Source organism: Fundidesulfovibrio terrae (genome assembly GCF_022808915.1).
Classification (GTDB): Bacteria; Desulfobacterota; Desulfovibrionia; order Desulfovibrionales; family Desulfovibrionaceae; genus Fundidesulfovibrio; species Fundidesulfovibrio terrae.
The window spans coordinates 625,123-738,396 of sequence record NZ_JAKZFS010000002.1 but is presented as its reverse complement, the minus strand read 5'-3'; the positions used below and the strand labels follow the sequence as shown (position 1 = coordinate 738,396).

Genomic DNA, 113,274 nt, shown 5'->3' with positions numbered 1-113,274 from the left:
CGCTGGGGCGGGGAGGAATTCATGCTGCTGGCGCCCATCTCCTCCAAGGAGGACGCCCTGGAGTCTGCCGAGCGCCTGCGCGCCATCGTGGAATCCACGCCCTTCCCCGAGGACATCCACATCACCTGCAGCTTCGGCGTTGCCGAACTGGCCCCGGACGAAAGCATCGATTCGCTGTTGCGCCGGGTGGACACGGCCCTATACAAGGCCAAGAACAACGGGCGAAACCGGGTAGAGACGGCGTAGCGCCGCGAAGCTTTGGCGCAAGCCTCCAACCTCTTGCCTCCGCCGGTACTTCCGGACGGGATTCGAGGACACCACCCCCGTGGCCAAACACGACAAGAAACGCCGCCATGACGGCTCGTTCGATTCCACGGCAGTGCTCCGGCTCTTCAAAAGCCAGGGCAAGCCCCTCTCGCTCAAGGACGTCCTGGCCGGGCTGGGCGCGCCCAAGCTGCACAAGGCCAAGCTCATCCACATCCTGGACCAGCTCACCGAGTCCGGACGCCTCATCAAACTCCAGGGGGCCTGGGGCCTGGCCGAGAGCATGCGCCTCTTCACCGGCAGGCTGGAGATCCAGCGTTCGGGCGTGGGCTTCGTCATCTGCGACGACAAGCGCCGCAAGGACATCTTCGTAAACCCCCGCGACTTCGGCGACGCCTGGCACCGCGACCGCGTGGCCGTGGCCCTCACCCGCCAGCGCGGCGTCAACTGCGAGGGCCGGGTGGTGCGGGTGCTGGAGCGCGAAACGGCCACGCTGCCCTGCCGGGTGGAGCGCCGTCTGCGCCAGGGCCTGTACCTGTGCCGCCCCACGGACCCGCGCCACAAGCACGCCCTGCTCCTGGAGGTCGCGCCGGGAGAAACCCCGCCCGCCGTGGGTGACGTCTACACCCTCACCGCCGGGGAAAAGCTCGACCACCAGCTCTACGCCGCCGAGATGGTCGAATCCCTGGGCAACGAGAACGACGTGGCCGTGCAGGAGAAGCTGGTCAAGCTGAACCACTCCATCCCCGGCCCCTTCCCGGTGCGCTGCCTGGAACAGGCGGCGCTCCTGCCCCAGGCTCCCGGCGAGGAGGACTTCGCCGGACGCCGCGACCTGCGCGATATGACCTTCGTCACCATCGACGGGGTCAAGGCCCGGGACTTCGACGACGCCATCCTCGTTACGGAGAAGGGCTCCGGATACGTCCTGTTCGTGGCCATCGCCGACGTGGCCCACTACGTGCCCGAGGGCTCGCCCCTGGACAGCGAAGCCCAGGAGCGCGGCAACTCATACTATTTCCCGCAATCCGTGGAGCCCATGTTCCCGGAGGCGCTCTCCAACGGCCTGTGCAGCTTGAATCCCGGCGTGCCGCGCCTGTCCATGGTGGTGGAGACCGTCTATTCGGCGGACGGGGTGCCCGGCGAGAGCCGCTTCTACAACGCCGTCATCCTCAGCAAGGCCCGCCTGACCTACACCCAGGTGAACCAGGCGCTCTTCCTGGACGACCAGGAGGTGCGCCGGGATATCGCCCACGTGCTGCCCATGCTGGAGACGGCCGAAAAGCTGGCCCGGGCCATCCATGAGCGGCGGGTGGAGCGCGGCAGCCTGGACTTCGACCTGCCCGAGCCGGAGATTCTCTTCAACCTCCAGGGCGAGGCCGTGGAGATACGCCCGCGCGAGCGCCACTTCGGCAACCAGATCATCGAGGAGTTCATGATCTCGGCCAACGAGGCCGTGGCCCGGTTCCTCACCGAACACGGCGCGCCCGTGCCCTACCGCATCCACCCCGAGCCGGACCCGGACAAGCTGGAGACGCTCTTTTCCGTGCTCAAGCGCACCGAACTCGGCCTGTCGCTGCCTCCGCAGCCGACGGCCAAGGGCATCCAGGCCATCCTGGCCAAGGCCGCGGGCACGGACATGGAATTCCTCACCAGCAGGCTGCTTTTGCGCTCCATGATGCAGGCCAAGTACCACACCCAGAACCTGGGCCACTTCGGACTGGCCTCGGAGTGCTACTGCCACTTCACCTCGCCCATCCGGCGCTACGCCGATCTCATGGTGCACCGGGGGCTCAAGGCCGTGCTGCGCGGGGACGAGCCCCCCCTGCCCGCGCGCAAGATGCAGGCCGTGTGCGAGAACATCAGCCAGCGCGAACGCGTGGCCATGGAGGCCGAGCGCGAGATCCTCAAGCGCATCACCGTGCTCTTCCTGGAGGACAAGGTGGGGCAGACCTTCGAGGGGGTCATCTCCTCGCTGTCGGATTTCGGGTTCTGGGTGGAGCTCACCGACGTCATGGCCGAGGGGATGGTGCGCCTGTCCACGCTCACCGACGACTATTACGCCCTGTTCCCCGAGCGGCAGGAGCTTCTGGGGCAGCGGACCGGACGCCGCTACCGCCTGGGCCAGCACGTTTCGGTGGAGCTCACCGACGTGCACCTGGGGAGGCTTGAGGTGAACCTCAAGCTGGCCGGGGACGAGAACCTGAATCTGTCGCACCGCCAGCGCAGGAAGTTCACGGGCAAGCCCAGGGGCAAGGGCGGCCAGGGCGGCAGAGGTGATAAAGGCGGCAAGGGCCGCAAGCGCTCCGGCTGACCGCGCCGGAGGCCTGCGAGAGAGGCTTGGGACGGGGCGTCGCGGTACCCGTCCCAAACGCCCGCCTTGCGGCCGGGCGCGCGCGACGACACGCGCCCGCAAGAATCCCTCCCGAACCAACCAGCTGATATTTCTATTCAAAACCGGCTTGCGTTGCTCAACCTTGCCGCCTATAGTCATGGCCACAGCCTGTATGGCCTGTTCCACCCCAATAGGTTCCTCGCTACAAGCAAAACTCCGCAGCCCTCGGCTCGGCAAGGAGGATACGCTTTGACCTCCACGGAGCGAACAGCCGACCCCCCGTCGCAGGACACCACCGCCGCCAGCTTTCTGACCGAGGCAGGAGGTCATGGCTCGCTGACGGAAAACCACCTCTCCTTCCTGTTGCACAAACCGGCAAGCGGGCCGCTGTCCCGGATCGACGCCGAGTTCAAATGGGAAAACCTGATCCAGCAGGCGGACTGGCCCGCGTTCCAACAGGCTTTCACCCACTGCATGACCTCCGGCGACGCCCTCGATGTCACCTGCAACCTGGTGGACATCGCCCCGACTCCCATCCGCATATCCATTATCGGCAAGCTGATGCACGACGCATCCGGGAAACCCTCCTGGATCGAAGGCATCATGACCCCTGCGCGAGACCTGCACGCCTGCAGCGGTTGCCGCGAGGCCGTGGTCGAGGCGGAAAAGAAGGCCAAGGAGTTCAGCAGGAACATCCTGGCCGTGCTCAGCCACGACATGCGCTCGCCCCTCATCGGGGTCATGGGCATGATCCAGCTGCTGCGCAAATCCGGCCTGACCCCGCAACAGCAGGAATACGCCACACGGGCGTCCGACGCCTGTGAAATCGTGCTGGAGCTGGCCAAGAACCTGCTCGATTTCGCCAAGATAGAATCCGGCAAGGATTCGCTCCGGCTGCAGGCGCTCAACCTGTCCGCCATCGCCCAATCCATGGCTGAGCTGCACAGCGAACAGGCCAGGCGAAGCGCCATCACCCTGTCCGTCCGCACGAGCCGGGGGTTCCCCAAGGCCGTGCTCTGCGACGAGGTCAAATTCCGCCAGGTGCTCGGCAACCTTCTGTCCAACGCCATCAAGTTCACCGCCTCCGGTTCGGTGAAACTCCACCTGACCCACGTGCGAAAGCCCGACGGAGGAATCACGGCCATCATCGATGTCGCCGACACCGGCATCGGCTTCGACCCGGCCGACGCCCGCTTCATGTTCGACCAGTTCTCCCAGATGTGTCAGGAGGGCCACCTGCGCCGCAAGGGCGCGGGGCTGGGGCTGACCATCGTAAAGGGGGTGGTGGACCTGTTCGGCGGCTCCATCTGCGTCGATTCCACCAAGGGGAAGGGCTCGTCCTTCATCGTGAGCCTGCCGCTGGATATTCCCCGGTAGCCCCCGACTGGACAATGAGGGCGCGGCGCTTCCGGCCTCGGTGCGAAGCGGGAAGCCCGGCCGGCGGACCGGCAACCAACTCCGATGAAAAAGGCCCGGAGGGACGCTGTCCCTCCGGGCCTTGGTTTCTCGAATGCGCCGGGCTTACGCCTAGTCCTTCTCGGGGGCGTTGATGATGAGCTGCTTCACGCTGCCCGGATCGAACTGGTAGCGAGCGGTCTTGACCCAGTAGAATTTGCCGTCGATGTTCTTGATGGTCCAGAAGTCGAAGTCGTAGTCTTCGCGACGGTCGCCGTACTCGTTGAGGGCCATCCAGCCGCTGGCGCCGTAGAAACGCTCCGCCGTGGCAGGGATGGCCTTCTTGAGGGCGGCCGCGTCATCGCCCGAGGCCAGGGCAGTGAACGCGCCCAGCCAGATCAGGTCGTAGGCCACCACGGCCTGGGTGTCCACGAAGGCCTGAATGCGCTCCTCGATGCGCTTTTCCACCTCGGTGTAGAGGCCGGTGCCGGTCTCGCCGTAGCGGGCGAAGGCCATGCGCACCTTGGCGGCGAACGCGGCCACGGTCTTGTCCTCGATGATGGAGCCGCGCAGGGCCGAGTCGTCGCCGCCGTACCACTTGGCTTCGTCCATCCCGGCCAGCTTGGCGGCCTCGCGCAGGATGCCCGCGGTCTGGGCGCCCCGGGCGGCCACCACGATGGCCAGCTTCTTCTTGTCCTTCACCTGCTTGTCGATCTGGCCCTTCAGGTCGGCCACGTAGGTAGCGAACTGGCTCACCTCGGGACGGAAGCGGGTGCCCGCGAGCACCTGCCCACCCTGGTTGGCGAACTGCCCCTTGATGTGGGTGATCAGCTCGTCGCCGTACATGTCCCCCTCCCAGATGGTGATGAGCTGGGTGCACCCTTCCTGGGAGGCCAGCACGGCCAGGGCCTCGGCCTGGAAGGCATCCGAGGGGCTGAAGCGGAAGAGGTTGCGGCCGGGCTTGGCCAGGTACGGCCCGGCGCTGCCCTGGGAGAGCAGGACCATGCCGTTCTTGGTCGCGAAATCGAGGACGGCGTCCACTTCGTTGTCGCTGTACGGTCCGATGATCAGGCGCGCGCCCGCCACGGACAGGGCCTTGATGCGGTCCAGGGCCTTGGGGCCGCTGGAGCCGGTGTCTTCGATGGCCACGGACACCCGCTCCGAGGAGCCGCTCTCGGCCAGATAGCCGTTGACGTCGGCCACGGCCAGCTCGATGGCCGCCTTGGAGCTCTGCCCCTGGGGGGACAGGGGACCGGTGAGGGGCAGGAGCGCGCCGATAACCAGCTTGCCTCCGGACACTTTGGACCTGGCCGGAAGGGGCGGAACCTTTTGCGGGCGAATCTGGCCGGGAGCCTCGTCGGATGAAGCCGCCGGGATGGCCGGGGCCTTGGCGGCCTGCTTGCCCGCACCCTTGGCCGCGGGCAGCGCCGGGGCCACGGGAGCGACGGGCGCGACAGGAGCGGAAGGAGCATCGGCGGCCTTGGCCGCGGCGCCCGTGTCGGAGGCCGCCGGAGCAGGCGCAGCTGCCGCCGGAGCGGCCGCAGCGGGCTGGTCGGACGGTCCGGCCTGGTCGAAGGGAACCACCTCGCCGGGCTTGAGCGCAGGTTTGGCCGGTTTAGGGGCGGGCTTGGCGTGCTTCTTGGCGGGCTTGGCCGGTGCGGCCGCGTCCGCCGGGGCAGGGGCATCACCGGCCGGGGCTTCCTGAGCCCAGGCGGCCACGCCCAGTACCAGGGAGAGAATGACGCCGATCACAAGGAATTTCAAGGTGCTGCCGGCAAATCGCATCAAACGCCTCCGTCGGTGGGAACAGCCCGGTTTCCCAGGAAATCCACCACCACGAAATAGAGGTCCAGGGGACAAACCTTTTCGTCTATCTCGGCACAGGGGGGGAATTCGGATTCCGCCGCCGTGCTGAGCGCCTCATACAAGCAGACCTGCTTGCCGGGACCGAACATGTCCCGGACGAGCCGATCGAGTTCCAAGAGATCCTCCGGCGCGGATTCGTCCAGATCGACGTGGATGACCTCGCCGATGTCCACGGTGAAATGCTCCAGATAATCCGCCGCGAGTTCCTGCATGCCGGGACCTCCCCGACACTCAATAGACCGGAAGGGTCCAAAAGGGAACGGAAAAACGACTCCCGGCCTTACTTGCCGATGCAGAATCCGTCGAAGATGGTCCCCAGCACCTCGTCCGGGGTGATCTCGCCGGTGATGCCCCCCAGGTGAGCGCAGGCGCTCTCAAGCCGCACGCCCAGGAGGTCCGGGGGCAATCCGGCCGCAACCCCTGCGGACAGCTCGTCGAGCTCCGAGGCGGCCTGCCTGAGCAGGGCGCACTCCCGGTCGTTGGGCACGGGCTCGCTGTCGGGCGGAGCGTCCGATCCCGACAGCAGGCGGCGGCGCAGGGCGGCGCACAGTTCCTCGAGACCATGCCCGGTGCGGGCGCTGACGCGCAGGACCTCGATCCCGGCCCGCTCCAGCCGGACGTACGGATCATCCGCCGCCGGGGGCCGGTCGGCCTTGTTGATGACGCCCAGCACCCGGTCCGGGTCCAGGGGGACCGGCCCGCATTCGCCCTCCAGGGAAGCCAGGTCGAAGTCCCTGGTGCCGTCCAGCACCAGGAGCACCACCCGCCCCTCCTCCACCAGGCGCTGGCAGCGGGCCACGCCCTCGCGCTCCACGGGGTCGTCGGTGGCGCGAAGCCCGGCGGTGTCTACCAGGCGCACCGGCAGGCCCCCCAGGTCCAGCTGTTCCTCGAGAAAGTCGCGGGTTGTGCCGGGTGCGTCGCAGACTATGGCCCGCTCCCGGCCGATAAGGGCGTTCAGGAGACTCGATTTTCCCGCGTTCACCGGCCCGGCCAGCACGGCCAAGGCCCCTTCCCGAAACGGCCTGGCCCGCCCGTGGGCCGCGACCAGAACGCCGATCTGCTCCGTCACCTGGCCCACGGCCTCCAGGAAGGACGCGGGCTCCAGGCAATCCACCTCTTCCTCGGGGAAGTCCACGGCCAGGCAGATCTGCACCCGCAGCCCCTCCAGGCGGGAGCGTAGCTCGGAGACGCGCCGGGCCATGACCCCCTCCAGGCGGGCCAGCGCCAGTCCGGCCCCGGCCAGGGTGTCGGCGGCCACCAGCTCGGCCACGGCCTGGGCCTGGCTCAAGTCCATCCGTCCGGACAGGAAGGCCCGCTTGGTGAACTCGCCGCGCTCGGCGTGCCTGGCCCCCAGGGACAGGGCCGCTCCAAGGACCGCGCGCAGCACCGCGGGGGTGCCGTGGCAGTTGAACTCCACCACGTCCTCGCCGGTATAGGAATTGGGGCCGGGCATGAAGGCGCAGAGCACGTCGTCCAGGGGGCGGCCCCCGGCGTCCAGGAGCATTCCGTGGTGCAGGCGGTAGGGCTTGAGCCCTGAGAAGCCTTCCTTGGCGGAGCGGAACAGGCGCTCGGCCAGGGGGCGGGCCTGGGGGCCGCTTACGCGCACGATGCCCACCCCGGCCCGGCCGGGAGCGGTGACGATGGCCGCGATGGTGTCGTTAGCGTTTAGCACCGCCGTCTCCCTTGCCTTCGCCGCCGCCAGGTTTGCCGGGCAACTCGGTCTCACGTCCGGAAGGCTTGGACCGGGTGCTTTCCCGGCCTGAACCCCCGGATTTGCCGGAACCGCGGAGTTCTCCGCCCCGGGAACGGTTGCCGGAACCGTGAACCGCTTCCCGGGCTCCCTTGGCCGCTCCCTCGACTACGCGGCCCGCAGCCTTGGCCGCGCCTTTGATCTTGTCCTCGAACGCCTTGAACCCGCCACTGCCGCTGCCTCCGGCTGCGCCGGAACCCTTCAGGCCTTTGCGGCTCGCGTTCTTCGCCCCCTGCACTCCGGAAGACTTGGGCGCCAGGTCGGCCAGTCGCGGCGGCTTGGCCTTGCCCCGGGTCATGCCAGGCGGGACATGAGGCCCGCCCGGGGTCATCCGCAAGGGCACCCGGGCCATCAGGGCCCGCAACCGCCCGGAGATGGCCGTGGCCTGGCCGAGGGCCATGCCGCGCGTCTTGCCCAGCCCCTGGCCGGCCAGCACCTGGGCCGGCGCGCCGCCTTCCCTGTCGGTGACGAAGCCTGGGCCTCCCGAGAATACGGCTGTTTCAACGGAATCCGCGCCCACGGTCACGCCCAGTTCGGTGCCGCGCACCCCGATCACGGCCAGGGGTGTCTCCAACCGGAAGTGCTCCGGTTGGGTGGTGATGACCTGGCCGGTCAGGCAGCGGAACACGCCCCGCCCCAGCTTGCACACCGCGCTGGAGGCATCGGGGTGGTCCGGGTCGTAGGCGGCGTCCACGATCTCGATGCTGCTTTGCTCGCCCAGGGACAGGAGCGTGCCGTCTGCCAGGCGGATCTGAGCCGAAGCCTTCCGGTCAGTGGACACGGTCTCACCGTTGTAGACCACCTCGTTCGCCGCGAGCTTTCGCAACTGCGTCCCGGGGAAACCCGCCGTGACCTCCCCCCGGACCGTGTCGGCCACGCCTGCCGGAACCGGGGTTGGGGCCGGTTTCTGATCTGAAACCTGGGGTGTGGTGGGAGCCTGGGCCAACGCCCAGGTTCCCATCAAAAGGACAAGCAGTGCTATCGCCGGCAATCGTCTGAACATGACATTCCTACTTTGTGGTATGCTCGAACACGCCGCTCCAGTCCGGGCCGGGCGGGTTGGCCGCAAGCGCCCGGCAACGCCCGGCGTACAGCTCGTAAAGCCCGTTTGCGGTGGCGGCCTGAAGCCCCTCGAAGATGGCCAGCGCTTCCTGGAACCGGCCCTCGCGGTAGAGCGTGAGCCCTTGGCTCCAGCCGTCCAGCTCGCCCGGGGCGGCTTGGGCGTTTACCGTATGGATGGAGACCGGCTCGTGCTTGCCCTTGACCAGCACCCGGTCCACCTCCTGCCAGGCGAAGCCCGCGCCTGCGCGTTCGCGCATGGCTCCGGAGACCAGCAGGCGCTGGTGGTAGTATTTGGTGAGCCCTTCCAGGCGCGATCCCAGGTTCACGTTGTCGCCGATGATGGTGTAGTCGAAAAGGTCCTCGGAGCCGAAGTTGCCCACGCGCACCGCCCCGAGATTGAGCCCGATGCCGATCTGGATTTCGAAACCGAAGCGCTCCTTGAACCCCGCGTTCAGCCGGTCCAGCTCGTTGAGCATGGCCAGGGCGGTTTCCACTGCCAGCCTGGGATGGTCCTCGACGTCGGCCGGCGCGTTCCAGAAGGCCATGACCGCGTCGCCGATGAACTTGTCCAGGGTGCCCGAGTTGGCGGTGACGAGGCGGGTCATGGGGGTCAGGTATTCGTGGAGCAGGTCCACCACCTGGGTGGGGGTGAGCTTTTCTGAGATGGTGGTGAAGCCGCGCACGTCGGAGAAGAGGATGCTCACCTCCTTCTCCTCGCCGGAGAGGTTCAGCTTTTCCGGCTGGGCCACCAGCTGGCTCACCACCTGGGGAGAGAGATAGTGGTTGAAGGCCGAATGGAGGAAGCGCCGCTTGCGCTCCTCGCGCAGGAACTTCAGGAAGGTGATGAGCGTGAAGTTGAGCCCCAGGGCCAGAAGCGGCGACAGGGGCGAGACGTACAGGTCCAGATGGTCCATGGCGTAGGACGAGCCCTGCCACATGCCCAGCCCGGCCAGCAGGCTCAAGGCCCCCACCCACAGCGACCGGGTGAACATGAGCTGCACCGTGACCCCCAGGCCGAACACCCCCAGCAGCGCAAGCTCCAGGTACCAGGCGTCCAGCGGGCGGCGCAGGAAGGTGTCCGAGAGGACCATGTCCGCCACGGTGGCGTGGGCCTCCACCCCCGGGAAGGACTGGTCCAGGGGCGTGGCCCGCACGTCCTGCAGTCCCCGGGCCGTGGTGCCGATGAACACGATCTTGCCCTCCAGGGCCTCCCGGGGAACCCGCCCGGCCATGACGTCGGCGGCGGATATGTAGGGGAAGGTGCGCCCCGGCCCCCGGTAGTCCAGGAGCACGCGCCCATGCCGGTCCAGGGGGACGCTTCTGCGGCCCTGTTCGCCAAGGTCCAGCGAGAGGGTCATGTCCTGCCCGCCGTAGGGGTTGGGAGACACGGACAAGACGGCGGATTTGTCCCCGAAGGCCCGCATGATCGTGGACACGGCCAGGCTGGGGTAGGGCGCGCCCTTCCAGGAGATGGCCAGGGGCACCCAGCGCACGATGTTGTCGCGGTCCGGGACCGAGTTGAAGAACCCGGCCCAGCCGCACGCCTGGGAGAGCTCCGGCAACGGACACACCGGGGACGCGGCCTGGGCGATCATGAGCGGGGCGTCCACCGCCCCGGGGGAGCGCTTGAGCGCGAGCCGCGGCGGAGGCAGCGCGCAGGGCCCGCCCGCGCCCGTGGAACCTGGCGAACCCGCCGCGTCCTGGGCCGAGAAGGTGAAGAAGTAGCCCAGCACGTAGGGGCCGCCGGAAAGGTTCGAGGCCAGCAGGGCGTCGTTGTCGCGAAGCGCCGGCGGCAGGCCGGTGAAGTCCATGTCCACGCCCAGGCCGGAGAGCTTGCGCCGGATGCGCTCGGGCGAGGTCTGGTCGGGCTCGGCGAAGACCACGTCCATGCCCGCGGCCAGCACGCCATACTGCTTGAGCCTGCCCAGCAGCACGGCGATCTGGTAGCGCGGCCAGGGCCACTGCCCCACCTCGGCCAGGCTCTTCTCGTCCAGGTCCACCACGGCCACGCGCCCGGAGGGCTCGTGCCTGGGCCGCTTGGACAAGAGGACGTCGTAGACCTTGTAATCGAGGAAAACCAGCCAGGCGGGCTGGGTCCAGTGGGCAAAGGACATGGCCGCGGTGACGGCCAGGCCGGGCAAAAAGAGCGTGAGCCACAGCCTCAAATCCGCGATGCGGCTCAAAAAACCGGGTTTCGCTTGATTTTTTGACTTCCGGGGCACTTTTCACGCTCCATAAAATCGTATAACGGGCTCACCATGGCCCATGGTCCCCTTCCGAATACCACCCTGCCTGCGAGCGCGGAGACCGCTCAGGACAGGCGAGCACCCGCAAGCCCCGTGGCCTGTTTTTTCGCACGCCTGGACCCGGAGCGCAAACGGCTCCTGCTGGCGGGCTGCCTGGGATATTTCCTGTGCATCTGGCAGGCGCTCTGCGTGTCCCCGCCTTGGCCGGAACTGAGCCAGCCGCCGCGCCCGGACCTCCTGGACCTGGCCGGCCCCGGGCTGAACCCGGCCGTGGCCCGAAAGCTCACCTGGGACATGTTCGCCGAGGCACTGGCCCCGGGCGAGGTCCGCGCACGCATCGACCGCGAGTCCGTGCGCCAGCCCATCGACCCCGACGGCGTGAGCCCGGACGATCCGGACTCCTGGGCACGGCTGGCCGAAGCGGCCTTCTGGAACAAGTCCGGAGCGGTGTTTCGGCCCACGCCCACCTACACCATGGCCTGCTTCGTCCCGGCAACCAGGCCCGGAGCCAGGCCCATCCACACGGCCCCTCCCGGCCAGCTGGCGGCCCGCTTCGAATCGGGAACCGACGGCGCGGCCTCCGTGGGGCACACCCCCACCGCCGGAACCAGCTACGGAACATTCCAGATCGCCTCGGGCACGCCCACCTACGCCAATTTCCTGCGCTACCTGAAGGAGCGCGCCCCGGACCTGTACGCAAGGCTTGTCGGACGCGGCCCGGCCAACACCGGCTCCACCGTGGGGTCCGTGCCCGAGGAATGGCGCAGGATCGCCAGCGAGCAGACCAAGCGCTTCGAGCGCCTGCAGTACGAGTTCATCCTGGCCACCCACTACCGCCCGGCCGTGGCGGAAATCTTCGCCCAGACGGGGGTGGACGTCTCCGCCCTGTCGCCGGCCAGCCGCGAGGTGCTCTGGAGCGCGGCCGTGCAGCACGGCCCGGGCGGCGCTGTGGAAATCTTCACGGCGGCCATCCGCAACATCCTGCCGCGCATAGTTGAAGAACGCCGCATGGTCTTCTTCGAGAAGGCCCTCATCGAGGAAGTCTACACGGAGCGCCTGCGCTGTTACGGCCACGGCCCCTACCTGGCCAAGGGGGCCATGCTCACCCGTTACGGCCGGGAAAAATCCCAGGCCCTGGGCCTCCTGGACCGTCATTATTCCGGCACGTAGCCGCCTGAAAGGGCCGTCTCGCCCGGCATGAAGGCCTTGAGCACCGGGTGGTCCGACTCCATCGCCTCTTTGGAAGTCCCCGAAAAGACGATCTTTCCCCCGTCCAGCAGGGCCACCGTGTCCGCAATTGTGAACACGTCCGGAATGTCGTGGCTGACCATGACCGCGGTGAACCCGAAGGTCCGGCGCGACTCGTCGATGAGCTTGAACACCCCCCACTTGCGCAAGGGATCGAGCCCGGTGGTGGGCTCGTCGAAGAGCACGATCCTGGGCTCCGTCACCAGCGACCTGGCCAGGGCCACGCGTTTCTGCATGCCGCCGGAAAGCTGCGACGGGAACTTGCCGGGCACCTCGGAAAGGTCGAGCTCTGCGAGCTTCCGCTCCACGCGCGTGCGCACCTCGGACTCGCGCAGGCGCAGCTTCTCGCGCAGCGGCAGGGCGATGTTGTCGTACACCGTGAGCGAATCGAACAGGGCCATGCCCTGGAACATGTAGGACATCACCGACTTGAGCCCGCGCCGCTCGGCATGGGACATCGCCCCCAGGGCGCGGCCTTCGAAGCGCACGTCGCCCGAATCCGGACGCATGAGCCCCATGATGTGCTTGAGCAGCACGCTCTTGCCTTCCCCGCTCTTGCCGATGACGGCGGTGAGCCCCCCGGCCGGGATGGACAGGTTCACGCCGGCAAGCACCGTCTTGCCCTGGAAGGATTTCCTGAGATCGTCTATTTCGATGAGAGTCGTGGACACGCAAGGCCTCCGTGCCCGGCTTTCTACTCCAGAACCGCCCGATTGCAACAGTCGCCAGTGGCGCACCCCCCGGCGGGCCCGCGGCGCGGCCTGCAATCGCGACAGGCACGAAGATTGCTTATAACTTTTCACCCCTTGTGGGCTAAAGCGTCGGGAAGGTCTTGCCGATATACCATTCAGGAGCCTAATGATTCCCTGGGTATGCAACCGGCCATCAGTTTGAAATGACGGGACAATTTGAAATGCGGCAACCTCTTGTTATCCTTTGTGAAAGCAAGTATCTTAGCAAAGACTGGGGGTTCGCGGTCCTGCCGGACGCATTCATAACCTTAACGAACGGTGGAACCCGGCCATGTTCCTGGTGAACAAGACCTACTACCGGCCGAGCAAGACGGCCAGATACCTGGCCATCCTCGACACCCTGGCTCAGGACAGCATGGTGAGCCAGAACGAACTGGGACGCCGGGCCAACCTTTCCGGGGCCATGGTGAACCAATACCTCAAGGAGATGGTGGACAACGAACTCATCGAATACGAGCGGGTGAACGGAAAAAGTTTCCGCTATCTGCTCACCGGTGAAGGCGAGGCCCGCAGACAGGCCATGTTCTCCAATTTCTCCTCGGAAACGGTCCAGATTTACACCGCGCTCAAGAAGGCCATCGCGGGGAAGCTCTCGGCCCTCACGGCACGGGGGATGAGCAAGCTCATCCTGTTCGGAGCGTCCGAGACCTGCGAGATCGTGCTCCAGGCGCTCCAGGCCGCCGGCGGCTTCGAGGTCATGGCCCTGGTGGACAACGATCCGGCCAAGGCCGGCAAATTTCTCGGCGGGCACGTCATATCCCCGCCCGTGGTGCTCGGTTCTCTGCGGCCTCAGGCCGCCGTGATCACCTCCTTCGGCTTTCAGGACGAGATCTACGGGCAACTCCGGGCACTGTACGAGCAGCACAACGTGGAGATCATACGCTTATGAAGACCCTGCCCCCCCCCATCCGGCTCAAGTCCGGAACGATCATCGGCCGTGGATACCCCTGCTTCGTGGTCGCCGAAATCGGCAACAACCACCAGGGAGACGTGGCCATCGCCCGACGGATGGTGGAAGAGGCCGCCCGAGCCGGGGTGCAGGCCGTCAAGTTCCAGAAGCGCGACATGAACGCCATGTTCACCGACGAAGGGCTCCAGATGCCCTACTCCGGCCCCAACAGCTTCGGCCAGACCTACGGCGAGCACCGCCTGGCCCTGGAACTGCCCATCGAGGACATGGTGGAGCTCAAGGCCCTGGCCGAATCCCTGGGCATGGTCTTCTTCGCCTCGGGATGGGACCAGATCAGCCTGGGCGAACTCATCGACCTCGACGTGGAGATACTGAAGATCGGCTCCGCCGACATGGTGAACATCCCGCTCTTGCGCCAGGCCGGAGCCACGCGCCTGCCCGTGATCCTCTCCACCGGCATGAGCAGCCTGGACGAGGTGGACGTGGCCGTGAACGAGCTGCGTCGCTTCCACAACGACATCATCCTCATGCACTGCAACTCCACCTATCCCTGCCCCGACGAGTGCGTGGGCCTGCCGGTCATGGCCGAGCTAGCCAAGCGCTACAATCTGAGCGTGGGCTATTCGGGCCACGAGCGCGGCATCGGCCCCAGCGTCGCCGCCGCCGCCCTGGGCGCCTGCGTGGTGGAACGCCATTTCACCCTGGACCGCACCCTGCGCGGCACCGACCACCAGGCTTCCCTGGACCCGGCCGGATTCGCCCAGATGGTCTCGCTCATCCGCGAGGCCGAGGCGGCCATGACCGTGTGCCGCAAGGAAGTCTTCGAGACCGAGCGCAAGGTGGCCGTGAAGCTGCGCAAGAGCGTGGTCTTCGCCCGCGACCTGCCCGCCGGACACGTGCTCTGCGAGGCCGACCTTACCGTCAAGTGCCCCGGACAGGGCGTAAGCCCCATCCATTGGGACGATATCCTGGGCCGCACCCTGGTGGCCGCCGTGCGCCACGAGGACCTGGTCCAGTGGGACCAGCTGGCCCCCACCGGCAGCGCCCCACGCTCCGTGGGCGAGGAACTGCCCCAGGCCTTAAGCCGCTAGACCGGACCGCATGGACGCCCGGTCCGTGGCCCTCACCGACCTTCCCGGCGGCACCCGCGCCGCCGGGCGGCCCCATCCATCCCGCCTCGTTGAGTCCCGGCCCAAAGCCTCCGCGCGCCCATGAGGGTTCTGCATTTTTCCATCACCCCCCTGGCGGGCATGCCCGTACGTCTCGTCCAGGCCCTGAATCGCCACACCGGGGTTGACGCTCGCCTGGTGGACCTCAAGCGCTTCGGCCTCTACGACCACGACCTGGTGTTCGTCGAATCACCCGAAGAGGCCCTGGACCTGGCCTGGGAAGCCGACGTCATCCATCTGCACAACTACCTGGACTACGGCTCCAAGGCCTTCGGCCGCATCGACTTCGGGGAACTGGCCCGCGCGGGCAAGCGCATCGTGCGCCAGTTCCACTCCTCGCCGGACCTCGTGGCCCAGGTCATGGGAATCACCCCCGAAGCCCTGCTGGCCCAGGACATCCCGGCAATCGCCATCGCCCAGTACCCCGAGCGCCTCTACCCCAAGGCCATGGTGGTCCCCAATTTCGTGCCCGAGACCGACGAAGCCTACCTGCCCACCTCCAAGCCACCGCGCTGGGACGTCTTCTACAGCCCCACCAAGGACTTAAGCGCCTGGGCCGACCGCTGGAGCACCAAGGGCATGCCCGAGGCCACCGCCGTCATCGAAGGCGTCGCCAAGCGCACGGGCTGCCGCGCGAAGATCATCACCGGCCTGCCGCTGGCCGAGGCCCTGGCCCTCAAGCGGGCCAGCCGCATCGTTGTGGACGACCTGGTCACGGGCAGCTACCACCTCACCGGCCTGGAGGGCCTGGCTCAGGGCAAATGCGTGCTGTCTTTTTTAGACGAACGCTCGCTGGCCCTTTTACGGCATTTTTCCGGTGCGGACGCCCACCCCTTCGTCAACGTGCGCCTGGAGGACGCCGCCGAGGCCCTCGAATACCTCGTGCGCGAGCCGGAACTCACCCGCGAACTCGGCGCGCAGGGGCGGCGCTGGCTTAACGACCACTGGCCCGAGGAGTGCATGGTGCGCTTCTACGAACACGTCTACGAGCTGCTCCTGGAAGACCCGGACTTGGTGCGGCGCCAGCCCGAATTCTCCCTGGAGAGCGACACCAGGTATTTCCTTTTCCGCACCCTGCCCGACCTCACCTATCGATCCAGGGCCAAGCGATGGACCATGCCCGCATGAACACGAAAAGGCCGCCCTCTCGGGCGGCCTTTTGCGTTTCTATGAGAGAGAAAGGCTAGCGCGTGGCCCGGCAGGCGGCGCGCTTGGCCTTGAGGAATTCGATGATGCCCGGCAGGATGGACACGAAGACGATCAGGTAGATCACCTTGTTGAAGTTGTTCTTCACCAGCGGCAGGTCGCCCACGAAGTAGCCCAGGCCGATGAGCCCGCCGATCCACAGCATGCCCCCGCCGATGGAGAACGACAGGAATTTGGCGTAGCTCATCTTGCCGATGCCCGCCACGAACGGCGCGAAGGTCCGCACGATGGGCATGAAGCGCGCGATCACGATGGTTTTGCCGCCGTGCTTCTCGTAGAAGGCGTGGGTCTTCTCCAGGTGCTTCTTGTTGAGCAGCTTGCTGTCCTCGCGCTTGAACACCGCGGGGCCGAGCGTGCGCCCGATCCAATAGTTGGTGTTGTCGCCCATGATCGCCGCCGCCATGAGAAGGCCGACGGTCAGCACCGGGTCCAGGCTGCCCGCGCCGCAGAACGCGCCGATGATGAACAGGAGCGAATCGCCTGGCAGGAAGGGCGTCACCACAAGCCCCGTCTCGCAGAAGATCACCAGGAAAAGCACCAGGTAGGCCCAGGCGCCGTAGTTGGTGACGATCTGCTCCAGCGCTTCCTTGACGTGGCCGAGCATCCAGATGAACTGGCTCAAGATTTCCATGAACTGACCTCGGATGGATTGGGCAGCGAAGCATCGCGGCCGGGTGGATACATAAGGATTGCCCGGCCCGCGCGCAAGTCCGAATACGGCAGAGGACTTACTGCCCGTCCAGCAGGATGAACACGTCCATGCGCATCCCCACGGGAAGGGACGTGCCCGGCGCGAACTCGATCAGGGTCTCCAGTACCTTGGTGTCCATGCGCTCCGCCGGATCGTCGGTGCGCACGTTCTTTCGCCCGAGCATGCGGGCGATGCGGATCACCTTGCCCTCGAAGCGCTTGTCGCCATAGGCGTCGGCAACCGCGTAGGCCCTCTGCCCCACCTTCACCTTGGCCACGTCCTTCTCGTCCACGTCGGCTCGTACGCGAAGGGTGGAGACGTCCCCCACAGTGGCCACGGGGGTGTCGAAGTTGGTGGAGACCATCTCGCCCGCGCGGCGGTGCTTGCGCAGCACCACGCCGTCTATGGGCGAATGGACCAGGGCCTTGTCCACGAACGCCTGGGCCTCTTCCAGCTGGGCCAGCGCCTGGGAGTATTCGGCTTCGGCGCGGCGCACGTCCTCCTCGCGGGTGGGATCGTCCACCAGGTGGAAGCGCTCCCTGGCCCGGTTGGCCTCCTGCTGGGCCACCAGAAAATCCTTTTCGGACCGGTCGGCCTCCTCGCGCGAAATCACTCCCTGGGCCACCAGCTTGGCCCGGCGCTCATACTCCAACTGGGCGTTGTGCATCACGTGCCTGGCCTCCCGGAAGGCCTGGGCCGACTCGGCCCGTTCCATGGGGCGCGCTCCGACCACGACCTTGTCCAGCGCGGCCTTGTACACCCTCACGTTGGCCTGGGCCTGGCCCAGCCGGGCCTGGATGTCGTCGTCCACCAGCCGGGCCACAACCTGGCCCTTGCGCACGGTGTCGCCTTCCTCGACGAAGACCTCGCGGATCTTGCCGGGAATGTCGAAGCCCAGGCGCATCTCCTCGCTCACGGGCTCGACGCGGCCGGCGGCGGCCACCCACTTGCCCTCCTGCGGGATGCGGCTGACCACTGCCTCTTCGTTGAGAGCGGCGACAGGATTGATCAAGGTGCCCGCCACGCAGGCCAGCACCGCAAGTGTCCGGATCATGACTGGGCCTCCGAGACGTTGAGCCGTCCGTCCTCTATGTGCACGATCCGGTCGGCGAAGTCGAGGATGCGGTTGTCGTGGGTGACGACCACCACGCACCGTCCGCGCTTGAGCGCCAGGCCGCGCAGAAGTTCTATGACCATGCGCCCGTTGACCGAGTCCAGGGCCGCCGTGGGTTCGTCCGCCAGGATGATCTCCGGGTCCCCGGCCAGGGCGCGGGCGATGGCCAGGCGCTGCTTCTGGCCGCCGGAGAGGTCCTCAGGAAGGCTTTCGAGCTTGTCCCCGAGCCCCACCGCCTCCATGACCTCGCGGGACCTTTCCCGGGCCTCGTGCTTCTTCACGCCCTTGAGGTCCAAGGCCACCATCACGTTCTCGGCGGCCTTCAGGGTGGGGAACAGGTTGTAGTTCTGGAAGATGAAGCCGATGTGGCCCAGGCGCACAGCGCACAGCTTGGCCTCGGGCAGGCCCACGATCTCCTGGCCCCGGATGGCCACGCTGCCCGCGTCGGGACGCAGGATGCAGCCCATGATTGACAGAAGCGTGGTCTTGCCGCTGCCCGACGGCCCCATGAGCAGGACCAGCTCGCCCGGATGTACGTCCAGGTCCACCGCGTCCAGGGCCACGGTCCTGGCCTGGCCCGCGCCGAACGCCTTGGACAGGCCGCGCACCGAGATGGCCGAATCGCCGTTCGCCGCCATGTCAGCGCCCCTTGAACACCATCACCGGATCGAGCCGGGTGACCTTGTTGATGGAAATGACCGCCGCGCCCACGCACATGCAGACCGTGATCACGAACAGGCTCGCCGCCAGCCAGAAAGGCAGGATGATGGAGGCGCCGCCCTTCTCGGCCAGGCCCACCAGCACGTAGCTGATGCAGATGCCCAGGCCGTAGCCCGCGAAGGCGCTGGCCAGGGCCTGGATGATGATGATGTGGTAGATGTACCAGTTGCTCGCGCCCATGGCCCGCAGGGTGCCGAATTCGGCCAGGTGGTCCATGGTGGTGGCGTAGAGGGTCTGGGCCACCACCACCACGCCCACCACCAGCCCCAGGGCGGCGGCGATGAGGAGCGCGATTCCCGCCCCGGTGGTGAACATCCAGTATTCCTGCGTTTTGTGGGAGAATTCCTTGCGCGTGTACACATCCACGCCGTCCATGTGGGCCAGAAGCCCCCGGCGCACGGATTCCACGGAGTGGCCCGGTGCGACCTTGACCATCAGGTAGGAGAACTTGCTCTCGCGCATGTTGGTCACGGTCTGGGCGATGGGCAGGGAACAAAAGATCCAAGGCGACGTGGTGAAGGAGCGGATGCCCCGGGTGAAGGCCACGACGCGCAGGCGGTGTCCGTTGACCTCCACCGTGTCCCCGAGCCGCTTCACCCCGAGCTTGGCCCGGTAGACCTCGTCGATGACCACGGTGTCGGTCAGGTTCAGGCTCTCGGCGCTGCCCTCCACCACGTTCCAGGGCTTGCCTATCCCGCCCGGAAGCTCATAACCCACCACTTCCACGCTCTCCGTGCCCCCGTCGGGCTTCTTCCAGTTGGCGAACTGCGCCACCATGCGCCGCACCACCAGCACGCCCGGAGTGGACTGGGCACGGTAATAGTCACCGGCCGGCAAGGGGGAGGTGATATCGAAGTTGCGCATGCCGCGCGCGCAGATCCAGATGTCGGCGTCCGTGTTGTCGATGATGGTGGACGTGGCAGAAGTGAAGCCTACGAAGAGCCCCCCCTGCACCGCAATGAGCACCACAGCGAAGACCACGCCGGTCAGCGTAACGACAAGGCGCACCTTGTCGTGCAGAAGATTGCGAATCGCGATGATCAGAGTCATACGACTATATATCCCGCTCCGGGTGAGATAAAGCCGTTTAAAGCCCCACTACACACGACCCGAGGAGCAGATACATGGCCAGACCCGAAGACATGTGGCGTTGCCAAACCACAAACTGTGGCTACGTGTACGACCCCGACCGGGGGGATCGCAAGGGGAAAATCGTCGCCGGCACGGCCTTCGTGGACCTCCCGGATGAATGGAAATGCCCGGTGTGCGGGGCGGGCAAGCGCTGCTTCCGTCCCGTTGCCGGTCCCGGCTCCACCCAGGAGGTGGTCTGCCCGGTTCCCGAATAGGTCCTCCGGCGACGCCGGAATCATTTCTCCCCGGGGATCTTCTCGCAGTCGGGACGGAAACAGCAGTCAGGCTGGCCGCACACGTCGTAGAGGCCGCGCCCGAAACAGGGCTCGAACCCCTCGGCGGTCTGGATGGCCCGGACGGCCGTGATCTTGGTCCAGCCCACGGCCACTTTCAAGTCGAGCCCCTTGGCCTTCTCGCGAATCTCTTGCATGTTCATGGCGAATGCGCCTCCTGGCGGTGTCTTACGCTGCTTATTAGACCATCTCGCGTCGGCGTGCAATGTGGGTAGGAAAAAAGTCGAGTGATTCCAAGGGACCCCGCGCGAGGCTCACCCGGCACGGACATCTCTGGAATTGGCTAGCGATAACAGCATGTTGCAGTTGCGGATGCGGACACCCGCACACACGACGGAGGCAGGGGAAGCACCGGACGGACCAGGCGGCCGGGTTCCGGGAAACGGCGCCGCGACCGCGCCGGGAAGCTCAGGACAGGGCTGGGGCTCTACAAGTCCTGCCCGCCGCGTTCGCGGCAGAGCGCGGCGTGCCATTCAAAAACCCGGGTGATCAGCTCCTCGGCCACGTTGTCCTGGATGGCGATCCACTCGATCTCGCCCGAGGCCGGGTTCTTGCGGCCCACGGACTTGAACTCCACCCCGACTTCCAGATCCTTGGAGACGTGGTCCTCCAGAACGCGGACCGCCCGGCCTGAGAGCCACAACTCGCGCGGCTGGTTGCGGATGTCCTGGGCGAAGCGGATGTAGAGGGTGAACTCGTCCTGGGTGTTGGGACAAAATTCCGACTGGCGGCAGAATTCCCGGTCAAGGTGCAGCCCAACCCCCCCGGCGGACATGTTCTCCAGGCGGCAGAGCTTGCCCTGGTTGAGTTCCCGCAAGCCCAGGAGGATCTTGTCCTCGTCCGGGGCGTCGAGCTTGGCGCCCTTCCAGAACATGATCTCGTCGAACCAGGAGAGCGCCGGGCGCACGCGCATGCTGCGCCTGCGCTGGGAGCGCTCGACCCGGGCGGGCAGTGAGGCCACGAACACGATGCCGCCGTTCTTGGCCTGGCGCACCGCCTCCACCTTGGAGCGGAAGCCGTAGAATCCGACGCCCGCCTTGCCTTCCCGGATGCGGAAATAGCAACTGAAATAGCGGCCCGCGAAATTGCCGGGCTTGTCGATGCCGTAGACGTCCAGGAACAGGCTTTCCTTGCCGACGGTGTTCAGCGCGCAGCTCAAGCCCTTGAGGGTGGTGACGTTCCCCTCGAACACGATGTCCATCTTGGACCGTTGGACCATGGCCTGGTCCAACACCTCTTGCGAGGCGCCGTCGAGGGACGATTCCTTCTTTTTGAACAGATCGAGTATCATGCCCGTTTCACTGCAGCTTTCGCCTGCTGCTACACGAGCCCGGCCCTGCCGGTCAATGCGTCATTCGCGCAGCAGCTTGATGAGACTCTGCAAAAATATTGCCAGCCGCGACAGTTCCTCCTCCTGATCTCTGGAGAAAGATAGACGGCATTTCACTTTGCCCCCGTTGGCGTCGATATGCAGGATCGTGCTCCTGAGAGTGAGCGTCATCCGCTCATCCAGGAAAAGACCGAACTCCACCACCGATTGCGTGCCTTCGACCAGCGCCAGGGTCTTTTCATTGCGCGGCAGCTTGACCCTGCAGCCCCCGCATCCGATGTCGGTCATCACCCCTTCCAGGGTTTCCTCGCCGACGGTGAGCACGGCTTTCTCCAGGATGGTCAGCCGTTCGCATTCGCGCAGCTTCACCTGGTGGACGCTGCTTGGGTAGTTCAGGAACAGCAGGGGGGCCGGCTTGCGAATGGCCGCGAGGAACCGGGTTTCGAATCCGTAGGCCTGGCCGTCGTGGACGAAGCGCACCACCACTGCGTACGCGCCCGCGAGCAGTTGGGTTATGCCGGGATTGAGCGGCAATTGCAGAATGACCGACTCCTGGGCGATCATGCCCACGTAGGAGGTCTTGTACCGGCCTTGCTGGAGCGGGAACTGAAAAAGCATCGGCTGCCCGGGAGGCAGCATCTTGAAGATTTCCCTGCCGCCATCGTATCCGAGAAGTGGTTCCATCATGCCCGCCCGGTTGAGGATTTTACGGACGATAGCCTGAAATCGCGGCCGCGGGCAAGGCCGAAGGCGTTAAAAGCAGCGCCGTCCGCGCAGCGGCAGCTTCACCAGGAACCTGGCTCCCCGCCCGGGCTCGGACTCCACCTCGATCTCGCCCCCATGGTTTTCGTGGACGATGAAGTAGGACACCGAAAGCCCGAGTCCCGTGCCCTGGCCGGGACTCTTGGTGGTGAAGAACGGTTCGAACACCTTGCGCCGGGTGCTTTCGTCCATGCCCGGCCCGTTGTCCTCCACCTCGATGATGGCGCATTCGCCGTCGCTGCGCGTGCGCACGACGATGGCCGGTCCGGGCGTCTGCGCTTGGGCCATGGCCTGGGCGGCGTTGCGCAGGAGGTTGAACACCACCTGCTGGATCTGCGGCCCGGAGCATGGGACACTGAGCGTCTGCGAGTCGAATTCGCGCCTGATCTCGATGCGCTTGAAATCGTAGCGTTCGGAGAGGTTGTAGTCCTGCAGGCACAGGTCCACGGCCTTCTCCACCACCGCGTTCACGTCCACCGGCAGCCACGCCGAGGAGCTGCGTTTGCTGAACTCCAGCATGTTGGAGACGATTCCGGCCGCGCGCCGGGCCGAATCGCGCAACCCGTCCAGCAGCTCCGGTATCTGCCGGTCCTCCAGGTAGGCCAGGATGGACTCCATGGGGCAGCCAGCCTTGCCGGCGGATTTCAAGTTGCCCGGCAGGTCCGGGAGCAGCCGGGTCCTGATGACCTGGGCGCTCTGCATGATGCCGCCCAGTGGATTGTTGATCTCATGGGCCATGCCCGCGGCCAGCCCGCCCACGGACATCATCTTTTCCGACTGCACCAGCAGTTCCTGCATGCGGTGGCGCTCGGTGACGTCGTCGATGCGCACCACCGCCTCGGACAGCCCCAGCGACGCAAGGGGATAGATGATCACGTCCTCGGCCTTCATGGCCCCGTTCTCCATGGAGATGCGCCGGGGCAGGGTGATGACCCGGCCCTCGGCGATGGCCCGCTGGACGTGGTCGAGCAGGTTCTCCACATGGGCCAGCGTGGCCTGGGCTCGATCGAGGGAGCATTCTCCGCAGGCCGTGCGCGCCTGGGCGTTGGCGTGGGTGATATTTCCTTCGGCGTCCACGCTGAACATGGTCGAGGGCGAGGAGTCGAAGATGGCCTGCAGGTACTTGAGGGTCTTTTCCACCTCGCGCTCGGCCCGGCGCAGGTCGGTGATGTCCGCGATCACGCCCACCAGTCCCGCCACCTTACGGTCCGCGTCGTGGTAGAGCGCCTTGTGGAAGCGTATCTGGCGAGGGCCCGCCGGGGTCATCTTCTCGTACTCGTATATCTGGATCGGACCCGCCGCGAACAGGGCGTCGTCCTTGACCTTGTAGACGTTGGCCTCTTCCTCCGGATAGAGGTCGAACACGGAATGCCCGATGAGCTCTTCGGGGCTGAGCCCCATGAACTCCGCGAATGCCGGGTTACACCCCTGGTATATCCCCTTTACATCCTTGTAGAACACCGGGGTGGGCATGGCTTCCATGAGCGACTGGACGAAGTTGACCTGGGCCGACAGCTTGTTCTGCATCCGTCGCCTGTTCACGATGTAGAGCACCAGAAGGAAGCATGCGGCCACGAGCAGAAGCATCATGAGTCCGTACATCCACACGAGATGCCTGTAGGATTCATACAACGTGGCGGGGCGGTTCAGGACCAGGCTTCCCTGAGGCAGCTCCGCTTCGCTCAGGCCGAAGCGTTCCAAAGCCTTGAAGTCGAACATGAACCTACCGTTGTCTTCCGCGGCGGAGGGGATGTCCTTGACCGGTTTGCCGTCCAGGATTTCAATCACCCGGCGGGCCGCGGCCGCGCCCTGCTCCTCGGGCAGGATGATCTTGCCGCCCACCGGGCCGAACCCCATCCACGACCCCCATGCGGTGAACACAGGGGCCGGGCTCGCCGCCGCCAGCCTGGACGCAGCCTCGGACTGAACCAGGAGCTTGCCGTCCTTCTCGGGGCGGCCCACCACGAAAACCACCCACCCCGGGCCAAGCTGCGCCAGGCGGCTTTCGATGGCGGATACTTCCAGGTCGTCCAGGAACTCCACCGCCAACCGGGGGGCGAAGGGCGCCAGATCGGACCGGAGCATGTCCCGGTTGGCCTGGAAGTGCAGGGAGCGCTCCCCTACCACCAGCAGCTTGTCGGCCTTGGGGAACAGCCGGGTCGCCTCGCGGATGGTGTCGCCGAATCCGGGCCGTTCGAGGACCCCGGTGGCCCGGCCCAGCGACAGCAGCTCTGGTGGGACGGCGTCGCCCACTCCGCAATACACCACCGGGAGTTCCGGGCTGAATTCGGCATGGTTGGCCGCCCAGAACTCCATGGCCTTCCAGTCGGTCAGAAGCACGGCATCCACGGGCGCGGCGGCCAGCATGGCCTTGAGCACGGTCAGCTTGCCCTCGAGGTACGAAGGGTACGCGGAGGATTTGCCCACGATGGACGCGTCCAGGTACACCACCATCTGCTGGATGTTCCTGGGGGCCTTGGCCAGTTGGTCGGTGATGCCCCGGGACAGGCCGTCCGTCCGGTAGACGCCGGGGCTGAAGCTGTGCAGCACGAGCACGCGTGCGGACCGCTGCTCCGAGAAGGGCCGGGCGGCGAAGCAGAAGCCGCTCCACGCGCACGACAGCAATGCAACCAGCAACGGAAGCGAAGTCAGTAATAATCTGGGGAGAATGCGTTTCATGGAAACCTTGCGCACATGCAACCGTGAACCATGGACATGGGGGTCATGCCTACGCGCGGAACACGCTTACGCATAATACCCGTTCTTCATCAAAACGAAAAGGGAAAGCTCCACGAGCTTTCCCTTTTCATTCCGGCTACATCCTTGTTTATCACGCGAAACCGATGTTGAACGATCCATCCTCGGCCACGTCCAGGGCCACGCTGCCGGGCATGCCGCCCGTGGTCATGTGGCCCAGTATCTCCTGGGACATGCGCGGCAGGATGTTGCCGTTGAGAATGTATTCTATGTTGCGCGCCCCGGTCTCCACCTCGGTGCAGCGCGCGGCCACGGCGTCCACCACCTTGGGGGTGTAGGTCATCTTCATCTTGTTGTTGGAAAGGAGCATCCTGGCCAGCTTGTTCAGCTTGAGGGTCACGATGTCCTTCATGGCGTCGGGCGAAAGGCTCACATAGGGAGCCACGCTCATGCGCGCCAGGAGCGCGGGCTTGAAGTACTGCGACAGCATGGGCCGCACGGCCGAGAGCACCGCGTCGTAGGGGGTCTGCGCCCCGTCCTTGGTCATCTCCTGGATCACGTCGGTGGCCAGGTTGGAGGTCAGGATGATGAGGGTGTTCTTGAAGTTGATCTCCTTGCCCTCCCCGTCCGAGAGCATGCCCTTGTCGAACACCTGGTAGAACAGGTTGAGCACGTCCGGATGGGCCTTCTCCACCTCGTCCAGCAGCACCACGGAGTACGGGTGCTGGCGCACGGCCTCGGTGAGCATGCCGCCCTCGCCGTAGCCCACGTAGCCCGGAGGCGAGCCGATGAGCCTCGACACGGTGTGCTTCTCCTGGAACTCGCTCATGTTCACGCTGACCACGCTGCGCTCGTCGCCGAAGAGGATGTCCGCCAGGGTGAGCCCGGTCTCGGTCTTGCCCACGCCCGAGGGCCCCACCAGCAGGAACACGCCCATGGGCTGATCGGGATTCTTGATGCCGGACTTGGCCGCCTTGATCACCTGCGTGACCACGTCCAGGGCCATGTCCTGGCCCTTGATGCGCTTCTTCAGGCGCTCCTCCAGGTTGACGATGGTGGCCGCCTGGTCGCGGGCCACCTTGCCCACGGGGATGCCGGTCCAGTCCGCCACCACCTGGGCCACAAGATCCGGCGTGACCTCGATCTGGATCATGGGCGCTTCGCCCTGGAGGTCCTTGAGGGCCTTGTCGGCGCGGGTGAGCTCTTTCTCCAGCTTGGCCTTGTCCGCATCGGCGGCTTCGCGGATCTGGCTCCGCACCTCGATGACCTTGTGGGCGGCCTCCTTCTCCTTTTCCCAGGCCGCCTGGAGGTCCGCCGCTTTCCTGGTCAGCTCCTCGATGGACTTGCCCACCTGGGCCAGGCGCTCCTCGTCCACGACAACATGGTTGTCCCTGTCGCGCTCGATGGCCCATTTCTCGCGTTCCAACGCCTGGATGGAGCGCTGGGTGTCCTCCAGGGCCGGTGGCTTGGCCGTGAGGTTCACCTTCACCCGGGCGCAGGAGGTGTCCAGGAGGTCGATGGCCTTGTCGGGCAGGAAGCGGGCCGCGATGTAGCGGTCGGAGTACTCGGCGCAGGTCTTGATGGCGTCGTCGCGGATGACCACATTGTGGCTCTTCTCGTAGCTGTCGCGCAGCCCGCGCAGGATGAGCACGGCCGACTCGACGCTCGGCTCGTCCAGCTTCACCATCTGGAAGCGCCGGGCCAGGGCCGGATCCTTTTCGAAGTATTTCTTGTATTCGCTCCAGGTGGTGGCGGCGCAGGTCTTGAGTTCGCCGCGCGCCAGGGCCGGCTTGAGCAGGTTGGCCGCGTCCGAGCCACCGGCCGAGCCGCCCGCCCCCACCAGGGTGTGGGCCTCGTCGATGAACATGATGATGGGCTTAACGCTGGCCTTGACCTCGTTTATCACCCCGCGAAGCCTGTTCTCGAACTCGCCCTTCATGCCCGCGCCCGCTTCCAGAAGGCCCATGTCCAGGTTGATGAGCGTCACCTCCAAAAGCGATTCGGGCACGTCGCCCTGGGCGATGCGCAGGGCCAGCCCCTCAATGACCGCCGTCTTGCCCACGCCCGGGTCGCCCACCAGGATGGGGTTGTTCTTGCGGCGCCTGGCCAGGATGTCCACGATCTGGCGGATCTCGTCGTCGCGCCCGAACACCGGGTCGATGCCCCCGGCCTTGGCCTTGGCCGTGAAATCCTGGCAGAAACGGGCGATGAAGCTGCCCTCGGCCCCGGCCGCCGCTCCCCCGCCCGGGATTCCGCCCTGCGGGGCCGCTGTCTGGGCCTCGGAGGACGCCTTGGTCTGGTTCCAGAAGTCCTTGAGGAGCGTCTCGCGGTTGACCGCCCCCAAAAGCTCTGCATAGCTCCCGGATCCGTAGAACGACGGCCTGGCCAGGTACGCCAGCAGCACCGCGCCCGAGCGGATGCGCGTGTCGCCCAGGTCAACCGAGCCCACCACCCAGGCGTCCTCCAGCAGTTCGATCAGAAGCGGCGAGAAGGTCGGCTTGCCCGAGTTGCCGGTCTTCAGGTCCTCAAGGGCGTCGGTGAGCCCGGCGGCCAGCCGGCCCGAGTCCACCCCGGCGGCCCGCAGCACCGTGGGGATGTCCGAGTCCTGGTCCTCCAGGCACTTGAGCAGGAAGTGCTCCACCGTGACCTCGTACTGGGTGCGCGAAACCGTGAGCCCCGCCGCGTTGTGCAGGGTGTTGGTGCAGAAGGTGTTGAGCTTGGCCAGCAGGGACTTCATATTCACGTTGATCATCGGCGACTCCCGGATAACGGCTGGGGGTTCTGATATTGGGTAGGACCATACACCATTCTCCAGGCTTTTGGGAAGGATGCGTCCTTCGATTTTCCTGCGCCGCTGTGATCCGGATCACACACGAACGCGGCTTCGACCGCTAGAAGGTCTTCAAGGAGGCTCCCCATGCCCAAAATCTCCACCACCCCGTCCGAGGAGGACGTCTTCGATGCCATGCGCGATCTCGGCTCGTTTCTGGACATCACCCCGTCCGACGCGCGCGAGCTGTACACCCTGGCCCACAGACACGCCCTGACCCGGCTGAGGAAGTCGGTGCGCGTGGCCGACCTCATGACCGCGCCGGCCATCACCCTGGCCCCGGAAACCACCCTGCGCGAGGCCGCGCGAGTGCTGGCCGAGGCCCGCATATCCGGCGCGCCCGTGACGCGCGGGCGCGAACTCCTGGGCGTGGTCTCCGTGAAGGACTTCCTGGCCGCCCTGGGCCTGCCCAAGGACGCGCCTCCCGTGGCCCTTGTGGCCTGGACCTTCGCCGGGCGGGCCTGCCGCCTGGAGGGGCTGGAGTCCGAACCGGTCACCAGCGTCATGACCGCACCGGCCATGACCGTGTGCCCTGAAGCCACGGCGGGCGAAGCAGCCAAGCTCATGGCTGACAGGAACATCCGCCGCCTGCCCGTGATCAAGAACGGCGAACTCGTGGGCGTCGTCACCCACACCGACCTGGTCCGCGCCTTCGGGGACATGCTGGAGGACGCGCAGTGAAGGCCACTTTCGCCAAGATGAAGGGTAGCGGCAAAAGCCCCCCGAGAACGTCCTGGACAGAAGTCGCATGGTCCTGGCTGGGTGCGGTGGTCGGCATGTCCTGCGTCGGCGTGGTTGACTCCTGGATGGTGGACCATACCGACATGGTACTCCTGATCGGCTCGTTCGCGGCCTCCTGCGTGTTGCTGTACGGCGCGCCCCGAAGCCCCCTGGCCCAGCCGCGGAACCTGCTGGGCGGGCATGTCATCTCCGCCCTGGCGGGGGTAGCGATCCGGCTCCTGGTGCCCGGTCCGGTCTGGCTGGCCGGCGCGCTGGCCGTGGCCACCGCCATCGCCGTCATGCACATCACCAGGACCCTGCATCCTCCGGGAGGAGCGACGGCCTTCATCGCCGTGACGGGAGGGCCGAAGATCGTCGCGCTGGGCTACGCCTACGCCCTGGTCCCGGCGGGGCTGGGGGCGCTCATCCTGCTCGTCGTGGCGGTCATGGTAAACAACCTGGCCAAGGGGCGAAGATATCCGGAATATTGGTGGTAGGAGGGGAAAGGGGAAGGAGCCTCCGATGGGCGGAGAGAAACCGAGGAGGACGAGGCCTCCGGCGGCCAAAGGGACCAGTCCCTTTGGAATCCCGACTTGCTCCGCGCCGGTCGGAAGGTCAGGGCTTCTGCGGATCGGTCCGGGGGCGCTGCTCCCGCCGCACTGACTTCTCCAGGAAGCCTTTTGCCAGCGTCTGGTAGAGCGGGTGCGGGCAGACCACCTTGGACACCGCGAAGGCGATCAGGGCCACACTCATCATGGGCAATGTCAGGCTCTGGTCGCTGGTCATCTCCATAACGATGACCACGGCGGTGATGGGAACCTGCACTACTCCCGTGAAATAGCCGACCATGCCCAGGATGACCAGGGCTTCCACGGGCACCCCGGCTATGAATTTCGACAGGATGGAGCCCATCCCTGCGCCCACCGCCAGCGACGGCGCGAAAATGCCCCCCGGGATGCCGCTGATGTACGAGATGACCGTTGCCCCCAGTTTCATCAACCCGAAGGCGGCAGGGAGGTCCTTCCCGCCTTCGAGCAGCTTCCTGGCTTCCTCGTACCCTGTCCCGTAGATGGTGGAGTCCGAGAAGTATCCCAGTACGGCCAGCAGGAGACCGCATGCCAGGGCGAAAAGAACCGGTTGCGTCTTGGCCATCGCTCCCAGCCGCCCGGGGAAACCACGCGAGGACGCGATCAGGATGCGTGAGAACACCCCCCCCAGCACCCCGCCGATGACCCCGCACAGCAGCACGGGCCGCCAGGCCGCCGACAATTCCAGCACCGCGTCTGTCCGGCCGAAATAGTTGTAATTGCCCAGTATGGCCATGGACGTGAAACCGGCCACGATCACCGCCGTCAGCACGGTGCCGCTGGTGCGCTCCTCAAAGGATTTCGACAGCTCCTCGATGGCGAACACGATGCCTGCCAGGGGGGTGTTGAAGGCGGCGGATATGCCCGCCGCGCCGCCCGCGAGCATGAACGTGCGCTCCATGTCCCTGCTAGGAAACCGTATCCAGCGCCCCAGCGAGTGCATGATGGCCGCGCCGACCTGGACGGTCGGCCCCTCGCGCCCCACCGACGCCCCGCCGCACAACGCCAGGCCGGTCATCAGTATTTTACCCACGGCGACCCGCAGGGACAACACACTCTGCCGGTCCGCCAGGACGGGTATCTTCAGGGCCGCGATGGTCTGGGGGATGCCGCTCCCCTCCGCGCCGGGAAACACCTTGCGCGTCAGCCACACCACGGAAGCGAAACAGACCGGGGTGATGACCAAAGACAGCAGGGGATGTGCGGAGATAATAGAGGAAAATATCTGGCAGCCGACAACGCTGGTCCTTGCGAAAAGGATCGCCGCCAGCGCCACGACCACGGCCGCGCCCCAGAACACGATGCGATGGCCCATCCGGCGGACGGACTGTCTGGGATTGCGATAGGCGTTCCGTAGTGTCTGGATCACGAAATACCCTTTGATACGTTGAAGACGGAGGAGCCGCGAGCATGCGCCGCCACCCGCCGGTTCGCGTGTTCTCCGGCATGGGTGGCAAGCGAAACTCCCGCGCGTGCGCGGCCGCCCGCGTCAGGCTAGGCCCGCCGTTTTCAGCAGATCGGTCAAGACTTTGTTCGAATCGAAGTATTCTTCCGCAATTTTCCGGGCAGCCGCGCGGTGTTTCGGATAATCGGCCAGCACGGTTTCGATGGCGGCCTTGGCGTTGTCCACGCCGTCGAAGGTCACCAGCCCCTCCCCCACGGGGAGGTACGTCCCGAATCCGGTGTCCTCGACGATGACCGGGCGTCCGGCCGCGAGATAACTGGCGGAGCGGTCCGAGAACCAGCCGGACTTGAGCTGGATGTTCTGCTCCTTGGCCACGGTGAACTCGCCCGTGGAATTCAGGATGTAGTCGCGGTAGGCCCAGATGTCCCGGGAGAGCGCGAGCGCGTCCTTGACGTTCCATCCGTGCGCGGCGAAACGCCCGGCGTCCTCCTTCATGCCGCTCATGGTGAGGTCCAGGGTGACGCCGGGGAGCTTTCCGGGCAGGTCGATGATCTTCTCGTATTTCTCGCTCTTGCGCCACGAGAGCTTCTTTCCGTCGTGCACGATATCGCGCCCCTGGGCGTCCCAGTTGCCGATGGTGGTGAACCCCGCGCCCGCTCCGTCCACCACCGGCCATTGGTCGAGGATCACGGGCGGCCGGGTGGGGATGTACTCGATTCCCGAGAGCGGCACGCCGGTGGAACCTGTGGGGATGTTGTGGCCGAAGGTGAAGCGCACGTCGTGGCGGTTGAAATAGTCGCGGGTCCACTCGTCCTTCGAGATCTTGGCCTGGGTGAAGACCGGGTCGGTGTCGATGACGGCCCGCACCCGGGCCTTCATGAAGTGCTCGTGCAGCGGGATGATCCCCGACACGTTCAGGAAGAGATCGGCCTTGGAGCAGAAGCGCTTGAGGTCCTCCTGGTCCATTCCGTAAGACCGGCCTTCAAAGAGCGACGTGTAAGCCCAGCGCCCCGGCAGACCCACGCGGTCGAAGGCCTCGCCAAGGACGTTGCGCCCGAAGCTGGAGTCGGCCGAAGCGAAGCCCTTCACCGGATCGAAGGGCAAAGCCCAGTCGGACGAGTCCTCCACGAAGACAACCTCGTGGCCCAGGCGAGTGAGCCCCAACGCGTAATGGAGGATCACCCACATCTGCCCGCCGAGGGGGAACCCCACTGCATATCCGCCTATGACGATCTTGAGCTGTCTTGCCATTCGTCGCGGCACTCCCTGAAATATCCGTGATCTGATGAACTTCCGGCGGCCAAGCCGTCTTCGCCTGCATGAGCCCTCGAGAGAGATTGACTTCGGCGGCCCGCTGGGCAAAAGCCGTCCACCGGCGGTCCGCCGCGCTGCCGCTTTCCGGGCCCTCCGCGCAAGCGCGGGTAGCTTTGAACCGTATCGAAAAATTTTGCCATTATATTCAGACGGGGAAAAAATCATGCCCACGACGATCTACGAAGTCATCCGGGAGATGATCGAAAAGGGCCCGATGCCGATCAAGGATCTGTCCGCCAAGATCGGCAAGCCCTACCCCACCCTCATGCGCGAGCTCAACGAGGAGGACCAGGGAGCAAAGCTCGGGGTCGAACTGCTCCTGCCCCTCATGCGGGCATGCGGATCGGTACTGCCGCTTCGTTATCTCGCGTCACGCATGGAGCACCGCGTGGTCTCCATGCAGCCCATCACGCCGGACAAATCCTCGCACCTGGAAGAGATGCTGACCACCTACCCGGCCCTGGCCGAATACCACCAGGCCATCATGGAGGAGCGCCCCCTGGAGAAGGTGGCCGAACTGCGCGAGAACGTCATCCGCCAGGTGCAGGAGGATTTCGTGGCCTACGCCAGGAAGAAGATGGGGAGCTGAGTTCCCCCGGAAGGCCGCAAGCCGGAAACGACGCCTTCAGGCGGGCACGCCGTCCGCGCCCTTGAAGGCCGCCGCGGCGCTCCCCTCGTAGTTTCCCCCCAGAATCCAGGTGTCGTAGCCCAGGTGCGACCACTGGGGATTGCCCGGCCGCGCGGGCTGAACCTCGCCCGGGGCCAGCACCAGGCGCAGGTCGTGCTCCACTGGCTCCACCAGGTACATGCCGATCAGACTTTCCACATGGTAGTTGAGCTCGCGCCCGGGCAGCAGGTCGTGGAACTGCCTGGCCGTCAGGTTGGAGAACTCCACGGTGATCTTGCCCATGCGGTCCTCCACCAGCGAGCCCACCCAGCAGTCCTCGCCCAGGGTGCAGCCCGAGTCTCCCAGGCCGTTCCGCTGGTCGTGGGGGATGGGCACCCAGCGGTGCACGCACTGCTCCACCTCCACCTTGGCCCCTTCCACGGTGTCGGCCAGCATGGTCTTGAGCCCCAGGGCCGAACGCGGATACTGGGTGAAGAGCCCGATATAGCGAAGCGCCGCCGAAGGCCGCGACAGCTTGGCGCGGAGCTCCTCGTGGCCCAGGCCCAGCAGGCAGTAGAGGCGGTCGAGGTAGCCGGTGTCCTCCTCGTCCAGAGCCTTGACCATGAGCCGGTACTTGGCCCAGGCGCGGTAGAAATGGACGAAGGTGCGGTTGCCCAGGATGTCCAGGAAGTCGCGGGAGACGCTCTTGTCGTCGGAGCGCTCGTCGAGAAGCTCCTCGGTGTAGAAGGTGGGCATGGGCGAGCCTGTGCCGTAGATGCCCAGGAACGTGGCCGTGATGTCCACGCGGGTGTCGCCGCCCTCCTCGCCCGTGGGCGCGAGGGCGATCTCGGTCATGTCCGAGCCGGGAAACGACAGGGACAGGTGCGGGCGCACCCGGAGAACGTCGTCGTAGAAGCCCTGGGCGTCGGGACCTCCGGTCCGGCCCGTCCACAGCTTGAGCAGGCGGATGGCCTGGAAGAAGGAATAGCTCTGGGGCTTGGCGGCCAGCCCGGCTATTACAGCAGGTAGCGTTCCCCGATCCTCGCCGGCCATTCGAAGCGCTCCTTCTTGTAGACGTCCTCGACTCCCAGTCGGGTGAAGCAGTTCACCGCCGCGTACCCGGCCAGGAAGCTGTCCAGCACGGAGCCGAACAGGTACATGTCGCCCATGCTGGCGAACCCGGCCGGATCGAGCTTCATCTCGATGAGCTGGCCTCGCATCATGATGCCGCCCACCAGCCGGTTGGTGGTCACAACCTTCATGTCGGACACGGCCTCGGCCCGCTTGATGCCGGCCAGCACCCCGGCCCGGTCCCTGGTCTCGGGGAAGATGTAGAGCTTCACCAGGGACTTCAGGTTCTCGGTGTCCGCCAGGGGCAGGTAGTTGAGGTACAGGTGCGACAGGAGCCGCCACAGGCTCTCCTTGCCAATGGGCGGCTGGCGGGTGGCCGTGGGCGGACGGATGTTGGAGAAATCGGCCAGCACGGGCGAGGTCTCGGTGGGCTTGGAAATGTCGCCGATCTGGAGGTTCTCGGGAAGCGTGGCGTTGGTGCAGCGGATGGACAGCGACAGCGTCTCGGTGCGCGGTTCGCCGCTCCCCTTGGGATAGGCCACCGAGAGGTAGAGGTCGGTGCGTTCCTCGAGGGCGCTCTGGCGGTGGTTGAGGGAATAGACCGGCCGGGCCTCGCTCATGGGGTTGAACATCTCGAAGGGGTAGTATTCGCGCTGGCCCGTGGCCCCCTGCATGAAGCCGATGACCTTGTCCACCGAGTAGACCTGGTAGTGCCCGGAGGATTCTCCGCCGGGGATCACCCGGTATTCCGGCATCTTGTGGTCCAGGAGGATGGGGTCGGCCTCGTGGGAGAAAAGGTTGATGGCCGGAGTGGCGTACAGGGCCACCGAGTCCTTGGGGAAGGCCGGGGGATCGGCCACGGGCGCGTCGAACTCGAAATACATCTCGAAACCCTGGCCCGGGCCCCGGTCCTGCCAGGAGTCCAGGCCGGTGACGTCGAGGAACAGGAACTTCTCAGGCAAGGTGAAATATTCCTGCAGGATGCGATATCCCGGGTAGGACTGGCGCGGATACGGGATGGCCGCATCGTCCTCGCCGAAGCCCACGGGCACCAGGTTGCGCCTGGGCAGAACGGTCGGCGTGCCGCCATCCTTGGCGCTCAGGGTGATGCGCGCGGTGCGGCGCATGAGGGTGAGGTAGCGGTCTGCGGCGTGGCCGTAGTCCCCGGCCAGGTGCAGGCGAAGGCTCTTGGAGGTCCATTTGGAAAGGGGCATGCCCGAAAGCTCGAAGGAAAGCTTGAGCCCGGCGGCCCGCCCGCCCGACGAGATGAGCGATGCGTCCGTGAGCACGAGCGGCAGGAGCTCCACCGGGTAGCAGGTGGTGAAGGTGCAACTGGTGCCCTCCACGGGGATGGAGGATGCCTGGGTCCCCGCCGCCACGGTGAGCGGCTCCAGCAGCGAGCGCTTGGGGGTGAAGGTCAGGATGGTCATGGAGGGCACGGGGCTCAAGTAGTGCGGGAACACCAGCCGCATGAGCCCGTGGATGATCTCCGGAAATTCGTCGTCCAGCTTCTGGGCCAAAAGTCCGGACAAAAAGGCCGATCCCTCCAGCAGGCGCTCCACGTCCGGATCCTGGCTGGGGCCGGAGAGCATGGGGGCCAGGGCGGGGTGCTTCTTGGAGAACTCCGCCGCCAGGTTTCGCAGGTTGGCCAGTTCGCGCTGGTAGTAGCGGTTGATCACGGCCTACTCCTTGACGCTCACCTTGCCGTCGGGATCGATGATCGTCTCGAACACCACGGGCACCTCGCGCGATTCGGCCTGGATGGTGGCCTCGAGCTTGAAGGCCACCTGGAGCACGTCGGCGCTCTGGGGGAGGTAGGTGACGTTCACGCCCCGCAGGCGCGGTTCGTATTTGTGGACCACGTCGGCTATGGAGCGCTGGATGTCGGGGATGGTATCCTGGCCGAAGGTGGAGCCCAGGTTGGTGAAATCGGGGACGCCGAAATCGTCGTCGATGGGGGCGGTGCCCTGCTTGGTGTTGAGTATCTTGCGCAGGTGGTTCATCACCGAAGTCACGATGACCTCGGGGGTGGGGTTGCCGCGCAGCTCCGGGTGTTTCTCCATCTCCCGAATGCGCTCGAGCAGGCGCTGCTGGTACATGGACGGTCCTTTCTTTCCGCAGTGTTAGAGGAACCGTCCGCCTGCGTCAATGCGGGCGCCGGATTCAGTCCTTCCCGCCGTCCTTGGCGGGGTCGTCGCCGCCGATCGAACCGGAACCGGCCTCGTTCTTCCAGTCGTCGCCGGGCTTCATGCCGATGGACTCCCAGAACATCTGGATGTTGTCGCGCCCGGTGGCGGGCGTCAGGTCGGGGCTGGTGCGGTCCTCGGGGGTGGTGTCGTCGTCGCCGAAAGCGCCGCGCCTGAAGTCGTCGTCTCCGCGCATGGGAACCTCCTTGATGCAGAGGCCAGGGCCTTAGTCCGTGAGGGTGCCCGGGTCAACCCGGCAGGGCGGCCGGGGCCAGACGGCAACCGAAAACGGCGCGCCCCTCGGGGGAGCGCGCCGCCCGGATGTTCTCGCGCTACCAGCAGCTCAGGCAGACGTCCTCGTTCCTGTCAGGGCCAGGAACGGCGACATCCTGCGGGGGCTTCCCGGTGATGGGATCGATGATGGGGTCGCGCACCGGGTCGACGATGGGGTCGGCCAGGGCGTCGACCATTCCCTGCATGCTGTTCATTGGGGCCTCCGGTCACAGCTCGAAGGATTCGCTCCGCGCGCCATCCCATGGGGAGGCCGCGGGAAAGCCGGCCCCCGCTCAAGACGAACGAGGGCCGGATGCACAGGCTCGCTTACGCGCCCTTCCAGTCGTCGGTGTATTCGATGTTGCCGTCGTTGTAGGTCCAGGTGATCTTGGAATAGGTGAAGCTGATCTCTTCCATGTCGTGGAAGGGCTTGTTGTCGGGCAGGAAGGTCATGGGGGTGTATTCGCGCATCATGACGATGATGGCGTCCTCCATCTTCACGGTATAGTAGTTCTCTTCCTTGCCGTCTGGCTTGATGCGGAAGAAGTTGAGTTCCACGGTGCACTGCTCGCCCTTGCAGCATGCCTGGGCCAGCTTTGGGGATCCTGGATTCTTGTGAACGGTCACGGTGAAAGGATGATGAATGCGCTGGCCGGTAGGCAGGCCCGTATGGGTATCCTTGGGAATTTCCACATAGTGGTTTGACTGGTAGACCAGCATGGTGTCCTTCTTCTTGGAGTCGGACTGGTCGCAATCACCCTTGATCTGTCCCTGGGTCTTGCCGGTGACTTTCATGTACGCGGTCAGAGCCATGATACTACCTCCGTGATGCGTTGATTATTTCTTGTCCAGCTTGCCGACCAAGGACAGGGTGAACGAAGCGCCCATGTACTTGAAGTGCGGTCTGGCCAGCAGAGTGACCGAGTAGAATCCGGGATCGCCCTCGACGTCGTGGACCTCGATCTTGGCCATGCGCAGGGGCCTGCGGGAACGCACGCTGGGCGCGGGGTTGTCCATCTCGGTGACGTACTGGCTGATCCACTTGTTGAGCTCGTCTTCCAGGTCCGAGCGCTCCTTCCAGGTGCCGATGTTCTCGCGCTGGATCACCTTGATGTAGTGGGCCAGGCGATTCATGATGAACATGTAGGGCAGTTGGGTGGAGAGCTTGTAGTTGAGCTCGGCCTCCTTGCCTTCCTTGGAGATGCCGAAATACTTGGGCTTCTGCACGGAGTTGGCGGAGAAGAAGGCCGCGTTGTCGGAGTTCTTGCGCATGGTCAGGGCGATGAAGCCCTGTTCGGCCAGCTCGAACTCGCGGCGTTCGCTGATGAGCACCTGGGTGGGAATCTTGGTCTGGATCTCGCCCATGGCCTCGTACTGGTACAGGGGCAGGTCCTCCACCGCGCCGCCGCCCTGGGGACCGATGATGTTGGCGCACCAGCGGTACTTGGCGAAGGAGTCGGTCAGGCGCGAGGCGAAGGCGAAGGCCGCGTTGCCCCAGCAGAAGTCCTCGTCGCCGCCGGACACGTCCTCCTTGAAGTTGAAGCTCTTGGAGGGAGCGGTGTCCGGCCCGAAGGGCAGGCGCAGCAGGAACCTGGGCAGGGTGAGCCCCAGGTAGCGGGCGTCCTCGGATTCGCGCAGGGAGTTCCACTTGGTGTACTGGGGCATCTCGAAGATGGACTGCAGGTCCTTCAGGTTGGGCAGGTCCTCCCATTTCTCGATGCCGAACATGGCCGGCCCGGCGGCGGCGATGAAGGGCGCGTGAGCCATGGAGGCGACCGAGGCGCAGTATTGCAGCAGCTTCACGTCCTGGGGGCCGGGGCCGAACTCGTAGTTGGCCACCATGGCCCCGAAGGGCTGGCCGCCGAACTGGCCGTATTCGGCCGTGTACACCTGTTTGTAGAGGCCGGACTTGACCACTTCGGGGGCGTCCTCGAAGTCGCCGAGCAGGTCTTCCTTGCTGACGTTGACGAACTGGAGCCGGACGTTCTCCCGGAAGTCGGTGTGCATCACCAGGTACTTCAGCGAGCGCCAGGAGGTCTCCAGCTTGCGGAAGTCCTGGTGGTGCAGGATTTCGTTGACCTGGGAGGAGAGCTTCTGGTCCAGCTGGGAGATCATGTCGTCCACCAGCGCCCCGGAGATGCGCGCGCCCGCGCGTTCGGGCTTGACCAGCTCCTCCAGGAAGGCCTGGAGGCCTTGTTTGGTGGTGGAGAAGGCGTCGTCGGAGGGCTTGAGCTTGGTCGCCTCGACGATGTCGTCCAGGAGCGAGGCGTCCGCGGACGGCGCCGGGGCCTCCTGGGGGGCCTGCTGGGCTTGGGTCGCTTCATCGGCCATCTGTGATCCTCCTTATGAACCGATACCCAGTTCTTTGAGCAGCCGGTCGCGCAGGCCGGGGTCTTGAACCATCTCCTGAACCTTCTTGCGGAACTCGGGCACGTTGGCCAGGGGGCCCTTCAGGGCCTTGAGGGCCTCGCGCAGCTCCATGAGCTTCTGCAGCTCGGGAACCTTGGCCACGATGGCGTCGGGCTCGAAATCCTTGAGGTTGTCGAACTTGAGGTGCACGCCCAGCTCGTCCCCGTCCTTGCCGGAGACCTTGTTGGGCACGGTCATGTTGAGCTCGATGTTCTGGGCCTTGAGCACGTCGTCGAAGTTGTCCTTGTCGACGCTGATGGGCTCTCGGTTCTCCAGGGTGCGGTCATCGGCGCGGTTGGTGAAATCGCCCAACACCAAAAGCTTCAGCGGCAGTTCCACCTCTTCCTTGGCGTCGCCCGTTGCGGGCTTGTAGACGATGTTCACGCGTTCCTTGGGGGCGACGGACGCTTCCTGAGCCATGATACCCTCCTGAACGGTACTTAAAGTTTCACGGTCTGCTTTTAGCAGAATCCCAATGAATGGGAAGCTTTATTTTTCTAGCAGGATGGAAGCACCTTGCTCGGTTATGCGGCATGGGATCCGTCCCGGCCTACCCAGCGTGCCCCTCCTCCGACAGGGGAAGCCGGATGATGAACCGGGTCCCTTCGCCGGGCCGGGACTGCACCTCGATGCTGCCCCTGTGGTTCTCCGTGATGATGAAGTAGGACACCGACAGGCCGAGACCCGTGCCCTGCCCCGGGCCCTTGGTGGTATAGAACGGTTCGAATATCCGCTTCCTGACGGCCTCGTCCATGCCCGGCCCGTTGTCCTGGACCTCGATGCGGGCCATGCCTTCCTCGATCGTGGTGCGCAGGGCGATGCGCGGAGGGGAAGCCTGCCCGGCGTTTTCCGCCATGGCCTGGGCCGCGTTTCTGAGGAGGTTCATCACCACCTGTTCGATTTGAGTGGCCGTGCAGGGAACCAGGGGCATGCCCTGGTCGAAATCGCGCTCGATGGCGATCTTGCGGAAGTCGTACTTCTTCTTGAGGTCGTAGTCGTTGGCGCAGAGCTCCACCGCCTTGTCCAGCAGGCCGTTCAAGTCCACCAGAGCCCGGTTGGACTCGGTCTTGCGGCTGAACTCCAGCATGCTGGAGACGATCTTGGCCGCCCTGGCCCCGGCGTCGCGCACGCCCTGCAGCAGCGAATTCACCTCCCTCGCCCCCAGGAAGGCTTTGATGGCCTCGAAAGGACATCCCGCCGCCTCGGCCGCGGCCAGGTTGGCCGGGGAATCCTTGGACAGGCGGTTCTGCACCACCTGGATGCTCTGCAGGACGGCGGAGAGCGGGTTGTTGATCTCGTGGGCCATGCCCGCGGCCAGCCCCCCGACGCTCATCATCTTCTCGGTCTGGACCATGATCTCCTGCATGCGCTTGCGCTCGGTGACGTCGCGGATCACGCCCACCACGTACTTCTTTTGCCCCGCGTCCACGTACCGGGTCTTCTTGGTCAGAAGCGCGAGCGGGCGGCCGGAGGGGTCGGTGAACTGCTCTTCGGTGATGTCCATCTCGCCCGTCTCCAGCACGAATTTGTCGCGGGAGATGAACAGCTGCGCCTGCCTCTCCGGCAGGAAGTCGTGGTCGGTTTTCCCGACCACCTCGCCGCGCGGTTTTCCCGCCAGCACGCACAGGGCCGTGTTGGCCAGGACGTAACGATGGTTCTCGTCCTTGACGAAAACGGGGTCCGGGATGTTGTCCACGATCTGCGCCAGGAACTCCCGGGAGCCACGCAGCTGCTGTTCGCTTTCCCTCAAGGCGTCCTCGGCGGACTTGCGTTCGGCGATCTCCGCCTCCAGGCGGGCGTTGGCCGTCTGGAGTTCCGAGGTCCGTTCCGCCACCAGATCCTCCAGGTGGTCCTTGTGCCGCTGGAGTTCGGCCTTGGCGGCCTCAAGCTGCGCCGGGCTCGGGATGAGCATGGCCTTGGGAAGCAGCGGAAACAGCAGCAAGGCCGTCACCAGGGAAAAGAACGCGGTGGCCGCCTTGACCCAGCCCTCCAGCCAGTAGTCCGGCGTCCAGATGGTCCAGATGGCCATGAGGTGGGTGGTGCCGCAGCTGACGATGAACAGCGCGAAGAGCAGAAACATGGCCGGAAACGGCACGTCGGAACGCTTGCGGACGAAATAGAAGATGGCCACGGGAATGAGGTAGTACGACAACCCGGTCACGAAATCGGACACCGTATGCAGCGCGATGAGGTCCGGCTGCCAGAGGAAACAATGCCCGTGGGGCTCGAATCCCATGAAGGTCGGCTGGCCGTGCGCGTGTTCCATCACAGCTCCTCCCTGTCCTGAAGAGCGCCCGTCCGCGCAGGCCGGACGCCCTCCCCGAGTGCGGTTTGCCCATGGCACTTCCCGCAGGACGCCCGGGGACTCTCCCGCGTGTATCCGTCGATCCTGGAGTGCATGATCCCCAGGTGGCAATCCGTGCAGGCGACGCCCGGGCCGGACGCGTGGACCGCGTGCAGGTCCGGCCCCGGGGCGTTGACCGCCCTGCCCGCCACTGCCGCGTCGGACCGGCCCGGGTCATGGCAGGAGCCGCAGCCCCTCCCGGTGTGGCAGTCCACGCAGGGCGCACGCTGGTGCGCCGACCTGCGGTGCGAGACGTATTGCGCGCTCATGACGTGGCATGAGGAGCAGAAGGACGGACTGGCCAGAAACGAGGCGCCCTGTCGCACGGAAAGGAAGAGCGCCGCCGCTGCGGCGCAGACCACCGCGATCAGTTTGCGCGGGCGAGGCCCGCCCCAGTCGCTCGCTCGGCCCATGTTTCTTTCCGCAGCGCCCGGATTACGGGTTCTTCCGGGCGGTCTGCGCCGCCGGAGCCTCGTAGTGCCTCTTGACGCGTGCCTGGAGATAGGCTTCCAGCACGGCGGGAGGCTGCTTCCCGTGATAATGGCACGCATTGCAGGAATTCGGCTGCCTGTCCACGTCGCCGCTCCCGAGTTCCACGGTGGCCGCCGGTCGCACGGGCTGGAAGCGATGGGAGGCCAGCTCGCCGCCGGAGGCAAGGCCGGCCGTGAGCGGCATGTGACAGGCCCGGCAGTTGCCGTTGTCGTGGATGGCGTGGGTCAGGGTCCTCTCCCCGGCGCCGGCCGGATGGCACGAGCGGCACAGGGAGTTTCCCGTCAGGCGCAGGCTCGAGGCGTTGTTCTCCGAGGCCTTGTGCGGATTGTGGCAGGACCAGCATTTCACGCCCCGTTCGTACATGGTGGAGGTGACGAAATCGGCATACTGCTGGCGGTTGGCCCGGGAGGATCCGTCCGGCCAGAAATAGCGCGCGTCGTCCCTCTTGACCTCGGCGAAACCGTGACGGAAGTCGCCTCCGGGCTCGACGCCCGGGGGATACGCCCTGCCGTCCGAGGATGTTCCCCTGGTGTGGCACCGCCCGCAGACCATGGCGGCCCGCGCCTCTTCGGGGACGCTGCCGGGATTGAAGATGGTGTCTGGTTTTTCGGGATTCTTGGCGTTCGCATGGCGCGCACCCGGGCCGTGGCAGGCCTCGCAGCCGATGGCGTCCTCGCTCCAGGTCTTCACGCCGCCTCCCTGTGCGCCTGCCTGGCCCAAGCCGGTGACGTGGCACCCGGCGCAGTCGCGCAGCCAGTCGTCCGTGGCCCCGTCCGGCCCCTGCGGCGAACTCCAGCGCCCGTCCCGGACGTTCCACTGCACGGGCGGCACGCAGAGCTTCCCCTCCCGCGACACGGCCACGTACATCTGGCGGCGCGCTCCGCCCAGCACGTAGGCCACGGATTGGTCCTCGCGGGAGCGTCCCCCCTGCTCGAGGGAGACGAAGCGCCGGCCGTCCTTCTCGTGCATGCGCGCGGCCAGGCCCTCCGGCAGGTCCAGGACGCCGGCCCGGGAGAAATCCCCCACCACGCTCCTGTTGTCCGGCTCGGCAAGCATGTTGGCGTGCTTGGTCCCTCGCCACGAGTGGTAATTGCGGGCATGGCAGGTCCCGCAGCGTTGCGAGCCGACGTATTCCGAGGAGGCCGCGCGCTCCCCCCCGGCGGACATCGGGGGCGCGGGCGCATCGGCATTGCGCGAGCATCCGGCCGGTCCAACAACGCATACAGCAAGAAACACGAGCAGGCTCTTCAAGTCGTAACGCATGCGCCCCTCTTCGCTTGTGCGGCCACGCCATGTCCTGGCCGGTCTGTGACGAGAATCCGGATATGTCAGCGGGATCCGCATATCACGGAACTTCCGCCAGGGGCAATGAATAGGACTTCCATGCCCGGACAAGACTGAAGACAAGGGGAAAGCCGCGCGGCCGGCACGGCCGCGCGGGAAAAACCGGAGCCTGGCTCAGCGGTTGGGGCGTTCCTTCACGGTGCGGAGGGCCCGGCGGATGGCGGATTCGATGTGGCTGTCCTTGACGGGTTCGGAGAGGACGATGGTGCCCAGCTGGCGGTAGCGCGAGGGCAGCAGGTTGAGCGTGAGGGCGTAGACGTCCTGGATGTCCAGGGGGTCGGTGACGCCAGCCCCGTCCTCGGCGAGGACTTTATCCAGCAGCCGGGCCACGCGGAGCTCGTTCTTGTTGCGTATCTTCGCCAGGTCCACGCCGCCCACGACCAGATGAGCATCACTCATGGCACACCGCCTCCATTTCGTATGGCTGTCCGTCATTTCAAACCCTAACAGACTCCCGTCCGTCTTTGAACTCCCATTTTTCGTATCCGGCACCTTTACATCACCGGGATGTACTATATTGTTCGTAGCCGTATGCACCTGCCTTGAGCCTGCGGGATGACCGGAGTCCCGGTCAGTTTTCCGTACCCGCCAGAAAGGAGGCCCCCTTGAAACGATCCATCACCGTGAAACTCATGCTGGGGACGTTCGTGATCATCCTGCTGCCCATGATCGCGATCTTTCTGCTTACGTCGGGGAACATCTCCACGCTCTCGCGCGACAACTTCACCCAGGCCGCCACCGCGGAACTCCGCCAGGCCAGCAACGTGGTGGCCTCCTTCCTGGGAGAGGCCAAGCTCAACATCACCATGGCCGCCTCGCTCCCGGTGAACAAGCGGATCGAGGAACTCAAGACCACCTTCGTGGGCACCTCCGAGGCGACCCTGGCCAAGGTCTGGCCGGACGACGAGGCCGGACGGCTCATGTACGAGGCGTTCGGCCCCCTGCGCGAGTCGCATCCGGACTATCTCGCCATCTACACTGGCAACCGCGACGGCAAGTACATCATCAACCATAAGGACACGGGCAAGAAGCAGCCCGCCGGGTTCGACCCGCGCCAGCGCCCCTGGTGGAAGAGCGCCATGGCCACCCCGCGCGAGGCCGTGGTCACCCCCGCCTACGAGGCCGTGGACAAGACCCCCATGATTAGCGTCTGCAAGGCCATCCTCGACGCCAAGGGGGACATCCTGGGCATCTCGGCCATGGACATCACCCTGACCCAGATCACCGACCTCATCAAAAAGGTCCGCATCGGGCGCACCGGGTACGTGATTCTCGTCCAGGACGACGGCGTGGTCATCTCCGACCCCAAGAAGCCCGAGCACAACTTCAAGAAGATCGCGGAGATCGGCAACGACTCCCTGGCGGCCTTCTTCAAGTCCGGCTCGGCCACCGGCTCCGTGAACGTTGGAGGGACGGCCTACAGCGCCGCCGCCTACACCTCGCCCGAACTCAAATGGCGCTTCATCGGCCTCATCGAGGAAAGCGAGCTCATGGAGCCCGTGTCCGCCGCGGTGACGCCCATCGCGGGCGTAGCCCTGGCCAGCATGGCCGCCATGGGGCTCGGCATCTGGATTCTCACCCGGCGCATCGTCATCCGGCCCCTCAACCGGGTGAACGCCTTCCTGGGGGACATCTCCAAGGGCAGCTACGGGCGCATCGAGCACCGCAGCACCGACGAGATCGGCTCCATCTTCGACGCCCTGAACACCATGAGCGCCACGCTGAGGAACAACATCGCCGAGATCGAGGCCAGGACCGCCGACGCCCAGGACAAGGCCCATGCCGCCCGCCTGGCCACCGACGAGGCCGAGTCGGCCAAGCTCCAGGCGGAACGGGCCAGGGCCGAAGGCATGCTCGACGCCGCACACCGGCTGGAGGAAGTCGCCCACGAACTCAGCGCCGCCGTGGGCTCCCTCGCTGATCATTCCGCGGACATCCGCCAGGGCACCGATGTGCAGCGCGAACGCATTTCCTCCACGGCCACGGCCATGGAGGAAATGAACTCCACCGTGCTGGAGGTGGCCCGCAACGCCTCCAACGCCGCCCAGCAGGGCAAGGACGCCCGCGACAAGGCCAGCCTCGGCGCGCAGGTGGTGGCGAAATCACTCGAAGCCATGCGCGAAACCCAGCGCAAGACCACCGCCCTGCGCGAATCCATGAACCAGCTGGACTCCCAGGCCCAGGCCATCGGCAAGATCATGACCACCATCGAGGACATAGCCGACCAGACCAACCTCCTGGCCTTGAACGCCGCCATCGAGGCGGCCCGCGCCGGAGAGGCCGGGCGAGGCTTCGCCGTGGTGGCCGACGAGGTGCGCAAGCTGGCCGAAAAGACCATGGTGGCCACCAAGGAAGTGGGCGAGTCCATCCAGTCGATCCAGCGCGTGGCCGGGGAGAATGTGCGCTCAGTGGAAGCGGCGGTCGCCGATCTGGACCAGGCCGCCAACCTGGCCGGAGAATCCGGTTCCGCCCTGGGAGAGATCGTCTCCAGCACCGACGATTCGGCGGGGCAGATCCAGTCCATCGCCACAGCCGCCGAGGAGCAGTCCGCCACGTCCGAGGAGATCAACCGGTCCGTGGACGAGATCAACGCCATCGCCGTGCGCACCGACGAGCACGTCAACGCCTCGCTCGGGGCGCTCCAGGACCTGGAAGCCCAGGCCGCCGCCCTGGCGCAGTTGATAGACCAGCTCAAGCGTCAGGCCGGGGGGACCCGGGCGCTGGGCGTTTAAGGAAGACAAAAAAGCAGGGAGCGCGCAAAGCGCGCTCCCTGCATATTGGTCAAACTTCACATCGATCGGCGCGAAGCTATTGGGGATTCCAAAGGGTCCCCGTCCCTTTGGCCGCCGGAGGCATCTTAACTCTTCGCCTTCTCGTGCCACTTCCAGGCGGTGCCGACAATCGTCTCGATATCCCCGTACTGCGGCTTCCAGCCGAGCAGCTTGTAGGCCTTGTCGGCGTAGGCGTAGAGGCCCGGCGGGTCGCCGGGGCGGCGCGGGCCTTCCTTCACGGGCGTGGCCTTGCCGGACACCTTCTCCACCGCCCGGATGACCTCGCGCACGGTCTGGCCGTTGCCGGTGCCCAGGTTCACCACCAGGCTCTCGTCCTTGTCCTGGAGGTATTCCAGGGCCTGGATGTGCGCCACGGCAAGGTCCGCCACGTGGATATAGTCGCGGATGCAGGTGCCGTCCGGGGTGTCGTAGTCGGTGCCGTAGATTTCCACGTTGCCGCGCTTGCCCTGGGTGGCGGCGATGACCAGCGGAATCAGGTGCGTCTCGGGATCGTGCTCCTCGCCGATCTCACAGTCAGGGTCGGCCCCGGCGGCGTTGAAATACCTGAGCGCGGCGTGGCGGATGCCATAGGCGGTATCGAAGTCCTTGAGGGTCTGCTCCATCATGAGTTTGGTCCAGCCGTAGGGATTGATGGGCTTCTGCGGATGGTCCTCGCGCAAGGGCAGCTCGCTCGGCACGCCGTAGGTGGCGCAGGTGCTGGAGAACACGATGTTCTTGCACTTGGCGCGGCGCATGGCCGAGAGCAGCGAGAGCGTCCCCATGACGTTGTTGCGGTAGTACTTCTCCGGGTCGGCCACAGACTCGCCCACATAGGCGAAAGCCGCGAAGTGCAGCACGGCCAGGGGGGCGTACTGCTTGAACACCGCATCCAGGGTCTCGCCGTCCAGGATGTCGCCCTTGATGAGCGGCCCCCATTTGACGGCCCACTCGTGACCATAGACCATGTTGTCGAAGGTTATGGGCTGGTATCCGGCCTGCTTCAAGGCCTTGCAGGTGTGGGAGCCGATGTAGCCCGCCCCGCCCGTCACCAGGATATTGCCTTTCATTCTTGCGCTCCCGCGTTGTCCACGGCCCGGCCGAGCACGGCGGTCCTGCCGGTGGCGGCCATGGTCAGTTCTCTATAGAAATTGATCACTTCCACGCTCAGCGTGATTTCCTGCCCGGGCTTAAGCGCGTCCACGCCCAGAAGCTTCGCCGGGATGAGCCCCTCAACCTGGATGTGCGGCAGGGGCTTGTCCAGGGCCTGCACCAGCCCGGGGTCGTCGATGCGCTCCACCGGCGCGCCGTTCTCGTAGCGCCACAGCTGCGGCTTGAGCTCGAAGCGTCCTGGCCAGACCGAGTGGGGCCTGGGGATCAGGTGCACGGCGAAATGCCGCGCGCCGGCCCCGGCATCGAGCGTTATATGGATTTGGTAGGTCTCGGACAAGGGATACTCGCCGCTGTAGTCCAGGAGCGCGAGGTCCACGTAGTTGCCCGCGATGTTGGCGAAATAGAGGCCGTTCTCGTCCCAGGCCAAGTGCACGTCCCCGAAGGGCGCGTAGGGCTTGGGCGTGGCGAATCCGGTCAGGCGTGTCCGGGCCTTGTCCGGCCAGTCCAGGAGGGAGCCGTCCGTCAGGCTCTTGGGCGCGGAGGACTTGAGGAGGACCAGCGGACCGTTGCCGCTTCCGTTGCCGTTGAGCTTGGCGGTCCAGCGGCTGGCGGCATGGATGGCCGGAATCAGCGGATTGAGTGCGGAGAAGGCGGCGGTGAGCAACTCGTAGGGCTTGTTGTGGATGTCCACCAGCCCCATGTTGAAGTCCTCGCCGTCGCTGCGCCCTCCGGTGGGTTCGTCGGAGTACTGGAACCAGTGCACGCCGGCCACGTTGGGGAAGGAGGCGAAGTTCTTCATGGCCGCCGTGGCCCCCTTGGCGCGCTCCTCCTGAGTGGCCACATGCATGAGGTGGCCGTTGTTCAAATTGCCGCTGCGGTTGTCGGCGGCAGCGAAGAAGTATTCCGAGATGAGCACCGGCGAGCCCGAAAGCCTGTGCAGCCCCTCGAAGTAGTACGGAGCCACCCAGCCGTCCTCGCAGTCAACGTTGTAGTTGGTGGAGAGCACGTCCACGAAGCCCTTCTGGGCCAGCACCGCGTCCTGGTTGTAGTAGAGCGGCAGCCTGTCGCCCACCACCAGGGCCTTGGGGTCGGCCTTGCGCATGGCCCGGAAGGCCAGCTCGTAATAGCGCCGGGCGATCTCATAGGTGAACTTGCCGATCACCTTGATGCCCTGGCCGCCGGGGCGCAGCTTGAGCGCCGCGCCGTCGTCCTTGAGCTTCTCGAAGGAGTCGAAGCCCTGTGCGGGCACGAAGTCCTTCAGGAGTTTCTCCCACTTGCCGTCATAGGTGTCGTACAGGAGCTGCCACAGCACCCGCTTGGACGAGAAGGCCCAGCCGCGCTCTAGGTGCCACAGGAACAGCGGGGAGTTCCACCAGCCCACCTCGTTGTCCGTGAAGAAGCCCATCACACGCGGGTTGTCTTTGTACTTGGCCACGATCTCGCGGGCGATCTCGTCGGCGGCGTCCTGCATGGACGGGTCGAAGATGTCGTACCAGTGGAGCTTGGAGTTTCGCCCCAGGTCGATCTCCGGAATCACCGGGAAGTTCATGACGGCCGACACGTCGGACCAGCCGCCCGAGGTGTTGAAGCCCCAGGCCGTGAGGCGCGCCTGGGTGTCACGGCCCCACTCTTCCAGGCTCGGATAGAACCGTTGCCAGTAGTAGGCGCGCTCTCCCTTGGCCTTGTCGTCGGCCGAGCCGCCGCTTGTGTTGTTCACGCCGAGCGAGAAGAACCGCGCGCCTTCGGGAGTGACCAGCCACTTGACGCCGTCCTGCTCGGTGACGGACCAGCCGCGCGCGAAAGACAAGGACGGCAGGAGAAGCACGAAGGCAAGAATGAGAAGGAAGCGGGATGTGGCTCCGCCCCAACCCCCGGCAGGGCACCGCCCTGCAACCGCCAGGGGGATGATCCCCCTGGACCCCGCAAGTATTTTACGTCTCACGTGATGATCCGATATTGTCGCTATTCCATGGCTTCCGTCAGAAGCTTGCCCAGCACCTTGTCCGAGTCGAACCACTCTTTGGCGAACGCCTTCGCCGCCTTGGAGTGCTTCTCCCAGTCCGAGCGCACGGCCTCGATCCCGGCCAGGGCCTCGTCCTCCGTATTGAAGGCCAGCACGCCCTCGCCCACGGGCATGAACCGGGAGAAACCGGTGTCCTGCACCACGCAGGGCCGCCCGGCCGCCAGATAGCAGCTGCTGCGGCAGGAGAACCAGCCGCTCTTCGACGCCACGTAGGCGTTCTTGGCCATGGAGAACTCGGCGAAGCTGTCCCAGATGTAGTCGCGGTAGAGCCAAGGCGTGGTGGACTTGGCGAAGCCGTCCTCCAGCTTCCAGCCCTTCTCCTCGAGCATTTCGCGCGGCGGCCTGCCCTGCCCCAGGGCCAGCTCCAGAGTGGCTTTGGTCTTTTGCGGCAGGTCGATGAAGCGCAAGAATTCCGTGTTCTTGCCGCCGTACTGCACGCCGTCGATCACCGGGCCGGACTCCTTGGGCTGCCAGGAGAGCACCGTGGTGAAGGCGTCGGACGCGGGCTTGCGCGGCGTGTCCCAGCACGAGAGCACCATGGGCTGGCGCGTAGGATGCCAGTCGAACACGCCCTTAGGGATGAGACAGCCATCTTTCCCGAAGTTCTCGGCGAAGCTGAAGAAACGGTCGTGCATCTTCATGTGCTCGATATTCTTCACGTCCTTTTCCGAGGCCGTGCCCGCGAGATAGTCCGGGATTCCCGCCTGGGTGTACATGGGGTCGGAGTCGATGAGCACCTTCACGGGGATGGACTGGTACTCCTCGCGCAGCCACAGGGTGGTGGAGATGTTGAACACCACGTCGGCGCGCTTCACCACGTCGGAGAGCTGCTCGCGCGACAGGCCGTGGAAGTTGTCGCCGGGGTCGCGCACGCAGAAGCGCTTGGCGAGATCGGGATCAAGCGCCGCCAGGTAATCCGTCAGGTACTTGATATGATACGAGTAGTCTTCGGTGAAGGTGACGTTGAACGGGTCGTAGGCCCAGCCGCCGGTGTCTTCCAGGTAATAGACGTCGTGGCCGAGCTTGTGGAAGCCGTGCAGGTACTGGATGTAGTCCCAGGCGACTCCGCCCAGGGGGTAGGTGCAGGCAAGGCCGGAGACGATGACGGTGCGTTTTTTCATGGCGATTACGGCCTATAGTGTTGTTTTGCGGGCTTGAAGGGATGGATGTCGAAATTGGAGTCCACTTCCACAAACACCTCGCCGCTTGTGCCCATGTACCTGGCCACGGCGGCGGCGATGTAGGGCATGGCCTTGGCCATGTCGCTGGTGGGCCCCTTGCTGGCCACGTGGATCTTCCAGACCACGTTCTGGGGATCATTCGCCTTGTAGCGGGCCATGTCCACGGCCTCCACCACCACGTCGCGGGTGTACTCCGAGAAGAACAGCTGTTGCGGGGCGAGGCCCGGCGTGCGGGGATGGAAGTTGTCGAAGGGGGCGCGGCTGGATTCGGTGACGTGATAGGCCAGATACAGGCCCAGGTCGGCTTCCTCGATGGAGGCCGCGCGCTGGTAGCCCTTGGCCTCCACGGCCTTGGCCAACTCCTCGCAGGCGGCCTTGAACTGGGTGTCGCCGGGCTTAACTTCCATGACGCCCTGGAGCACCACGAAGCGCTTTCCATAGGTGACGCGCTCGGCGTAGGCGTCCAAGTGCAAGGTGTATTTGGCCCCGCCGCCCGTGCCGCCGCAGCCGGCAAGGCCTGCGGCCAGGACCATGAGCGCCAGGACCCGCAGCGGCCATGCCGGACGGGTTAGCCCGACAGCGCCGGATGCCCGGCGCGCAATGGGGTTGGAAATCGCAAGCCAACGGCTGGAATGGTTCATGGCGTTCCCCTCGCGAAGTGTCGGCCGCAACGGTGATCCGGGCTATGCCTTACCTACGGGGCTTCCTCGGCGGGCTGCGCCGCCTTCTTGCCCCGCTCCTTGAGCGGCGCGAACTGGAGCGCGTGCAGCCTCGCGAACTCGCCGCCCAGGTCCAGTAGCTCCTGGAACGTGCCCATCTCCCAGACTTTCTTGTCCTTGATGACCAGAATGAGGTCCGCCCGGCGCATCATGGAGAGGCGGTGGGCGATGACGAAGGTGGTCCGGTTCTGCATGAGGCGGTCCAGGCTCTCCATGATGAGGGCCTCGGTCCCGGCGTCCAGGGCGGAGGTGGGTTCGTCCAGGATGAGCAAGGGGGCGTTCTTGAGAAGCGCCCTGGCGATGGCCAGGCGCTGGCGCTGGCCGCCGGACAGGTTGGAGCCGCGCTCGTCAAGCTTGGTGTCGTAGCCGTCGACCATGGTCGCGATGAACTCGTCGGCGTTGGCCATCCTGGCCGCCTGGACCACTTCCTCGCGGGTGGCGTTCTTTTTGCCGTAGGCGATGTTATCGTGCACGCTCATGGGGAAGAGGTGCGTGTCCTGCAGCACGATGGCCACCTGCTGCCGCAGGCTCTTGAGCGTCACGGACTTGAGGTTCTGGCCGTCGATGGTGATGGCGCCCTTCTGCGGGTCGTAGAAGCGCAGCAAAAGGCTTATGAGCGAGGTCTTGCCCGCGCCGGTCTGCCCCACAACGGCCACGGTGGACCCGCCGGGGCAGGAGAAGCTCACGTCGTTCAAAACCGGGCGCTCGGGGTCGTAACCGAAGGTGACGTTCTCGAACGACACCGCTCCCTTGGCGATGGCCAAGGGCCTTGCGTCCGGGGCCTCGGGCACGGACTTGTCCTCGGCCAGCACGTCCAGCACCCGCCTCGCCTGGGCCATGGAGCCGCGAATGGCGCCCATGGTGTTGGCGATGTTGTTGAGCGGCGTGTACAGCGAGGCCAAGTAGCCCAAAAAGATCAGCAGCTCGCCCGTGGTGAGGTCGCCCTCAAGCACGTGCAGCGCGCCCACGTAGAGCACGTAGGCCGTGCCCGCGGCGGTGATGGCCCCGATGACCCAGCCGTAGGCGGTCTGGAGCGAATAGAGCGAGAGCTTGCGGTCGAAGCTGTGCTGGCTCTCGGTGACAAAGCGCTTGCGCTCCTCGTCCTCGCGGGCGAACGCCTGCACCAGCGAAATGGAGTTGAAGATGTTCTCCACCGTGGAATAGACCTGGGACTCCTTCATGTGGGTCTCGTAGGTCAGGTTGCCGATCTTCTTGGTCACGGCGGAGATGGCCAGGATCAGAAGCGGCACCACGGCCATGGCGTACAAGGTCAGTTCCCAGTCGATGCCCAGCAGCACGAAGAACATGCCCGCCAGGAGCACCACGCTGGTCAGCGTGGTGAACACGCCGTTCATGAGCAGCGTCTGCACCGAGTAGGTGTCGCCCATGAGGCGATAGAGCAGGTCGCCGGTGGGGCGCGTCTGGTGGAACAGGAGCGACTGGCGCTGCAGATGGTCGAAGAGTTCGCAGCGGAAGTCCTGCACCATGTCCTGGCCCATCTTGATGGTCAGGTAGTTGTTGGTCAGCTGCACGAAGCCGGTGAGGAAATGGATGGCCACCAGGGACACGGCCACGATGGCCAGCTGGGCGGCCGCGCTCATCACGTCGGTGGAGACGGAGAATCCCCAGAACGTGAGCGGCTGGTGGGCGATGACCTGGTCAACGGCAAGCTTGAGCGGCCAGGGCTTGAGCAGTTCCAGCGCGCTCTGCACGCCGACCATGCCCAGACAGAACAGGAAGAGCAGCGTGTAGGGCCGCAGATACCCAAGGAGCTTCAGGAAAACGGCCATGTTCGTAGGGGGATGAAAGTTGTTCGACCGAACTCGGGCCGAAGAGGCACATGCCTCTCCGGCCCGGCAGGGTCATACGCGAGTGCGTTTAGGATGTCATCAACTACTGCAGGGGCGCGTCCACGCTGGCGCGGGAGGAGCGGGCCTCCTCGCGGGGGGCGTCCTCGGCGGCGGCCACGGTTTCAGCAGTCTCGGCGGCGGCGCCAACGGTTTCCTTCACGGCCACGGCCTGGTCCTTGGAGTCGACGGCCTCAGCGGCAGCGGCCTTCTTGGCGGTCTCGGGCTCGGACAGCGAGCAACCGGGCTTGCAGGTCATCAGGTGCTGGGCCAGCTTGGTGACCATGGAGGCCGCACTGGACACGCTCTTGGCGGTCCACAGGGCGGACAGCAGGGCCGCCCCGCCGCAGGCAGCGGCCGGAATGAGCGCCTTGAAGGCCAGGCAGGAGAGTCCGGCCGCCAGGCACACGCCGGTCAGGGCGAAGGCGAAGCCGGTGGGCACGATGGTTCCGGCCAGGCGCACGAACCGCTTGTCCCCGCCGTGGTGTTCCACGGTGGCGCGCAGCTTCATGGCGGTCATGAGACCGGGCTGCACGCGCAGGTCCCAGGGCGCGGTGTGGGAGGACGAGTAGCCCGAGTCGGTGGAGTGGCTCACGTTCAGGGTGCGCAGCACGCGCAGGATGTGGTCCAGCACGTCCTCGCGCTCGAGCGAGGCGTTGTTCCAGAAGAAGCGGTGGAACTTGAAGCCGCGGCGGAAGATGGACGCGGTGTCCTTCACCTTCTGCCAGATGGTGTACTTGGGCAGATTGGCTTCCTCGGGCAGGCCGAGCACCGCCATATTGCCGCGGGTGGCGCCCTTGCGGCCGGCGCGGCGCAGGTCCATCAGCGTCTGGTAGCGGGCCTTGCCGCGCACCCAGGGCTGGGCCAGGGTCAGCAGGGCAATGACCACCCGGGAGAGGAAGTTGTCGTGGCTCTTGGGCAGCTTGGCCTGGGCGGCGCGGTGGCCGACGAAGGCGAAGGTGGTGAGCAGCATGGCCGCGCCCACGGCGAACAGGGGAGCGAAGGCGAAGCCCGCGGCAAGCATCCCGAACGCGCCCATCATCCACTCGAAGGAGAGCGGCAGGTAGGCCACCAGGCTTCCCTTGGGCTCGTACAGGGTCTGGAACAGGCCCGAGCCGAACACGCCGTGGTAGATCACCGGGCGGGTGGAGAGCAGCGCGCCGGAGATGTCGCCGTAGATGCGGCCGGCCCAGCGGGAGTTGCCCAGCACGTTGAAGCGCTGCGGGTGCTTGGGCATGAGCAGCGCCTCGGCGCGGCCGTAACCCTTCTGCTGCTTCATGTAGGCCTTGATGGTGTTGCGGCGGTGGTGCCAGACCATCATGCCCGCGTGGAAGCCGATGGTGTGGCCCATGTCCATGAGCCTCCAGCACAGGTCCACGTCGTCGCCCGCGGCGCGGTAGGTGGCGTCGAAGCCGCCGGTGGCCAGCAGGTGTTCCTTGCGGTAGGCCATGTTGCAGCCGGGGATGTGCTCGGCGACCTCGTCGGTGACCAGCACGTGGGTGGGCGCTCCGGGGGACACGGCCACGCAGGCGGCGGTGCGGTTGTCCTCGGGAGGGGGCAGGTTGGGGCCGCCGATGGCCGCGAAGCGGTTGTCCTGGAAGGCCCAGGCCATGTAGGTCAGCCAGTGGGGATCCACGTAGCAGTCGGAGTCGGTGTAGGCCACGATCTCGCCCTTGGAGGCGTACATGCCAACGTTGCGCGCGGCCGACAGGCCCAGGTTGGGCTGGTGGATCACGTGGATGAAGGGGAACTTGGCGGCGTACTTGTCGCTGATCTCCCCGGTCTTGTCGGTGGAGCCGTCGTCCACCACGATCACTTCGAAGTTGGGGTATTCCACGTGCTGGAAGCTGGCCAGGCAGCCTTCCATGGTGGAGTCGGCGTTGTAGGCGCAGACCACCACGGAGATCATGGGCTGGTAGGCGGGCAGCGGCGGCAGCGGATTGGCGTAGGCGCGGGCCACGGCCTCGAAGGCGGCCTTGGGCTTGCGCTCGGCGTCCACGATGCCGAACTTCCAGTCCTCGATCAAGTGCCCGCCGGTGTACCACTCGTCGGTCCAGGCGAAGACCATGGTGCCGGACACGCCCTCTTCAAAGGAGGCGCGCACCTGCCAGTCGAGGAAGTCGGCCTGGGCGGCCTCGCCGTGGCGCAGGGAGTCCATGCCGAACTCGGACAGCACCAGCGGGATGTCGCAGGCCACGTTCTGCAGCCGCTTCACGTAGGAGCGGAAGCTCTTCTCCTCGTGCAGGTAAACGTTGAAGCACAGGAAATCCAGGAAGGGCAGCTTCAGGTATTCCGTGGAGGGGTAGTTGGCGTAGGTGACCAGGCCCGTGGGGTCTTCCTGGCGCACGATGGAGGCCAGCTTCGCCAGGAACTTCTCCACCTTCTTGGCGCCGCTCCAGCGCACGATGTGGCTGGGGATCTCGTTGCCGATCAGGTAGGCGAGCAGGGCCGGGTGCCCGGCGCAGGCGCGGGCGGCCTCGCGCATGGTGTTTTTGATGGATTCCTTCACTTCCCACTGGTCCAGGAAGCACAGGTGCTGGGGCCAGGGGATGCCCACCATGACGTGGATGCCGGCGCGGGCGGCGGTGTCCAGGAACCACTTGGGGGGGACGTAGTACACGCGGATGGTGTTCACGCCGATGGTGCGCATCAGGCGGAAATCCTCGGCCACGCGTTCGGGCTCGGGCAGGGGCTCGCCGTTCTCGTTCTCGGGGAACGGGCCGTAGGTCACGCCCTTGATGAAGAACTTCTTGTCGCCCTGGAAAAGGAAGCGCCCGTGCACACGGGGACGCTCGAAGATGCTCTGACCGGCGGAGCCGCCTTCCAACTGGAACATGGTATCCTCACCCTTTCCGGCCGCGCGGGGCCGGTTTCTCGCGGATTTCGCCTCCCGGCGCAGGTCGCTGCCTGCTTGGCCGGGGTTGGCGCACGTTCATGCGCGAGAAGCGGAAAGCAATCCATGTGCCAGTTGGCTGGACGCCTGGGAAGGCGCGCCAGGCGGGGATGGGACGTAGCTGGAAACGAGCCGGTTACGAAAATTGCGCACGAAGCGGTTACGATAATTTCCCTTGACGGATTTTGTGGAAATCGGACGAGATCAGAGCGTCGGCTTCAACTCCGCCATCCGGGCCGCCGTCTTGTCCAGAAGATCGAGCACCACGGGGGTGTAGGCCGCGATCCCGGCCGCGTCGCCCGCCCGGGCGGCGCGTTCCAGCTCGAAACAGGCTTCCCGCAGGGCTTCGGCCATGAGCGTGCCGCTGGCCCCCTTGAGCGAGTGCGCGTACATGACCATGGCCGTGTGGTCGCCCTCGGCCAGGGCCTTGGCGAACTTCACCCGACGCCCGGGGACCTCCTCGATGAAAACCTCGAAGACCTCGCGGATCAGCTCCCTGTCGTCTTCCATCCGCCCGAATAGCTTGTCCATATCGATCAAAACCGGTTCCATCGTACCCGCCTTCGCTAGATGGCTTCCATGAACGTATCCGTCATTCCCCAGCCACGGCCAGGGCCGGGGCCAACAGCAGCGTCACCTGCGTGCCCTGCCCCACCCGGCTGGCGATCTCCACCTGGCCGCCCCAATCCTCCACGGACCGGCGTATGAGCGCCAGGCCGAAACCGTATCCCCTGCCCTTGGTGGAAAAAAACGGGCTGAAGACCCGCTCCAGCAGTTCGCCCGGCATGCCTTTGCCCGTGTCGCGCACGCCTATGGCCACCATGGGACCGGCCATCCTGACGCTTACTTCCACCAGGCCCGCGCTGTCCATGGCCTCCACGGCGTTGGTGACCAGATGCATCACCGCGCGGCTGAGCGTGTCCTCGTGGGCGATCACCCGGGGTATCTCCCGCCCGGCCTCGAACGCGAGGTTCACTCCCTTGGGCAAAAACCCGGACTCGATCACTCCCACCACATCGCGCGCCACCTTGAGCGCGTCCACCTGCCCCGGAGTCTCCTCCCCGGGCCGGGCGAACCCGAGCATCTCCTTGAGCACCTTGTCCAGGCGCGCGGTTTCCTCCAGGATGATGCGCACCTTCTCGCGCTCCCGCTCGGTGAGGTTGGGCGACTTGAGCAGCGAGTTTGTGAACCCGCCGATGGCGAAGAGCGGATTTCGTATTTCGTGGGCCATGTAGGCGGAGAGCCGTTCCACCACGCCGATCTTCTCGGTCTGCTGGGCGCGCTTCTCGGACTCGGTGCGCGAGGTGATGTCGCGGCGCATCACCATGACGTGGCTCAGGCTCCGGGTGGTGTCGAAGATGGGGTAGGCGTATTCGCGGAAATACAGGAGCCGCCCCTCCTTGCTGACCCGGGTCTCCAGGGACTCGGCCTTTCGCCCGGTGCGAAGGGCCGTGTAGAAAGGGCAGTCCTTGGTCTCGGGATGGCAGAAGGGCATGTCGTCGCGGATGGCCTGAACGTCCCAGCAGGGGCGGCCTATGATCTCATCCTTGGCCAGCCCCCGGCGCAGGACCACGTTGCGGTTGCAGTCCGCCACGCGTCCGGCCTTGTCCAGAAGGACGATGTCCTCGGGCACCTCGTCGATGATGGCCTGCAGGAGCACCCGCTGGTTGTCCAGGTTCACCTGGCAGCGGGCGTTGATGGCCGCGAATTTGTTCAGCGCGCACAGGAAGAACGAGGCGGTGTGGTCGATGAAGATGACCGCGTCCGGCAGCGAGGCGACGATGGCCTTGGTCTTGTAACGCTTGCCCGTCAGTTCGATGAGCAGGTTGATGTCGGGATGGGCGGCCAGCATCTGCTGGTAGGTCTCGTATTGGGGGACGTCCAAAACACGTGGGTCCCTCAGCTTATCCCGTTCGGGTCCCGGTTCGCTCACCGCCACCAGGGTCATGGGGGGCAGGAACTCGCCGATGGCGGGGCTCGCGATGATGTCCAGGATGGAGAGGAACCCCGGCCCGGTGCCCATGATACCCACCTGGAAGGCGGTGTCCTCCATTTCCCAGAGGCAATATCCCTCGGGCAAGCGGTCAGCCATGCGCCCTCCCCTGCCCTTCCAGGATCAGCTCGTAGAGTTCCTTGACCGTGACGCCCCGCAGCCGGGCGGCGGCGCGCCGGGCCACGTCCTTGGGCTTGCCGCCGGCGGCCATCTCGGCCGCAAGCACCGACCGGACGTCGCCTTCGCCGGAAACAGCCGCCTCCAGCGCCGGGCCCACCACCACCGTGATCTCGCCCAGGAGCTCCAGCTCCTTGCCCGCGAAATCGGACAGGCGTCCGGGCAGGAACTCCTCGTGGGTCTTGGTCAGCTCACGGGCGATGACGCACTCGCGCTCGCCCAGAACCTCCAGGGCCACGGCCAGGGATTTACCCAGCCGGTCCTTGCGTTCGAAAAAGACCAGGGTGCACCCCGCCTGGGCGAAGCGCGCGAGCGCCTGGCGGATGTCGCCGGACTTGCGGGGCAGAAACCCGAGAAAGACGAAGGGCTGCGGAGCCAGCCCCGAGGCGCACAGCGCGGCCATCACCGCCGACGGGCCGGGCGCAGGGCGCACGGCGTGGCCCGCCTCGCGGCAGGCGCGCACCAGCAGATAGCCGGGATCGGAGAGCACGGGCGTGCCCGCGTCCGAAACCAGGGCGATCTCGGCCCCACCGGCCAGAAGCCCCAACACCTGGGGCACGCGCCCCTCCTCGTTGTGGTCGTGCATGGACAGGAAGCGCCCCGGGGCGATCCCCTGCTGCGCGAACAGGCGGGCGGTGCGGCGGGTGTCCTCGCACAGCACCAGGGCCGCGCGCGCCAGGATGTCGCGCGAGCGCGGCGCGAGGTCCTGGGCGTTGCCCAAGGGGGTGGCCACCACCCACAAAGTTCCCCTGGCGTCACTCATAGATACCCTATTCCATGGAGGAAGGATGAAAGCAAGAGCGGCCATTGACAGGGCTGGACACCGGGACTAGATGAAAAATATGGCTGATCCAGCGTATGACGTCGGGACGAACGGTCCCATCTCCGTGGCTCTCTCCAGGAGCCTCATGACCTTCAATCCGCAGACCGCGGCCATGCAGAGCTACGAGAGCCGCCCCATGACCGGCCCGCCCGTGTCCGTGAACGCCTGGACAGGCGTCTACGGCGAGATTGAAAAGGGGCGGATCATCGGCAACGTTGTGATCTAGAAAAGAATGCAACGCGGCGATTTGCGAGTACGCCGCTTTCCGCAGGCCCTCCCCAATCTCCGCCCATACGCGAGCGAGTAATCCCGATGAACATGGGCCGCGTCCCGTCTGGCGCCGTTTTCGTGCTGGTCATCATCCTGGCCTGGGTGTCCTGGCTGTTCCGGTTCGAACTCCACACGGTGGCCAGCCAGGACGGCTACGCCCTGGCGTACCGGCTGGACCGGTGGACCGGCAACGTCAGGCTGGTGGACAACGACCAGTGGTATCCCGTGGTGGAGGGCAACCCCGACGACCTGCGCGCCACTCCGAGCGCGACGGGAACACCCGGATTCGGGCTCCTCAGATAGCCTGCTCCCGGGGGATCTCCACGAGCCTCCGGGCATTTCGAACCCGCCGAGCTACCAGGGCTGCCAGCCCTTCCCCCCGCGTCCGGCGTCGGACTCGGCCTGGAACGCGTCGGGCAGATGCTCGGCGTGAAGCCGTCCGTCCCGCCTGACCACGCTGACCACGTCGAAACGGCAGGACGTGCTCCAGAGTTCCTTGGCGGACAGGTACTGCGACGCGGCCTTGACGATGCGCGAGCGCTTGCGCCGGTCCACGGCGTCGGTGCCGGAAGCCAGGCTCCCCTCGGCTCGCGTCTTCACCTCCACGAACACCAGCGTGTCGCCCTGGCGGCAGATCAGGTCCACCTCGCCCTGGCGGCAGCGGAAATTGCGCTCCAGGATGCGAAGGCCAAGCGATCCAAGCAGGCGCGCGGCCGCCTCCTCGCCGTCACGGCCCAGGATCAGATGCCCGGCGGTCACTCCCGCCCCCCGGGCGCGCCGTCCTGTCCGCCGCGTGGCCGGACCCGTTTCCGCGCGGCCCGGGACGCAATCACAGTCCCGGCAGGCATGCCTGCTCCTGCCGCGCGGAGGGCTTTTCGGGAAGCACGCCGCGAAAGGTCAGCCGGTGCTGGCGGCACGGTCCAAGCTTCACGATGGCCTCCATGTGGACCGCAGTGCCGTAGCCCTTGTGCAGGGCCAGGCCGTAGCCGGGATAGCGCCGGTCCAGGTGCTCCATGAGCCGGTCGCGGAAAGTCTTGGCCAGGATGGAGGCGGCGGAAATGGCCGGGATCAGGCTGTCGCCGTCCACAACGGCCTTCTGGGTCACGGAATGCGAGCCGAGGTAACGGGCGGGAATGATCTTGTTGCCGTCCACCGAAAGGCCCGTGGGACGGGTCTTCAGGGCGGCCACGGCGCGGGCCATGGCCTTGAACGTGGACTGCAGGATGTTGATGCGGTCGATCTCGGCGGGCCAGACGACGCCCAGCCCCCAGGCTACGGCCTGGGCCTTGATGGCCGGTTCCAGCACGGCGCGCCTGTCGGCCGTGAGCTTCTTGGAGTCGTTAAGCCCCGGCAGGTCGTAGAAGTTCGGCAGGATCACCGCTCCGGCCACCACGGGACCGGCCAGGCAGCCGCGTCCGGCCTCGTCCACTCCGGCGAGCATCAGTCCTGGCCTTTGACGGGCGGGGTGTAAGCGTTGGCGGTCACGCGGCGCTCCTTTGAAGAAAATGAGGGAATGGCTTCCCGCCGAAAGGCATCTCCCCGGCCCGCCATGAAAGACGGAGGCCGGGGAGGCTGGAAAATTCGAACGGGAACCCGCGTTCCCTGCTCAATTCTTAAAATCGTAATGGACCGGTTTGAATGAATCAAACGTTTTCTTCCGCCGGAAAACCGGCGGCGGCGCGGGTGCTTGTGGGATTTCGTTCGAGCGGACAAGACGCAGGGCGCACCTCGGAACGCTGTACCCGTTGCCCGTAAAACGAGGGGGGCGGTTCGTGCTTTTGGCGCGGCGAACGAAATAGGCCTCGCCGGCATACCGCCAGCGAGGCCTTCGAAGCGTGTGGGACAGAACTAGCTTGACCGCTTGGCGCGCTTGCGCATGAAGGCGGCCCCCACAGCGCCCATGCCCATAAGGAGCATGGTGCCGGGTTCCGGGGTGGTCACAGGGGGTTTCGGCTGGAAGGAACCGGTGAGGAACAGGTCCTCGCCACCACCGGTGAGCGAATTCATCTCGAAGAAGGCCGAGAATCGCAACCCCTTGCCGGTGTAGAGGCTCAGGTCCATGCCTGGGGCGTATACGATGAAGTCGTTTTTCCCCGATCCCTTGTTGTTGTCCACGGTAACCGTGTTGAAAGGCGCCGCGGGATTCGTAGCCGTAATTGTAGCCGGAGAAAGAACGTACGAGGCCGGGTCGAAGACATGGTCGGCGACGTTGTCGAACGACCAGTAGGCCACGACGTTGTTGGAGGCGTCGAGCAGCTTGACCACGCCGTTGACGTACAGGTTCGGCTTATCCTGGCTTTGCGACATGTCGAAATCGAAGACGGGAGTGTTCACATTGGAGCCGAAAGCCGTGTGCAGGTAGCTGACGAGATCGTCCACCATGACCGGCGCGAATGTCCCGCTCAGTCCCCAGGTGCCGCTGAAGGTGCTGCTGCCGGCGCCGTTGCCAGACGGCGTCGTCATGGGGTCCGGGAATTTGAAGCCTCCCGACACCGGGTTGTTGTTGGCTCCCCCGGCATGCGTGCCGATGACCAAATCCAGCCCGCCGACCCCGGCAGGGCCGTCGAAGCCCGTGAAGCCCCATGCGGTCAGCAGTTTCGCCGAATACGAATAGAAATCGTCATAGCGATGGGCGTACACGGTCGGATCTGGCAACACGACTGGGGCCGCCACGGATTGCTGGGCCACGAACAGTACAACCATCAGGGACATCATCACATATTTCGGGATACGCACGGCGCTGCCTCCTTTGGGAATCGCGCCAAAGAAGCAATATCCTTGCCAGAAATCGGCTTTCACCATGCGCGGCGAGGAAATTATATTATAACTGTAACACCTCTATGCGACTCACAATAAACAACATCCGCCTGACATTTCAAACAGCGAACCGATACCCCCCGACAGTGGATGCGATCTGAATTGTAAAATCTAAACCATTCAGCGTCGGGATTTTTTACAATCCTGGAAAATTAACCTCCAAACCCGGCTTTCAGAGACGCGATGCGGGTATGTTGCCGCCGGCCGCATGTGATTGCAGTGATTGGCGAGGGGGAAGGTGATCGAATGGACGAAACGCAAGTGCGCCGGCGAGGGGCGGCGCGCGCCGCAGGGAGCCGACGAGGCTTGGGCAGGAGAGTGCGCCTCGGCCTGAACGGCGCCCCCGGCAGGCTGCCACGGCCGCGAAAAACAAAACAGAGCAAGCCCCCGTGTAGGGGGCTCGCTCTGTAGATCTTTTCCCGGGCCGGGAGGCCGTTGGCCTTTCGGCCTCAGGTTCCGCCCGATCTCCCGAAAAATACTTCGGACCGGGGAACTAGTTGTTCCAGTCGTTCTTGGCCTTGATGCGCGAAGCCTTGCCCTTGAGCTTGCGCAGGTAGTACAGGCGCGAGCGGCGGACCTTGCCTTCGATGAGCACTTCGACGCGCTCGATGAAGGGGGAGAACATGGGGAAGATGCGCTCGACGCCGACGCCGTCGGACACCTTGCGCACCGTGAAGGTGCTGTCGGTGGTGCCCTTGCGCAGGCGCAGCACGGCGCCCTGGAACACCTGGATGCGTTCCTTTTCGCCTTCGAGGATGCGGAAGTGCACTTTCACCGTGTCGCCGGGCTTGAACTTGGGCATGTCCAGGCGGATATGCTCGGATTCGATCTGACGGATGATGTCCATGGCCTGTCTCCTTATGACTGGCTTCACGGGGAAGCTCAAAAAATGTCTCCAAGTATGCGGTCCGTGAGGATCGCGCAGGCGGCGCGCACCGAAAGGTGGTTGTAGCCGCCGTAGGGCCTGACCGGGGCCAGCTGTCCCTGCGTCAGGGCCAGGGCCTCGGGTGCCAGTCCCGATCCGGTGCCCAGCACCAGAAGCACCGGGCGCTCCCGCAGGGCTTCGCGGACCCGGCCCGGGGTGGTCGCCCCGTCCGGCCTGGCGCTGGTGGCCAGCACCAGGGGCTCCTGCCCCGCATGTTCCCGCACCTGATCGATGGCCTCGGCAAGCGTCGCCGTCACCCGGACCATCCCCAGCGCTTCGGCCCTGTCGGGGTTCGCGGCAGCGCCCGCTCCCATGGTCCAGTGGCCGGTGAGCGTCGCTGCGAGCGCCTGTTGGTCCTCCAGGGGAGTGACCACGGTGAATCCCGCAAGTCCATACGTTCGGGAAATGCGGGCTATATCGTGGAGGTCGAGATTGGTCAAGGAAACAGTGACGGTATGGCCCATTTTGTTCAGCACCGGCCCGTGGACCAAGGCAATGTGCAGGTTTCTGGCCAGGAGCGTGCGCGGCTTCGAAGCCAGGAACCGGCGATCCGAGGACGTGAGCGGGGCCTCGGCCAAAATTTCAGGACGCCGGGCAAGCGTCTGGGACAGGGCCTGCTCACGCCGCCAGGCGCGGACCTTGGCGTGGTCGCCGCCCAGGAGGATCTCCGGCACCGGAAGCCCCTCGTAGACCTCGGGGCGGGTATAGTGCGGATACTCCAGCAACCCCGCCGAAAAGCTCTCCTCGTCGCCGGACTCCTCCTTGCCCATGAAGCCGGGCAGGAGCCTCGCCACGGATTCGATCAGGCACAGCGAGGCCGACTCGCCCCCGGAGAGCACGTAGTCCCCGGCCGAGACCAGCTCGATGGGGAAGAGGTCCAGCAGGCGTTCGTCTATGCCCTCGTAGCGCCCGCAAAGGATGGTCAGGGCGGACTCGGCGGACAGCTCGCGGGCGAAGGACTGGTCCAGGGCGCGCCCGCGCGGGGAAAGAAGCAGGATGCGCCCGGGGGTCTCGATCGCGCGCAGGGCGCTGGCCAGCGGGTCCAGGGCCATGACCATGCCCGGGCCGCCGCCGTAGGGGCGGTCGTCCACGGACTTGTGCTTGTTGGTGGCGAAATCGCGCGGGTTCACCAGGGAGAATTCCACCAGGCCCTGCTGCCGGGCCTTGCCCATGAGGCCGCAGTTCAGCGGGGAATCGAAGAATTCCGGAAAGAGGGAAAGGATGGTGAAGCGCATCGCGAGCGTTACAGGTCCAGAAGCCCCGGCGGCGGGTCGATGACGATGCGCCGGGCTTCCGTGTCGATCTCGGGCACGGTCTCTTCGGTGGCGGGCAGGAGAATCTCCTTGCCCTCAGGCGAGCGGATCACCCACAGGTCCTGCCCGGGCACGTCCAGGAAGCCCTCCAGCACGCCCACCTTGGAGCCGTCGAGCAGCACGACGCCGAACCCCACGATCTCGTGCAGGTACACCTCGTCGTCGCCGAGCTCCGGCAGGTCCTCGGAGCGCACCACGATTTCCATGCCCCGCAGGGCGTCGGCGGCGTCGCGGTCGGCCACGCCCGCCACCGTCAGCAGGAGCCGCCCCTGGTGCGGGCGGCAGGAAAGCACTTCCACGAACCGCTCCCGCTTGCCGGGCGCACGAATGCCTATACGCCGGCCCGGCGCATACAAACGAGGGGAGTCAGCGTGGTTCGCCACACTGAACTCCCCCCGGATTCCGTGAGGTTTCACCACCTCACCGATGACCACCAATTTGGTTTGAGTCAATCCCGGGACCTCCCGGCCCTTACTCCAGGATTTCCAGCACCGAGCGCTTGCGCGCTTTGGTGGACGCCGCCCCCAAGATGGTGCGCATGGCCCTGGCCGTGCGCCCCTGCTTGCCGATGACCTTGCCCAGGTCCTCTTTGGCGACCTTGAGCTCGATCACAGACGTCTGTTCACCCTCGATTTCCTTCACCGAAACGGCATCCGGATTATCGACGAGCGAGCGGGCGACGTACTCTATCAGGTCCTTCAACATGTGGCGCCTCCGTGTTGTTGGCAGGCATCCCGGCGCCGCATCGGTCGAGGCATTGGACCTACTGCTTCACGCCGGCTTTGCGCAACAGCGCGGCCACCGTGTCGGTGGGCTGCGCGCCGCGTTCGATCCACATGGCGACCTTTTCGGCGTCCACGGTGATCTCGGCGGGGTCGGTCATCGGATTGTAGTGTCCGATGTAGTCCAGGGCGCGGCCATCACGCCTGGTGGCGCTGTCCATGGCGACGATGCGGTAAAAGGGACGCTTCTTGGAACCCATTCTGGTCAGTCTCAGCTTCATGGCCATACTCAATCACCCCCGATGAGGATATGTAACGTGTTTTCGTGTTCTGGCAACCCCGCCTTGCTCCCAACCGGGAAAAAGCGGACGCGGCCCCTAGCGCTTTTTCTTCTTTCGGCGCTTGTCCTTGTCCTTTTTCTTCTTGGTGGGGCTGCCCTTGCCGGACATGGCCTTGGCCATGCCTGCCATTCCGGGCATCCCCGGCATGGCGCCGGGCATGCGCCCCGGCATGGCGGGCATCTTGCCGCCGCCCATCATGCGCTGCATCATCATGCGCATCTGTTCGAAATTCTTGAGAAGCGCGGTGACGTCGCCCACCTGCACTCCAGAGCCCTTGGCGATGCGTTCCTTGCGGCTCTGGTTGATGATCTTGGGCTCCACGCGCTCCTTTTGGGTCATGGAGCCGATGATGGCCTCCAGGCGGGCCATCTCCTTCTCGGGCATCTGCACCTCGCCGAGCTGCTTGGTGATCTTGCCCATGCCCGGGATCATCTTGAGGATGGACTCCAGCGACCCCAGCTTCTTCACCCGGCGCATCTGGGTGCGGAAGTCGTCCAGGGTGAACTGGGCCTGGCGGAGCTTGCGCTCCATCTCGGCGGCCTCGCCCGCGTCGAACTCCTCCTGGGCCTTCTCGATGAGGGAGAGGATGTCGCCCATGCCCAGGATGCGCGACGCCGCGCGGTCCGGGTGGAAGATTTCCAGGTCCGAGGCTTTTTCGCCCACGCCCACGAACTTGATAGGCTTGCCGGTCACTTCCTTGATGGAGAGGGCCGCGCCGCCACGGGCGTCGCCGTCCATCTTGGTGAGCACCACGCCGCTGATGTCCAGGCGCTCGTTGAAGCTGCCCGCAACGGTGACGGCGTCCTGGCCGGTCATGGCGTCGGCCACGAAGAGGATCTCGTGGGGGCCCACGGCGGTCTTGATGGCCTTGAGCTCCTCCATGAGGGGCTCATCGATGTGCAGGCGGCCCGCGGTGTCCAGGATGATGACGTCGTGGCCTTCCTGGGCGGCCTTTTCCACCGCGTTGCGGCAGATGTCCACGGGGTTCATGTCCGTGGTGGACGGATAGGCCGGGAGGTCCAGCTGCGAGGCCAGCTTGTGCAGCTGGTCGATGGCCGCCGGGCGGTACACGTCGGCGGGCACCAGGTAGGGCTTGCGCTTGTGGTTGCGCCGAAGCCACAGGGCCAGCTTGGACGTGGTGGTGGTCTTGCCCGAGCCCTGCAGGCCCACCATCATGATGATGAGCGGCTTCTGGCGGAAGTCCACGGTTTGGGCCTCGCCGCCGAGCAGGGCGAGTATCTCCTCGTGGACGATCTTCACCACCATCTGGCCGGGCGTCAGGGACTTGATCACGTCCTGGCCCATGGCGCGTTCGCGCACGCGCTCGGTGAACGCCTTGACCACCTTGAAGTTGACGTCGGCCTCGAGCAGGGCGAGGCGCACCTCGCGCAGGGCCTCCTGGATGTTGTCTTCATCCAGGCGGGCGTGGCCGCGTATCTTCTTGAATACCGACTCTAAGCGGTCTTGCAGGCTTTCGAACATGTTTCCTTCTTGTCCCGAGAAAAAATAAGCCCTCTCGGCTAACGCAGCCGGGATTGCGTGTCAAGAAAAACGAGAGCCGCCCACACGCGAGCCGGGGAGGCGGACGCCCTACTCTTTCTCCATCCCGATGTTGGCCCGCGCGAACCCTTCGGCCGCGTTCTCGATCACCGTCTTGTCCACGCAGAAGGTCAGGCGGAAATACCCCGGCATGCCGAATCCCGTGCCGGGCACGGCCAGCACCCGCTGCTCGCACAGCTTCGTAACGAACGCGATGTCGTCGCCGCCGGGCGCTTTCGGGAAGAAATAGAAGGCGCCGGCCGGCATCACGTACTCGTACCCGGCCGCGTCCAGCACCTTGGCCATGGCCGCGCGGCGCTCGTCGTAGATGCCCACGTCCACCTGGCTGCCCAGCGATTTCAACAGGATGGCCTGCCCGATGGCCGGGGCGTTCACGTAGCCCAGGATGCGGTTGGCGAAGACGATGCCATTCATCAGCTCGTCCTTGCCGGGCATGTCCGGAGCCAGGGCCACGTAGCCGATGCGCTCGCCCGCCAGGGACAGGTTCTTGGAGAACGAGCTCACCACCACCGTGTAGGGATAAATCTTCGGCAGCGACGGCACCTCGGCCCCGTCGTAGGCCAGGAACCGATACGGCTCATCGGACAGGAGCAAGATGGGCTTCACGCGCTTGGCGTTCAGCGCCTTGAGCCCACGGGCCAGTTCCCGCAGGATCTCCTCGGAGTAGATGACGCCCGTGGGGTTGTTGGGCGAGTTGATCATGACCACGCGGGTCTTGTCGGTGATGGCCCCGAGCATGGCGGACACGTCCAGGTCGAACGAGGGCAGCGACACGGGGGCCGTGACCAGCCTGCCGCCGTGGTTGCCCACGTAGAAGCCGTACTCCACGAAATAGGGCCGGGGGCAGAGCACCTCGTCGCCCGGCTCAAGCACCGCCCGGAAGAAGGCGTTGATGCCCCCCGCCGCGCCGCAGGTGAGCAGCAGGTCGGAGGCCTCGAACTTGACGCCCTGCTCCACGCTTACCTGGACGGCCAGGGCCTCGCGCACGTGGGGGTATCCGGCGTTGGGCATGTAGCCGAAGGCGAAGGGCTCGGAGGCGCGCGTGGCCAGGTCCGCCAGGCACTCGCCCACCACGGGAGGCGGCGGTAGGTCCGGGTTGCCCAGGCTGAAATCGTACACCCGGTCAGCCCCGTGCAGCTTCTTCATCTCCGCGCCCTGCTCGAAGATGCGCCTGATCCAGGATCCCTTGCTCAAGGCCTCGGAAATCTCCGCCGACAGCATGCTCATATCCGGCTCCGTATGCTTGCTTGTATTTGTGATGCGAGGAATTGACGACGATACCCCGCCCCGCCCCATACTTCAAGCTTGCCTAAACCGGCCGGAGAGGGTAGATATCCGCCGCCTTCTTTGAAAACCGCGCCGATTCGGCGTTCATTATGCGTTGCCGGCGCCCGCGACCGCATGCGGGCCTTTACAAACCTGTTTTCACCCTTATGTGCCCGACCATGAACCACATTCCCGAAATTCTTGCTCCCGCCGGCGACGCCAATTCCTTCCTTGCCGCCCTTGCCGCCGGAGCCGACGCAGTCTACTGCGGCCTCAAGCATTTTTCCGCCCGCATGCAGGCCGAAAACTTCTCCATCCAGGAGCTGGCGCGGCTGACCACGCTGGCCCACAACATGGGCCGCAAGGTCTACGTGGCCATGAACACCCTGGCCAAGCCCGGTGAGGAAGCCAAGGCCGGACGCCTGGCAGACCGCCTGGCCAAGGTGGTCAAGCCCGACGCCATCATCGCCCAGGACCTGGGCGTGGCCGCCGTGATCCGCCAGGCCGGGTACACGGGCGAAATCCACCTCTCCACCCTGGCCAACGTGTCCTCCCCCACGGCCCTGTCGCTCATGCCGAGCCTCGGCATCAGCCGCGTGGTGCTGCCGCGCGAGCTCAACGTGGACGAGATGCGCCTCATGGCCGAAGCCTGCCCCGAAGGCGTCGATCTGGAAGCCTTCGTGCACGGCGCGCTGTGCCACAACGTGTCGGGCCGCTGCTGGTGGTCGAGCTTCCTCGGCGGCAAGAGCGGGCTTCGCGGCCGCTGCGTGCAGCCCTGCCGCCGGGTGTTCACCCGCAAGGGCCAGCCGGGACGCTACTTCTCCTGCCAGGACCTGTCGCTCGACGTGCTGGCCAAGGCCCTCTTGACCATCCCCCAGGTGAAGGCCTGGAAGATCGAAGGCCGCAAGAAAGGCCCCCACTACGTCTTCTACGCCACCACGGCCTACAAAGTGCTGCGCGACTCCCCGGACGACCCGCAGGCCAAGAAGGCCGCGCTCTCCTACATCGAGCAGGCGCTGGGCAGGCCCACCACCCACTACGGATTCCTGCCCCAGAAGTCCCGCGACCCCGTGGACTCCCAGGCCCAGACCGGCTCCGGCAAGCTGGTGGGACGCCTCACCATGAGCGAGGCCCGCAAGTACTTCGTCAACCCGCGCCAGCCGCTTCTGGCCGGAGACCTCCTGCGCCTGGGCTACGAGGACGAGGCCGGCCACCAGGTGGTGCGCGTCACCCGCTCCATCCCCAAGGGCGGACGCTACGATCTGACCCTGGCCGGCAAGGGCCGCGAGCGTCCCCGTGCGGGCATGAACGTGTTCCTCATCGACCGCCGCGAGCCTGACCTTGTGCGCCGCATAAACGCCCTGGAGGCCGAGCTGAGCAGGATTCCCGAGGTGGACTCCGTGGAATCCTCCTTCGAACCCACGTTCCCCAAGCCCTACCGGGCCCCGCGCGGCGTTCGGGCCGAATCCATCCACATCTGGCGCCAGCCCCCCAAGGGACCGGCCAAGGGCACTGCGGGCGTGTGGGTGTCGGCCACCAAGACCCAGCATCTGCCGCTTGGGCGCGCCGCCTCCACCTGGTGGTGGCTGCCCCCGGTCGTCTGGCCCAACGAGGAAAAGGACTTCCTGGACATCCTGGAGATCATCCTCAAGCGCGGCGGCAAACGCTTCGTGCTGAACGCCCCCTGGCAGACCGGGCTCATCGGCCGCAAGCGCCGCGAGATGGAGCTGTGGGCCGGGCCGTTCTGCAACGTGTCCAACCCGCTGGCCCTGAGCAAGCTCAAGGACATGGGCTTCGACGGCGCCGTGGTCAGCCCGGAGCTCTCCGGCGAGGACATCATGCGCCTGCCCAAGATGAGCCCGCTGCCGCTGGGCATCGTGACCCACGGCCTGTGGCCGCTGGGCATCAGCCGCACCATGACCCCGGAAGTGAAGTCCTGCGAGCCCATCTCGAGCCCCAAGGGCGAAGTGTGCTTCGTGACCCGCTACGGCCAGAACTTCTGGATCTACCCCAACTGGGAGCTGGATCTCTCGGAGAAGGAAGAGAATCTGACCAAGGCCGGATACCTGCACATCATCCACATGAGGGAGCCCCTGCCCAAGACCATTGAGAGGAAGGAACGCGGCTGCGTGTTCAACTGGGAGATCGGGGTGTTGTAAAGAATACTTCCGGCTGCCTTTGAAAAAATGACCGGGAGCGCGGCAAAACCGCGCTCCCGGTTTGTTTTTCTTGGAGAACGGGATCAAGTTATCTAGAATTCCCCCTGTCCCCCTGACGTCAAACGGCGATGCCCCGGCACTAACCAGAGACGAAATGGGCTACAACTATATTTTTATTCCAAAATGATCATAAAACAACGGCACGCTGGAATGACAAACATGACCCTTCACTTTGATGGCGGGTGGATCATACTCACCACTCAAGGATATGAATACACATCAGCCACAGACTACCACGATGCAAACTGGCTAAGATGCAACTTAGAGTTTAAAATTGACGGCTTGACAGGAAAAGAAAATATTTTTTTCTTAACGACAGACATCATCTCATTCAAACATGAACTACAAATACTAAATAAATCTCTACAAGGTTCCGCCGTACTATCCAGCACGGACAACGATACCCGCATAGAAGTCAAATCTGGCTCAAGAGGAGACCTAACTGTATCCGGCCACATCACAAAAATTGGCACTGCACAATACAGTATCGATTTCAACGCCACCTCTGATCAAACCATGATGACAAGATGTTTAGAGGACCTTCAACTAATCTCTGAACAATATCCGACGATCAATATCCCAAGCTAACCATTGACGAATCACCGTAGGGACTGGTCCCTTTGGCCGCCGGAGGCTCTTCCCTCGTCCTTCCTGACCTACGCCTTCTCGAACTTCATGATGAACCGCTCCAGGTCGTTGGGCTCACCGTCCTGGTAGTCGTCCGGGTACAAAAGCGCCTGCATGAAAAAGATGCTCTCCAGGTCCAGCGCCATGTTGGCCCGGCGGGCGAAGTCCTTCAGCCCGGCGCGCAGGCGTTCGCTCACCGGGTCGTCGCCCTTGAGATAGGGTTCGGCGTGCTCGGGCATCTCGGCCAGCAGCTCGCACTTCTCCATCATGTTGAAGCGGTGGGTGTCCTTGTCGCCCTTGTTGTGCAGGGCGTCCATGGCCGCGGCCTCCAGCTCCCGGATGGAGCGGGCGGTTTCGCGCACCTGGTCCAGAACGTGTTCGATGCCGGATTCGTGTTCCATAGGCTTACTTCTCCCCAGAAGCGTTTGACCCAGCCCCGGCGGAACGCGCACGCGCGGCCGGGGGCTCCAAAACCATGAACCCGGTCCGTTTCCGGACCGGGTTCATCATCAATACATCTGCTTGAGCAGTTCCTCGCCCGTAGCCAGCGGCGCGTTGGGGTCGGAGAAATTGACGTTGCCTTCGCCTCCGATGATGCCGGCGTAGGCGCTCTTCTCCTGGCCTTCCTTGAAGGGCATGGACACGCCGTCCACGCTGCCCCACACGATGCCCGGAGGCTGGGGGAAGTCCTCGGTGGGATAGAACGGCTCCACGGCCAGGCGGTATTCGATGAAGGCGGGCAACGCGGTGGTGCCGCCGGATTCGCCCTTGCCCAGCGACTGCAGCTGGTCGAAGCCGATGTAGACGCCGGTGAGCAGATAGGGGGAGAAGCCCATGAACCAGACGTCCTGCTCGTCGTTGGTGGTGCCGGTCTTGCCCGCAAGGGGCTTGCCGATGACCATGGCCTTGCCCGCGGTGCCCGCGCGCACCACTTCCTTGAGCATGGCGTCCATGATGAAGGCGGTCTGGGGGGACATGGCCTCGTGGTATTCGGGTTCGGACTTGTAGAGATCCTCGCCGCCCGGCCCCTGCACGCTCATGACGAAGCGCGGCTTCACCTGCACGCCGCCGTTGGCGAAGGCGGTGTAGGCCTGGCAGAGGTTGATCAGGTGCACCGCGCCCGCGCCCAGCGAAATGGGCAGGTAGGGCCCGAGCTCCGACTCGATGCCCATGGCCTTGGCCCGGGCGATGACCTTCTGGATGCCGATCTGCTGGGCCACCCGGATGGTGACGAGATTTCGCGACTTGGCCAGAGCGGCGCGCAGGGTCATGGGGCCGAGGAATCCGCCCTCGTAGTTCTCGGGCTTCCAGACTTTGTGGGTAATGGGGTCTTCGTAGACGAAGGGGCTGTCCATGACCACGGTGCCCGGGGTCATGCCTTCGTCCATGGCCGCCGAGTAGACGATGGGCTTGAAGGCCGAGCCGCACTGCCGCAGGGCCTGGGTGGCGCGGTTGAACTGGCTCTTCTCGAAGGAATAGCCGCCCACCACGGCCAGCACCTCGCCGGTCTTGGGGTCCAGGGAGGCCATGGCGCCTTGAACGTCCGGCTCCTGCTGGAGGATGAGGTCCTCGCCGGCGCGGGGGGCCTTGGCGGACTTGCCCTTGCCCTTGGGGTCCTCGGGAGCCAGGGACACGTAGACCACCTCGCCGGGCCTGGGACCCTTGCCGCGCGTCCAGCCCAGGTATTTGGCGTCGATGAGGCCGGTGTTCTTTCCGTACTTGACCACCAGGCCCTTGCCGGAGGCTTCCGTGACCAGGGCCTTGATCCACTGTCCGGACTTGAGCGCTTCGGGGTTCACGTCCTGGGCCAGGAATTCGTTCCACTTGTCGGGGGTGAGGGTGTCCAGCGTGCCCCGCCAACCCCGGCGCTTGGACGAGGCCACCAGGGCGTTTTTGAGGGCCTTCTCGGCGGCTTCCTGGTGGAACAGGTCGCAGCCGGTGGTCACCTTGAGGCCTCCGGTATAGACCATGTCCTCGCCGAAGCGCTCCACCAGCCAGCGGCGCACCTCTTCGAGATAGTAGGCGCCCACGCCCCAGTTCTGCTCGTCCATGCTCTTGAAGACCAGCTGCTCCTTGACGGCGGCGTCATGCTCCTGCTGGCTGATCCAGCCAAGCTCCAGCATGCGGCCCAGGACGTAGCGCTGGCGGGCCTTGGCCGCTTCGAAGTCCTTGAGGGGGCTGTAGCGGCTGGGGGCCTGGGGGAGCCCGGCCAGGATGGCGGCCTGGGCCAGGGTCAGCTGGCCCACGTGCACGCCGAAGTAGGTGCGCGCGGCCGCCTCCACGCCGTAGGCGCGCGAGCCGAGATAGATCTGGTTGAGATAGATGGTGAGGATTTCGTCCTTGGTGAGGTAGCGCTCCAGGCGGTAGGCCAGGATGGCTTCCTTGAGCTTGCGTTTGAGGCTCTTTTCCGGGGTGAGCAGCAGGCGCTTGACGATCTGCTGGGTGATGGTGGAGCCGCCCTGCCTGATCCCGCCGTGCTGGAGGTTCTTGAGGAAGGCCCGGAAGATGGCCAAGGGGTCCACGCCTTCGTGGATGTAGAAGGAGGAGTCCTCGGCGGCCAGGAAGGCCTTGGGCAGAAACGGCGGCATCTCGCCCAGGTTGGCCAGGAAGCGCTTCTCGGCGAACAGGTTGCCCAGCACCTTGCCGTCGCGGGTGAACACCGTGGACACCACGGGAGGTTTGTACTCGGTCAGGTTCTTAAATCCCGGCAAATCGCTGGCCGCCCAGAAATAGACGCCCACCAGCCCCACGCCGGCGCCCACGATGCCGAGCGCCACAAGTATGGCAGAGAAAAGCAAAAATTTACGCATTGTTATCCACTTTTTCCCGTATGCATCCGGGGTATTCTCACTCGTCGCTCGGGGCCATTCCCCAGGCCATGCGCATGCGTCCATGCAACTCGAGGACCACGGCGCGGGTCGTTTCCAGCAAGGGGAGCATCTTCATCACGGTGCGGCCCTCATGGCAGGCCAGGCACGTCTTGACGTCGAAGGCCGCGACGGCCCCTGCCGATACCCAAAACGGGAACAGACGGCAATAATAGGGTCTGGCCTCACGGGTCAGAACGCACCCGGTCGGGCCGAGAAAAGTGCAGGAGCCGTCCGGGAGCGTGGCCAGCCGCAGGTGCTCGCCGTGATGCGGGAAGACCGTGGCCAGATGCGCCTTGTCGCGCGGGAACAGGCGCAGCAGGTTGTCCAGGAACGACTTGGAATTGGGCGAGCCGGTAAGCCCGCCCTTGCTCGGGCCGAATTCCACGATGCGCTGGCGCTCGATCTCAGAGACGGGAAAGCAGAGGTCCTCCTCGCCCGGGGTCAGGCGGCAGCAGGTGGGATTGACCAGGGCGCAGCGCGCGCACACCTGGGCGTCGGCCAGGGGGCGCGGCGCGGCGGCTTTCGGGTCTGATCGTCTGGTCACTGGCATATCCTCGACATTTTCCGGCGCGTGTTCCGACCCCATTTATGACCCTGGAAGCGATGTGGCAATCCCTCATTGCGGAATCGGCTCGGCGAAGGGCATGTGAAATTTTTCTCGTTACCCCCCCTCATTTTCCATTGACCTGCAAAAAAGAGGGAGCTATCAGGGCCGCGGCAGTGGTGAGGTATTGGCGACGCATCCCGACTGAACCTTTTGGTCCTATTCCATCCAGTCTCTTGCGCCGCCTTGGAGCATGCATGCGCTTGCGCGTTGCGGCTCCTTGGTAGCAACCGAAGTATATAATCCCCCAGAGGTTTTCCTATGAAGTCCACCAAGAAGGACTCTTTTGCCGACGTGATTCGTCCTGTCGATAATTGTAACGCCGAAGGCGTACATGGCTGTACCACCTGCAAGAAGGCCATCACCGTCCAGCTTCGCATCGTCGATGAAGTCGTGGCCGACGCCGGAGGCAAGGCCGAGGGCTGCTTCTACAGCCGCCAGTGCCTGGCCGCCCTGATCAACATGGTCAAGGGCAAGTCCATCTACGACCTCTACCCCCTTACCAATGAAGACCTTCGTCCCGCCCTCTCCGTGGTGAAGGACGACTACGACTGCGACGTCTTCACCATCGGCGCGCTGAAGCTTGCGCTGCGCGATTGGGAAAAGAAAGCAGCCGCGTAAATCTGGACCGCTGCCAAAAAGGCCGCCGCGCGTAAGCACGGCGGCCTTTCTTGTTTTCGCGAGGCTGAAATCAGTCGCGGTAGCGGATGATGCCGATGATGGATATCTCGAAACGGTCGAAAGGCTTGTCCGGCAGCTGCACGCCCGAGAAGGCCAACTCGTGGCGGGCGTTCTCCACCGCCCGCACATGAACCTTGGCCACACGCCCCTGGCCGTCGAAGAGGAAGATGAAGAAGCGCCAGCTGCTCCAGCGTTCCATGTTCGCTGAGTCGGCGAGCGTCAGCGTCCCGGAGGCCAGGTAGCCGCCCTGCGGTGACTTCTCCAGGACCACCCTGGCGTTGAAATGGGAATCCAGCAGTTGGTATTCGCCGGAGGCGTCAGCCCCACGCACCTCTCCCCCGTCGCGCAACAGCCCCTGCACGCCCTGGGGCGGCAGCCGGTCCTGCGTCCAGTCGGCGCGGCAGTCCACGCCGGATGCGAGCACGCACATCGCGGCCACGGCCGCAAGCAGAAAATACTTCATACGATCCTCCGCAAGGGCCCAGAATACTCCGTGGCGCGGCTTTCCACAAGCCGCCGGACCGCCCGGCCCGGATGTCAGGCCGTCTGGCGCAGCTTGTCCGCGCCGAGCGCGGTCACCCGGAAGCCCCGGTCGCCCCGCTCCACCAACCCCTTGTCCCCGAGCGCCCTGGCCACCAGGCGCACCCGGTACAGGGGCAGGCCGAGGGCCTGGGACACGGCCTCCTCACTTCCGAGTTCCCCGAGGGCCGAAAGCACGGCGCGGCCGATCCGGGTGAGTGACCCGTCCGGCTTGACGCAGGCCACGCCTAGCGCCCCGTCCTGTCCGCAATCGACAGCAGCATCATGTGGCAACGATCCGGGACGGAAACACTAGAGGCTCTTGCGGCAGTAGAACCAATCCAGGCACTCGACGCCCTGGTCCTTGGCCCGCTCCTCCGCCGCATCCTGGGTGCGGGGCGCGGGCACGATGACCTTGTCTCCGGGCCGCCAGTTGGCCGGGGTGGCCACGCCCTTGGAATCGGTGGTCTGGAGGGCGTCCACCAGGCGCACGATCTCGTCGGTGTTCCGCCCTGTGGTCAGGGGGTAGTAGATCACCGCTCGCACGGTCTGCTTGGGGTCGATGACGAAGACGCAGCGCGAGGTCTCGGTCTTGGATTCGCCCGGCATGATCATGCCGTAGAGCTCCGCCACCTGGCGCGACAGGTCGGCGACCACCGGGAATTCGATCCTGACGCCGAGTTTTTCCTCGATGCGCCTCACCCAGGCGATGTGCGCGAAGATGGAATCGATGGACAGCCCCAGCAGCTCGCATCCCCGGTCGCGCAGCGCCTGGTGGATGTCCGCGAAGGCCAGGAATTCGGTGGTGCACACCGGAGTGAAGTCGGCCGGATGGGAGAAGAACACCAGCCAGGAGCCCTTGAAGTCCTCCAGGCGGATGACTCCGTGGGTGGACTCGGCCTCGAAGGCCGGGGCGGGTTCGCCGATGCGGGGCAGGCGCGGTGGGCAGGGAGCTTGGTCCATGGTGTCCTCCGGAGAACGGGATAGGATCACTCCTACCCCAGTCGGGAGGAAAAAGTCCACTTCAAGCCAGGCTGGCCAGCACGATGCGCGACATTTCCTCCCGGCTGGCCGGCTCCGTAACCTTGCGGCCCTTGTCGCCGCGCACGTAGAAAACGTCGTGCACCTCCAGGCCCAGGGTGTCGATCTTGGCCATGTGCACGTGCAGACGCAGGGAATCCAGGGCCACGGCGATATCGTACAAAAGCCCCAGGCGGTCCGAAGCGTAGACCTCCACCACGGTGAAGTATTCCGAAGACTCGTTGTCCACGCGCACGCGCGGCCGGATGCCCATGTCCGGAGCCTTTGGAGCCAGGGGGGAAGCCCGTTTTTCCTGGATGCGGTAGTCCAGGGAGAGCTTTCCCGTGAGCGCGTAGCGCACCGCCCGGCGCACCCGGGCCCAGAGTTCGTCGGGGAAGAGGGTGTCCGGCGGGTTGGCGGTTTCGTAGGTGTGGATTTCGGTCGAGTCGCCCCACAGGAAGAAGTCGGCCGAACGGATATTGACCCCGTGCAGGGCCAGCACCCCGGCCATGGTGGCGAACAGGCCCGGCTGGTGGCGCGCCACCAGGGTCACGGTCCAGCCGTCCCCGGCCGGGGACGGCGCGCTCTCGATGACCGCAACGCCCGACCCCGCCTTGCCCGCCGGGCGCATGCGCGAATCTTCCTCCAGGGCATCCTCCAGGTGGGAGAGAAGCCCCAGGTCGCCCATGATGGCGGACGCGCCGCGCGTGAGCAGGTACCGGGGCGGCATGGCGTCCAGGTATCCCTCCAGGCGCTCGGGCGGGAACATGGTCCCGGCCTTGGCCCGGAGCTTGTCGCGCAGGGAGAGCATGGCGTGGGCGTCGGTTGCGTCGAACAGCCCTCCCCCGTCCAGCACGGAGAGTATCCTGCCATGGAGCCCGCCGATGAGGCTCGCCTTCCAGTCGTTCCAGGCCGAGGGGCCGGTGGCCACGGAATCGGCCATGGTGAGCAGGAGCAGCATGTCCAGGCGCTCGGGCGTGCCCGCGCGCTGGGCCATGGCCGCCAGCACGTCGCTGTCGGAGATGTCGCGGCGCATGGCGGTGTCGGCCAGGGTCAGGTGCCTAAGCACCAGGAAGCACACGTCGGACACGGCCTCGTCGTCCAGGCCGAAGCGGGTCAGGGCCTCTCGGGCCAGGTCCACGCCCTTTTCCGAGTGCGCCCCGCCAAGGCCCTTGCCGATATCGTGGAAGAGCGCCCCCAGGAGCAGCCGCTCCGGATGGGGAAGGCGCGAATATATATGATGGTAGGGGTGCTCGGGCAGAGCCGCCTTGCGGATCTCCAGCATGGTCTCCAGGGTGTGGCGGCCCACCGGGTGGATGTGGAACATGTCGTACTGCACCATGTGCTGCACGCGCCCGAACTCGGGGATCACCGCCCCGAGCACTCCGGTCTCCAGCATGTCGGTGAGGGCGGCCTCGCCGTGGGGCTCAAGCATCGCCTTCACCAGGAGTTCGAAGGCCCGCCTGCCGCCCTCTTCGGTGGCCGCGAAGCGTTCCAGGGACGCGATGCCCGCCTCCAGGCCGCGCCTTGCCCGAAGGGCCAGGGGCTCGCCCAGGCGCAGGGCGTGGCCGAAGATGTCCAGCACGTCCTCGGGGCCCACGCCCCCGGGGGACACGTGGTCGAAATCCAACCCCTCGGGCGTGAGCACGATGGCCCCGCCCAGGTGCTTGCCCGGCTCGACCGCCACCGGCGGTCCCCAGCCCAGCACCGGCCAGAGCGCCCGGTGCACGGTGCGCACCTCGGCCATCACCCGGTGCAGCTCGGTGAGGAAGGCTTCCACGTCCAGGATGCCTTCCGAGGCGACGAAGCCCAGGCGTCCGGCCAACTCGCGCTGGGCGTCCAGGCTCAGGCGGTCGTCCTTGCGCCCGGCCAGGATGTGCAGATGGTTGCGCACCACCAGTAAGAATTTCAGATGCGCCTCGAGGACCTCCAGCCATTCGCCCGGGACGCCCCCGCCGCTCAAGCGGGAGAGCGCGTCCAGCCAGCGGACCTGGTGGATGTCGCGCAGCCCGCCCAGGGCCTCCTTGAGGTTGGGCTCGAGCATGCCGGAGGCGTCGCCGTAGCTGGCGGCGCGGGTGATGTTGTGTCCGGCCAGCCAGTCCTTGAAGGCCGCCCCCTTGCCCGGGAACAGGCGCTGGTCGCGCTGGCGGATGAAACGCGTGAAGACCGCCTCGTCCCCGGCCAGGAAGCGGCAGTCGATGAGGGATGCGAACACCTGCCAGTCGGTTCCGGCCAGCTCGAAGCACTCCTCCATGGAGCGCACGCCGTGGCCCAGCTCCACGCCCAGGTCCCACAGGGGGAAGAAGACGTCCTGGGCCAGGGCCTTGGCTTCCTCGGGGACTTCATCCTTATAAAGGATGAGGGCGTCGATGTCGGAGCGAGGGCAGAGTTCCGAGCGGCCGTATCCACCCACGGCCATAAGGGCGAAAGGAATGCGCCGGGGGGAGACTTCCCCCAGGCGGGCGCGGAAATAGGCATCGAAGGCGTCGGAGTGCTTGCGGCAGAAGCCGGGGCCTGGATCGGTGAAAAGCTGCTGGCGCTGCCTGCCGAGGCGCTTGGCCGATTTGGATGGGTTTGGCGGCATGGGCTAAAAGGAAGGGGCCGCTTGCGCGGCCCCTTCCCGAAGGGTTGCTCTAGATGGCGTCCTTGCCGGTTTCGCCGGTGCGGATGCGCACCACTTCCTCGACGGGGGTGATGAAGATCTTCCCGTCGCCGACCTCGCCGGTGCGGGCGGCGTCCTGGACGGCCTTGAGGACGCCCGCGACCAGGGCCGCGTCGATGACCAGCTCGATCTTGATCTTGGGCACGAAGTCCACCTGGTACTCGGCGCCGCGATAGATTTCCTTGTGTCCGCGCTGGCGGCCGAAGCCCTTGACCTCGGAGACGGTCATGCCCTTGACGCCCGCGTCGGTGAGGGCCTTCTTGATGTCCTCCAGCTTGTAGGGCCGGGTGATGATCTCGATCTTACGCATGGGTTACGCTCCTTAGTTCTGATAGCCGGTTTCGCCGTGCTGGCTCACGTCCAGGCCCTTGACCTCGTCCTCATCGCTCACCCGGACCTTCACGATGGCGTTGACCACCGCCAGGATGACCATGGTGCCCACGAAGCAGAACACCCAGGTGGCGACCACGGAGACGAACTGGATCCACAGCTGCTCGGGGTTGCCGAAGAGCAGGCCGTCTCCGCCGTCGGGATTCACGGCCTTGGTGGCGAACAGGCCGGTGGCCAGGGCGCCCCAGGTGCCGCCGAGACCGTGCACGCCGACCACGTCCAGGGCGTCATCATACTTGAAGATGTGCTTGATGTTAACACCCAAGTAGCACACCACGCCGCCGACCAGTCCGATGAAGATGGCGGCCATGGGGGTGACGAATCCGGCAGCCGGGGTGATGGCGACCAGGCCGGCCACGGCGCCGGAGGCCAAGCCCAGGGTGGTGGGCTTACCGCGGTGCATCCACTCGGCCAGGATCCAGGAGAGAGAGGCTGCGGAGGCGGCCAGGTGGGTGGTGACGAAAGCGGCGGAGGCCAGGCCGTTGGCGGCCAGGGCGGAGCCGGCGTTGAAGCCGAACCAGCCGAACCACAAGAGCCCGGCGCCGAGGATGGTCATGGGCAGGTTGTGGGGGATGAAGGGCTCGTGGCCGTAGTTCTTACGCTTGCCCAGGAAGAGGCAGAAGGCCAGGGCGGAAGCGCCGGAGCTCATGTGGACGACCGCGCCGCCCGCGAAGTCCAGGGCGCCCATGGCGCGCAGCCAGCCGCCGTCGCCCCACACCCAGTGGGCCAGGGGGTTGTAGATGACCACGGCCCAGATGAGGCTGAAGAGCAGAAACGCGCTGAATTTGATCCGCTCGGCGAAAGCGCCGGTGATGAGCGCGGGGGTGATGACCGCGAACATCATCTGGAAGGCCATGAAGGCCAGGTGCGGAATGGTCTTGGAGTAGGTTTCGAAGGGCTCCTGGCCGACCGAGGCCAGGTTCATCCAGTCGAGGTTGCCCACAAGGCCGTGAACGTCGGGGCCGAAGGCCATGGAGTAGCCGAGCACGGCCCATTCCACCGAGATGAGCCCGATCAGCACGTAGCTGTGCATGAGGGTGCCGAGAATGTTCTTGGAGCGGACCATGCCGCCGTAGAACAGGCCGAGGGCCGGAGTCATCAAGAGCACCAGGGCCGCCGAGACGAGAACAAAAGCTGTGTCCGCCGCGTTCATAAGAGAGTTCCTCCTGTTGTTCGGTGATGCCCCCCCGGCAGTATCCCCTGCCGAGGGGGCCGTGTGCCTTCCAGTTTGGAACCGGTCGTATCCTGCCTGATCAGCCCGGCTTGGTCGGCACGGCTAGAGAAATAGCGACGGTTTTACACTTTTGCAAGTTTTTTTCTAAAACTGACAAAAAAATTATTTTCGTTCATAATTGTCGACACTCTCCCTCGCCCACCCGGGCAGCCCCGGCACTCCGCGCGGCGCACCTTGGCCCGCCATGGAAGCTCAGCATAAAAAACATATTATTACAGTATATTATGACAACCCACCCCCTCTCATCATTTTGGAAACAAGCAGAGCACCGCACCAGGAATAAGAATTAATCCGGATTTAAAATTTTACAAAAGTGAGAATTTTGCCTTGAATTTGCCCAAATCCGACTTTATGGTCACTTCCGACGGCCACCGAAAGCGACCTCATCACCAGACTTTCCGGCGACCGTTTCTGGCCCACACCGCCCGTCATGTTGCCCGAAGGGAGGATGAAAATGCTTACGTTTCTCGACTCTTCCTAGGTTTTCACCTTCCTCAGGTTCAAGCGACCGGCGCCTCCATCATCTCGTACAATTTCGTCAAACATGCTCGAAGCCCAAAATGGGGATCAGGAAATGCAGAAGCTCCTCTCGACATTTCTCGTAACAATCCTGCTTCTCCTGGCCTGCGCGCCCATGGCCGCATACGCCCAGGAAGCCAAACCCGAAACATCGGCCGCCGAAGCACCGGCCGCCGAACCGGCCAAGCCGGATCCCACCGGCGCCAACATCGGCACGGCAGCCGATATCGTGGGATACGCGGCCAACGGCCCCACCAAGGAAGACCTGGCCGCCATGAGCGAAAAGGAACCCCTGGCGGCCAAGGTCGCCGAGGCAGCCGGCAAGAACAAGATCTCCATCAACTTCACCTGGACGCTCATCTGCGGCTTCCTGGTCATGTTCATGCAGCTTGGCTTCGCCCTGGCTGAAACGGGCTTCACCCGCGCCAAGAACGCCGCCCACACCATGACCATGAACTTCATGGTCTACGGCATCGGCATGCTCGGCTACTGGATATGCGGCTACGCCCTCCAGATGGGCGGCGCGGGCCCCTTCGCCACCCTGGGCGGCGGCGGAACCATGGATACCGAGTTCGCCATATCACTTTTCGGAAAGGACTTCGGCATCTTCGGCCTCAAAGGCTTCATGTTGGGCGGCGACGCTTACGACGTGGCCATCTTCACCATGTTCCTCTTCCAGATGGTGTTCATGGACACCACCGTGACCATCCCCACCGGGGCCATGGCTGAGCGCTGGAGCTTCAAATCGTTCGTGATCTACGGATTCTTCATGTCCATGCTCATCTACCCCCTTTACGCCAACTGGGTCTGGGGCGGCGGCTGGCTGGCCATGCTGGGCAAGAACTTCGGCCTGGGACACGGCACCGTGGACTTCGCCGGATCCTCCGTGGTGCACATGACAGGCGGCGTGGCCGCCCTGGCGGGGGCCATGGTCCTCGGCCCCCGCATGGGCAAGTACGGCCCCGACGGCAAGGTCAACGCCCTGCCCGGCCACCACATCCCCATGGCCATCGCCGGATGCCTCATCCTGGCCTTCGGCTGGTTCGGCTTCAACGCCGGCTCCACCCTGGCCGGTTCCGACCTGCGCATCGGCGTGGTGGCCACCAACACCATGCTGGCCTCGGCCGCCGGGTCCGTCACGGCCATGTTCTACATGTGGATCTTCTACGGCAAACCCGACGCGTCCATGTCCGCCAACGGCCTGCTTGCAGCCCTTGTGGCCATCACCGCGCCCTGCGCCTTCGTCACCGCCGGGTCGGCCGTACTCATTGGAGCGATCGCCGGCGTGCTCCTGTGCGTCAGCGTCTTCTTCGTGGACCGCACCCTGAAAGTGGACGACCCGGTGGGCGCCATCTCCGTGCACGGGGTCAACGGCGCCTGGGGCCTGCTGGCCGTGGGCATCTTCGCCGATGGCACCTACGGCGACGCCTTCAACACCGTGGATGGCACCGTCAAGGGCCTGCTCTATGGCGATTCCGGCCAGTTTCTCGCTCAGTGCATGGGCGTGGCCACGAACTTCGTGTTCGTGTTCGTCGCCTTCTTCGTCTTCTTCAAGGTCCTCAACGTGTTCATCAAGAACCGGGTCACCCCCGAGATCGAACGCGAAGGACTGGATGCGGCCGAGGTCGGCGTCGTCGCCTATCCCGACTTCTCCTTGAACAAGACCCATCGCTAAGGAGCGCGCCATGAAAATGATCACTGCCGTCATCAAGCCTTTCAAGCTCGACGAGGTGAAGGAAGCCCTGGACAAGGTCGGCGTGCTGGGCATGACCGTCACCGAGGTCAAGGGATACGGCCGCCAGAAAGGCCACACCGAGCACTACCGTGGCGCGGAATACCAGGTCGTCTTCATCCCCAAGGTGAAGATCGAACTTGTGGTCAAGGACGCCCAGGCCGCTGAGGCCGTGGAGGCCATCAGGAAGACCGCCAACACCGGCAACGTCGGCGACGGCAAGATATTCGTCTTCAGCCTCGAGGAAGTCGTCCGCATCCGCACCGGCGAAACCGGAGACGTCGCGGTATAGCGCACCCGGCCAATCATGAAACCAAAGGGGGAGACGCCAATGCGTCTCCCCCTTTTTTGTGCCCCGGCTTTATCTGGGCTTGCCATGAAAAGTATATTCGATCTATTGAATGCAATAAGGAAATCAGGACACCCATGCAGAGCACGCCCGCCACAGCCCGGACCATCCTCACCGTGGACGACGACACCGCCGTCCGGGCCACCCTCGCGGCCTGGATCGAGGATTCCGGGTACACCGCCATCCAGGCGTCCAGCGGCGTGGAAGGGCTCGAACTTCTCGCCCGGCACTCCCCGGACCTGGTGCTCCTGGACCTGCGCATGCCGGTCATGGACGGACTCACCTTCCTCGAGGAAAAGAAGGCCCTGGAAAACGACACCCCGGTGATCGTGGTGTCCGGGCGGGCCGACCTCCAGGACGCCATCCGGGCATTCCGCCTGGGCGCGTGGGACTACATCACCAAGCCCATCGAGAGCTTCGACCTGCTGGACCACGCCGTCTCGGTGGTGCTGGAACGCCGCGAGCTCGCCCGCCAGGTGCGCATTGCCGAGGCCCGCTACACCAACCTCGTGCAGAACATCCCCCTGGTCATCTTCAGCCTGGACCCGGCCCTAGAGCTTCAGTTCGTAAACCGCGCCTGCCAGAGCATGCTCGGCTACACCCAGGAGGACGCCCTGGCCGAACCGGGATGGCTCCTGGGACGCATCCACGCGGAAGACCGCGAGGTGGTCCGCCGCGTCCTGACCCAGGCCCTGGGCGACTGCGACGCCCCCTTTTCCAAGACCTGCCGCCTGCTGCACAAGTCCGGGCGCGTGGTCCACGGCATCCTCAAGTCCATCCCCCAGCCCAAGTGCGCCGAGACCGCGGCCGCCCCGGGCGTGGAGGGGGTGGTCCTGGATATATCGGACCGGCTCATGCTGGAAAAATACCTGGTGCAGAAGGAAAAGATCAAAACCTTGGGAGCCATTTCGGCCGAAGTGGCCCACGAGATACGCAACCCCCTGGTGGCCATCGGCGGCTTCGCGCGTCGCCTGCTCAAGAAGGAGCCCACCCAGGAGGAAGCGGGCATCATCTTCGGCGAAGCCCAGCGTCTGGAGCGCATCCTGGACCGCATCCGCGACTACCTGAGCCCCGTACGCATGCACCGGACCTCCATCCTGATGTCCAGTCTGGTCAGCGACTGCCTGGAGCTTTTGGCCCCGGAGCTCGAAGCCAACGGCGTGATCCCGCGCATCGACATGGACCCCGCCGCCACAGGGGTGGAGGAAGACCCGGACCTGCTCACCCAGGTGGTCATCAACCTCATCCGCTCCACGCTCGCGGCCCTGCCTCCCAAGGGCGGGATGTGGATCAGGACCTTCGCCAGCGAACGCTTCACGCACCTGGAGGTGGGCGGAGACCAGGCCAAGCCCGTGGAGGACGTGGAGAAGATATTCCTGCCCTTCGACGAGGGCGGCGAAACCATCGGCCTGCCCTTCTGCTACCGGCTGCTGCGCACCATGGGCGGCTCGCTGACCTTCGAGCAGAAGGACGGCGAGGGGATATTCACCATGTCCGTGCAGCGCCGTTTCAAGAATTCCACGGCCGCCGCCGCGCAGGCCACGGCCTGACCCCCTCTCGCGCCCGCGCGGCCACAGAGCGGCATCCCGTAACCGTCCCCTCCGCCTCGAAAAACATCTCCAGGCCTTCCACGCCGCGACGCTAGTGTCGCATCCTCAAAAAACATGAACATGTTTTTTGAGGATAAAAATTGTTATTTCATATTATTAGCCACGAAATAACTATCGATTTATTTCGTAGACGCAACACTAGGCCGCAGTGCAGGGGACGCGGCTCAGGTTGCCCTCGATGCGCCTGAACAGGGAATTGTCCCGTCCGAGCTTGGCCTCCACCAGTGACAGGGCATGCCCGAACTCGCTGACCGCCTCGCACGGCCTGGACGCCAACAGCAGCACCAGGCCCAGGTTGTTTCGCAGCTTGGCCTCGTACATACGCGTCCCTGCCCGGCTGGCCAGCCTGATCCCCTCCGAAAGAAGCTCCACCCCGCTCTGGAAGTCGCCCGCCTGGCAGGCGGCCATCCCCTCGCGGTTGAGCCGGGTCAGGGCCTTCGCTCGGCAGCCCTCGCCCGAGCAGCCTTTCTCGGCCTCGGCCATGGGCTTTAAAATCGCCGAAAACATCTGCCTGGGACGCGACTTGGAACCGATGGTCGATTTCGTGGTCATGGTACACCTCCTGGACTCGTCCGCGGCCATCGGGAGCGCAACACCACCCATGGACTGCGCCCCCGATCAGCGGCGCGAACGTATGTCCATGTTTAATGATAACGATTTTCATTGTCAACTAATGATTCGAATTTTCCGATTCCCGTGCTATGTCCGCGTCATGGAAAAAATCCCATGGACTCTCCGGACGGGCCTCGACCCCTTCGAGCGGATGGCGCGCATCACCGGCCCGGATGTGGCCTGCGTGGTGGACGGGGGGGCCAACAAGGGCCGCACCGTGGACCGTTTCCTGGCGCTCTACCCGCACGCCCTGGTGCGCGCCTACGAGCCCCTGCCCCGCCTGGCCCGCAAGTTGGCCAAGCGTTTCGCGGACACCCCCGGGGTGCTGGTGCGCCCTGTGGCCCTGGGCTCTTCCCCGGCCGTGCTGACCCTCAACGTGCTGGAAAGCGCCACCTGCTCCTCGCTGCTGGACCCAACCGGCATCCTGGAGAAGCACGCGGACAAACCCATGGGCCTGGCCCAGACCGTGGACGTGGACGTGGTCCGGCTGGACGCCGAGCTCGCGGACGCGCCGGATGTGGTGAAGCTCGACCTGCAGGGATTCGAACTGGAAGCCCTCAAGGGGCTTGGGGAGCTGATTGGGGGAGTGAAGGCCGTCCTGTGCGAGGTGTCCTTCACCTCCATGTACCGGGGGCAGCCCCTGGGGCCGGAGGTGATCGCCTGGATGGAGGCAAGAGGATTCCGGGTGGATGGGCTCTACGCCCCGTGGCCCGGCAAGGATGGGGAGACCGTCGCGGCCGACGCCCTGTTCATGCGGGCTTAGGATTGGGGGGAGGGCCGGGCCAGCGCCCCCCCTGGCTGGGCGGACAACGGTTGCGGGTTACTCGTTGGAGGCGTCGATCAGCATCCTGTCCGGGGTGAAAATGACCTTCTTCTTGCCCCCGTCGGATTCGCTGCGCCATTCGCCGATACCCTCCAGGTAGGCGGTATCCTTGTTCTTGAGGGCGTTGGTGATCACCGACCCCACGATGGTGATCACTTCAGCGGCGTCCTCGTCGTTTTTGATGCACTGGGGCATGGCGTTCTTCAGGGCATTGGTGAAAGTCTTCAGGTCGGCGGCCATTGGGACCTCCTCATGGGTTGAAGTGGACTGAACGGTTGAAACCTACCCTCCTCCCCATTACCCCACGAAAATATTTTTTTAAACCCTCCCCACAATAAAAAAGCCTTCTCCCTTCCCCCATGCCCGGTGGGATTTTAGGACGCATCAAACAACAAGGCGGGGAGCGAGCAAATGCGCGCTCCCCGCCTGTATTTCAATCATGAACGGCCGGCGCGAAACGCAAAGGCGGGCCGGAGCCGAGCGGCGGCGTTACGGAACGCGGCCTAGCCTTGGAGAAGATGTCCGAAATGGACGAGGGAGACTTCTTTTCGCGAGGAAAGTTGCTCGAGCAGCACGTCCAGGAAGGCGACGGCGGTCTGGTTCATGCGCTGATGATGCAGCATCACGCCGCAGCTGCCGTCGGCCAGGCCGCGCGAAAGCTCCTCCAGCATGGCGTCCAGGGACGCGTCGGGGTCGGCCTCCTTGCGGGTGTGCAGGTCCATGAGCACCGGGAAGTCCGGCAGACCCTCGGGAGCGTCGGGACCGGCCCCCACCGTGCGGGAGACGCCCTTGAACCCGATCCCGGGCATGGCGGCCAGGGAGTCCCCGTCGCAGCGGTTCCAGGGAGGGGTGAACACGGGGGTGAAATCCCCGCCCAAGATCTCGGCCATGCGCTTGAAGCCCTTGGTCAGGTCCAGGCGCTTGTCGCGGGCCGGGCGGGCCTGGCCGAACTCGCGCTTTTTGGACCCGGGAGCCTCGTAATTCATGTGCCGCCATCCGTGCTGGCACCAGCAGAACAGCTCGCGGCCCGAGGCCGCCTTGCGCAGAGCCTCCCAGCGGCTCACCGTGATCCAGGCAGGGACCACGGCCAGGCCCAGGGGGACCTTGTGCACGCCGAAAGCCTCGACCATGGCGGTGAAGGCGTTGCCGGGCACGGCAACGTCGTCGGCGCGGAAATAGACCGACGCCTTTGCGGACGGGGCCTTTGCCAGTCCCGTGTCGATGGCCTGGGCCAGGCGTTGGCGGTGATCGTCGGGAAGACTGTGCCAGAGAGGAGAGACGTTGTTTGAAACGATCATGGGTGCTCGGTTTGATGTTGTTGCCTGTTTGGCCGCATGCCGGAAACGATCAGCCGGGCCGACTCGGCCGCTCCGTCCAGACGGAAGGACCCGGCCAGGGCCTTTTCACGCCGATCGAGCAGTCCGCCCACAAGTCCGGCCAGACGGGCGGGCTCGAAATCTTCGGGCGAAAGCACGCCGAGCGCGCCCAGTCCGGCGAGCCTGTGCGCGCGCAGGGACTGTTCCCGGTTCTGGGCGAAGGGCCAGACCAGGGCGGGCACGCCCGAGGCGAGGACGTTCATCGTGGTGTTGTACCCGGCCAAGGACAACGACGCGTCCGCCGCGGCCAGGAGGTCCAGGAAGTTCCCGGAGAACCGCGACACGAAAACCCTCTCGTGTGCGGAGGAATGGGCCAGTAATCGTTGATAGGCCTCCTCGTCAAGGAAAGGACCCGTGAAAATCTCGAGACGGACGGGATTGTCTGTAATCAGAAGAGGATAGGAATTCACCGCCGCAAAGAGCAATTCGGAGCCCACCTTGCCCCCGCCGGCGCTGGCCACCACCAGCCTTTCCCCTGGCGCAAGATCCATGGAGGCGCGCACCGCCTCCCGCGCGCCGGGTGAAGGCATCTGGGTGACGAAGCCGGTGTACTCCACTGGGATTTGCGCCTCGGCGATCCTGGGGAAGGTCTCCTCCAGGGGAAAGAGCGCGGGGTCCGAGTGGACCAGCAAGGCGTCGAACAGCTGGTTCAGCCTGCCCACCACCCTCGACTGGTACTTTTCCGGGTTGTCCTTCTCCACCAGGATGTCGCGCAGGCTGCACACCACGCGGGGCCGCCCGTAGGCTCCCCGGCGCACGGCGTCCAGCACGGGCAGGAGCTCGAACTCGAAGGCCCGCCGGCCGAAGGGATAGAGCTCCACCACCAGGACGTCCGGCCGCTCGCGCTCCATGACGGCCGCGAACCGGGCGGCGCGTTCGCGCTTTACGGCGTCCAGGTCGTCCCCGGAGAGCATTTCCCGGAAGTCCTCGTCCATGGAGAGCACGGGCAGGCGCTCGTGGACCACGTGGGGAGGCAGTTCGCCCGGCACTTCGGGGCCGCCGGTGACGAAGACCGTCCTGTGGGGGGCCAGGGCGCGCACGATGGCCAGGCTGCGCATGAAATGGCCCAGGCCCAGCACGTGCTGGCAGTAGAAGACGATGTTCATCTCGGCAAGCCTCGCTTGATGGGGAAACGTTCGGGTACGCGGAGCGGGAAGGCCCGTCACAGCGGCAGGTTCCAGTCCTCGATGCGCATGCAGCCCCCGTCCGCCCTGTCCGCCCGCAGGATGTGCAGGGCGCGCGGGGCCAGGATTTTCGGCTCGCCGGGCAGGTAGTCCCGCCCCATGAGGGCGTAGAGAACGGCCCGCACCACCCCCTCATGGGTCACCACCAGCACGGACTGCCCCGCGTGGCGCGCGGCGATGCCCATGAGGCTGGCCCAGGCGCGCTCGAGGACGGCTCTGCGGTCTTCCCCTCCCGGAGGGGTGAAGGCCCAGCCCAGCGCCTCCTGCGGCTCCAGGATGCCCTGCAGGCGCAGCTCGGGCACGGCGAGGCCGGTCCATTCCCCGAAAGCCTGCTCGCGCAGCCCGGGCTCGGCCAGGGGGGAGAGTCCAAGTCCCTGTCCCACCAGTTCGGCCGTGCGGAAAGCCCGGCCGAGCGGACTGGCGTACAGGGCGCTGAACCCGTATCCGGCCAGGGAGGCCGCCCAGCCACGCGCCGCCCGCGCGCCCTCGGGCGTGAGCGGCGAGTCGTGCTGGCCCTGGATACGCCGTTCCACGTTCCACTCGGTCTGGGCGTGGCGGATGATGGCCAGGCGGGTCACGCACGCCTCCCGGCAAGCGCGAGTAGGCGCTCCTCCACTACGGAAAAATTACGCGCCGCATCGTGATGCTCACGCACGTAGGCGGCCGCCGCCCGGCCCATGGCCGCGCGCCTGTCCGCATCGTCCAGCAGGGATTCCACCGCGCCGGTGAAAGCAGCGTCGTCGAAGGGCGGAGTCAGCAAGGCGGTCTCGCCGGGCCGCGTCACCTCGGGGATGCCCCCGTTGTCGAAGGCCACCACGGGAAGACCGGCGGCCTGGGCTTCCAGGTAGACCATGCCCAGGCTCTCCCGGATGCCTGGGAATGCGAACAGGTCGGCCGCGCTGTACACGGCGCGAAGCTCTTCGCGGGGCAGCTGTCCCAGGAAGAGCGCCCGGCCCGGCAGATGTTCGCGGGCCAGGGCCGTGAGTTCCGCCCGGGTCTCCCCGTCGCCGCCCAGCACCAGAAGAAAATCCCGCTCGAGTCCGCCCAGGCGGGAGATCAGGTAGCGAAGCCCCTGGGATTTCACGTCGTCACGGAACATGGCCACGGAGGCGATCACGGGGCGGGACGCCGCTCCCCAGCTCGCCCTGAGTGCGGCCCCGGCCTGGGCGTCCCGCGTGAACGCCCCCGGATCGATGCCCGGGGCCACGTAGCACAGGCGCTCCTCGGGCAGCAGGCGGCGCAGGTTCTCCATGTCCAGGCGGCGGTTGGAGAACACCACGTCGGCCGCCAACAGGCTGCGTTTGTTCAGTTCGAAGCCCAGGCGCGTGGCCGGGGTCTTGCGGCGCTTGGTGGAATAGATGCCCTGGAACACCGCGTAGGGAATCCCCATCCGCCGGGAGGCCCACGGCCCGATGACGTCCGGAGACTTGTAATAGGCGTGGTGGGTGAGCCACACGTCCGCGCGTCCCATCCCGGCGCGCAGGGCTTCGAAGGCGGCCAGGGGCCACAGCAAGGGGCGCGAGGCCAGCTCGCGGGCGCGAAGCCTCGAGGCCACGGCGATCTCGTGGCCGTGCCGGGACAGATACCGGGTCAGGCCCAGGGCGGTGGTCAGGTCACCGCTGGGGCGGGGATGGTCCAGGGGTTTGAAGGGCGCGTAGAAGGCGATCTTCATGACATATGGGCGCGAAAGATCGCGGCCAGCTCGCCCACGAGCCTCCGGTTGTCGAAATGCTCGAGCACGCGCCGCCTGGCCTGGGGGACCACCCGGGCGCGCAGGTCCCGGTCCGTGAGCAGGCGGCGGGCGGCCTCGGCCAAGCCCTCGTGGTCGCCGGGGGCGGCCAGCAGGCCGTGGTCCTCCATGGCGATGAGTTCCGGGATGGCGGACACCGTCGTGGCCGCCACGGGCACGCCCATGGCCATGGCCTCCACCAGCACGTTGGGGATGCCGTCGCGGTCGCCGTTGGCGCTCACCTCGCAGCCCAGCAGGAAAAGATCCGCCCGGCGGAGACGCTCCACCACCACCTCGTGGGGCTTGGTTCCCAGCCACTCGATGCGCCCCTCGATGCCCAGTTCACGGCCCAGGCGTTCCAGGTTCTCGCGTTCCTCCCCCGTTCCGATGAGCACGTGGCGGAACTCGATCCCGGCCCGCTCGAGCCCGGCCAGGGCGCGCAACACCGTGGGCAGGCCCTTCTTGGGGGTGAGCCGGGCCACGGTGAGTATCTCGTAGGGCGGCTTGGCCTCGACCCGCAAAGCGCCGGGGTCGAACAAGCCCAGGTCGATGCCGTGGTAGACCCGGTGGACCGGCGTGCCGCCCGGATTGAGCTTGCCCAGATACTCCTTGTTGTAGCCGGTGCAGGTGGCCACGAAGCGGGCTCCGGCGATCTTTTCCGAAAGCCTGGCCGGGTCCTGGGTGTAGATGTCCTTGGCGTGGGCCGTGAAGCTGTAGGGCAGCCCGGCCAGGATGCCCGTGAACACGGCCACGGACGTGGGCGAATGGGCGAAATGGGCGTGCAGGTGAGTGACGCCCGAGCCCGGCAGCACCCGCGAGGCCAGATACCCGGCCTGGAGCAGGTGCTTGGCCGTGGCCGCCTTGCGGGTAGCGGCCAGGCGCCGCAACATCTCGGCCAGCCCCTTCAGGTAGCGCCGGGGGGACCGGGCCATGGCCGCCAGGTTGGCGCTCAGAAGCTTCAGGACGTTCCCCGCGATGGTCTCGGGCAGGTAGTGCACGGGAGCCTTGATGCGCTTGACGGACTCGTGGGAGAAGTCCTCGCGGGGATGGCGCATGGAGAGGATGCGGATGTCGAAGCCCTGCGCCTCGAGAAGGGCGATCTCGTTGGAGATGAAGGTCTCAGAGATCCGCGGATATCCCTTGAGGATCATGCCCAAAACCGGGCCCGGCACCGGGGAGCGCCCCGCGTCGCCGCCCAGGCCGGTCATGCGGTGACGCCCCTGAATTCGTCCAGGCGCGAGGAGATCACCTCGAGGCCGGTGAAGCGAAAATCAGCTATGCCGCCGCAGCAGGACTGCGGATCCTCGATGAGCCGCGTCACCTTCTCGGCCAGGGCGTCCGGGGAGAGCCGCGACCAGGGCAGGTATTCGACGAGCCTGTGGCTCTGGAACATCTCGGCCCGGATGCGCTGCTCCAGACGGGGCTCCTCGCGGGGCACCACCAGGGACGGCTTGCCCATCGAGAGGATCTCGCAGGTGGTGTTGTAGCCGCCCATGGAGACCACCACGTCGGCCATGCCCATGAGGGCCTCCATGTTGCGGTGAAAATGGTGGAAGCGCGCCTTGACCTTGATGGCCCGCTTGTGGACCTCCTCGCGCATGTCCCTGGGCATGAACGGCCCCGAGACCAGGATGGACCGAAACGGCGGGTTCACCATTTCTTCCAGCATGCGCAGATAGGCGTCCATGAGCGGGTAGCCGTCACCGCCGCCGCCAGTGGTCACCAGCACCAGGCGCTCCTTCTGGGTCAGGCGTTCCTCCTCGCGCATCTCGGCCACCTTGCCGCGCCGGGGCACGGCGCGGGGGATGTATCCGGTGAAGACCATCTTGGCGCTTACCGCGTCCGGCACGGCATACTCCACGATGGGGTCGTAGTACTTCTGGTTCCCGTAGACCCATATCTCGGAATAATACTGGTCCAGCACGTCGTAGATGCCCTTTTCGCGCCACTCCCGGCGCGTGGACTCGGCGTCGTCCATGATGTCGCGCAGCCCCAGGATGGTGCGGCAGTGGGGCATGCGCCTTTTCAGCCACTTGAGCGTGGGCAGCACCTCGCGCTTGAGCCCCATGGGGGCCTTGTCCACGATGAACAGATGCGGCTGAAAGGACTTGGCCGTGGCCACGATGATGTTGCGCCTGATGTTCAGGGCCTGCCGGGCGGAGAGCCGAATGGACAGGGGGAGGTATTCCTCGTTGGTCTTCTTTATCATGCCCGGGATGCGCACGAAATCGACGCCCTCGGGAAAATCGAAGCGTCCGACCAAAGGCGAGCCGGTCAGGATGAGCACGTTCACCCCGCCCCCACGCAGATGCTGGGCGATGGCCATGGTCCTGCGGATGTGGCCCAGGCCGTAGGTATCGTGGGAATACATGAGGATATTGTAGGTGGGCGCGGAGACCATGGCGCGCCACATACCCTACAAGTGCCCGGACAGGCAATTCCCAAGGCTTGCCACCAGGCCTGCCCTCGGGTACAGCCTTACTGTGAGATTGCTATAGCGATCCGACCGGAGGGGTATGGGCACGGTCTACATAGAAGATTTGCGCCCGGGGATGGTCTTGTCCGCCGACGTTCGCAGCCGCCAGGGGCGACTGCTCTTTTCGTCGGGGCTTTGCCTGGACGAACTCTCCATCCAGACCCTGAAATTCTGGGGCGTGACCGAGACCCTCATCGAGGGGGTAGACCAGGAGGCCCTCGATCACGAGCGCATCCGAGCCCTCGACCCCGCTCTGGCCAAGGCCGCCTGGAACGAAACCAGCCGCCGCCTGAATCTCTCCGACCAGCACCATCCCGCGGTAAGGGAATTAAAGCGCGTCACCTTCATAAATCTCGTCCAGGGCGGGCTCGAGGTTCCCGAGCCGGGGCCGGTGAAGCAGTTCAGCGCCGCAGAGCACAAGAAACGCCCTGATATGGCCCGACTGGCCAACGGCACTTCCAAACTGGCCTCCATGCCGGGCATCGTGGCCCAGGCCCTGGACGCCCTCAAGAATCCCAACGTCTCCTTCACCTACGTGGCCGAGATCATCAGCAAGGACACCGCCCTGTCGGCCAAGCTCCTGAAGCTGGTCAACTCCGCCCTGTACGGCTTCCCCGAACCGATCGACACCATCTCCCGGGCGGTCACGGTGGTCGGGGCCAGCCGCCTCACCAGCCTGGCGCTGGGCGTGTCGCTCATCAACGTGTTCAAGAACATCCCCAGGGAAGTGCTGGACATGCACTCCTTCTGGGAACACAGCCTGGCCTGCGGCGTCCTCGCCAGGCTCCTGGCCGTCACGGCGGGACATCCCAACGAGGAGCGCTGCTTCGTGGCAGGGCTCTTGCATGATATCGGACGCCTGGTGATGCTTAAAAACCACCCCGGGCATGTGTCCCAGGCCATCACCCAGGCCCGGCAGGACAGCCGCCAGCTCTTCGAGGTGGAGGCGGCGCTCTGGGGGTTCGACCACGCCATGCTCGGCGGACAGCTTCTGGCCAACTGGAAGTTCCCTTCGTCGCTCGAGCGGGCCGTGGCCGAGCACCACCGCCCCGCCGGGAAGACCATCCACCAGGACGCCGCCCTGGTGCACCTGGCGGACATCCTGGCCCAGGCGGTGGGTTTCGGGCAGAGCGGTTCGCCCCTCGCCCCCGCGCTCTCCGCCGAGGTCTGGGAGCACCTGAACATTCCCAAGAGCGCGCTGGGCGCGGCCGCGGCCCAGGCGCAAAGGCAACTCGACGACATAGGGCACATACTGCTCTCAGGAAATGAAGACGCCAGCACATAAACCCTCCAAGGTCTCCCCCGGCAGGGAGCGCCTGGCCTTCCTCGAAGAGGCGTACCGCCATACTCTGGAATCCCTGGAGATGGCCGCGTCCCTCGGCATTCCCGAAGGCATCAGGCCCCTTGGAACCGTCACCCAGATCCTGAACGAAACGTCGCTTCGCGTGCGCAAGCTCCTGAAGTTCAAGGCCGTCGCCTTTTTCCTGGTGCGCGAGCCCAGCGGGGATTTCTACCTGGCCCGCTGCAGCCCCCCGGGGCGGGCCCGCCAGATGGAGGAAGAGATGCGCCTCCTGGTGGAGAGCGGCTCGGCGGCCTGGGCCCTGCAGCGCAAGCGGCCGGTCTTCACCTCTCCGGGGACCATGGAAGGGCAGCTCCTGATGCACTCCATGACCACGGCGTCGCGCATCCGGGGCATGTTCCTGGGGTGGCTCGGCCAGGACATCAAGAGCATCTCGGACACCTCGCTCACCCTGCTCACCATCCTTTTGCGCGGCAGCGCCTCGCTGCTCGAGGGCATGGAGCTCTACAGCCTCTTCCGCAAGGCCAATTCCGACCTCAAGGCCAAGGTGCGCGACCTCGAGGAATCACAGCGCTCGCTCAAGCGAGAGATCGAACGCCGCCGCAAGGTGGAGGAGCAGCTCAAGCACCAGGCCCTGCACGATCCGCTCACGGGCCTGGCCAACCGCACCCTCATGCGCGACCGCATCCAGCAGGCCGTGCGCCGCTCGCAGCGCCGCGACGGGGTCTGCTACGCCGTGGCCTTCATGGACCTGGACAAGTTCAAGCTGGTCAACGACACCCTGGGCCACGACGCGGGCGACAAGCTGCTCGTCCGGGTGGGTGAGCGCATCCTCGAATGCGTGCGCCAGCTGGACACCGTGGCCCGCTTCGGCGGAGACGAATTCGTAATCTTCCTGGAAGAACTCACCTCGCCCTCGGAGGCCATCCGGGTGATGAAGCGCGTGCGCCAGGGCCTTGCCCGCCCCTTCGAAATCGACAGCCACAACGTCACCGTGACCGGAAGCTTCGGGCTGGTGTTCGGGCCTGTGCGCCTGTCCAACCCGGACATCCTCATCAAAAAGGCCAACACGGCCATGCACGCGGCCAAGGAAGCCGGGCGCAACCGCATCAAGGTATTCAGCGCCCGCATGAGCGGCAGGGCCAAGATGAACGCCGCCCTCCTGACGGGCCTTTCCCGCGCGGTTGCCGGCAACGCCACAGGAGTGCTCTATGTGCCCACTCTTTCGAGCGTGGACCTGCGCCTGAGCGGTTTCCTGGCTATCCCCACCTGGCGGGCCAAGGGCATCGGCGAGCTGCGTGACGAGGAGCTGACCGAACTCGCGGCCAAGGAAGGCTTGGCCTGGAGCCTGTGGCTTCTCACCATGACCAAGGCCCTGGACGGCCTCAAGGACTGGCTGGAGCAACACCAGGCGGACATGGCCGTCACCATGAGACTCAAGCAATCCCAGCTCCCCCCCTCCGGCCTGGCCCAAGAAGTGCTCGCCGGGCTCGACAGAGCCGGGCTTCCGGGCTCGGCCCTGCGCCTGGAGATTCCGGAGGACACCCTGGTGTCGGGCGGCGAGCATCTCGTCCACGAACTCACCCGTCTCAAGGACCGGGGGGTCAGGCTCTCGGTGGGGGATTTCGGCGAGCGGTTCTTCAGCTTCCACGGGGTGAGCCCGTCGCTGTTCGAAAGCGTGACCATCGATTCTTCCAAGCTGGCCGACCAGCCGGCCAAGCGCTCCAAGGAGCTGATGGGGTCGCTGGTGTCCATCGCCAAGGCCCTGGACCTCTCCGTGGTGGCCGACGGCGTGGACAGCAAGGAAACCGCCGACATCATCGCCAACCTCAACTGCCTGGGCATGCAGGGTGAAAGCCTCTCGCGCCCGCTGACCGCCGAACAGGCCCTCAAGTTCATCAAATCGTCCAGCGTTTGCACGCCGCAACTTCCTGCTGGCGACGAAACAAAAAAATCCTGATTCTTTGTCGTTTGGCGGAGTCTGCTAATCCTGAAAAATCGGAATCCGTTTTTTCAGGACCCAACGAATATTATCGTAGTGATTGCCAACACGCGTGGATGAGCGCGTCGGAGATGCAAGACTAATCGATGACCATGCCCTGCTGGCGGTATTCGTTGAGCTTGTTGCGCAGCGTCCGCACCGAGATGCCCAGAAGCAGCGCGGCCTGGGTGCGGTTGCCCAGGGTCTGGTCGAGGCTTCGCAAGATCATCTCCCGCTCCAGTACGTCCAGGGGCACGATGCCCTGGGGCATCTGGGCCACGCCGCCGGGCTCCTCGGCCGCGGGCTCGGGCGAAAGCGACGTCACCCGTTCCATGCTCACCGGTGGCTCCTCCACCAGGGGGAACTCCTCGCCCTCCAGCAGGAAGTGCACCTTCTCTATGGGGCCGTTCCCGGCCAGGAGCACCGCCCGTTCCATCAGGTTCTGCAGCTCGCGCACGTTGCCCGGCCAGTCGTAGGCCATGAGCCAGTCGCGGGCCTCCACGGAAAAGGCCAGGGAGCCGAGCCCGTACGCCTTGCGGAACTTCTCCACGAAATAGACCGCCAGGGAGAGGATATCCTGGCCGCGCTCGCGCAGCGCTGGCAGCTTGAGCGGGATGACGTTCAGGCGGTAGTAGAGGTCCTGGCGGAACTTGCCTTCCTCAACGTACTGCTCGAGCCTGCGGTTGGTGGTGGCCAGCACGCGCACGTCCACCTTCACGGTTTCCATGCCGCCCACCCGGTCGAACTCGCCTTCCTGCAGGACGCGCAAAAGCTTGGCCTGCAGGCCCAGGTCCATCTCGGAAATCTCGTCAAGCAGGATGGTGCCCCCGCTCGCCAGCTCGAACTTGCCCAGCTTGCGGGCGATGGCGCCGGTGAAAGCCCCCTTCTCGTGGCCGAAGAGTTCGCTCTCCAGCAGGTGCTCGGGCAAGGCCGCGCAGTTGAGCGCCACGAAGGGCTTGCCCGCCCGGTCGGAATGGGCGTGCAGGTAGCGGGCGAACATCTCCTTGCCCGTGCCGGATTCGCCCGAGATCAGCACCGTGGCCTTGGACTTGGCCACCTGCTTGGCCAGGGCCAGCACGCGCAGGATGGCGGGCTGGCCGCCGATGATGGCGAAACGCTCTCCGGTGACGCCGGGAGCCGCGGACGTTCCGCCGCGCGCGGGCTGGGGCTGGGCCTGCTGCCCGGCGCCGGCCGCCGTCCCGGGGACCTGTTGGTGCATGGCTACGGACAGCGCCTGGGCCGCCGCCTGCAAGGGACCCGCGGCAAGCGAGCGGCCCTCTGGGGCGGATTCCTCCCGCCTCGGGGCCTCCCTGACCTCTTCCTCTTCCGGCTCCTGCGGCAGCACCGCCACGATCTTGTCCCAGGACAGGGGCTCCAGCCAGTAGTCGCGCGCGCCCTGTTCCAGGAAGGACTGGGCCTCCTGGGCGGTGCCCCGGTCGGTGAACACGATCACCGGGGGAAAATCGTCCGCGTCCCTGGCCGCCGCCAGCAGCGCGCCCGCCTGGTACGCGCCGCCGATCTTGGCCTGGGTGAAGATGACCGACGGCCTGGATTTCTTCAGAAACGCCAGGGCCCCGGACAGGCTGTCCGCGATGCCGGCCTCCACCCCCGCCTCCTTGAACCTTGGGAACAAGGACGTGATGGTGTGGGCTTGGGCAACGAAGAGGATCGACTTCTGCGGCATGAAAGCCTCTTATCCCCAAGTCAAAAGCATTTCAACGGTGGCGACGATTCTTTGCATGCTTTTTTGGGCGGTTAGGAAGCGGCCGTTTTGGCGCCCCAGCGCCTCCCCGCCAAACACCAAGATTTGACATTTTTCGTATAACACCCATATCTTTCACCACACGGAGCAGCATCACATGAACACCATCCAGACCAAATACGGCCCCATCGGGCCGGTCGATTTCGTGGAGAAAGGCCCCCATGGGCACGTCACGTCCTGCGTGCCCATGGCTCCCATCACGATAACCACGCCGCTCGGCGAACTCATCGCGCAGCATTCCACCGACGACATGCGCCGCCCCAAGGTGGAGCCCATCGAATTCCACCCCGACGGCAGCCTCAAATCCCTGGCCCTGGAAGAACGCACCGCCGTACCCACCCCCGTCGGGACCATCGAGGCCGAACTGGTCACGTTCCATCCCGACGGCAGCCTGCGCCGGGTCTTCCCGCTCAACGGCAAGCTCTCGGGGTACTGGACCGAAAAAGAGGAAGTCCGCCTGGCCGGGCCGCTCACCGTGCCCACCCCGGTCGGAACCGTCACCGCGCGGCTCGTGAACGTGCAGTTCTTTCCCTCCGGGAAAGTCCGCAGCCTCACCCTCTGGCCCGGCGACACCGTGGAGATCGACACCCCCATCGGACGCCTGAGCGCCCGCATCGGACTGGCCTTCCACAAAAACGGTAACCTGCGATCCTTCGAACCGGCCCGCATGACCACAGTGCCCACCCCCCTGGGCGACATGGAAGCCTTCGACCCCGACGCCGAGGGCATCCACGGAGATCTGAACTCCCTGGCCTTCCACGAGGACGGCGCCGTGGCCTCCCTGGCCACCCCGCTCAACACCCTGGAAATCACCCTGCCGGACGGCTCGAAAAAATTCTTCGCGCCCGCCACCGTGCCCAATCTGTGCGACGAACGAGTGAAGGACATCTCCCCCTTGCGGATTTTCCTGCGGCCGGGCAAAATCTCCCTCGGCGAAGACTGCGTCCACAGCTTCCCCTTCGCCGGACACCGGTTCAAGGTCGGCAGGCTCCTCCAGGACTGCTTCGCCCCCATCTCCTACGAATGCGGCATCTGCGGCTGAACCCGCGCCCAACAAGGAAGGTCCACGCATGAGTTTCCCTGAATCCTTCGAAAACGTCACCGTGAAGACCCTGGCCAACGTCTATTTCCACGGCAAGGTGGTCAGCCACACCATCACCGAAGCATCCGGACAACGCCGCTCCCTGGGCGTCTGCCACGCCGGGACCTTCACCTTCACCACCGGCGATCCCGAAATCATGGAAATCACCGCCGGCAACGTCCGCGCCAAGGTGGACGGTGAAGACGAATGGGGCGTCTACGGCCCCGGGCAGTCCTTCCACATCCCCGCCAACACCTCGTTCGAAATGGTGGTGGAAAGCGAACTGGCCCAGTATATCTGCACTTTTGGGTAAGAGTTAAGAGGGAACAGTAAAGATGCCCCCGGCGGCCAGAGAGGGCGCCGCCCTCTCTGGACTCTCCCGCCAAAGGAACTGCGTTCCTTTGGAATCCTCTCTAGCTTCGCGGGATTCGTGAGCAGGATTCGATGAATCGCGGAAAGATGTTCTTCGGTTGCGAGAGATCCGTTTTGGCATGTACAAGCGTCCTGGCGCTGGCGCTGCTCATGCTCACGGCCAGCCCGGCCCTGGCCTGCACCCTCTGGTCGGCCGTAGGCGATGCGGCTGGCGGTGGCACCATCCTGGTCAAGAACCGCGACTACTCGCCGGATTCCACCGGCAGCCTCGTGCTGGTGCGCCCGGAAAACGGGCACGCCTACCTGGGCTACCACGCCAGGGTGAAGGGACGCGAACGCCTGGTGGCCGGAGTCAACGACGCCGGCCTGGCCGTGGTCAGCGCCACGGCCGGAAGCCTGGCGCGCCAACAGCGCGACGTGCCGTCCAAAGTCAAATCGCTCCTGGCCCGCCTTCTGACACAAACGGCTACCGTGGACGAGGCCCTGGCCCACACGGACTGGTTCGCCGGACACTCCCCGGTTATTTACATGCTCTCCGACGGACGCAAATCCGCCTGGGTCGAAATCGGCCCGGACGGCCAAGTGGCCACGCGCGAAGCAGCCCAAGGCGCCCTGGCCCACACCAACCATTTTCTCGCTCCCGAACTGGCCGCCCATAATGTCAAGAACGGCCCCAGCAGCCACGAGCGCCTGATCCGCATCACCGATCTGCTCGCCGGGCAAAAGACCTTCACCGAGGCCGATTTCGAGCGTTTCGGCCAGGACCAGAACGCCGGACCGGACAACTCCATCTTCCGCAAAGGCTCCACACCCGCATCCACCCGCACCATGGCGCGGCTTGTTGTGCGCACCACGCCCGGACAAGCGCCCGTGGCCGCCGTGACGAACTACGACGATCCCGGCAGGCCATGGTCGATGCGGCTCACACTGGACAAAACGTTCTGGGAGCAGATTCCGGTCGGGGCGATGAAGACCCTCGCGCCGGAGTAAGGGGGGAAAGAAGAGAAGAGGAAGACGCCTCCGGCGGCCAAAGGGACCAGTCCCTTTGGAATCCCTTATGGCTTCGCGTCGATCGATGCGAATGCGATCGGGCACGAAAGAAGGCAGGAAGCGCGCAAAGCCGCGCCCTCTGCCTAGTTCAATTTCATGAAGACCGGATCAATCTTCGGAGGGTTCTTCGGGGCCGCCCAGATCGAGTTGATAGAACGCCAGATCGAGCCATCGTCCGAATTTATACCCGGCCTTGGTGATCGTTCCGGAGAATTTGAAGCCCAGCTTCTCATGCATCCTGATGCTGATGGTGTTTTCCGAGTCGATGCCGGCAACCATCGTGGCGTATCCTCTCCCGACAGCATCGGCTATCAAGGCCCGCATCAAAGAGATGCCGACGCCCTTTCCCCTGGCCTGAGGCGCAACATACACGGAATGCTCGATGGTGTATTTATAGGCAGGCCATGCCCTGAACGGACCATACGTAGAAAATCCGAAAACCTCCACGCCGTCGTCATAAACGAAAACGGGATAGCCATCATCGATCTTGTTGCAAAGCCACGCCGTTCGATCTTCCAGAGTCTGTGCTTTATACGAATATACTGCCGTCGTGTTCAATATGGCGTCATTGTAAATGTCCAAAATATCAATCAAATCTCCTTCTCGAGCTTGTCGAATCATATTCATTCGTTCCTGTTCCTGCGAAGTGATATGGTGTCCAGAGGGCGAAGCCCTTTGGCGGGTGCAGGGCAGCGCCCTGCCGGGGTACGGGGCGGAGCCCCGTCTACTCGCCCCCTCTTTCCTTCCAGGCCTTCAGCATGCCGAAACAACCGGCCAGCATCATGTCTCCTCCCGGAGCGGGGAACACGGCCTCCATCATCCCTCCCAGTTCGCCGCGCCGGGGGCCTATGACGAACGTGCCATCGAACGTTCCGGTGAGTTCCCGCACGGCGCAGCCGTGGCCGCCCGTATCGAACACGTCCTCATTGCGCAGCGCCCCCTTCCGGAACAGTTCCAGTTGCCGGACAAGCTCGGGGATTTCGATCTGGCCGGTGTGGTGTTCGTAAACGCCGGCCAGCCTGCCCTGGTGCACCAGAAGGCCCAGCACATGGCTGTTGCCCATGTTGACCACGAGCGTCCCCCGGTCGTCGGCCACGGCCTCCACGGCGGGGTCGAAGAGCGCGCCCAGGGCGGCCGCAGGGCCGGTGTCCATGACGGGTCCGCCGCCGGTGGCCTGCTGAATCGTGGCCAGGCGGGTGAGTTCGACAGGCGGCGTGTCATAGAGGAGCGCGTCCAGGCGCCCGGAGGTTCCGGCCAGGAAGCGCTCCCAGAGGCCGAAGCGTCCGGTGCGGCTGGACTGTCCGGGATGGTGCCCGTGGTCTTGGGCGCAGGCCAGCACGAGTTCCGGCGGTTCGAGCCCGGCCAGGGCCAGCAGTGACTGCCAGAAGCCGGGATCGTAGTCCGCAAGGTGCACGGGTACGTGTCCGGACGGGCAGGAGCCGGAGAGGACGATGCCGTGCCGGATGATGGACGGAGGATCGTCGGTGAGGGCGAGGGCGGCCTCTGGGTGGGCGGAGATCGCCAGCCCTGCGGCTGCGTGGTCCCGTGCCGCGCGCAAAAATCCGCCGCCCATGTTGTGGCCGCACAGATGGATCGGGCGTTTCTGGGCGGTGAGCGCCTTGATGCGTGCGGCCACGAGCTTGGCCGGGGCGGGGAGCACGAACTTGGGGCAGTTCTCCAGGGAGCGGCCCTCCATGAAATAGAGGGCGTCCTGGGTGCCGCTGCCGATATCGAGGCAGAGGATGGAGCGCATTACTGTCCTTGGGGTCCTTTGGCCACGCCGCCCTTGAGGCTGACACCGGGCTCCACGCCGCGCATGACGCGGCGCACCAGGATGAACTCCGGGTCGGGCACGCGGGCCACGAGCTTGTTGGTGGCGTCGCGCACCTCGACGGCGCTCGAGAGAGGCCGGAACGACTTGCCGTCGCCCGAGAATCCGAACTCGGCCACGTAGAAAATCCTGGCGGCGCCTGAGCCCAGGCCCAGGGCGAAGGCTTCGGCGGAGAGCGCAAGCGGCGCGCTCACGATGATGGTCCGGGCGGGGTATTGCCCCCGCCCCATCCATTTGGGACGCTCCTCGAACCAGCGGTAGCGGTCGAAGGCTTCACCCAGGGTGAGCCTATCGTCCACATTGGGGAAGGTGCCGTTCACGATGGCGTGCATGGCCGGGTCGTCGGTGACGAAGGCCGAGGCGACCCCGCCCAGGGGGGCGTTGCCCTCCGAGCCGGGGCCGGTGGGCTTGACGAGGCAGGCTCCGGCCATGAGCGCGGCGCACAGGATAGCCACGAGCCAGAACCGCCAGTCGCGCAGGATGCTTAAGAGCGCCGTCATGGCCTACTCCACGGGACAGGGCAGGTTTTTGAAGACGTAGCTGGCTTCGCCGGTGTGCCGGGTTTCGTCATAGTAGAGCATGATGTCCACCTGCTTGCCGGTCCAGGTGAGCATGCCGCCGGAGAGCTTGGTCGCCTTGCCGTGGCGATTGGCAATTTCGGCGTTCAGCTTGTCAAAATTCTCGCGGCCGTCCACTTCCATGTCCACGGTGAAGAGGCGCTTGTACATGAACAGGTAGGAAAGGCTCTTGAGAGGCACGCCGTGCAGGTGAAGGTCGTCGCCCGCGCGCACGCACTTGAGCCCCTCCTCGGAGTCGGTCTCGCAGGCGAATGCCTTGCCGGGCTGGTACTCCTTGCCGAAGGGGATGCCCATGAAATCAACGGGTTCGGCGCGCATGGCGGCCTGGGCGCTGGCGCACAGGCAGGCCAGGGCGGCGGCGAGAAAAGCGGTTCTGAGAAACATCGCGCTATTTGCTCCATTCCTGGACGAAGTTCTTGGCGGTTTCCATGCGGTAGCCCTTCTTTTCGAGGCTCGACTGCACGTCTTCGACGTTCTCGGCGTCCACGCGGATGACCAGCATGCGCCGCCCGCCGTGGAAGAAGGTGCTGGCGGAGAGGATGTTGGCGTTCTTGGAGGCGATGGCGTCGGCCACTTCGCGGATGACGCCGGGCCTGTCCTGCACCTCGAAGACCAGGCGCGAGCCGCCCAGGGCCAGGCCCATCTCCTCCACGAGGACCTCGAGCATGACGGTGCGGGTGATGTAGCCGATGAGCCCGCCCTTGTCGTCCACCACGGCCAGGCCGGCTAGGTTCTTGTCGTGCATGATCTGGGCGGCGAGCTCGATCTCCATCTCAGGGGGAACGGTGGTGATGTCCTTGCGCATGACCATGCCCACGTCGAGCTTGCTGATGAGGTACAGGGCCTCGTTGCGGTCCAGGGTGGAGAGCATGGAGGGCAGCGCGGCGGTGAGGTCTTCGTGGCGCACGTAGCCCACGAGCTTGCCGCCATCCGTGACCAGAAGCATCCAGTATTCCTCTTTCTCGAGGATCTTCTTGGCTTCCGGCAGAGGGGTGGAGGGGGTGACGGGGTGGAAGTCCTTGAGCATTTTCAGGCCGACGTACATGCGATCCTCCTGGGATCATAAAGGGTTTTTGAAACCGCCCATGCGGGCGGGGTCATGCGTTGGCCGCCTGCTGGCTTTGCTGCTGCTTGGCAGAGCGGCGCAGGGGCAGGGTCAGGATGAACGCGGCCCCCTCCCCGGGGGTAGACTTCACGGTGATGGAGCCGTTGTGCATGGTGGTCACGATGTAATAGGACACGGAAAGCCCGAGTCCGGTGCCCTCGCCCACCTCCTTGGTGGTGAAGAAGGGTTCGAAGATGCGTGCGGCATCCTCTTTCCGGATGCCGGGGCCGTTGTCGCGCACGGTGATGACCGCGTCGTCGGAGGTCCTGGAGGCGCGTATCCACAGCTCCGGCGCCCGTATATCCGCGGTTTCGGCCATGGCCTGGGCGGCGTTCTTGAAGAGGTTGAGCAACACCTGCTCAATCTGGTTGCGGTTGACCGGGGCTTCTCCCAGGTCCAGGGAGAAATCCCGCACCACCTTGATGGTCTTGAAGTCGAGACGCCTTTTGAGCTCGTAGTCGTTGGCGGCGAGATCCAGGGCCCGCTCGATGAGTTCGTCGATGCGCGCCGGGATGTAGCCCGAATGCGAGCGCCGGGAGAATCCCAGCATGTTGGCCACGATTTTGCCCGCCCTAGCCCCAAGTTCGCGGATGGTTTCCACTTGTTGGAAGACGCCGCGTTTTTCCAGATAGGCGCGCATCCCTCCCAAGTCGATCCCCGCTTCCTGCGCGGCCACCCGGTTTGCGGGCAGGTCAGGCGAGAGCCTCCGGGCCAGGTTCTGGGCGGACATGAGGATGCCCCCCAGGGGGTTGTTGATCTCATGGGCCATGCCCGCCGCGAGCCCGCCCACGGTCATCATCTTCTCGGTGTGCACCATGACCTCTTCCATGCGGATGCGGTCGGTGATGTCGTCGATGCGCAGCACCGCGCCCATGTCCCCACCGGACGAGAGCGGATACACCAGGACGTCCACGATGCGCCGCCCCGAGCCGAAATCCACGGTCAGCTTCTCCCACTTCGCCGGGATGCTCATGGCGGCCGTGGGGCCGAGGCCGGGCAAGGCGGAGGTGAGTTGGGGCATGGTCTGCTCCAAGGTCTTGCCGAGGGCCTCCCGGGCCGGGATGTTGGTGAGCTTTTCGGCTTCCACGTTCCATTGCTCGATGCGCCCGCTGCTGCCGATGGAGGCCAGAAAAGAAGGCATGGCGTCCACCACCGCCGAAAGGCGGCGCCGGCTGTTGTCCAGAGCCCGCTCCCTGATCTTGAGGTTCGCGACCATGGTGGAGAAGCTTTCGGCCAGGTCCTCGAATTCACGGAATCCCGGGGTGATGTCGATGGAGTAGTTTCCCCTGGCCACGGCCCGGGTCTGGGCGGTGAGGTTCTCCACCGGACGCAACAGCTGCGCCCTGAAAACCACCATGGCCAGCACCGAGCACAAGGCCACGATCACCACGCCGCCGAGGGTGTAGGAATAGAGGTTGCGCACAGAGGAATAGGCGAGCGAAGCAGGCTCGAACACGATCACCAGCCAACCGGACGTGGACACCGGCGCGACGCTGGCGATGCCCCTCACCCCGGCGTAGACCTCCTCGTTGGTGCCCTCCACGCCGTCGAAGCCGCGGCGGACCACGGCCATGTTCAGCAGGCTCTCGCGTTGCACAGCCGCCTGGGGATCGGAGTGTCCGATGACCGAGCCTTTTCCATCCACCACGGCGATGAAGCCTCCCTGGGGCGAAGGCAGCACCATGGCCATACGGGAGAGTTCTTCGATGCGCAGATGCAAGGAGGCCACCCCCCCGGGGAAGCTCTCGGAGATGACGGCGCCCCCCCCCTCATTCTGGCTCGGGACGTTCGCCTCGGAATAGACGAGGCCCTGCTTTTCGCGGGCGACGCGGAAAAACGGTTTGGACGAGAAATCCGCACCGGCTGAATCCGGCATGGCTGGAGAGGCGGCCACCAATCGTCCCGAGGCGTTTATCACCTGAACCTGTCCGACGATCTTGGTGAAGTGGTGGATACTCCCGAGCGCCACATCGAGGGCCTCTCCGGACAGGCCAGACGCGAGCATCCTGGCCAGGGCGGACAAGGCGTATTCGGGCTGGGCCAGGGCGTTGCCCACTTCCCCGGCCAAGGCGTGGGCCAGTTCCCGGTTGCGCCGGGCCACATCGTCTCGCATGCGCTCCGACACGCGGTCGAACACGGCGAATTGGAGTCCCACTCCCAGGCAGGCCAGGATGGTCAAGCCCACCGCAAGGCGGGTTCTCAAGCTGGAGCGAGCTCGCATGGTCCTCATTCCCGGGCGCAGCCGAGCCCGGAGGGTGAACTATCTACGACCCTAAGAGCATACGGCTAGTGCCATACCGTGTCAAACAGGCGAGGAGAACGGGGGATGGGGAGGAGGCACCGCCGCGTCCCCCTTGCGCGCGGGGACTGCGGACGGCCTGGCGGGTGTCCCGGCTCAGCCGAGCCAGGTGAGGGAATAGAGCCTGGCGTACACCGTGGTCACTCGCCTGGCCTTGGAGATTCCGAAACCGAAATCCCTGAGCCGGCAATAAATGTGCACCGGGTTAAGCCTGTGTTGCAGATAATTTCTCAGCATCCGTGCTAACATGACCGCCTCCCACCGGACGATCCGGACTTCCCTGTTCTTTATGCATTCCGCATGCCGGTCGATAAGGGAACTTTCCAACCGGTCCCGCATGACATATCGGCCCAGGGAGGAAAATGCTTTAGCCCAAACGCCAAGGGGGCCTTACGGCCCCCTCGTGTATGATTATCCGGCCATGTGCCGGTCAGTTGGCCTTGGGCGCCGTTTCAACAGCCTTGGAACCGGTGGAGGACTTGGCCTCCACGGGCTTGGCCGCGTCCTTGGCCGTCTTGTGCTTCACGGCCAGGGGCTTCGCTGTGCCGGTATCGGCGGCCTTCTCCGCCTTCTTCTCCACCACCGGGGCGGCCTTGCCCTCGGGCTTTGCGGAGACCTTGGCCTCTTCCGCCTTGACCGTTGACGGGGCGGCCGCGTCCTTTACGGCGTCGCTCTTCTTCACCGCCGGGGCCGTTTCTGTCTTCACCGGCTCTTTCGCACCGTCCACTGGCGCCTTGTCGAGGGCGAAGGCAACAGGAGCATACACAAGAAAAACACCCATGACGCTGGCAGCAACAATGCGATTCATTGCAGTTATCTCCAAAATATTGTTTTCAGTGCCTCTTATGACTCACACAACGTTCGCCATCGAAGCACGAACACTTTAAAGCATCAAGCATGCCAAGCCGATGAATCGGCCATACAAGCCATTTCTGCATCTACTTGTTCTCCGGAAACCGGGAAAAGTACATTTTTTGCTCACTAGGGACTTGCCGGATTACAAAATTTACTCACGCCCTCTCGCCCCCCCCGCATGGCGCCCCGGCCTGGTTCCCCTGCCTGCCTTCCTACCGTGAAAATTCTCCTGTCCATGTCGCAATCGCCCCAGCACAGGCACGCGCACCCCTTAAGCGATCTTTTTTGGCTTGTGATTTCATGCGGTTGATACGTGAAAATTCTGCCTGGAAGTCTGGTCTTCCCGGATTATCATTTAATCGAGTCCGTACTTTCCGGATTTCTCGTCCTCCCTCTGCCAGCCATCGCCACGTGCAGGCTGGGCTCCGAAAATTGGAGCTCGTGCGTATCTCCGGCCTTCGCGCCGCCGCAATTGACGAAACCCGCGCCCGGCACCTACAAGCACAGTCGCATGAGCAAAATCATTCGACAGAAAATCGCCGTCACGTACGATTTCCCGGTGGCCTTCACTCGAAACGCCCTCGCCCCGGACAACGAAACCCTGGCAGGGATATTCCCGCCTGGCGCAAGCGGCCCGCACAGGCTGGCCGTGGCGGTCGATTCCGGCGTGGTCGGGGCCTTTCCCGGCCTGATGCGCGACATCGAAGCCTACTTCACGCGCCATCCCGTAGCCCGCTTGGCCGCGCCCGTGCTGACCGTGCCCGGCGGGGAGAGGTGCAAGGCGGACCTGTCCGCGTACCAGGCGGTGCTGGACCTCATCTTCGAGGCCCGGCTGTGCCGCCAGTCATACCTGCTGGTTGTGGGGGGAGGCGCGGTGCTGGACGCGGCCGGGTTCGCGGCGGCCACGGCCCACCGGGGGGTACGCCTGATCCGCATGCCGTCCACGGCGCTGGGCCAGAACGACGCCGGGGTCGGAGTGAAGAACGCGGTGAATTATTTCGGGCGAAAGAACTTCCTGGGCAGCTTCGCCCCGCCGTTCGCGGTGGTGAACGACTTCGCCCTGCTGGACGGCCTGCCCGAAAACGAGCGCCGGGCCGGGCTGGCCGAGGCGGTCAAGATCGCTCTCATCAAGGACAAGGTGTTCTTCGATGAGCTTTTCGCCCACCGGGCCGCCCTGAATGCATTCGAGCAGGCCCCGTTCGAGCGCTCCATCGAGCGCTGCGCCGAACTGCACCTGGAGCACATCGCCACGGGCGGCGACCCCTTCGAGTTCGGGTCCTCGCGCCCCCTGGATTTCGGCCACTGGAGCGCCCACGCCATGGAGGAAGCAACATCCGGCGCGCTTGGGCACGGCTGCGCCGTGGCCGTGGGCGTGGCCCTGGACAGCGTCTATTCCCGCCTGGCCGGGCTTCTGCCTGAAGCGGACCTCACGCGCATCCTGGCCATCCTGCCCGATCTTGGCTTCGCGCCCTGGCATCCGGCCCTGGAGACGCTCGACATGGAAGCCTCCATCGAATCATTCCGCGAGCACCTGGGCGGCAGGCTATTCCTCAGCATGCTCACCGGAATCGGTTCGCGCGTGGAGATCAACGACGTGGATTTCGGGCTCATGCGCCGCGCAGCCGCCATGCTCCGGGAGCGTTTCTCGTGAGCGCCCGGCCGGCCCCCGTCACCTACTGCACCAACATCCACCCGGGCGAATCCTGGGACGAGACCCGGCGCAACCTTGAGGCGCACACCCTGGCCGTGAAGGCCGCCGTGTGCCCGGACGATCCCTTCCCGGTGGGGCTTCGCGTGTCGGGGCTGGCCAGCCGCCAGGTGGACGGCGGGGAGGCGTTGCGCTTCAAGGACTGGATGGGGGAGCACGGCCTGTACGTGGCCACGGTGAACGGATTTCCCTTCGGGACCTTCCACGGCACGCCGGTGAAGTCCGGGGTGTACCTGCCGGACTGGCGCGATCCGGCCCGCCTGGAATACACCCTGCGGCTGGCGGAACTCCTGGCGGTGTGGCTGCCGGAGGGCATGGACGGGTCCATATCCTCGGTGCCGGTGGGATTCACGGCGGATTTCGACCTCGCGCAGGAAGGCATGGCCCTGGCCACCATCGGCAAGGCCCTGGAGGGGCTCGACCGGATCGCCCAGCGCACCGGCAAGCTGATCCGCCTGTCCGTGGAGCCCGAGCCAGGCTGCCTGGTGGAGACCACGCCCCAGCTGGTTTCGCTGTTCGAACGCCTGGCGTTGCCGGAAAATCTGCGCGCGCACCTGGCGGCCTGCTACGACTGCTGCCACCAGGCCCTGCAGTTCGAGGACCCGGCCTGGTCGCTTACGCTTCTGGCGGACAACGCCATCGAGATCGGCCACGTGCAGGTGTCCTCGGCGCTCAACCTGCCCTGCCCGGCCCTCTCCTGCCTGTCGCGATTCGACGAACCGGTGTATTTGCACCAATGCGTGTTCAGGGATGGGAGCGGGAAGCTTGAGCGGTTCGACGACCTGGGGCAGGCGTTGGGATGGGTGAAGGGAGTTCCGGCCGACCCGTCGCCCCGGCCGGATTTTGGCGGCGCACCCAGCTGGCGGGTGCACTTCCACCTGCCGGTGTTCCTGGAAGAGCTGTCCGAGTGCTCGACGACCCAGGCTTTCCTGAGGGACTTCCTACCCCTGGTTCCTGCTCATGTCCCGCTGGAAGTGGAGACGTACACCTTCTCGGTGCTGCCAAAGGAGCTGCAAACACCCACGGTGGTGGAATCCATCGTGCGTGAGATCGAATGGGTCGAGGCCTGCCGCAGAGGGTAACCCCATAACGGGAGTCCAGAGGGCGTAGCCCTTTGGCCGCCGGAGGCCCCTCCCCTTCACGATTCACAGGGCACAAAAAAAGATTTGCTGGCGCGATAGCCGGAACTCCGGCAGCCTCCCCTTCCTTCAGGTGTGGCTCTTACGATGCGCTTACGCAAATCTTTGTAATTAGGCGCCTCAACGCGCGATTATGATGAAAGCGGCTTATTTCCCTCGTCCCCCCGTTGATTGTTGCACCTCATTGCCTCTACTTAATTAAATAACCACGCTTTCTTCCACGTCCAGGGGACTGGATCGTCTTTCTTCCGGGTTCGAATCATCACGGACGCGGGGCACAAAAAAAGATTTGCCTGGCGCGTGAGCCTGATTGTCAGGCAGCCTCCCCTTCCTTCAGGTGTGGCTCTTACGGTGCGCTACGGCAAATCTTGTCAGGCGCCTCAATGCGCTGCTTATGGTATTCGAGGTTTATTCCCCTCATCCCTCCGATGGAGTTGAACACCATTGCCTCTCTGCAAGACAAGATAAACACCCGATGCCCGCTGTCCAGGCCGGGATGAAAAATCCCGGCCCGGACAAGCCGTTTGTTTACAGGGCGATGGGCATGATCATGAAGGGGATGCCCACTTTGTAGATCTGGCGCTGCAGGCTGAAGACCACGTAGTTGTGCAGGAGCCTGGTGAGCAGGGTGTCCTTTTCGAACACCAACTGCCCGCCGAAGAACACGCATCGCGGGAAGCGCTCCTTGATCACTGGCGCCAGTTCGAGAATCTCGTGGACCACCTCCGTGCCGACGGCCCAGTGGGCCTCCGCATGGTAGCACTTGGAGCGCATGAGAGCCAGGTACTTGTCCATGCTGGCGCGTATGCCCTGCTTGAGGCGGCCCAGCTCGGCGTGGTCGCGCATGACGTGGGCGTCCACCACGCCCACCTGAACGAATACGTAGTTCTTGAACTCCTCGCCATGGAGCCTGAGCACGTTGAAGAGCGTGTGCAGCCCCAGGCCGTTGTAGCCGTTGACCAGGATGACGGCCGTCTTGGCCTGGGTGTCCGGCTCGGAGGGGGCTTCCAGGTCGCAGGCCGGCAGGGTCACGGAATCCACCAGGGTGTCCAGAGACTGGATCTGCTTCCAGGTGTCGTCGTAATGGCGCTTGATCTTGAGGGCGAAGAAGGCCAGGGCGGCGGTGATCACCACGGTGAGCCAACCGCCCTCGAAGAACTTCACCACCACCACCGAGGCCAGGATGAAGGCAGTGAGCGCGAGCCCCAGGCCGTTCAGCGCCAGCCCCTTGACCCACTTCTCGCCGGCCTTGTGGCGGACCTGCCACCAGTGGCGCACCATGCCCGTTTGCGAGAGCACGAAGGTGATGAAGACGTTGATCGAATACAGGACGATCAGAAAGTCCACGGAGCCCTTGGACACGAGCATGAGCAGCAGGGCCGCCCCACCCATGAGCAGGATGCCGTTCTGGGTGACCAGGCGGTCCGAGAGCATGGCGAAGCGGGTGGGGAACCAGCGGTCCAGGGCCATGTTGGCCAGCACTCGCGGCCCGTCCAGGAAGCCCGCCTGGGCCGCCACGAACAGGAGCAGCGCCTCGGAGGCCAGAGTCACCCACACGAACCACTGGCCGAAGGGCTGGGGCCACTGCCCGGTCACGGCCTCGAAGAGCACGGCGTTCAGGGTTTTGCCCTCCTGGTGCCCCACCCCGTAGAGCAGGTAGGCCAACATGAGCCCGGTGACGGTCACGGCAAGGGACACGGCCATGTACACCATGGTGCGCTTGCCGGTCCGCACCTTGGGCTCGCGCAGGATGGGCAGGCCGTTGCTCACGGCCTCGATGCCGGTGTATGTGCCCGCGCCCATGGTGTAGGCTCGAAGGATCAGCAGGAACATGCCCAGGTAGCCCAACTGGTCCCGCGCCGCGGAGGCGTCCTGGCTGATGCGCGCCGCGAGTTCCGCCCCTTGGGCGGCGTGGGTTCCCAGGCCGTAGCCCAGGGCCACGATGTGGGTGATCACGAAAGTCATGAAGATGGGCACCAGCACCGTGACCGACTCCTTCACCCCCCGCAGGTTGAGCATGGTGAGGATGAGTACGCCGGCGATGGCCGCTTCCAGCTTGTAGGGCGCCAGGGATGCGGGCAGGGAGCTGAAGATGGCGTCCGCACCCGAGGCGATGGAGATGGTGATGGTCAGCACGTAGTCGATGAGCAGGGCGCAGCCCGAAACCATGCCCACCTTGGGGGAGAGCAGGTTGGAGGCCACCAGGTAGCCGCCGCCGCCCGAGGGGAAGAGCTCGATGATCTGGGAGTAGCTGGCCGAGATGACGAGGATGGTCACCGCCGTGCCCAACGCCACGAACACCGCCAGGAAGGTGTGCTCGCCCAGCGCCAGGAAGGCTTCTTCCGGACCGTAGCAGGAGGAGGATAGGCCGTCCGCCCCGAGTCCCACCCAGGCGAAGAAGGCCATGAGCGAGAGCTGATGGAAGATGGACTGGTCCCCGAGATTGAGGCTTTTGCCGATGACCGCGTCCTTGACGCGCTTGCCGACCGAAGGATGCTGATCCACTTCGGATCTCCTTTGCATGGCCGAAAAGCGGAAACCAGCACGGACGTGGGAGTCGAGGGATCGGGGGGCGTGTAACGGCATCGCTCGCGCGCCAAAAAGCGGACGAAGGACGCGGCACAGCCATCCGGAAAGACGGGCAGAGCCTTGCCACGAAAAATGGAAGGTTCTCCCCCTCGACGCCTACGAGGTTAGCTGACGGGCTCGGGCCGAGGAAGTTGCCCTACGCGCTATGCGCGATACGCCCCGGGATTTTGGGTCCCCCGCTTCCGCTCCTAGCGGAACTCGGCGATACGTTGTCCAGGCAGATACGCTCGCGGCCGCCCTTTGGCAAGGCGGCCGCGATTACTTTTTGGGGAAAAGGATCAGAATCCGCAGGTCTTCAGGAGGTGTGCGAGCACCGTTTCGGCGTCGAAGAATTCCCGGGCGATGTTCCGGGCGGCCGCGCGGTGCCTGGGGTAGTCGGCGAGCACGCTCTCGATGGCGGCCTTGGCGTTGTCCACGCCCTCGAAGGTGACGAGCCCCTCTCCCACGGGAAGGAAGGTGCCGAAGCCGGTATCTTCCACGATCACCGGGCGCCCCGAAGCCAGGTAGCTGGCGGAGCGGTCGGAGAACCATCCGGACTTGAGCTGGATGTTCTGCTCCTTGGCGACGGAGAACTCGCCCGTGGAATTCAGGATGTAGTCGTGGTAGCCCCAGATGTCCTTTGAGAGCACCAGGGCGTCCTTGACGTTCCAGCCGTGCCCGGCGAAGCGCTGGGCGTCGTCCTTCATGCCGCTCATGGTCAGGTCCAGAGTGACGCCGGGGAGCTTGGAGGGCAGGTCGATGATCTGCTCGTACTTCTCGCACTTGCGCCAGGAGAGCTTCTTGCCTTCGTGAACGATGTCGCGGCCCTGTGCGTCCCAGCTGCCGATGGTGGTGAAGCCGGTGCCGGGGCCTTCCACGTGGGGCCACATGTCCAGGACCACGGGCGTCCGGGTGGGGACGTATTCGATGCCCGAGAGGGGCACGCCGGTGGAGCCGGTGGGGATGTTGTGGCCGAAGGTGAAAAAGACGTCGTGCCGCTTGAAGTAGTCGCGGGTCCAGTCGTCGTTGGCGATCTTGGACTGGGTGAAAATGGGGTCGGTGTCGATGATGGCCCGGACCTTGGCCTTCATGTAGGAATCGCGCAGGGGGATGACGCCCGAGATGTTCAAGAACAGGT

The 113,274-nt window shown here is 65.3% G+C and carries 104 protein-coding genes and 1 riboswitch (2 of these 105 cut by a window edge); of the genes, 28 read left to right on the top strand and 76 right to left on the bottom strand.

Annotated elements, in window-relative coordinates; genetic code table 11:
- From ML540_RS10475 to ML540_RS10465, 3 genes are all read left to right on the top strand, one after another.
- On the top strand, positions 1–246 hold the 3' end of the coding sequence (locus tag ML540_RS10475) for a GGDEF domain-containing response regulator (protein WP_243360695.1). The gene continues 1,050 nt to the left of window position 1, outside the view; only the last 246 of its 1,296 coding nucleotides appear in the window; the start codon falls outside the window, past its left edge; the stop codon is at positions 244–246.
- A gap of 79 nt (positions 247–325) precedes the next feature.
- A complete protein-coding gene (gene rnr / locus ML540_RS10470; RefSeq protein ID WP_243360693.1) occupies positions 326–2,575 on the top strand; it encodes a ribonuclease R in 2,250 nt (749 codons plus the stop codon).
- A 270-nt stretch (positions 2,576–2,845) separates the two neighbouring features.
- Positions 2,846–3,973 (top strand): sensor histidine kinase, encoded by a 1,128-nt coding sequence (locus ML540_RS10465; RefSeq protein WP_243360691.1) that lies wholly within the window; start codon positions 2,846–2,848, stop codon positions 3,971–3,973.
- Between the two features lie 150 nt (positions 3,974–4,123).
- Here the strand turns inward: ML540_RS10465 and ML540_RS10460 are convergent, their stop codons facing one another.
- The 5 genes from ML540_RS10460 to ML540_RS10440 form a co-directional block, all read right to left on the bottom strand.
- Positions 4,124–5,776, bottom strand: coding sequence for an ABC transporter substrate-binding protein (locus ML540_RS10460; protein ID WP_243360688.1), 1,653 nt, complete (start codon positions 5,774–5,776; stop codon positions 4,124–4,126).
- Positions 5,776–6,069 carry a hypothetical protein gene (locus ML540_RS10455; protein WP_243360686.1) on the bottom strand — a complete coding sequence of 98 codons (294 nt, stop codon included), beginning with the start codon at positions 6,067–6,069 and terminating at the stop codon, positions 5,776–5,778. The genes ML540_RS10460 and ML540_RS10455 overlap by 1 nt, the downstream gene beginning before the upstream one ends.
- A 68-nt stretch (positions 6,070–6,137) precedes the next feature.
- Positions 6,138–7,529, bottom strand: coding sequence for a tRNA uridine-5-carboxymethylaminomethyl(34) synthesis GTPase MnmE (mnmE, locus tag ML540_RS10450; RefSeq protein ID WP_243360684.1), 1,392 nt, complete (start codon positions 7,527–7,529; stop codon positions 6,138–6,140).
- A complete protein-coding gene (locus tag ML540_RS10445) occupies positions 7,516–8,610 on the bottom strand; it encodes a FecR family protein (protein ID WP_243360682.1) in 1,095 nt (364 codons plus the stop codon). Before ML540_RS10445 ends, mnmE begins: the two co-directional genes overlap by 14 nt.
- Before the next feature lie 7 nt (positions 8,611–8,617).
- Positions 8,618–10,852: a CHASE2 domain-containing protein gene (locus tag ML540_RS10440; RefSeq protein WP_243360680.1), complete on the bottom strand. Its 2,235-nt coding sequence runs from the start codon at positions 10,850–10,852 to the stop codon at positions 8,618–8,620.
- A gap of 156 nt (positions 10,853–11,008) precedes the next feature.
- Between ML540_RS10440 and ML540_RS10435 the strand changes: the two genes are divergently transcribed.
- Positions 11,009–12,085: a VgrG-related protein gene (locus tag ML540_RS10435; protein WP_243360678.1), complete on the top strand. Its 1,077-nt coding sequence runs from the start codon at positions 11,009–11,011 to the stop codon at positions 12,083–12,085.
- Here ML540_RS10435 and ML540_RS10430 read toward each other — a convergent pair.
- Positions 12,070–12,834, bottom strand: a complete 765-nt coding sequence (locus ML540_RS10430) for an ABC transporter ATP-binding protein (RefSeq protein ID WP_243360676.1) — start codon at positions 12,832–12,834, stop codon at positions 12,070–12,072. The genes ML540_RS10435 and ML540_RS10430 overlap by 16 nt on opposite strands.
- 352 nt (positions 12,835–13,186) lie before the next feature.
- On the opposite strand from ML540_RS10430, the gene ML540_RS10425 reads away from it, so the two are divergent.
- The 3 genes from ML540_RS10425 to ML540_RS10415 all read left to right on the top strand — a co-directional run bounded on the left by ML540_RS10425 (position 13,187) and on the right by ML540_RS10415 (position 16,122).
- Positions 13,187–13,804, top strand: coding sequence for a winged helix-turn-helix transcriptional regulator (locus ML540_RS10425; protein ID WP_243360675.1), 618 nt, complete (start codon positions 13,187–13,189; stop codon positions 13,802–13,804).
- On the top strand, positions 13,801–14,916 hold the full coding sequence (locus ML540_RS10420) for an N-acetylneuraminate synthase family protein (RefSeq protein ID WP_243360672.1): 1,116 nt from the start codon (positions 13,801–13,803) through the stop codon (positions 14,914–14,916). Before ML540_RS10425 ends, ML540_RS10420 begins: the two co-directional genes overlap by 4 nt.
- A gap of 120 nt (positions 14,917–15,036) precedes the next feature.
- Positions 15,037–16,122: a glycosyltransferase family protein gene (locus tag ML540_RS10415; protein ID WP_243360670.1), complete on the top strand. Its 1,086-nt coding sequence runs from the start codon at positions 15,037–15,039 to the stop codon at positions 16,120–16,122.
- Between the two features lie 55 nt (positions 16,123–16,177).
- On the opposite strand, the gene ML540_RS10410 is transcribed toward ML540_RS10415, so the two are convergent.
- The 4 genes from ML540_RS10410 to ML540_RS10395 form a co-directional block, all read right to left on the bottom strand.
- The gene (locus ML540_RS10410; protein ID WP_243360669.1) at positions 16,178–16,831 is read right to left on the bottom strand and encodes a DedA family protein; all 654 of its coding nucleotides are present in this window, start codon (positions 16,829–16,831) and stop codon (positions 16,178–16,180) included.
- A 97-nt stretch (positions 16,832–16,928) separates the two neighbouring features.
- A complete protein-coding gene (locus ML540_RS10405; protein WP_243360666.1) occupies positions 16,929–17,945 on the bottom strand; it encodes an HlyD family secretion protein in 1,017 nt (338 codons plus the stop codon).
- On the bottom strand, positions 17,942–18,643 hold the full coding sequence (locus tag ML540_RS10400) for an ABC transporter ATP-binding protein (protein ID WP_243360665.1): 702 nt from the start codon (positions 18,641–18,643) through the stop codon (positions 17,942–17,944). The genes ML540_RS10405 and ML540_RS10400 overlap by 4 nt, the downstream gene beginning before the upstream one ends.
- Position 18,644: 1 nt before the next feature.
- On the bottom strand, positions 18,645–19,775 hold the full coding sequence (locus tag ML540_RS10395) for an ABC transporter permease (protein WP_243360663.1): 1,131 nt from the start codon (positions 19,773–19,775) through the stop codon (positions 18,645–18,647).
- A 74-nt stretch (positions 19,776–19,849) separates the two neighbouring features.
- On the opposite strand from ML540_RS10395, the gene ML540_RS10390 reads away from it, so the two are divergent.
- Complete coding sequence (locus ML540_RS10390) at positions 19,850–20,071, top strand: rubredoxin (RefSeq protein ID WP_243360661.1); 222 nt, start codon at positions 19,850–19,852, stop codon at positions 20,069–20,071.
- 20 nt (positions 20,072–20,091) lie between these two features.
- Here the strand turns inward: ML540_RS10390 and ML540_RS10385 are convergent, their stop codons facing one another.
- The 5 genes from ML540_RS10385 to tssH form a co-directional block, all read right to left on the bottom strand.
- The gene (locus ML540_RS10385) at positions 20,092–20,292 is read right to left on the bottom strand and encodes a hypothetical protein (protein ID WP_243360659.1); all 201 of its coding nucleotides are present in this window, start codon (positions 20,290–20,292) and stop codon (positions 20,092–20,094) included.
- 284 nt (positions 20,293–20,576) lie between these two features.
- Positions 20,577–21,440 carry a PilZ domain-containing protein gene (locus ML540_RS10380; RefSeq protein WP_243360657.1) on the bottom strand — a complete coding sequence of 288 codons (864 nt, stop codon included), beginning with the start codon at positions 21,438–21,440 and terminating at the stop codon, positions 20,577–20,579.
- A 60-nt stretch (positions 21,441–21,500) separates the two neighbouring features.
- Entirely contained in the window at positions 21,501–22,163 is a 663-nt protein-coding gene (locus ML540_RS10375; RefSeq protein ID WP_243360654.1) for a flagellar brake domain-containing protein, read from the bottom strand.
- 69 nt (positions 22,164–22,232) lie between these two features.
- Positions 22,233–24,920 (bottom strand): ATP-binding protein, encoded by a 2,688-nt coding sequence (locus tag ML540_RS10370; protein ID WP_243360651.1) that lies wholly within the window; start codon positions 24,918–24,920, stop codon positions 22,233–22,235.
- Between the two features lie 151 nt (positions 24,921–25,071).
- Entirely contained in the window at positions 25,072–27,690 is a 2,619-nt protein-coding gene (gene tssH / locus ML540_RS10365) for a type VI secretion system ATPase TssH (protein WP_243360648.1), read from the bottom strand.
- A gap of 165 nt (positions 27,691–27,855) precedes the next feature.
- Here tssH and ML540_RS10360 point away from each other — a divergent pair, with 165 nt between their 5' ends.
- The gene (locus tag ML540_RS10360; RefSeq protein WP_243360646.1) at positions 27,856–28,449 is read left to right on the top strand and encodes a CBS domain-containing protein; all 594 of its coding nucleotides are present in this window, start codon (positions 27,856–27,858) and stop codon (positions 28,447–28,449) included.
- Positions 28,446–28,985 carry an HPP family protein gene (locus ML540_RS10355; RefSeq protein ID WP_423747886.1) on the top strand — a complete coding sequence of 180 codons (540 nt, stop codon included), beginning with the start codon at positions 28,446–28,448 and terminating at the stop codon, positions 28,983–28,985. Before ML540_RS10360 ends, ML540_RS10355 begins: the two co-directional genes overlap by 4 nt.
- A gap of 118 nt (positions 28,986–29,103) precedes the next feature.
- Here the strand turns inward: ML540_RS10355 and ML540_RS10350 are convergent, their stop codons facing one another.
- Together ML540_RS10350 and ML540_RS10345 are read right to left on the bottom strand one after the other, a co-directional pair.
- Entirely contained in the window at positions 29,104–30,444 is a 1,341-nt protein-coding gene (locus ML540_RS10350; protein ID WP_243360644.1) for a chloride channel protein, read from the bottom strand.
- A gap of 120 nt (positions 30,445–30,564) precedes the next feature.
- Positions 30,565–31,731, bottom strand: coding sequence for a glycosyltransferase (locus ML540_RS10345; protein WP_243360642.1), 1,167 nt, complete (start codon positions 31,729–31,731; stop codon positions 30,565–30,567).
- 226 nt (positions 31,732–31,957) lie between these two features.
- Here ML540_RS10345 and ML540_RS10340 point away from each other — a divergent pair, with 226 nt between their 5' ends.
- The gene (locus ML540_RS10340; RefSeq protein WP_243360639.1) at positions 31,958–32,383 is read left to right on the top strand and encodes a phage regulatory CII family protein; all 426 of its coding nucleotides are present in this window, start codon (positions 31,958–31,960) and stop codon (positions 32,381–32,383) included.
- 36 nt (positions 32,384–32,419) lie between these two features.
- Here ML540_RS10340 and tssG read toward each other — a convergent pair whose 3' ends face one another.
- The 12 genes from tssG to ML540_RS10280 all read right to left on the bottom strand — a co-directional run bounded on the left by tssG (position 32,420) and on the right by ML540_RS10280 (position 42,919).
- The gene (gene tssG / locus ML540_RS10335) at positions 32,420–33,454 is read right to left on the bottom strand and encodes a type VI secretion system baseplate subunit TssG (protein ID WP_243360637.1); all 1,035 of its coding nucleotides are present in this window, start codon (positions 33,452–33,454) and stop codon (positions 32,420–32,422) included.
- On the bottom strand, positions 33,418–35,151 hold the full coding sequence (tssF, locus tag ML540_RS10330) for a type VI secretion system baseplate subunit TssF (RefSeq protein ID WP_243360635.1): 1,734 nt from the start codon (positions 35,149–35,151) through the stop codon (positions 33,418–33,420). Before tssF ends, tssG begins: the two co-directional genes overlap by 37 nt.
- 3 nt (positions 35,152–35,154) lie before the next feature.
- Positions 35,155–35,571 carry a type VI secretion system baseplate subunit TssE gene (gene tssE / locus ML540_RS10325; RefSeq protein WP_243360633.1) on the bottom strand — a complete coding sequence of 139 codons (417 nt, stop codon included), beginning with the start codon at positions 35,569–35,571 and terminating at the stop codon, positions 35,155–35,157.
- Between the two features lie 64 nt (positions 35,572–35,635).
- Positions 35,636–35,854, bottom strand: coding sequence for a hypothetical protein (locus ML540_RS10320; protein ID WP_243360630.1), 219 nt, complete (start codon positions 35,852–35,854; stop codon positions 35,636–35,638).
- A 136-nt stretch (positions 35,855–35,990) separates the two neighbouring features.
- Positions 35,991–36,146: a hypothetical protein gene (locus ML540_RS10315; RefSeq protein ID WP_243360628.1), complete on the bottom strand. Its 156-nt coding sequence runs from the start codon at positions 36,144–36,146 to the stop codon at positions 35,991–35,993.
- A gap of 112 nt (positions 36,147–36,258) precedes the next feature.
- A complete protein-coding gene (locus tag ML540_RS10310) occupies positions 36,259–36,744 on the bottom strand; it encodes an Hcp family type VI secretion system effector (RefSeq protein WP_243360624.1) in 486 nt (161 codons plus the stop codon).
- A 24-nt stretch (positions 36,745–36,768) separates the two neighbouring features.
- On the bottom strand, positions 36,769–38,262 hold the full coding sequence (gene tssC, locus ML540_RS10305) for a type VI secretion system contractile sheath large subunit (protein ID WP_243360623.1): 1,494 nt from the start codon (positions 38,260–38,262) through the stop codon (positions 36,769–36,771).
- A gap of 12 nt (positions 38,263–38,274) precedes the next feature.
- Positions 38,275–38,760 (bottom strand): type VI secretion system contractile sheath small subunit, encoded by a 486-nt coding sequence (gene tssB, locus ML540_RS10300; protein WP_243360621.1) that lies wholly within the window; start codon positions 38,758–38,760, stop codon positions 38,275–38,277.
- A 130-nt stretch (positions 38,761–38,890) separates the two neighbouring features.
- Positions 38,891–40,606, bottom strand: a complete 1,716-nt coding sequence (locus ML540_RS10295) for an ATP-binding protein (protein ID WP_243360619.1) — start codon at positions 40,604–40,606, stop codon at positions 38,891–38,893.
- Positions 40,606–41,097 (bottom strand): NapC/NirT family cytochrome c, encoded by a 492-nt coding sequence (locus ML540_RS10290; protein ID WP_243360617.1) that lies wholly within the window; start codon positions 41,095–41,097, stop codon positions 40,606–40,608. The genes ML540_RS10295 and ML540_RS10290 overlap by 1 nt, the downstream gene beginning before the upstream one ends.
- Positions 41,098–41,119: 22 nt before the next feature.
- The gene (locus ML540_RS10285; protein WP_243360615.1) at positions 41,120–42,439 is read right to left on the bottom strand and encodes a multiheme c-type cytochrome; all 1,320 of its coding nucleotides are present in this window, start codon (positions 42,437–42,439) and stop codon (positions 41,120–41,122) included.
- A 195-nt stretch (positions 42,440–42,634) separates the two neighbouring features.
- Entirely contained in the window at positions 42,635–42,919 is a 285-nt protein-coding gene (locus ML540_RS10280) for a late competence development ComFB family protein (protein WP_243360613.1), read from the bottom strand.
- A 206-nt stretch (positions 42,920–43,125) separates the two neighbouring features.
- Here ML540_RS10280 and ML540_RS10275 point away from each other — a divergent pair, with 206 nt between their 5' ends.
- A complete protein-coding gene (locus ML540_RS10275) occupies positions 43,126–45,252 on the top strand; it encodes a methyl-accepting chemotaxis protein (RefSeq protein WP_243360612.1) in 2,127 nt (708 codons plus the stop codon).
- Between the two features lie 125 nt (positions 45,253–45,377).
- Here ML540_RS10275 and galE read toward each other — a convergent pair whose 3' ends face one another.
- From galE to rsmI, 9 genes are all read right to left on the bottom strand, one after another.
- Complete coding sequence (gene galE, locus ML540_RS10270; RefSeq protein ID WP_243360610.1) at positions 45,378–46,358, bottom strand: UDP-glucose 4-epimerase GalE; 981 nt, start codon at positions 46,356–46,358, stop codon at positions 45,378–45,380.
- On the bottom strand, positions 46,355–48,343 hold the full coding sequence (locus ML540_RS10265) for a hypothetical protein (protein ID WP_243360607.1): 1,989 nt from the start codon (positions 48,341–48,343) through the stop codon (positions 46,355–46,357). The genes galE and ML540_RS10265 overlap by 4 nt, the downstream gene beginning before the upstream one ends.
- 20 nt (positions 48,344–48,363) lie before the next feature.
- Positions 48,364–49,545: a glycosyltransferase gene (locus ML540_RS10260; protein WP_243360605.1), complete on the bottom strand. Its 1,182-nt coding sequence runs from the start codon at positions 49,543–49,545 to the stop codon at positions 48,364–48,366.
- A gap of 5 nt (positions 49,546–49,550) precedes the next feature.
- A complete protein-coding gene (locus ML540_RS10255) occupies positions 49,551–50,246 on the bottom strand; it encodes a hypothetical protein (protein WP_243360603.1) in 696 nt (231 codons plus the stop codon).
- A gap of 53 nt (positions 50,247–50,299) precedes the next feature.
- The gene (locus ML540_RS10250) at positions 50,300–52,114 is read right to left on the bottom strand and encodes an ABC transporter ATP-binding protein (RefSeq protein WP_243360601.1); all 1,815 of its coding nucleotides are present in this window, start codon (positions 52,112–52,114) and stop codon (positions 50,300–50,302) included.
- Positions 52,115–52,217: 103 nt separating this feature from the next.
- Positions 52,218–55,007 carry a glycosyltransferase gene (locus tag ML540_RS10245; protein WP_243360599.1) on the bottom strand — a complete coding sequence of 930 codons (2,790 nt, stop codon included), beginning with the start codon at positions 55,005–55,007 and terminating at the stop codon, positions 52,218–52,220.
- Between the two features lie 261 nt (positions 55,008–55,268).
- Positions 55,269–55,616 (bottom strand): Hpt domain-containing protein, encoded by a 348-nt coding sequence (locus ML540_RS10240; protein ID WP_243360597.1) that lies wholly within the window; start codon positions 55,614–55,616, stop codon positions 55,269–55,271.
- 40 nt (positions 55,617–55,656) lie between these two features.
- Positions 55,657–57,156 (bottom strand): two-component system sensor histidine kinase NtrB, encoded by a 1,500-nt coding sequence (locus ML540_RS10235; protein WP_243360596.1) that lies wholly within the window; start codon positions 57,154–57,156, stop codon positions 55,657–55,659.
- Positions 57,149–57,997, bottom strand: a complete 849-nt coding sequence (gene rsmI / locus ML540_RS10230; protein WP_243360594.1) for a 16S rRNA (cytidine(1402)-2'-O)-methyltransferase — start codon at positions 57,995–57,997, stop codon at positions 57,149–57,151. Before rsmI ends, ML540_RS10235 begins: the two co-directional genes overlap by 8 nt.
- Positions 57,998–58,142: 145 nt before the next feature.
- Here rsmI and ML540_RS10225 point away from each other — a divergent pair, with 145 nt between their 5' ends.
- The gene (locus tag ML540_RS10225; protein WP_243360591.1) at positions 58,143–58,283 is read left to right on the top strand and encodes a hypothetical protein; all 141 of its coding nucleotides are present in this window, start codon (positions 58,143–58,145) and stop codon (positions 58,281–58,283) included.
- 86 nt (positions 58,284–58,369) lie between these two features.
- Positions 58,370–58,630, top strand: a complete 261-nt coding sequence (locus tag ML540_RS10220) for a hypothetical protein (RefSeq protein WP_243360589.1) — start codon at positions 58,370–58,372, stop codon at positions 58,628–58,630.
- Between the two features lie 51 nt (positions 58,631–58,681).
- On the opposite strand, the gene ML540_RS10215 is transcribed toward ML540_RS10220, so the two are convergent.
- From ML540_RS10215 to ML540_RS10170, 10 genes are all read right to left on the bottom strand, one after another.
- Positions 58,682–59,086 (bottom strand): YraN family protein, encoded by a 405-nt coding sequence (locus tag ML540_RS10215; protein ID WP_243360587.1) that lies wholly within the window; start codon positions 59,084–59,086, stop codon positions 58,682–58,684.
- Positions 59,087–59,156: 70 nt separating this feature from the next.
- Positions 59,157–59,768: a ribonuclease HII gene (locus ML540_RS10210; RefSeq protein ID WP_243360585.1), complete on the bottom strand. Its 612-nt coding sequence runs from the start codon at positions 59,766–59,768 to the stop codon at positions 59,157–59,159.
- Between the two features lie 407 nt (positions 59,769–60,175).
- Entirely contained in the window at positions 60,176–61,063 is an 888-nt protein-coding gene (locus tag ML540_RS17960) for a PEP-CTERM sorting domain-containing protein (protein WP_243360583.1), read from the bottom strand.
- Positions 61,064–61,637: 574 nt separating this feature from the next.
- The gene (rplS, locus tag ML540_RS10200) at positions 61,638–61,991 is read right to left on the bottom strand and encodes a 50S ribosomal protein L19 (RefSeq protein ID WP_243360581.1); all 354 of its coding nucleotides are present in this window, start codon (positions 61,989–61,991) and stop codon (positions 61,638–61,640) included.
- A gap of 35 nt (positions 61,992–62,026) precedes the next feature.
- The gene (gene trmD, locus ML540_RS10195; protein ID WP_243360579.1) at positions 62,027–63,304 is read right to left on the bottom strand and encodes a tRNA (guanosine(37)-N1)-methyltransferase TrmD; all 1,278 of its coding nucleotides are present in this window, start codon (positions 63,302–63,304) and stop codon (positions 62,027–62,029) included.
- An 8-nt stretch (positions 63,305–63,312) separates the two neighbouring features.
- Positions 63,313–63,816: a ribosome maturation factor RimM gene (gene rimM, locus ML540_RS10190; protein WP_341482648.1), complete on the bottom strand. Its 504-nt coding sequence runs from the start codon at positions 63,814–63,816 to the stop codon at positions 63,313–63,315.
- Between the two features lie 37 nt (positions 63,817–63,853).
- Positions 63,854–64,087, bottom strand: a complete 234-nt coding sequence (locus ML540_RS10185; RefSeq protein WP_243360574.1) for a KH domain-containing protein — start codon at positions 64,085–64,087, stop codon at positions 63,854–63,856.
- A 58-nt stretch (positions 64,088–64,145) separates the two neighbouring features.
- Complete coding sequence (gene rpsP / locus ML540_RS10180) at positions 64,146–64,391, bottom strand: 30S ribosomal protein S16 (protein WP_243360571.1); 246 nt, start codon at positions 64,389–64,391, stop codon at positions 64,146–64,148.
- 90 nt (positions 64,392–64,481) lie between these two features.
- Positions 64,482–65,927 (bottom strand): signal recognition particle protein, encoded by a 1,446-nt coding sequence (ffh, locus tag ML540_RS10175; RefSeq protein WP_243360569.1) that lies wholly within the window; start codon positions 65,925–65,927, stop codon positions 64,482–64,484.
- A gap of 108 nt (positions 65,928–66,035) precedes the next feature.
- Positions 66,036–67,232, bottom strand: a complete 1,197-nt coding sequence (locus tag ML540_RS10170; RefSeq protein ID WP_243360568.1) for a pyridoxal phosphate-dependent aminotransferase — start codon at positions 67,230–67,232, stop codon at positions 66,036–66,038.
- Positions 67,233–67,450: 218 nt separating this feature from the next.
- Between ML540_RS10170 and ML540_RS10165 the strand changes: the two genes are divergently transcribed.
- Together ML540_RS10165 and ML540_RS10160 are read left to right on the top strand one after the other, a co-directional pair.
- Positions 67,451–69,430: a peptidase U32 family protein gene (locus tag ML540_RS10165; protein WP_243360564.1), complete on the top strand. Its 1,980-nt coding sequence runs from the start codon at positions 67,451–67,453 to the stop codon at positions 69,428–69,430.
- Between the two features lie 219 nt (positions 69,431–69,649).
- Complete coding sequence (locus tag ML540_RS10160) at positions 69,650–70,078, top strand: WapI family immunity protein (protein WP_243360562.1); 429 nt, start codon at positions 69,650–69,652, stop codon at positions 70,076–70,078.
- A gap of 68 nt (positions 70,079–70,146) precedes the next feature.
- On the opposite strand, the gene ML540_RS10155 is transcribed toward ML540_RS10160, so the two are convergent.
- The 3 genes from ML540_RS10155 to ML540_RS10145 form a co-directional block, all read right to left on the bottom strand.
- Positions 70,147–70,518 carry a hypothetical protein gene (locus ML540_RS10155; protein ID WP_243360560.1) on the bottom strand — a complete coding sequence of 124 codons (372 nt, stop codon included), beginning with the start codon at positions 70,516–70,518 and terminating at the stop codon, positions 70,147–70,149.
- A gap of 108 nt (positions 70,519–70,626) precedes the next feature.
- Positions 70,627–72,927 carry a penicillin-binding protein 1A gene (locus ML540_RS10150; RefSeq protein WP_243360557.1) on the bottom strand — a complete coding sequence of 767 codons (2,301 nt, stop codon included), beginning with the start codon at positions 72,925–72,927 and terminating at the stop codon, positions 70,627–70,629.
- 37 nt (positions 72,928–72,964) lie between these two features.
- Complete coding sequence (locus tag ML540_RS10145; RefSeq protein ID WP_423747885.1) at positions 72,965–73,537, bottom strand: zinc/iron-chelating domain-containing protein; 573 nt, start codon at positions 73,535–73,537, stop codon at positions 72,965–72,967.
- 315 nt (positions 73,538–73,852) lie between these two features.
- Between ML540_RS10145 and ML540_RS10140 the strand changes: the two genes are divergently transcribed.
- The gene (locus ML540_RS10140; protein WP_243360553.1) at positions 73,853–74,212 is read left to right on the top strand and encodes an iron-sulfur cluster assembly scaffold protein; all 360 of its coding nucleotides are present in this window, start codon (positions 73,853–73,855) and stop codon (positions 74,210–74,212) included.
- 70 nt (positions 74,213–74,282) lie between these two features.
- Here ML540_RS10140 and ML540_RS10135 read toward each other — a convergent pair whose 3' ends face one another.
- The 6 genes from ML540_RS10135 to ML540_RS10110 all read right to left on the bottom strand — a co-directional run bounded on the left by ML540_RS10135 (position 74,283) and on the right by ML540_RS10110 (position 80,016).
- Entirely contained in the window at positions 74,283–74,735 is a 453-nt protein-coding gene (locus tag ML540_RS10135; RefSeq protein WP_243360551.1) for a hypothetical protein, read from the bottom strand.
- A 74-nt stretch (positions 74,736–74,809) separates the two neighbouring features.
- Positions 74,810–75,037, bottom strand: coding sequence for a hypothetical protein (locus ML540_RS10130; protein WP_243360549.1), 228 nt, complete (start codon positions 75,035–75,037; stop codon positions 74,810–74,812).
- Between the two features lie 66 nt (positions 75,038–75,103).
- Positions 75,104–75,754 carry a peroxiredoxin gene (locus tag ML540_RS10125; protein WP_243360547.1) on the bottom strand — a complete coding sequence of 217 codons (651 nt, stop codon included), beginning with the start codon at positions 75,752–75,754 and terminating at the stop codon, positions 75,104–75,106.
- A 61-nt stretch (positions 75,755–75,815) separates the two neighbouring features.
- Positions 75,816–78,395 (bottom strand): [protein-PII] uridylyltransferase, encoded by a 2,580-nt coding sequence (gene glnD / locus ML540_RS10120; RefSeq protein ID WP_243360545.1) that lies wholly within the window; start codon positions 78,393–78,395, stop codon positions 75,816–75,818.
- A 49-nt stretch (positions 78,396–78,444) separates the two neighbouring features.
- A complete protein-coding gene (locus ML540_RS10115; RefSeq protein ID WP_243360542.1) occupies positions 78,445–78,783 on the bottom strand; it encodes a P-II family nitrogen regulator in 339 nt (112 codons plus the stop codon).
- 12 nt (positions 78,784–78,795) lie between these two features.
- On the bottom strand, positions 78,796–80,016 hold the full coding sequence (locus ML540_RS10110) for an ammonium transporter (protein WP_243360539.1): 1,221 nt from the start codon (positions 80,014–80,016) through the stop codon (positions 78,796–78,798).
- Positions 80,017–80,671: 655 nt separating this feature from the next.
- Between ML540_RS10110 and ML540_RS10105 the strand changes: the two genes are divergently transcribed.
- The 3 genes from ML540_RS10105 (at position 80,672) to ML540_RS10095 (ending at position 84,247) form a co-directional block, all read left to right on the top strand.
- Positions 80,672–82,291: an ammonium transporter gene (locus ML540_RS10105; protein ID WP_243360537.1), complete on the top strand. Its 1,620-nt coding sequence runs from the start codon at positions 80,672–80,674 to the stop codon at positions 82,289–82,291.
- Between the two features lie 10 nt (positions 82,292–82,301).
- On the top strand, positions 82,302–82,640 hold the full coding sequence (locus ML540_RS10100) for a P-II family nitrogen regulator (RefSeq protein ID WP_243360535.1): 339 nt from the start codon (positions 82,302–82,304) through the stop codon (positions 82,638–82,640).
- Between the two features lie 134 nt (positions 82,641–82,774).
- Entirely contained in the window at positions 82,775–84,247 is a 1,473-nt protein-coding gene (locus ML540_RS10095; RefSeq protein ID WP_243360533.1) for a response regulator, read from the top strand.
- 198 nt (positions 84,248–84,445) lie between these two features.
- On the opposite strand, the gene ML540_RS10090 is transcribed toward ML540_RS10095, so the two are convergent.
- Complete coding sequence (locus ML540_RS10090) at positions 84,446–84,859, bottom strand: tetratricopeptide repeat protein (RefSeq protein WP_243360531.1); 414 nt, start codon at positions 84,857–84,859, stop codon at positions 84,446–84,448.
- A gap of 160 nt (positions 84,860–85,019) precedes the next feature.
- Here ML540_RS10090 and ML540_RS10085 point away from each other — a divergent pair, with 160 nt between their 5' ends.
- Positions 85,020–85,682, top strand: coding sequence for an FkbM family methyltransferase (locus tag ML540_RS10085; protein WP_243360529.1), 663 nt, complete (start codon positions 85,020–85,022; stop codon positions 85,680–85,682).
- 57 nt (positions 85,683–85,739) lie between these two features.
- Here ML540_RS10085 and ML540_RS10080 read toward each other — a convergent pair whose 3' ends face one another.
- From ML540_RS10080 to ML540_RS10050, 7 genes are all read right to left on the bottom strand, one after another.
- Complete coding sequence (locus tag ML540_RS10080) at positions 85,740–85,982, bottom strand: DNA-binding protein (protein WP_243360527.1); 243 nt, start codon at positions 85,980–85,982, stop codon at positions 85,740–85,742.
- A 263-nt stretch (positions 85,983–86,245) separates the two neighbouring features.
- Positions 86,246–87,040 (bottom strand): polysaccharide deacetylase family protein, encoded by a 795-nt coding sequence (locus ML540_RS10075; RefSeq protein ID WP_243360525.1) that lies wholly within the window; start codon positions 87,038–87,040, stop codon positions 86,246–86,248.
- Entirely contained in the window at positions 87,037–88,224 is a 1,188-nt protein-coding gene (locus tag ML540_RS10070) for a glycosyltransferase family protein (protein ID WP_243360523.1), read from the bottom strand. Before ML540_RS10070 ends, ML540_RS10075 begins: the two co-directional genes overlap by 4 nt.
- Positions 88,225–88,280: 56 nt before the next feature.
- Positions 88,281–88,880 carry a histidine phosphatase family protein gene (locus ML540_RS10065; protein ID WP_243360520.1) on the bottom strand — a complete coding sequence of 200 codons (600 nt, stop codon included), beginning with the start codon at positions 88,878–88,880 and terminating at the stop codon, positions 88,281–88,283.
- Positions 88,877–89,974, bottom strand: a complete 1,098-nt coding sequence (locus ML540_RS10060; RefSeq protein ID WP_243360518.1) for a glycosyltransferase family 4 protein — start codon at positions 89,972–89,974, stop codon at positions 88,877–88,879. Before ML540_RS10060 ends, ML540_RS10065 begins: the two co-directional genes overlap by 4 nt.
- Complete coding sequence (locus tag ML540_RS10055) at positions 89,971–91,239, bottom strand: glycosyltransferase family 4 protein (protein ID WP_243360517.1); 1,269 nt, start codon at positions 91,237–91,239, stop codon at positions 89,971–89,973. Before ML540_RS10055 ends, ML540_RS10060 begins: the two co-directional genes overlap by 4 nt.
- A complete protein-coding gene (locus ML540_RS10050; RefSeq protein WP_243360515.1) occupies positions 91,236–92,432 on the bottom strand; it encodes a glycosyltransferase family protein in 1,197 nt (398 codons plus the stop codon). The genes ML540_RS10055 and ML540_RS10050 overlap by 4 nt, the downstream gene beginning before the upstream one ends.
- A 115-nt stretch (positions 92,433–92,547) precedes the next feature.
- On the opposite strand from ML540_RS10050, the gene ML540_RS10045 reads away from it, so the two are divergent.
- Together ML540_RS10045 and ML540_RS10040 are read left to right on the top strand one after the other, a co-directional pair.
- Positions 92,548–93,792 (top strand): HDOD domain-containing protein, encoded by a 1,245-nt coding sequence (locus ML540_RS10045; RefSeq protein ID WP_243360513.1) that lies wholly within the window; start codon positions 92,548–92,550, stop codon positions 93,790–93,792.
- Entirely contained in the window at positions 93,773–95,767 is a 1,995-nt protein-coding gene (locus tag ML540_RS10040) for a putative bifunctional diguanylate cyclase/phosphodiesterase (RefSeq protein WP_243360511.1), read from the top strand. Before ML540_RS10045 ends, ML540_RS10040 begins: the two co-directional genes overlap by 20 nt.
- 121 nt (positions 95,768–95,888) lie before the next feature.
- Here the strand turns inward: ML540_RS10040 and ML540_RS10035 are convergent, their stop codons facing one another.
- On the bottom strand, positions 95,889–97,472 hold the full coding sequence (locus ML540_RS10035) for a sigma-54 interaction domain-containing protein (RefSeq protein ID WP_243360508.1): 1,584 nt from the start codon (positions 97,470–97,472) through the stop codon (positions 95,889–95,891).
- A 175-nt stretch (positions 97,473–97,647) separates the two neighbouring features.
- Between ML540_RS10035 and ML540_RS10030 the strand changes: the two genes are divergently transcribed.
- From ML540_RS10030 to ML540_RS10020, 3 genes are all read left to right on the top strand, one after another.
- Positions 97,648–98,592, top strand: coding sequence for a hypothetical protein (locus ML540_RS10030; protein ID WP_243360507.1), 945 nt, complete (start codon positions 97,648–97,650; stop codon positions 98,590–98,592).
- Positions 98,593–98,620: 28 nt separating this feature from the next.
- Entirely contained in the window at positions 98,621–98,944 is a 324-nt protein-coding gene (ppnP, locus tag ML540_RS10025; protein ID WP_243360505.1) for a pyrimidine/purine nucleoside phosphorylase, read from the top strand.
- A 131-nt stretch (positions 98,945–99,075) separates the two neighbouring features.
- Positions 99,076–99,993, top strand: coding sequence for a C45 family autoproteolytic acyltransferase/hydrolase (locus ML540_RS10020; RefSeq protein WP_243360503.1), 918 nt, complete (start codon positions 99,076–99,078; stop codon positions 99,991–99,993).
- Between the two features lie 168 nt (positions 99,994–100,161).
- Here ML540_RS10020 and ML540_RS10015 read toward each other — a convergent pair whose 3' ends face one another.
- The 8 genes from ML540_RS10015 to ML540_RS09980 all read right to left on the bottom strand — a co-directional run bounded on the left by ML540_RS10015 (position 100,162) and on the right by ML540_RS09980 (position 106,674).
- Positions 100,162–100,680 carry a GNAT family N-acetyltransferase gene (locus tag ML540_RS10015; protein ID WP_243360501.1) on the bottom strand — a complete coding sequence of 173 codons (519 nt, stop codon included), beginning with the start codon at positions 100,678–100,680 and terminating at the stop codon, positions 100,162–100,164.
- Between the two features lie 97 nt (positions 100,681–100,777).
- Positions 100,778–101,806, bottom strand: coding sequence for a DUF1786 family protein (locus tag ML540_RS10010; protein ID WP_243360499.1), 1,029 nt, complete (start codon positions 101,804–101,806; stop codon positions 100,778–100,780).
- A complete protein-coding gene (locus tag ML540_RS10005) occupies positions 101,806–102,384 on the bottom strand; it encodes a hypothetical protein (protein WP_243360497.1) in 579 nt (192 codons plus the stop codon). Before ML540_RS10005 ends, ML540_RS10010 begins: the two co-directional genes overlap by 1 nt.
- A gap of 3 nt (positions 102,385–102,387) precedes the next feature.
- Positions 102,388–102,846, bottom strand: a complete 459-nt coding sequence (locus tag ML540_RS10000) for a hypothetical protein (protein WP_243360495.1) — start codon at positions 102,844–102,846, stop codon at positions 102,388–102,390.
- A 4-nt stretch (positions 102,847–102,850) separates the two neighbouring features.
- Positions 102,851–103,507 (bottom strand): CBS domain-containing protein, encoded by a 657-nt coding sequence (locus tag ML540_RS09995; RefSeq protein ID WP_243360493.1) that lies wholly within the window; start codon positions 103,505–103,507, stop codon positions 102,851–102,853.
- Between the two features lie 52 nt (positions 103,508–103,559).
- Positions 103,560–105,788: an ATP-binding protein gene (locus tag ML540_RS09990; RefSeq protein ID WP_243360490.1), complete on the bottom strand. Its 2,229-nt coding sequence runs from the start codon at positions 105,786–105,788 to the stop codon at positions 103,560–103,562.
- 174 nt (positions 105,789–105,962) lie between these two features.
- On the bottom strand, positions 105,963–106,115 hold the full coding sequence (locus ML540_RS09985) for a hypothetical protein (protein ID WP_243360488.1): 153 nt from the start codon (positions 106,113–106,115) through the stop codon (positions 105,963–105,965).
- 181 nt (positions 106,116–106,296) lie between these two features.
- Complete coding sequence (locus ML540_RS09980) at positions 106,297–106,674, bottom strand: hypothetical protein (RefSeq protein ID WP_243360485.1); 378 nt, start codon at positions 106,672–106,674, stop codon at positions 106,297–106,299.
- Positions 106,675–107,232: 558 nt separating this feature from the next.
- Here ML540_RS09980 and ML540_RS09975 point away from each other — a divergent pair.
- Entirely contained in the window at positions 107,233–108,372 is a 1,140-nt protein-coding gene (locus ML540_RS09975; protein WP_243360483.1) for a 3-dehydroquinate synthase, read from the top strand.
- Positions 108,369–109,511, top strand: coding sequence for a metabolite traffic protein EboE (gene eboE / locus ML540_RS09970; protein ID WP_243360481.1), 1,143 nt, complete (start codon positions 108,369–108,371; stop codon positions 109,509–109,511). Before ML540_RS09975 ends, eboE begins: the two co-directional genes overlap by 4 nt.
- A 585-nt stretch (positions 109,512–110,096) precedes the next feature.
- On the opposite strand, the gene ML540_RS09965 is transcribed toward eboE, so the two are convergent.
- Positions 110,097–112,073: an APC family permease gene (locus ML540_RS09965; protein ID WP_243360479.1), complete on the bottom strand. Its 1,977-nt coding sequence runs from the start codon at positions 112,071–112,073 to the stop codon at positions 110,097–110,099.
- Between the two features lie 162 nt (positions 112,074–112,235).
- Positions 112,236–112,371, bottom strand: a riboswitch (cyclic di-AMP (ydaO/yuaA leader).
- 64 nt (positions 112,372–112,435) lie between these two features.
- On the bottom strand, positions 112,436–113,274 hold the 3' portion of the coding sequence (locus tag ML540_RS09960; protein WP_243360477.1) for a glycosyltransferase. Its footprint extends 322 nt past the window's final position; the window shows 839 of its 1,161 coding nt (coding positions 323–1,161); the start codon falls outside the window, past its right edge; it ends in the stop codon at positions 112,436–112,438.

What these genes read in the sequence shown, in the direction of transcription:
- ML540_RS10460 (WP_243360688.1), bottom strand. Translation starts at nt 5,776, where the DNA reads ATGCGATTTGCCGGCAGCACCTTGAAATTCCTTGTGATCGGCGTCATT.
- ML540_RS10455 (WP_243360686.1), bottom strand. Translation starts at nt 6,069, where the DNA reads ATGCAGGAACTCGCGGCGGATTATCTGGAGCATTTCACCGTGGACATC.
- ML540_RS10445 (WP_243360682.1), bottom strand. Translation starts at nt 8,610, where the DNA reads ATGTTCAGACGATTGCCGGCGATAGCACTGCTTGTCCTTTTGATGGGA.
- ML540_RS10425 (WP_243360675.1), top strand. Translation starts at nt 13,187, where the DNA reads ATGTTCCTGGTGAACAAGACCTACTACCGGCCGAGCAAGACGGCCAGA.
- ML540_RS10420 (WP_243360672.1), top strand. Translation starts at nt 13,801, where the DNA reads ATGAAGACCCTGCCCCCCCCCATCCGGCTCAAGTCCGGAACGATCATC.
- ML540_RS10415 (WP_243360670.1), top strand. Translation starts at nt 15,037, where the DNA reads ATGAGGGTTCTGCATTTTTCCATCACCCCCCTGGCGGGCATGCCCGTA.
- ML540_RS10410 (WP_243360669.1), bottom strand. Translation starts at nt 16,831, where the DNA reads ATGGAAATCTTGAGCCAGTTCATCTGGATGCTCGGCCACGTCAAGGAA.
- ML540_RS10405 (WP_243360666.1), bottom strand. Translation starts at nt 17,945, where the DNA reads ATGATCCGGACACTTGCGGTGCTGGCCTGCGTGGCGGGCACCTTGATC.
- ML540_RS10400 (WP_243360665.1), bottom strand. Translation starts at nt 18,643, where the DNA reads ATGGCGGCGAACGGCGATTCGGCCATCTCGGTGCGCGGCCTGTCCAAG.
- ML540_RS10395 (WP_243360663.1), bottom strand. Translation starts at nt 19,775, where the DNA reads ATGACTCTGATCATCGCGATTCGCAATCTTCTGCACGACAAGGTGCGC.
- ML540_RS10390 (WP_243360661.1), top strand. Translation starts at nt 19,850, where the DNA reads ATGGCCAGACCCGAAGACATGTGGCGTTGCCAAACCACAAACTGTGGC.
- ML540_RS10385 (WP_243360659.1), bottom strand. Translation starts at nt 20,292, where the DNA reads ATGAACATGCAAGAGATTCGCGAGAAGGCCAAGGGGCTCGACTTGAAA.
- ML540_RS10380 (WP_243360657.1), bottom strand. Translation starts at nt 21,440, where the DNA reads ATGATACTCGATCTGTTCAAAAAGAAGGAATCGTCCCTCGACGGCGCC.
- ML540_RS10375 (WP_243360654.1), bottom strand. Translation starts at nt 22,163, where the DNA reads ATGGAACCACTTCTCGGATACGATGGCGGCAGGGAAATCTTCAAGATG.
- ML540_RS10370 (WP_243360651.1), bottom strand. Translation starts at nt 24,920, where the DNA reads ATGAAACGCATTCTCCCCAGATTATTACTGACTTCGCTTCCGTTGCTG.
- tssH (WP_243360648.1), bottom strand. Translation starts at nt 27,690, where the DNA reads ATGATCAACGTGAATATGAAGTCCCTGCTGGCCAAGCTCAACACCTTC.
- ML540_RS10360 (WP_243360646.1), top strand. Translation starts at nt 27,856, where the DNA reads ATGCCCAAAATCTCCACCACCCCGTCCGAGGAGGACGTCTTCGATGCC.
- ML540_RS10345 (WP_243360642.1), bottom strand. Translation starts at nt 31,731, where the DNA reads ATGGCAAGACAGCTCAAGATCGTCATAGGCGGATATGCAGTGGGGTTC.
- ML540_RS10340 (WP_243360639.1), top strand. Translation starts at nt 31,958, where the DNA reads ATGCCCACGACGATCTACGAAGTCATCCGGGAGATGATCGAAAAGGGC.
- tssG (WP_243360637.1), bottom strand. Translation starts at nt 33,454, where the DNA reads ATGGCCGGCGAGGATCGGGGAACGCTACCTGCTGTAATAGCCGGGCTG.
- tssE (WP_243360633.1), bottom strand. Translation starts at nt 35,571, where the DNA reads ATGTACCAGCAGCGCCTGCTCGAGCGCATTCGGGAGATGGAGAAACAC.
- ML540_RS10320 (WP_243360630.1), bottom strand. Translation starts at nt 35,854, where the DNA reads ATGCGCGGAGACGACGACTTCAGGCGCGGCGCTTTCGGCGACGACGAC.
- ML540_RS10315 (WP_243360628.1), bottom strand. Translation starts at nt 36,146, where the DNA reads ATGAACAGCATGCAGGGAATGGTCGACGCCCTGGCCGACCCCATCGTC.
- ML540_RS10310 (WP_243360624.1), bottom strand. Translation starts at nt 36,744, where the DNA reads ATGGCTCTGACCGCGTACATGAAAGTCACCGGCAAGACCCAGGGACAG.
- tssC (WP_243360623.1), bottom strand. Translation starts at nt 38,262, where the DNA reads ATGGCCGATGAAGCGACCCAAGCCCAGCAGGCCCCCCAGGAGGCCCCG.
- tssB (WP_243360621.1), bottom strand. Translation starts at nt 38,760, where the DNA reads ATGGCTCAGGAAGCGTCCGTCGCCCCCAAGGAACGCGTGAACATCGTC.
- ML540_RS10295 (WP_243360619.1), bottom strand. Translation starts at nt 40,606, where the DNA reads ATGGAACACGCGCACGGCCAGCCGACCTTCATGGGATTCGAGCCCCAC.
- ML540_RS10290 (WP_243360617.1), bottom strand. Translation starts at nt 41,097, where the DNA reads ATGGGCCGAGCGAGCGACTGGGGCGGGCCTCGCCCGCGCAAACTGATC.
- ML540_RS10285 (WP_243360615.1), bottom strand. Translation starts at nt 42,439, where the DNA reads ATGCGTTACGACTTGAAGAGCCTGCTCGTGTTTCTTGCTGTATGCGTT.
- ML540_RS10280 (WP_243360613.1), bottom strand. Translation starts at nt 42,919, where the DNA reads ATGAGTGATGCTCATCTGGTCGTGGGCGGCGTGGACCTGGCGAAGATA.
- galE (WP_243360610.1), bottom strand. Translation starts at nt 46,358, where the DNA reads ATGAAAGGCAATATCCTGGTGACGGGCGGGGCGGGCTACATCGGCTCC.
- ML540_RS10260 (WP_243360605.1), bottom strand. Translation starts at nt 49,545, where the DNA reads ATGAAAAAACGCACCGTCATCGTCTCCGGCCTTGCCTGCACCTACCCC.
- ML540_RS10255 (WP_243360603.1), bottom strand. Translation starts at nt 50,246, where the DNA reads ATGAACCATTCCAGCCGTTGGCTTGCGATTTCCAACCCCATTGCGCGC.
- ML540_RS10250 (WP_243360601.1), bottom strand. Translation starts at nt 52,114, where the DNA reads ATGGCCGTTTTCCTGAAGCTCCTTGGGTATCTGCGGCCCTACACGCTG.
- ML540_RS10245 (WP_243360599.1), bottom strand. Translation starts at nt 55,007, where the DNA reads ATGTTCCAGTTGGAAGGCGGCTCCGCCGGTCAGAGCATCTTCGAGCGT.
- ML540_RS10240 (WP_243360597.1), bottom strand. Translation starts at nt 55,616, where the DNA reads ATGGAACCGGTTTTGATCGATATGGACAAGCTATTCGGGCGGATGGAA.
- ML540_RS10235 (WP_243360596.1), bottom strand. Translation starts at nt 57,156, where the DNA reads ATGGCTGACCGCTTGCCCGAGGGATATTGCCTCTGGGAAATGGAGGAC.
- rsmI (WP_243360594.1), bottom strand. Translation starts at nt 57,997, where the DNA reads ATGAGTGACGCCAGGGGAACTTTGTGGGTGGTGGCCACCCCCTTGGGC.
- ML540_RS10225 (WP_243360591.1), top strand. Translation starts at nt 58,143, where the DNA reads ATGACCTTCAATCCGCAGACCGCGGCCATGCAGAGCTACGAGAGCCGC.
- ML540_RS10220 (WP_243360589.1), top strand. Translation starts at nt 58,370, where the DNA reads ATGAACATGGGCCGCGTCCCGTCTGGCGCCGTTTTCGTGCTGGTCATC.
- ML540_RS10210 (WP_243360585.1), bottom strand. Translation starts at nt 59,768, where the DNA reads ATGCTCGCCGGAGTGGACGAGGCCGGACGCGGCTGCCTGGCCGGTCCC.
- rplS (WP_243360581.1), bottom strand. Translation starts at nt 61,991, where the DNA reads ATGGACATCATCCGTCAGATCGAATCCGAGCATATCCGCCTGGACATG.
- trmD (WP_243360579.1), bottom strand. Translation starts at nt 63,304, where the DNA reads ATGCGCTTCACCATCCTTTCCCTCTTTCCGGAATTCTTCGATTCCCCG.
- ML540_RS10185 (WP_243360574.1), bottom strand. Translation starts at nt 64,087, where the DNA reads ATGTTGAAGGACCTGATAGAGTACGTCGCCCGCTCGCTCGTCGATAAT.
- rpsP (WP_243360571.1), bottom strand. Translation starts at nt 64,391, where the DNA reads ATGGCCATGAAGCTGAGACTGACCAGAATGGGTTCCAAGAAGCGTCCC.
- ffh (WP_243360569.1), bottom strand. Translation starts at nt 65,927, where the DNA reads ATGTTCGAAAGCCTGCAAGACCGCTTAGAGTCGGTATTCAAGAAGATA.
- ML540_RS10170 (WP_243360568.1), bottom strand. Translation starts at nt 67,232, where the DNA reads ATGAGCATGCTGTCGGCGGAGATTTCCGAGGCCTTGAGCAAGGGATCC.
- ML540_RS10165 (WP_243360564.1), top strand. Translation starts at nt 67,451, where the DNA reads ATGAACCACATTCCCGAAATTCTTGCTCCCGCCGGCGACGCCAATTCC.
- ML540_RS10160 (WP_243360562.1), top strand. Translation starts at nt 69,650, where the DNA reads ATGACCCTTCACTTTGATGGCGGGTGGATCATACTCACCACTCAAGGA.
- ML540_RS10155 (WP_243360560.1), bottom strand. Translation starts at nt 70,518, where the DNA reads ATGGAACACGAATCCGGCATCGAACACGTTCTGGACCAGGTGCGCGAA.
- ML540_RS10150 (WP_243360557.1), bottom strand. Translation starts at nt 72,927, where the DNA reads ATGCGTAAATTTTTGCTTTTCTCTGCCATACTTGTGGCGCTCGGCATC.
- ML540_RS10145 (WP_423747885.1), bottom strand. Translation starts at nt 73,537, where the DNA reads ATGCCAGTGACCAGACGATCAGACCCGAAAGCCGCCGCGCCGCGCCCC.
- ML540_RS10140 (WP_243360553.1), top strand. Translation starts at nt 73,853, where the DNA reads ATGAAGTCCACCAAGAAGGACTCTTTTGCCGACGTGATTCGTCCTGTC.
- ML540_RS10135 (WP_243360551.1), bottom strand. Translation starts at nt 74,735, where the DNA reads ATGAAGTATTTTCTGCTTGCGGCCGTGGCCGCGATGTGCGTGCTCGCA.
- ML540_RS10125 (WP_243360547.1), bottom strand. Translation starts at nt 75,754, where the DNA reads ATGGACCAAGCTCCCTGCCCACCGCGCCTGCCCCGCATCGGCGAACCC.
- glnD (WP_243360545.1), bottom strand. Translation starts at nt 78,395, where the DNA reads ATGCCGCCAAACCCATCCAAATCGGCCAAGCGCCTCGGCAGGCAGCGC.
- ML540_RS10115 (WP_243360542.1), bottom strand. Translation starts at nt 78,783, where the DNA reads ATGCGTAAGATCGAGATCATCACCCGGCCCTACAAGCTGGAGGACATC.
- ML540_RS10110 (WP_243360539.1), bottom strand. Translation starts at nt 80,016, where the DNA reads ATGAACGCGGCGGACACAGCTTTTGTTCTCGTCTCGGCGGCCCTGGTG.
- ML540_RS10105 (WP_243360537.1), top strand. Translation starts at nt 80,672, where the DNA reads ATGCAGAAGCTCCTCTCGACATTTCTCGTAACAATCCTGCTTCTCCTG.
- ML540_RS10100 (WP_243360535.1), top strand. Translation starts at nt 82,302, where the DNA reads ATGAAAATGATCACTGCCGTCATCAAGCCTTTCAAGCTCGACGAGGTG.
- ML540_RS10095 (WP_243360533.1), top strand. Translation starts at nt 82,775, where the DNA reads ATGCAGAGCACGCCCGCCACAGCCCGGACCATCCTCACCGTGGACGAC.
- ML540_RS10090 (WP_243360531.1), bottom strand. Translation starts at nt 84,859, where the DNA reads ATGACCACGAAATCGACCATCGGTTCCAAGTCGCGTCCCAGGCAGATG.
- ML540_RS10085 (WP_243360529.1), top strand. Translation starts at nt 85,020, where the DNA reads ATGGAAAAAATCCCATGGACTCTCCGGACGGGCCTCGACCCCTTCGAG.
- ML540_RS10080 (WP_243360527.1), bottom strand. Translation starts at nt 85,982, where the DNA reads ATGGCCGCCGACCTGAAGACTTTCACCAATGCCCTGAAGAACGCCATG.
- ML540_RS10075 (WP_243360525.1), bottom strand. Translation starts at nt 87,040, where the DNA reads ATGATCGTTTCAAACAACGTCTCTCCTCTCTGGCACAGTCTTCCCGAC.
- ML540_RS10070 (WP_243360523.1), bottom strand. Translation starts at nt 88,224, where the DNA reads ATGAACATCGTCTTCTACTGCCAGCACGTGCTGGGCCTGGGCCATTTC.
- ML540_RS10060 (WP_243360518.1), bottom strand. Translation starts at nt 89,974, where the DNA reads ATGAAGATCGCCTTCTACGCGCCCTTCAAACCCCTGGACCATCCCCGC.
- ML540_RS10055 (WP_243360517.1), bottom strand. Translation starts at nt 91,239, where the DNA reads ATGACCGGCCTGGGCGGCGACGCGGGGCGCTCCCCGGTGCCGGGCCCG.
- ML540_RS10050 (WP_243360515.1), bottom strand. Translation starts at nt 92,432, where the DNA reads ATGGTCTCCGCGCCCACCTACAATATCCTCATGTATTCCCACGATACC.
- ML540_RS10045 (WP_243360513.1), top strand. Translation starts at nt 92,548, where the DNA reads ATGGGCACGGTCTACATAGAAGATTTGCGCCCGGGGATGGTCTTGTCC.
- ML540_RS10040 (WP_243360511.1), top strand. Translation starts at nt 93,773, where the DNA reads ATGAAGACGCCAGCACATAAACCCTCCAAGGTCTCCCCCGGCAGGGAG.
- ML540_RS10035 (WP_243360508.1), bottom strand. Translation starts at nt 97,472, where the DNA reads ATGCCGCAGAAGTCGATCCTCTTCGTTGCCCAAGCCCACACCATCACG.
- ML540_RS10030 (WP_243360507.1), top strand. Translation starts at nt 97,648, where the DNA reads ATGAACACCATCCAGACCAAATACGGCCCCATCGGGCCGGTCGATTTC.
- ppnP (WP_243360505.1), top strand. Translation starts at nt 98,621, where the DNA reads ATGAGTTTCCCTGAATCCTTCGAAAACGTCACCGTGAAGACCCTGGCC.
- ML540_RS10020 (WP_243360503.1), top strand. Translation starts at nt 99,076, where the DNA reads ATGAATCGCGGAAAGATGTTCTTCGGTTGCGAGAGATCCGTTTTGGCA.
- ML540_RS10015 (WP_243360501.1), bottom strand. Translation starts at nt 100,680, where the DNA reads ATGAATATGATTCGACAAGCTCGAGAAGGAGATTTGATTGATATTTTG.
- ML540_RS10010 (WP_243360499.1), bottom strand. Translation starts at nt 101,806, where the DNA reads ATGCGCTCCATCCTCTGCCTCGATATCGGCAGCGGCACCCAGGACGCC.
- ML540_RS10005 (WP_243360497.1), bottom strand. Translation starts at nt 102,384, where the DNA reads ATGACGGCGCTCTTAAGCATCCTGCGCGACTGGCGGTTCTGGCTCGTG.
- ML540_RS10000 (WP_243360495.1), bottom strand. Translation starts at nt 102,846, where the DNA reads ATGTTTCTCAGAACCGCTTTTCTCGCCGCCGCCCTGGCCTGCCTGTGC.
- ML540_RS09995 (WP_243360493.1), bottom strand. Translation starts at nt 103,507, where the DNA reads ATGTACGTCGGCCTGAAAATGCTCAAGGACTTCCACCCCGTCACCCCC.
- ML540_RS09990 (WP_243360490.1), bottom strand. Translation starts at nt 105,788, where the DNA reads ATGCGAGCTCGCTCCAGCTTGAGAACCCGCCTTGCGGTGGGCTTGACC.
- ML540_RS09985 (WP_243360488.1), bottom strand. Translation starts at nt 106,115, where the DNA reads ATGTTAGCACGGATGCTGAGAAATTATCTGCAACACAGGCTTAACCCG.
- ML540_RS09980 (WP_243360485.1), bottom strand. Translation starts at nt 106,674, where the DNA reads ATGAATCGCATTGTTGCTGCCAGCGTCATGGGTGTTTTTCTTGTGTAT.
- ML540_RS09975 (WP_243360483.1), top strand. Translation starts at nt 107,233, where the DNA reads ATGAGCAAAATCATTCGACAGAAAATCGCCGTCACGTACGATTTCCCG.